This window comes from Lysinibacillus sp. DFXJR4 (genome assembly GCF_057196045.1).
Genome location: NZ_JBXUNW010000017.1, coordinates 1 through 101491, shown reverse-complemented (window position 1 = coordinate 101491; position 101491 = coordinate 1). Strand labels below are relative to the sequence as shown.

Below are 101491 nucleotides of genomic sequence, written 5' to 3'. Positions count from 1 at the left end.
CGAACACGGAAGTTAAGCTCTTTAGCGCCGATGGTAGTTGGGGGCTTCCCCCTGTGAGAGTAGGACGTCGCTAGGCATTTAAAAAGCCAAGGATTAATTCCTTGGCTTTTTTATTATGGTTGCAGAATGATAATAACGTGTTTAAAAAATTTCGAGCGAGTTACACTGTTGATCTTTCATAGATGTTTATAAAAGGATATTCTCATTTATAGTTGTGTCTTACTCATAATAGATATGGATACTTTTATTAATATTAATTTTTATATTAGAAATACCTTGAGTAAAATTTGTGCATTTAAATTTAAGAGCAGTTCAAAAAAGGATTGTTTCTTTTAGAGATTTAAATGGTTTAATGGATGTACTTTCTGGCTTTAATTTATCGACCAGAAAAAATATAAAAAAATGGAAAATGTTTTAAGTGATGATGATAAGCTGATTTTGAACTTGCGACCAGTTATTATTTCGTAATCTATTACAACTAAAGTGATAAAAAAGATTGCATGTATAGTTTCTCTATGATATATTTATTAATGTCTTAGAAAGGTCCCGTGGTGTAGCGGTTAACATGCCTGCCTGTCACGCAGGAGATCGCCGGTTCGATCCCGGTCGGGACCGCCATTTTAAATGTTAAATTTGCAGCTCTTATGATTTTATTAATCATAAGAGCTTTTTTTATTTGAGTATTAAATGCCAATATGAAATTTATGGTAAATATAGCCCGTTAAATAGATAGAAGAATATTTCCTACATGTGTAAGTTCTTGTTGATTTACATGCCTCCAGTAAAATAGAGCTTGATCATTGTTTTGAATCAAGGAGATTTTTGTGAATGTGGCAAAATGAAGGTAATTTCTTTTCCTAAATTTTATTGGGCTATACTAGCTTTTTATTTTGTCGAATACATAAGGAAATCTTTATTTTAAGGGGGGATTGCTAAATTGAAGTGTACAAATGCATGATTGATTAGTATTTTTGCTAGATAGAAATCAACTTATACTTAATAGAATGACTGTCGTAGATTATGAGTAGACTTGCCGTATAACTTGTTTCGTTTTACCATAGGGCAAATAGAATACTTAATTTATGAACATAAATGCTTCTTCCATAAAGGAGACGTGTTTTTAACTTCTTTCAGCAAATGTTTTTTGTATCGAAAGCATAGTGGCAGATATTTTATGCGCGTAAGTGTAGCGGCAGATAAGAAACCTCCCACCTCTATAGGTGGCGAGATGAATGCGAATTTAAGCTACTATCCAGTGGGTGTCCAAACCCGCTGAAATAGCGGAACTCAGTCTAAGAACGCCACGTCCTGTGGCAATTTAACTGTGCGAAAGCGAAGCGACAGCAACAACAACAACAACAACATACGACTGAGTGACAACATCATGTTGCTTCGTTAACACTGTGCTTTCGCACGAAAAAACATCTGTTGGCCTAAAGCCTCCAGCGGATGTCATGGAATTGAAAAGGAATTAGTAAAGGATGTTCGCCTAAAATCATAGGTTCCATGCGATAACGGCTAACTGACCTGCATCAATCAGGTCTAAGTACAAAGCCGATTCAGGATGCAATTATGCTAAGGCATAATTGATCTTTCTGTGTGTACTTAAATTAATTTTTTAAGAATCATTGGATGCTTTGAACATTTACGCTTGTTTCGGTAAACTAGAGATAATGTAGCTTGGAAAGGAAAAAGACATGATGTATGAAATAATAATGAACTCACTGGATGATACTGAAAGCTTTGCATTGAAACTTGCCAATTTACTAGAAGCCCGGGATACGATAACGTTGGAGGGGGATTTGGGTGCCGGGAAGACGACATTTACAAAAGCCTTAGCGAAAGGGCTAGGTGTAAAGAGAACGGTAAATAGCCCAACATTTACGATTGTGAAACAATATGAAGGACGTTTACCATTCAATCATTTAGATGTTTATCGATTAGCTGAAAGTGACGAAGATCTTGGATGGGATGAGCTATTTTACGGAGATGCTGTATCAGTTGTAGAGTGGGCACATCTAATTGAACAAGATTTACCACAGGAGCGTTTAGGAATAGAGATTTACCGAATCGAGGAAAATCAACGACGATTTGTGTTAACACCTCGTGGAAAGCGATATGAGGCATTATGTGAGGAGCTAATAAAATGATTTGGTTAGGGATTGAAACAGCGAATGCACCGCTGTCTATTGCTGTTGTAAGGGATGGGCAAGTGATTGCAGAGATTGTACAAAATATAAAATTAACACATTCAGCAGGAGCGATGCCTGCTATTGAGGATGTACTTGCACGAGCCAACATAAAGCCAAGCGAGTTAGATGCAATTGCGGTATCTGAAGGGCCAGGTTCCTATACAGGGGTACGAATTGGTGTAACACTGGCCAAAACACTAGCATGGACACTGCAAAAGCCTCTAATTGGGATATCAAGCTTGAAAGCATTAGCTGCAAATGCCGCTTTATATGAAGGATTTATCTGCCCAATTTTTGATGCGCGAAGAAATAATGTATATACGGGAGTTTATAGGGGTTCAGAATTAGACACTATTTTGGATGACTATCATGATCATATTGATGGCTTATTAGCACGTTTAAAAACTCTGGAGGAACCTATTTTGTTTGTTGGAGCCGATGTAGCTGTTTTTTGGTCTAGGATTGTAGAAGTACTAGGTGATGATGCCCGTCGTGCACCTTTTAGTTATGATTTGCCTCGAGCAAGTGAAACAATTCGATTAGCATCAACCTTAGAGCTACCTTGTGTGGAGGCAGTTCATCACTTTATTCCACAATACAAACGTATTGCAGAGGCAGAGGCAAACTGGCTAAAGGAGCAGAAGGAGAAAAGGGATGAGTAGTAATATAACGTACCGTAAAATGGTTTCTGATGATGTTCCGGCTGTATATGCAATCGAGCTTGCTACATTCCCAACGCCATGGACGCTAGATTCTTTTTACTATGAAGTACATGAAAATCAATACGCACATTATGTGTTAGCTATAGATGAAGAGGATCACATTATTGGTTTTTGCGGTATGTGGATGGTAGTAGACGCTGCACAAATTACGAATGTTGCTGTTATAGAGTCAGCTCGTGGCCGTGGGATTGGTGAAGGATTAATGCGAGAGGCTATGCGAATTGCGCAACAGAATGAGATGGAAATCATGAGCTTAGAGGTGAGAGTAACGAATACCGTTGCTCAAAATCTTTACCGAAAGTTAGATTTCCAAGATGGTGGCTTACGAAAAGGCTATTATACAGATAATGGGGAGGATGCCCTTGTTATGTGGGTGAATTTATAATGGATAATCAAATAATTTTAGCAATCGAGTCGAGCTGTGATGAAACAGCAGCAGCAATTATTCGAAATGGCTGTGAGATTGTTTCGAATGTTGTTGCATCTCAAATAGAAAGTCATAAACGATTTGGTGGGGTTGTACCTGAAATTGCGTCCCGCCATCATGTTGAACAAATTACGGTGGTCATTGAAGAAGCCCTAGCACAAGCAAATATAAATCCAAGTGATTTAGATGCAGTTGCTGTAACAGAGGGACCAGGTCTAGTAGGTGCATTGTTAATAGGAATTAATGCTGCAAAGGCCTTTGCCTTCGCTAACAATTTACCGATTATTGGTGTTCATCATATAGCAGGTCATATTTATGCAAATGCACTTGTCCAGCCAATGGAATTCCCACTTTTAGCACTTGTTGTATCGGGAGGCCATACCGAGCTTGTGTATATGAAGGAACACGGCTCTTTTGATGTCATAGGTGAAACGCGAGACGATGCAGCAGGTGAAGCTTACGATAAGGTTGCACGTGTTCTAAACTTGCCATATCCTGGAGGACCACGTATTGACAAGCTTGCACAGGAGGATTGTGAGGCAGTATCCTTTCCAAGAGTTTGGCTAGAAGAAGATTCGTATGATTTTAGCTTTAGTGGCTTGAAATCGGCAGTAATTAATTACAAACATAATATGGATCAACGCGGTGAAAAAATATCTCCTTCTGCTGTTGCTAAAGGCTTTCAGGAGAGTGTGGTTGAGGTATTAACAGCAAAAACACTACGTGCCGCACGTGAATATAAAGTGAAACAAGTCATTGCGGCAGGAGGTGTGGCAGCTAATAAGGGCTTGCGTACATCGCTTGAGAAGGTTTTTGCTGAAGAGGGCATTCCATTTTTTGTTCCTCCATTAAAGCTATGTACAGATAATGCTGCGATGATAGGGGCAGCAGCTACACCAATGTTTGAAGCAGGTATACGGGGAGATTTAACGATGAATGGTCGCCCTGGAATGGAGTTGAAATCCTGGGTGTAATAAAAGAAAGAGGTGTCATAGATTAAATTCTATGATACCTTTTTTTGATATGTGAAAAAAATGTAGAAATATTACATGGTGAGCATTGATGAATTGACAAATTTTTCAGATAATTATCCACAGGTTGTGAGGGAATAGAAACAACGAACATCCGTACTTATGCACAAAATGTTGATAACCTGTGCATAACTTGTGGTTATTCTATATATAGTAGCATGTTTTTCACATAAAACTGTGAGTAAAATAATTTGAATCTGTGGATAATGTGGAAAAGTCTGTTGATATGTTGGTATTACTAGATTCTTTGTGTGCATAAAGCTGTGGGCAGTTTTTGTCGAAAAATAGCACTTGACCAATATATATGAAATATAAACGTAGGTAAAGAAAAAAGCCATGTGTCAGGTACATGGCTTTACATCTAGCTAGACAATGATATTTTCAAGTTCTTCATTAAGTTCGAGCCACTCTAACTCAAATAGCTCATGTTGTTCTTTAGCAGTGGATAATTCCTCTTGAAGCTGTAAGATTTTCTCATGGTTTGTGAAAATTTCTGGATCACAAAGTTCAGCTTCTAAATGGGTTATTTCTGCAATTACCTTTTGCATTTTATCTTCCAGTTCCTCAATTGAACGCCTTATTTGACGTTCTCGTTTTTTTGCCTCTTTATCAATTTTAGAGGTTGAGACTTTTTCTGTTACATCTGTTTGATCCTGAGATGTAGCAGCCTTCATTTGCGCGAGTTCTAATAGTTCCTGTTTCTTTTCAAGATAGTAATCATAGTCACCTAAGTACTCGAAGGAACCGTCACCAGATAGTTCAACTACTTTCGTAGCGATTCGATTAATAAAATATCTGTCATGTGATACAAATAATAATGTTCCAGGATAATCAATCAATGCATTTTCTAAGACCTCTTTGCTATCTAAGTCTAGGTGGTTAGTAGGCTCATCTAAAATTAAGAAATTTGCCTTTTGCATCATTAATTTAGCAAGAGCAAGCCTAGCCTTTTCACCGCCAGATAAAGAGGATACAGCTTTATCTACATCCTCACCACTAAATAGGAAGCGGCCTAGAACAGTCCGAATATCCTTTTCATTCATTAATGGCCATTCGTCCCAAAGCTCTTTTAAAACACTTTTATTGCTTGTGAGCTTTGCCTGCTCCTGATCATAGTAACCAATTTGAACATTTGTTCCATAACGAATTTCTCCAGAGAGTGGAGATAAATCTTTTACAATAGTTTTTAATAGAGTGGATTTACCTACGCCGTTTGGCCCGACAAGCGCAATTCGATCTTCTCTATAGGTACGCAAATGAATGCCACTTGATATTTTTTTAGCATTATAACCTATTGTTAAATCATCCACAGATAATACATCATTTCCACTTTGACGATCAATTGTAAAACCAAAGCTTGCCGATTTTTCATCGCCATCAGGAGATTCCATCCATTCTGTTCGTTCTAACATCTTACGGCGACTTTGTGCCATCTTTGTGGTAGAAGCACGTGCAATATTTTTTTGAATAAACTCCTCAAGCTTGGCTTTTTCATCTTGCTGGCGTTCAAACATTTTCATATCACGCTCATAATTTTTCGCTTTTCCATCCAAATAAGCACTATAATTACCTGTATATTTTGTTACACGATGACGTGAGACTTCATAGACAATCGATACAACCTGATCTAAGAAATAGCGATCGTGGGAAACAATAAGAATCGCGCCTTCATAGCCTTTTAAATAAGATTCCAGCCAGGATAGCGTTTCAATATCTAAATGGTTAGTAGGCTCATCTAGTATTAAAAGATCTGGTTTACTTAAGAGAAGCTTAGCAAGTGCTAAACGAGTTCGTTGTCCCCCTGATAATGAGCGAATGGATTTTTCGTAATCCTCAGGATAAAACTGCATGCCATGAAGCACTGAACGGATATCAGATTCATATTGATAGCCACCTGCATCCTTAAAATTATGCTGTAATTGATCGTACTCAGACATTATTTTGGCATATAAAATAGTATCTTCATAAACTGCTGGATCAGCCATTTGTTGTTCTAGTGAGCGAAGGGTCTTTTCTTGTGCCAAAAGCGGTTCAAAAATGGTTAGCATTTCATCCCAAATCGACAAGGTTGAGTTTAATCCAGCGTGCTGCTCTAAATAGCCGATTTGTATGCCCTTAGGAATAATAATATCGCCCGCATCATATGACATTTGACCAGCAATTATTTTTAGTAGAGTAGACTTACCTGCGCCATTTCGTCCTACTAATGCAACGCGATCACGATGTTGAACTTCTAACTTAACGCCACTTAATATTTCATCTGCAAGGAAGGATTTATATAGTTGATTGACCTGTAAAACAATCATTCTTGACACCTCAATTCTTTCTTAGTGTAATGGATGAACGATGTGCTTGCAATGTCGATGCTTTACTTATTCCGAGCTGTCATGTAAGATTGAAACGATTTCCTTTTAGTTAGTGGCGTAAATGGCGCCATTAACTAAAGGGAAATTCTCCAATTAGAAATAATAAACTTTGTAAGTAGTTCAATAAGCATGTATCATTTAAAATATGTTTAGGCGAATTTTGATACATACAAGGAGGAAAAATTTTGAAACAAGAATTAAAAATTCCACAAGCCACTACTAAAAGACTTCCTCTTTACTATCGTTTTATCCAAAACTTTGCGCACGAAGGCATGGAACGAATTTCATCGAAGGAGCTAAGTGAGGCGATGAAAATAGATTCAGCAACCATTCGCCGTGATTTTTCTTATTTTGGTGCACTTGGGAAAAAAGGATATGGCTATGATGTTCAACATTTATTAAAATTTTTTAGCCAGACGCTGGATCAACATGAAACGACAAAAGTAGCGTTAATCGGTGTAGGGAATTTAGGTAGTGCTCTATTAAAATATAATTTTCAAAAGAACCATAATACACATATCGTTGTAGCATTCGATTCTAAAGCTCCAAAGGATGGCAAAATGATTAGTAATATCCCTGTTTTTCACCCTGATCTATTGGAGGAAAAATATGCAGAATATGGCGCTGAACTAGCCATTTTAACAGTTTCACCACGCTCAGCACAAAAGATGGCTGATCGTCTAGCGGCCATGAATGCTAAGGGTATCTTAAATTTTACCCCAGAGCGCATTACTGTCCCAGATAAAATGCAACTCTTAACAATAGATTTGTCTGTCGAATTACAGGCACTTATTTATTTAATTCGTAATCAGGAAGAGTGAAAATAATACATAATTCCAAGTATAGTTCACAGTTTCTGTCAAATAGAAATATGAAATAAAATAAGAAGTAATCTATAAGAGTGACGAAAAACTTTCACATATAATTAGTTAGCAAAATGGCGAAATATGCGTTAAAATGATGGATATAAAGAGGAGGTGGCTGAAATGGGTCCAATAGGTCCAATGAGCCTCATTATTATCGGAGTTGTCGCGTTACTAATTTTTGGCCCTAAGAAATTACCAGAGCTTGGTAAAGCATTTGGTTCAACACTACGTGAATTCAAAAATGCTACTAAAGGTTTAGCCGACGATGAAGATGATGATAAGAAAAAGAAAGAACTAGATAAGTAAGTTAGGATGTTGAGGAATGAATCCAAAAGATCTAACTGTTATTGAACATATAGAAGAATTAAGAAAGCGGCTTTTCATTGTTGCCGTTTTCTTTGTTCTTGCTATGATTGCAGGCTTTTTTGTTGCAAAGCCAATTGTTAAATATCTTCAAATTACTGGGGAATCCTATAATATAGAGCTCCATTCATTTGATGTAGTGACACCACTTTCAATTTATATCCAAGTTATTTTTTTAATATCATTTATTGTTTCTTCGCCGATATTGATGTACCAAATGTGGGCATTTATAAGTCCAGGACTAAGGGACATAGAACGAAAAGCAACCTTAAAGTATATTCCGTATTCGTTTTTATTGTTTTTAGCAGGGTTGTCCTTTTCTTTCTTTTACTTCTTTCCTTATGTCCTAAAATTTATGATGAGTTTATCGAATGAATTAGAGGTACTGCCGACAATTGGCATAAAGGAGTATTTTTCATTTTTATTTAGACTTACAATACCATTTGGTTTCCTTTTCCAATTGCCGGTAGTAGTCCTATTCTTTTCACGTATCGGAATGCTATCACCTGAAATACTAGTTCGTTTTAGAAAGTATTCCTATTTTGGTTTGTTTGTATGTGCTGCCATAATCGCTCCACCTGAGCTGGCTTCACATTTAATGGTTTCAGTACCTTTGTTTGTTCTTTATGAAATTAGTATTATGATTTCGCGTATTGGCTATAAAAAATATTTGAAATCAGAAGAAATGCGATTAAAAGAGGAACAGGAAGCTGAGCAAAAACGGCAGGTTGAAGAGGCTCTTGAAAAGCAGCGACGACAGATTGAAGAATTAAATCAATAAATAATAGAAGCTCGATGCATGTGTATTGAGCTTTTTATTGTAAAGGAAAAATCAGTGGGAAAAAAAGCTCCCACTGATTTTTTATTGCATTTTTTGTAGTTCATCAAGCAACTTTTGTAACTGTTCTGCATACACTTGTACAAGTGTCACAAAACCATTCAGCATGACGTGGGCGATAATGGACGTCCAAATGCGTTTTGTCTTGTGGTATAAGAAGGCAAAAATTAATCCACAAATTGTATAAAGCAAGATATGTGAAAAGTCCCTATGAATAAGAGCAAAGAAAATAGCACTTACTATTGCTGCTATCCAGAAATTTGTTGTTTGGACAAGCGATCCAAAAATAACACGGCGGAAGACGAACTCTTCTAGGATTGGTCCAAATACGACAATTGCCAATATCGCAATAGGAGCACCTTTAGCAATAGCGACAATATCAGCCGTGTTTTGCGAACCACCTTGGATACCAAATACAGCCATTTCAATAGCTGCGCCAATCATTTGGCCGATGAAAACTAAGAAGAAACCAATAATTCCCCACATAATTGATAGTGGTATCGTTTCTTTCTTTCCCTGATAAATATCCCAAAACGTTTTATCGCGGGAGGTTAGGAATAAGCTAAGGATTAATGCTATGGCGAAGCTTAGTGCAATATACCAGCCTTGTGTAAGTGGAGCGGCTTGTGCACTAGCTAAACCAGTAGTACTCATAACAAGCTTGTGAAACGGTTCTATCAGCCATTTGCCTGATATTTGCATGAGGATATAAATCAATAAAACATATAGGGCTGTTTTTTTATGTTTAATTACTTTTTGAGAATTAGTCACAGTCAAAATCCTTTCCATTCATTATGCTACCTTTCTATTGTAGAGGAATTTGGAAAGAAAACAAAATTTTTCGAAGTTCTGACTTGCAAAAAAAAGTGTGATTGATTATCATAATAATTGTGTTAGCACTCAACTAGATAGAGTGCTAATAAACTCTCAACAAACATTTAATTATTAGGAGGTTGTTTCACTTGTTAAGACCACTAGGAGATCGTATTGTAATTGAACTAATCGAGGTAGAAGAAAAATCTGCATTCGGTATTGTACTGCCAGACTCTGCAAAAGAAAAGCCGCAAGAGGGTAAAGTTGTAGCAGTTGGGACAGGTCGTGTGTTAGAAAACGGACAACGTGTAGAGCTTGACGTTAAAGTTGACGACCGCATTATTTTCTCAAAATACGCTGGTACAGAGGTTAAGTATGAGGGTAATGAATACCTAATCTTACGCGAAAGCGATATTCTTGCAATTATTGAATAATTCAATGCTTTAATAAAGCAATGCCTATAATGATTGTCACATATGACAATAACAGTATGGTGAAATTGATATAAATATATTGATGAAGCTTAACGAATATTCCATTTCAGGAGGGTAAATTCAAATGGCAAAAGATATTAAATTCTCAGAAGAAGCTCGTTCATTAATGTTACAAGGTGTAGATAAATTAGCAAACGCAGTTAAAATTACATTAGGGCCAAAAGGGCGCAATGTGGTTTTAGAAAAAAAATTCGGTTCACCGCTTATTACTAATGACGGTGTAACAATTGCAAAAGAAATTGAACTAGAAAACCCATACGAAAACATGGGTGCAAAATTAGTAGCAGAAGTTGCTTCTAAAACAAATGAAATCGCAGGTGATGGTACAACTACTGCGACAGTTTTGGCACAAGCAATTATTCGTGAAGGCTTGAAAAACGTGACGGCTGGTGCAAACCCTGTTGGTATTCGTAAAGGAATTGATAAAGCAGTTGCTGCTGCACTAACAGAATTACACGCTATTTCTCGCCCTGTAAGCAATAAAGATGAAATTGCACAGGTAGCTGCCATCTCTGCTGCTGATGATGAAGTTGGACAACTTATTGCTGAGGCAATGGAGCGCGTTGGTAACGATGGTGTTATTACAATCGAAGAATCTAAAGGCTTCACAACAGAGCTTGATGTTGTAGAAGGTATGCAATTTGACCGTGGCTATGCTTCACACTACATGGTAACTGATACAGATAAAATGGAAGCGGTTCTTGATAACCCATACATTTTAATTACAGATAAAAAAATTACAAACATTCAAGAAGTATTACCATTATTAGAACAAGTGGTACAACAAGGTCGTCCACTTTTAATCATTGCTGAAGATGTTGAAGGGGAAGCTCTTGCAACACTTGTAGTAAACAAACTTCGCGGAACATTCAATGCTGTAGCTGTTAAGGCACCTGGATTTGGTGACCGTCGTAAAGCGATGCTTGAAGATATCGCCATTCTAACAGGTGGTCAAGTGATTACAGAAGAATTAGGCTTAGACCTTAAATCTGCTGATATTACATCACTTGGTCGCGCTGCGAAAGTGGTTGTAACAAAAGACAATACAACAATCGTAGAAGGTGTTGGCGGTGCAGATGCAATTGAAGGCCGTATTGGTCAAATCCGTGCTCAGCTTGCTGAAACAACTTCAGAATTCGATAAAGAAAAATTACAAGAACGCCTTGCAAAATTAGCAGGTGGTGTAGCAGTCATCAAAGTTGGTGCTGCAACAGAAACTGAGTTAAAAGAACGTAAACTTCGTATTGAAGATGCACTGAACTCAACTCGTGCAGCTGTTGAAGAAGGTATCGTATCAGGTGGTGGTACTGCACTTCTTAACGTGTACTCAGCTGTTGAAAAGGTGGCAGATACAGAAGAGGGCGATGTAGCAACAGGTGTAAAAATCGTTTTACGTGCATTAGAAGAGCCTGTTCGCCAAATCGCAAACAATGCTGGACTTGAAGGCTCAATCATCGTGGATCGTCTAAAACGTGAAGAAATCGGTGTAGGCTTCAATGCAGCAACAGGTGAATGGGTGAATATGATTGAAGCGGGCGTAGTAGACCCAGCGAAAGTAACTCGCTCAGCTCTACAAAACGCAGCATCTGTAGCAGCACTATTCTTAACAACAGAAGCAGTTGTAGCAGATATTCCAGAACCAGCAGCTCCAGGAATGCCTGATATGGGCGGTATGGGTATGCCTGGCATGATGTAATCAATCGCTTTAGCCCTCAATATAAAATAGGGTAAAAAAGGCGAAATGCTAACATTTTGATAATATAATGGATTTAATAGAGGCTTTTCATTAGTTGTGTAAACTTTTGAGAAGCCTTTTTTCATTTCTTCATCTTTTAGAGAGTAATTAAGAGTTTATGGATTCCTCTTAGTTACTAACTGGAAAAATATCTAAATTTGTAGTTCATTTGATATGGTTTTTACCGAATATTAAAGTAAGAAGCTCTTTTAATATTGAAAGGAGGAAAATAGATGCGCATTGAATATAACCAATATCATCAGCCAGTCACTGATCATAAACTAACAAATTCAGCAACACAAGCAATTGAAGAGGAAAAACAATTGATGCAGAAGCAAAAGAGGGAGCAAGAACTAGAAAGGCAAAAAAAGATAGCAGAGCAACTAAAGAGAGAAACTGAGGCTGCCAAAGAGCGAGTGAAGGCAGAGGAAGACGCATTAAAAATTTATACAACATGTTTAGAAATTGCAAGACGTATTTCCTCCGGAGATAAAGTTCCAACGAAGGATCATCAATTTTTAATCAAGCATGACCCAGCATTATATGGGAAAGCGCTGACGATGCGTATACCTAAAGAGGATCCCAAGGAGTACAAACAATTGTCTGAGGATGAGGAGAGTCAAAATAAGCAACAGTCAGGTATATCTGAAGGAATAAGCGAGCCGTCGAGTCAGGATAATTCAAGCTCAATGGTAGATATAAAAATTTAAGTTATGTGTTATACCTTTCATGAGGACAATGGAGATGAAAAGTTGTGCAAAAAGTAGAAAAAGCATCAATTGTTATATGGCTTTTAAGTGATTTACAATATTGTATAAAAAGATTATTGGTCATTTTAATAGCTTATTATTTATTCCAAGATTATGAGTTTGTACGGAAAATATGTATACTTGCTTCTATGTATTATACAGTGCAATTTCTTTATGAAGGGCTTATGAATATTTTTTATTATAAAAATTTCCGATATGTAGAGGATGAAGAAAGGATTCAAACATTCAAAGGAGGTATCACTATTCGTCATAGTACCATTCCCATTCGACGTATACAGCATGTAAGTATTACCCAAACATTTTATGCTCGTTTATTTAATTTATATAGTGTAGGTATATATACTGCTGGTGATTATCATAGTATCCAATTTGTGAAAAAGGATGCGGCAGAGATATTAAAAGAAAATATCACTATGTTCTTGATTGAGAAGGGAATAGACCAAGATGAACAAGAAAAGAGACCATGTTCTTGAAATTATATATATCAATTATGACATCATTAAAGAGAGAATATATCCTATATTTGTGTTGATTCTTGGCTTGATTGGCGTTAATCAATTTTACGAAAAAATATTAAATATAGGATTTTTGTTGCTGTGTGGACTAATTATTATTTCTTCTATATTGCTTTGGCATTATAAAAACTTTTCTTTTGACAAGCAAAAAATTGTTATTGCCGAAGGTGTATTTGCTAAAAAATATCATGAAATTCCTATTAATCGTGTAAAATCTATTCGGATTTCAGATTCATTTCTAAAGCGAACTGCGGGTGTGTCGAATTTTAATATTGAATTAATCGGAGGAGATGAATTTATCTTTGTTTTAACAAATAAAGAAATTGTGAGAATAAAAAATGCTCTTTTTCCTTCATATGAATTAATGCAGCCTAAAAAGTCGAGGCAACGTATATCATTTTTTCAAAGTTTGTTGCTAGCGACAGCCGACTGGAAACTATTCCTTGCCTCAATGTCCATCACAATGATTTTGCTTAATTTTTCTTCCAAGCTAGTAGGTTTTTGGATAGAAGGATGGGATACTAATGCAAGCCGAATAGGGTTTAAAGAAGCATTTCAATTTATTAAGGAGATATCCTGGCACGACATGCTCTCATTAGTATTGATGTTTTTTATACTTTTCATTGTATCGATTTTGGTGTCAGCGATTTATATAATGATAACATATTGGAGCTTTCATAGTGAGAATGTTGGAAAGTATATACATATATCCTATGGTTCGTTGAATAAAAAATCTGACCAAGTTCCTTTAAATGAAGTGCGGTCTGTGCAAATTTTACAACCTCTATTTTTTCACTTATTTGGCTATGTACAAATTAGAGTTAATGTGATTGGTAGTGATGGGAGTATACTTTTATTTCCTATATTAAAACAGGAGCGCGTGTCAGAATTTATACAACAGCAGTTGCCCATATTTAAAGTTGAACCAATGCAAGAAAAAGTGAAATCATCTGTATTACCTGATTATTTATTGAGCACAACTTGGTTTCCTACATTAGTATGTTGTGCTTTTTCGTATATTCATCCTTATTTTCTGTACGGTTTATTGTCTTTAATATTTTATTTATACATAGGGTATATGCGTTGGAAACATGCAAGCTTAATAGTTGATGAACATTATATTCGCCATTCGGGCTATAATTGGTTCCAGGCATTTCATATGGTTACTTTGTTGCCCTATATTCAGCACACAGCAGTAAGTCAATCCATTTTTACGAAGGGAAGAAATGTTGCGAGCTATGAGTATTCGTTATATGCAGAGGATGGAGATGAATCATATGGTTGTTATGGATTGGACGCACAATATCAAGAGTCCTTTTTAAATATTGCTCAAAATAATAAATAAGACTGTCCCTATTATCGATAAATCAACCGCCTGCTCTCAAGCTTCCAATTTGAGAACAGGCTTTTTTTGTGCTTACTGAAAATGTTGAAAGCTATTAAATTAATTTTCCTGTTGTTTTTCGATAGATTATCACTTAGAATACATATTGATAATGATAATCGTTATCATTAAAGAGAAATGTTATAAATAGAGGTGAAATCTTGGATAAACAGGATGCTAAGAGAATAGGCATAGGTAACATGTATTATGTCACGATCTTACTTATCATTGGTGCAATTTTATTATCTGCCGTGTTATCTGTATCAATAGGGCAGGTTAGTATTCCATTCAGGCAATCTATGGATATCCTTTTACATACGATTACCAATGGAAAGTTAGGGTCACTTGATCATATTCAAAATCAATCATATTTAAATATTATTTTGCAGGTAAGAATGCCTCGCGTGGTATTTGCCTTATTGATTGGTATTGGGCTTGCCTTATGTGGAGTAGTAATGCAGGCGATTGTACAAAATCCACTTGCTGATCCATATATTCTGGGTATTTCCTCTGGTGCCACATTGGGTGCAACCTTCGCCATTCTAATTGGCTTTGGTGGTAGTGCGTTCTTAGCTCAGTTTGGTGTAGCTTTTGGTGCTTTTGCAGGGGCAATGTTGACATCGATGGCTGTTCTTCTTTTATCAAGTATTGGTGGTAAAGCAACCTCCATTAAACTCGTATTATCAGGAGTTGTGATAGGGGCTTTATGTAGCTCATTCTCAAGCCTTATGATATTTTTTGCTAAAAATACGGATGCCATTAAAGCTGTTACATTTTGGTCCATGGGGAGTCTAGCCACTGCTAGCTGGGACAAGACACCAATCTTAGCAGTTGTTGTTGTAATAGGGGCAGCGTTATTTCTTTTCCAACACCGCATATTAAATACAATGCTATTAGGTGACGAATCAGCTATTACATTAGGAATCAATTTAAGTATTTATCGAAAGTTATATATGATTCTTACTTCTTTAATAGCAGGAACTATGGTTGCCTATGCGGGAATGATTGGCTTCGTTGGTTTAATTATTCCTCATATTACAAGGGGTATTTTTGGTGCAGATCATAAACGCTTAATGTTGGGGACGTTACTGTTAGGTGGATTATTTATGATCTGGGCAGATATTTTATCTAGAACCTTAATTCAAAATGTTGAATTACCTATAGGAATTATTACCTCTGTCATTGGATCACCATTATTTATCTACATGATTGTAAAAAAAGGTTACAACTTCGGAGGGTAGAACAATGGAATTAATTGCTAAGGAAATGGAAGTTAAGATAGGCAAAAAAGAAATTGTTAAAAACGTTTCTATTCATGTAAAAAAGCAACAATTTGTGGGCTTAATCGGACCAAATGGATGCGGAAAGTCAACTTTACTGAAAAGTATCTATAAAAGCATTTCACCACAAAAGGGAATGGTCTTTTTAGATGATTTAGATGTTTTAAAAAGTCCAGAGAAAAAGATTTCTCAGCACTTAGGTGTAGTAGGGCAATTTAATGAAATGCATTTTGATTTAACTGTGCATCAGATGGTGCTATTAGGCAGAACTCCGCATAAGAAAATGTTAGAGTCAGACACGAAGCATGATTATGGAATTGTTGAGGAAGCGCTGAAACGTACAAATTTGCAAGGTTATAAGGATCGCAGTTATCTATCATTATCAGGTGGGGAAAAGCAAAGGGTTATTTTAGCAAGAACGATTGCACAGCAACCTAAATTTATGATATTAGATGAACCGACCAATCATTTAGATATCCGCTATCAAATTGAAATTTTATCCTGTGTGAAGGAATTAAATATAGGCGTTCTTGCAGCTCTTCATGATTTAGAGATGGCAGCACATTATTGTGATTATCTTTACGCAGTGAAAGATGGCGAAATTTATGCGCATGGCACACCAGAGGAAGTTTTAACACCTGATACAATAGAAGCTTTATATCAAATAAAGTGCCAGACATTTACTAATCCGGTGACTAATGGATTAAGCTTTGCATATGGATTTTAGGAGGAGTATAAATGAAGAAGAGTTTATTAATAGGAATGAGCTTAGCAGCTATGTTACTGTTAACAGCTTGCAGTGGCACAGTAAAAAATACATCTGAGGAATCAGAAGCGAAGGATCATTATCCACTAACCATAGAAAACTATACAAAGGCTGAAGGTGGATCAACTTGGGAAAAGAAAGTACAAAAATTCGATAAAGCACCTGAAAGAATTATGGCTAACACACGCCCAGCAGCAGAACTATTATTACACTTAGGCTTAGGGGACAAAATTGTTGGAGTTGGTGCAAACTTTGGTGCACCTGATACATCTGTGGAGAAAGATTATGAAAAGTTAAATATTTTAAGCGATGGATATGTTGGCAAAGAGGTTACATTAGGAACTGATCCAGATTTAGTTTTTGGACGGGGTGGATTATTTGATAATGCTGAATGGGGTGTAGGTACTGTAGATTCTCTTAATGATATGGGCGTTAAAACATATGTTTTAGAATCTTCTATAACAGGTGGAACCTATGAATCAATCTACAAAGATATAGAGAATGTTGGGGAAATTTTTAATGTTCAAGACAAAGCGGCTAGCTTTATTAAGGAATTAAAAGATAGACAAAAGACTATCTCTACTAATTTAGAGAGCATTAAAGAGCACAAAACATTTGCTTATTTGCATACGAATGATCCAAAAGATCTTTTCGTATGGTCAGCACATGGTGAATCATTCTTTAACGATGCATTTAATATGATTAAACTAGATAATATCTTTAAGGAAGAAACAGGTGATATTAGCATCGAGACTTTAATTGCTACAAATCCAGATGTTTTAATTCTACCAAACTGGGATGGATCAGATCTTACAAAAGTACGTGAGGAAATTTATGCCAATCCTAAACTTTCAAGCATGAAGGCTATTCAAAATAAACAAATTTATATTGTAGATTATAATTACATGTTCGGCTATGGCTATAATACAATTGACGGTATGGAAGCTTTAGCAAAAGAAATGTATCAGATTTATTTAAATAAGTGAAGGGGCAAGAAGATTAATCCCCAATTTTTAAAGGAATAGCCGCTAGAAAATTTCTAGCGGCTATTCCTATTTTTAATGAATCAGTAATTGGTTTCTATTTAATATTATGATTGATAAATGTGTAAGCATACTATCCCAACAAATAGAAACGGGATGCTGCTTATCAAGATAGATTAACCGAGTAGTAAGGTTGTTATTTATAGAACTTGTATCTATCAAAGGAGGCGAGGAATTCAAAAATAGACCTGTTTTAAAGATGGCTTCCTTTAATGTCCATAGCTCGTAAAAGGCTTGTAATCGATTGGGATTGGCTTCTGAATTAAATATAGCTAATTCAGCCTGTGTCATTGCAGAAAATATGACCTCTTCACTCAAAGGTGTTATTTCTTCTACATCAATTCCGACGCAACCCTTTGTAGTTAGTGCCACGACTATCCACTTTCCTGAATGTGATAGATTTATATCGCCTTTCCAATTATCATTTATTATATATGGACGTCCATTAGCATCTCTTTTCATTTGAATTGGGTAATTGCCGAGGACCTTTTGAAGCGCCCATTGAATAAGTGTGCTTCCTAATAAGGCTCTTTGCCTGTCCTGCCAATGCTTATAATGTAAAATTCTATGTTGCTCTGCCTGTGATAGCGGATGGAAAAGCGTATCCCATTCTGCTTGTACCAGTTGTTGGCCAAGAGGTAACGCAAATAAGTATACTTTGTGAATCTTCATATGATTTTTATAGACTCTGGCTCAGGGAAGTACTCCATTTTTATGCCATAATGAATCATCTTGCGAATAAAGGCTGCATTGGGCACTGCACATGAAATTCCTGTATGTGCTAAAAATGCTTGTGTTTTTTCGCAATTAAAGATAAATGGTGAATCACTTGCTCCATCACCTTCTAGCTGTGCAATGGCTAATGATAAAAACGCCTGTGCTTCCTCTGTATGCTCGTTATATAAAAGCCAATTCGTATATTCCTGAGCAGTCATAGTTTCAAGCTCATAGCCAAGCTCCTTAATCACGTCAATAAAGTCTAGATAACGTAGCGGAGCAGGGTTACATAAATGGAATACATGTCCGTTTGAAGTAGGCTGACTTGCGAGAGCCACTAGCGCTTGGCTTGCATAATTAATTGGCGTAAAATCAACGTGCCAATGAGCAATAGGAGTCTTACCTAAATAAAGCATAGATTTAATCATACGATAAAAAGCATTGTCATCGATATTGCGTTGGAATTTACCAGTTTCAGAATGACAGGTTAAATTCCCAACACGATAGATGGATATAGGAATATCAAGCTTGCTGGCCTGACGTACAAGATTCTCAGCCTCTAGCTTACTTTGCGTATAAACATTGTTGAGCTGATAGTCATAATTAAAATTACCTTGTACTTCATTGGGTCCCCAATTATTTGCGGCAAGCTCCTCTGGAATCCCCATTGTTGAAACATAATGGAAATGAATACCTTTTTTGCGTTTAGCTAGTTCCAGCAAATATTTAGTACCCCCAACGTTAACATCATTAAATTGTTCCGCTGCACCAAAATGTCTTACGTCTGCTCCGCAATGAATAATTGCATCAATTTGATTAATAATGGCATTCTCATCTTTGTTAGATAAACCCAGCCTTTGATGTCCTAAATTTCCTTGTATCATTGTCACTCGATCTTTCAAACGTGTAGTGATACTATCTCCGAAATAAAATTGCATAGTATCATTAAGCTTTTCTTCAAGGGATATACGTGCATTAGGTCTAATGAGACAGTAAACCTGGACATTTGTTGTCATTAGCAGCTCGTATAATACATGACTTCCTAAAAAGCCAGTTGCGCCAGTTAGTAAAACAGTGTTCATCGGCAATGGTTTTACTAGTTTTGAAACTGGTAGGGAGTTCGGCTCCTTTAATTCCTTTAATAGGGCAGTAGAAGTCATCTTAGGATTTTTGTGATTCTCAGACTGATAGTTACGAATGTAATAATCAAGCTCTGCAATAGTTTGATATTGGAAGAAGTCCTGTATTTTTAAGAAGGGAATATGCCTCTTCACTTGTACAAGAATCTCTAAAACTTTCAACGAATGTCCACCGATGTGGAAAAAGTTATCATGAATGCCGACTTGTCTTACACCAAGAACGTACTCCCATGCCTTAGCTAGCAATTTCTGTCTATCATTTTCTGGGGCTACATATTTGCTATTTAGAGATGTAGTTTCTTCTATCTCCAGTAATTGCTTCCGGTCAATTTTACCTGTTGGAGACAGAGGCATTTCTGGTAATTCAAAGAATCGCTCAGGAACCATATATTCTGGTAAATTATTTGATAAATACTCTCTAATGGTCATTTGTTCTATTTGCATGCCGCCTGACACAGTATAATAGGCTAATAAACTATTATTTCCATCAGCCTTTTTCTTCGCTACAATGATTGCCTCTTGTATGCTAGGGAAATTACTCAATACAGCTTCAATTTCCCCAAGCTCAATACGAAATCCTCTAACTTTAATTTGGGAATCTTTCCGTCCAATAAATTCAATGATACCACTTGGCAATAAACGAACTAAATCGCCTGTTCGATACATCAATTCCTCGGTTTTGAATAGATGTGGAACAAAAACCTCGGCTGTTTTTTCAGGCTGGTGTAAATAACCTGCTGCTAAACCAATGCCTGCAATACATAATTCACCTGTGACATTGATTGGACAAAGCTGATTATTGCCATTAACAATATACATTTCATAGTTGGCAATCGGTCTGCCAATTGGCATACTCCCCTGATTATCTGTTATCGTATCTTTTATCCTGTAGTAGGAGGATAGCACTGTGCATTCAGTTGGTCCATAAACATTAATAATTTCAGTACTTTTACCGAATTTCTCTTGCCATCTTTGTACAACAGCAGGCATTAGTGCTTCACCGCCGACTGATAAATATTTAAGAGTCGATAATTTTTCTTGATATTCTATAGGTAGATATGTGGCAAGCTGTGTAAAGAAAGCATTTGGTACTGTTGCGGTAGTAATCTTTTCCCGTGCAATCATATTAGCAAACGCTTCGATGGATAGACGTTCAATACTTGTGAGCATATGTAGTCTTGCACCTGAAAAAAAAGCCGTAAATGTTTCTGTGACTGAAGGGTCAAAACTGTAGGAGATAAACTGAGAATAGACGTCATCTTTAGTGGATTGGTAAATTCTCTGATTATCTGTTATTAAGTTAATAACAGCCTCATGTTTGAGCATGACACCTTTTGGTTTACCTGTGGATCCAGATGTATAAATAATATAGGCTAAATCGGATGGGTGTAGATCGATGTGGATATTTTCTTTTGTAAAACTATCCTTCTGATTGACGGTCAACACCATCCGAGGTTGTTCATCATTATGTATGAGTTGTTTCAGTAAGTTTATATGTTCATCTTTCGTCAATACAAATGGGGCACTAGTGTCGTTCAAAAGGTATTGGCAACGTTCTCGTGGATAGCTTGGATCAATAGGAACATAGGCACCACCTGCTTTTAGTACACCTAGAAGACTAATAATTGTTTCCTTACTACGCTCCATTATAATAGCTACAAAATCTCCCTTTTGCAGGCCTTTGTCTATTAACATATGAGCAATTTGATTAGATTGTTCATTTAGTTGACGATAGGTCATCGTACCATGTTCGAAGGATAGTGCAATCTTATCAGCAAACTGGTGTGCAACCTGATAAAAGACTTCAGGTATTGTGATATTTGTATCGTAATCGGCTTTCGTTTGATTTAATGCTTGGTATGCTAGCAAATCCTGTTCATTTAACAGTTCTGTACACTGAGAGACTGGCAGTTGCTGCTCAAATAGTTGTGTTTGATGATGTGATAAATAAATATTAAAATCTCGTGAATTATTCAATCATAACAACTCCTATTATCAAAGAGGGGGATCAATAGGCAGAATATTAAAAATAGATTTTAGTAATTACTCCCGCAGATTTTCATAAATCTGCGGGATATTGAGAACCTGCTTCTGCTTATAGAAAGACTCTTTTCATTTTATTTCACGATAAATGTGTTAACAACATTTAATAATTCGCTGGACAAATCAGTTAGTACTTGTGCTTCTTCAGAAACTCTTTGTACGGTATTCAGTTGAGAAGAGGAAGTTTCAGCGACTGCTCGTGTATTATCTCTTGAACTCACAGAGAAATCTTCCATATCCTTTACAGCGGAGGTTACTTCCTCCATGCCGGCTGCCATTTCTTCTATTGTTGCGGATAGTTCCTGTATTTGTCCAGTAACATGGTGGATTGAAGTTAAAATATGACTAAATGACTTCTCAGAATCATTGATCATGACTAAACCATTATCCACTTCCTCCACAGCAAGCATCATCACATTTACAGATGTATTTGTATCATGCTGAATATGTGAGATAAGTGTGGAGATTTCGCGAGCGGATGCCTCAGATTGCTCAGCAAGCTTGCGTACTTCGTCAGCTACAACAGCAAAACCACTTCCAGCTTCGCCAGCTCGTGCTGCTTCTATGGCTGCATTCAAGGCCAGTAAATTTGTTTGGGAGGCGATACCGGTAATAATACCAACGATTTCTTCAATCTTACCTGAATGTTCGCCAAGCATTTTTACAGATGCTGCTGATTGATTCACAGCTTTACTAATCGCATTCATTTGGGCCACAGATTTATTTGTTGAGTCATTTCCTTTTTCAGCTTCCTCAGATGCTTGAATGGAGGATTCTGATATTTGGTTAGAAGTCATGGCAATTCGTTGAATACCTATGCTCATTTCCTCAATGGTAATCGAGCTTTCTTTTGCTTTTTGGACTTGTAAATCAGCGCCTCCGGCAATCTCTTGCATCGATGAAGCTACACTATTGTATGAATCTGTTGCTTCTTGCATATTTGTAGATAATACATTGGCAGTGTTCGAAACACGTGCTGAAACATTTGTAGTGCTTTTAATAACTGCTTTCAAATTTTCAATCATGGAATTAAAGTTTTCTGTAAGAAGGCCCACTTCGTCTGTTGATATCACAGGTAAGGGCTCTAGCTCTAAATTACCATCTGCCACTTTTTTAGATTGTAGGGAGAGATGTTGAATCGGTGTTAATTTTCTTTTTAAAACTGTATAAACAGCAATGGATGAACCAATTAAGAAAATTATTGTCACTAAAAGAATCCATGATACCTCTGTCATCGCCTTAGCCGTTACCATTGAAACATCATAGTCAATTGCATATGCGGCTAAAATTGCTCCGTTTTCATCCAAAATTGGTGTAAGGCCTGTTTTATAGCTACCATACTCATCTGAATAGATGCTCGTAGCGGTCGCTTCTTTTGTTTCAAAGACTTCTTTAATTCTTGCTAAAAAGTCATCTGATAAGCCCATAGCTATCATATCTTGGTTATACTCTGCCCCAAAATCCAGTACGCTCGAAGATAGAACCGGCGCGTTTATATTTTTTCCGTCAACTGTTATAAGGAATAGATTTGTGATAATATCCGAATGATCGTTTATATCGTCCATTTCTTTTGTTAAACGAAGAACATCTGGATTGCTAGCATTAGGCTCCTTGATAACAGATTGCAATGTTTTTAGGTCTATTGACTTTGCTAAGATCATTCCTTTATCGAAAAGAGATTGATTCATATCTTTTAAATTACTATTCTTTACTATATAATAGGAAAGACCTAGATTGACTAATCCGAATAGTAGTAAAATACTTATTACAATAGTTGTTAATTTTCTACTGATGGACATGTTCTGTTTCTTACTTTTTTTCATGTTCTTCCTCCTATAATTATATACAAAACATATTTTAAGTAAAAAAATAGACATTCACAGCTGAGATGGTCAAAAGTAAATAGTAGAGAACATTACATTTGGCAGTCCTGATGTAATTTTCGTGGAAGATATGTATACCTTTTTATTAAAATATTTATGAATGGAAAATAATCCAAACATCCCCTGACATTAAACAACTATACTGCCAAAAAAAATGATTCACAACCCAAAAAACTTACTATTTCGACTTATGATCTTTAAAATAAAATTTTGAAAACCGGTATAATAGTACAAGAATAACTATTTCATGTTGATATTTTTATAAAAATTTATTAATTTTTAAATATTTAATTATAAGAAGTGACATTCATGAAGTTGTTTTTAGGAATTAAATTGTAGGTGAAAAACATCTTTTATTTTTCAAATTGGGTCTTTTAAATTACAAATATTATTATGATAGAAATAGGTGAAGCATATAGCCTATTTTTATAAAACGCTTTCCATTAGTTTAAAACGAACTAGTAGAAAGCATTTTTATTTGATCCTAAGTTCCCTAAAATGCCAGACACTATTCCTGGTAAGTTCTGGAAATTATGGCGTTGTTTGCTATGATGTAGCTGAGGAGGGGATAGAGAGCTGTCCCTTATTTGATTGACCTCTACTGTCAGTTTTTCCTTCTGATTCAAAAATCTGTTATTGCCTTGATTAGTGCTAATAGAGAGAGTACCCAAATTTTTTTATACCAGAATAAAATTGTTGATTAAAATCGTCGTGAGTAACATATGTCAATAAAAACACACCTTTTTTTATTTTTATGCCTATATTCAAAATTCCTCTAGTTCTTAGACGAGTGTGCTTAAAATTGAAATTGTTATAAAATATACTGATTTTCATTATAATAAGAAAAAAAGGGTGTTTGCATAATGGCAATTATCAAGATTAAGAAAATAATATTGCATAATTTACGAAATGTTCGTCATGGTGAGATTTCCATTGCAGTAAATTTCGAGTCATTTTTACAGGCCAATGTTGTAGGCTTATATGGACAGAATGGTTCAGGTAAAACAACGATTGTCGATGCCTTCAGTATATTGAAGGCACTAATTTCAGGCTGGATAGCAGAAGTGAAATTACCTGTACAAGAAAAATGCTTAGTGATGGCAGGAGAGGGTAAGGCTAGCATAGATTTTGAGTTTCTTGTGGAAAATCAGTTTGGTACATTTTTTGTCAATTATTATGTAGAGCTACAAGAGGATGAGTATCGACTATACACAGTACTTGAACGACTTACGTACCGAGAAAATGACAAGGGTAAACGTACGAAGATATTAATGGCTGTTACAGATGATGATGTGCAGATACGTAATGCTAAACTGACTGATTTGAATGAAAAAGCACGTATTCAATTGCTAGTTGTACAGCAATTAGCTAGAAGACAATATATGTCATTTATTTTCCATAAAGATTTAAAGCCTCTATTACAAGAACAGCTTTCGGAGCTGGAGATGGAGCTTCTTCAAAATATAGCGATTGATTTTACTCAAGATTTTCATGTTGTAAATAATCAAAATATCGCACCATTGTTTGAGGAGCGAATCATGCCCTTTAGTATCCATTTAGAGAGAACTAGAGGTTTAATACCATATGATTTAAAGGGACCAGCAGTATTGCCAGAAGAGACCTTCTATGTGTTATGTGAGGTTGTCGAACAAAGTAATCAAGTATTGTCAGCAATTATCCCCGGTCTGACCATAAAAATTAATGTTATTACGAAACAGATGATGGATAGTGGGGCAAAAGGGGTTCGTTTTGAATTTTTATCCAAGCGGGGAAAACGTGAATTACCGCTTCGTACGGAGTCAGAGGGGATATTAAAAATTATTTCTGTCCTTAGCTTGCTTATTGCGGTATACAACAATCCTAATGCATGTGTCGTTATTGATGAATTAGATTCTGGTGTTTTTGAATATTTGTTAGGTGAGTTGTTAACAGTGATAGATGAGGATGGAAAAGGTCAACTTATCTTTACATCTCATAATTTACGTGTGTTAGAGGTGCTAGCCATTAAAAATTTATGGTTTACAACAACAAATGAAGATCACCGCTATATGCAGCTAAAAGGAATAAAGGAAGTAAATAATGCTAGGGATGTCTACCTACGTGCTATCCAGCTTGGTGGTCAGGATGAGGAAGTTTATAAGGAAACAAAATCATTTAAAATGAAGCGTGCATTTAGAAAAGCAGGTGTGCAGCATGACTAAAAAAATTCTTCTCATTATTGTTGAGGGACAGACAGAGCAGATTATCTTAGAGGATTATTTAGATGAATATTTTGCAAATTCGATGATTCGCTTTGACGTTCAGCGTGAGGATATTTTGACAAAATGGGATGCCAATAAGCGTATCCCAAATATTAAAAATAGTGTTGTTAAAGTAATCCAGAGCTATTTAAATAAATATAAATTTCTAGCAAAGGATTTAACGGCAATTGTTCATATTACAGATGCAGATGGCTGCTTTATTGCACCAGAATTTGTTAAGGTGAAGGAGGATATCGAGCAAAATTTGTTTTATACGGAGGATGCAATCTTAGTGAATTCGGATAAACGCAAAGAGCAAATTGAGCAACGTAATGAAATGAAAGCGAATAATGCTAGGATCTTAGTGGCGAATGACCACTTCAGCATTAACCGTTTAAAAGTACCCTATCAATTATTTTATTTTTCTACAAACTTAGAACATGTACTATGGAATGAGCGCAATGAAATTCCAACAGAAAAAGTGCATAAGGCAGATAATTTTATGGAAAATCTCACTGATACTATTGAGGAGTATTTAAGCGAATTTCTACCAGTTAGTCAAGAGCTCCCATATAGAGAAAAAATGAAAAAAAGCTGGGCATTTTTAATGGATGACTGTCATTCATTGCAAAGAGGAACCAATGTCCCGTTGTTATTTGAAATGATTAAATCTGATGTACAATAAAAGTGCCCTCCAATGTTCAAGGAGGGCACTTTATAATGCTACCAGCTATTTTATGTGCACAAGTTAACGTTGTTGTTCATAGCTACGGATATGCCCTAAAATGGCAGGATCCTTAATTTTAGTATCTTCACTTAGTAGTAATAGCTTCGACATGATTTCGGCTGTACGAGGATCATCATCCACCATTGGTAGGAAAATGCGTCCACGGTGCTGCGCTTGTACAGCGATTATTGGAATCATTGATCCCCCCATTTGATGAACAACACCACTACCTAAATGTAGTGAATAGCTAGCAAGTTTACCTTCAATAAGAGCATGTTGTTTTTTCACTTCTACGTTTGTAAGTTTTAATAGCTTTGTTAATTCTTCCACAATCACACTACGCATTTCAACAGTAGAATGACTTGCCTCAGGATCTACACCACCAACATGCGCAACACTAACAACGAGATCAATATCTCGCATAATCTCAGAGAAAATTGCTGCAGGTATATCATCTAAGATTATGCTTTTGCCAGTTAAACGATTATAGAAATAAACACCCTCAATTGCAGGCGCTTCAATTTCTGCTGGGGTAAACCAATCTGCCTGTGCATATAACGAGGCCACAATATTTTCCTTATAATACACTTTGCGAGGTCCTTCATCATAACTAATTTGCCAGCCTCTTGTTTTTAAGAGGGCTACCGTCTGAGATGGATTTACTTGATGTCCTGCATAGCGCAATGATCTTTTTTGCCCTTTTTCATCTTCATTTATCACATATAGCTCACGGAGCACTTGCTTAAACGGTTGCTTTATTTTGTGCTCAAACATATAAGCCTGCCATTGACGCCATTGACCACTATTCAGTAGGTGATATGGATGGGCAATTTTTAATGTTGCCGTTGGTGTAAGTGAAATGATGTCACCTGATAGTAGCCTTAAGCCCTCTGCAGTGAGCATTCCTATATACACGTCGCTTTTAAAGACGAGCTTTTGTAGAAGAGGAGCTAGGATTGGATGCTTTAATAAATTGATGAGCTCTTCAGCATGGAAGACTGTTTCTAACTCCATTGCCTGTTCAAGCGCTGGCCGTGCTCGTTTATATTGCTCCTTCAACTCTTTTCGTGCCTCTTGTAATGCGATGACTTGTGTATTTTTCTTCAATGCTGTTGGGATATTTTTAAGACGTTTTCCATCCTTTGTCACGATTATTTCCACATCAGCATCATCTTCAATCTGCAAATGAGCCGTAATATGCTCGATTTGCTGTGCTTCAAATAAATGTTTCATTTCATGAAAAGCGGATAGCTCCATTCGCCATGTAAATCTTGTTGTTTCTCCATCACCAGCATTGCGTGCTAGATTTTCAAGTGCAATACTTGCTGCTCGTGCTTCGCTTGCGCGACGCTGGGCTCCGAATTGCTTGCTTTCCTTTAAAAATTGTTGAATAAACTGATAGCGTATTAGAGCGTCCTTTTCATCTGATTTTTTTAATGGGATCAGACCAAGTGCACGAAGCTTGTCTTTATTACGTTTATCTTGTATTTCTTTCATTAATGGCTTTGGACTGAGTTTTCCAATTGCAGTATCGGCATAAAGCTGTGCTCGACGATGATTTGCTCCTTCTGATGCGTATTTTGCAGCATCATAGACAAGTTTGAAATTTTTTGCACCAATTGTTTGATAGGCACTTTGGAACCAACCTAAATCAAATGCACCATCTCGGAAATCGTCGGAAGTGATGCTTGAGAAGAGGGCAATTTGATCTTTAGCAAAATCTGATAAGTAGTCAGTTGTATGGGCGATAAAGTACCATGCAGATTCTTTTAAGCCTTCCCAACCAATTACTTCACTGACTAGATCGATCCAATGCTGGTTATACATCATTGCTTCAATTAATCGCTCTTTTGAAATATTTGTTTTTTCCCATGCATCTTTTAACTGCTGTGCGGATTCCTCTTTTTTTGGATAGCAGTTTGCGAGAAGACGTGAGAAAACATCCTTTTTCGTTTCTGCCTGCCAAATATAGCCTCGAGCAAGCTTTTCTCCATCAAGTGCCTGTAAAATTTTAAAGAAATAATCAATACCTTCTATATAGGATATACTGCTTGCTAGCTTCGTTACGGCAGTAGGAATATCCCCGCGCTTAAGCTCGATTTCTAAAATTCGCTTGATTGCCTGCTCACGTATAGCAAGAAGAGTCGATAAATCTTCAAATGACTTTTGATACTTTTCGATTAATTTATTTGGTGCTATCAATACATCAGAGGCTAATGTATTCGTGAAAATGGCCTCAAATAAATGATCCTGTGTGAATAAGCCTGCCTGAAGGGCATCTAAATATTGGAATAAGCTTAAATTATATACACTTGGGCTATACTGTTCCTTTTGCATGCGCTTTGTTAATTCTTCGTTAATAGCGAGCATTTTGACATATTCGCCATAAGTCGTATAGCCTGAGAAGCATCTATCAACAAAGGCATCGATTACATCTAAATCTACTATAGTGGAAGTCGAACGATAATAATAATACCCCTTATCTCTTACTTCGAGCTTCCACTTTTCAGGTGGTATTTGAGATAACAGCTGAAGCATTATACCAATTGCTTGCTCGAAAGCACTGAATCCTTGTGCATGTTGTTCTAAAAGTTCGACTGCTTGTTTATGAAGCTCCTGCTCCCCAGACAAATTGTCTAAATCCTGTGAAAGCACGGTAAAAATTCGATCCAGTGTTTGCTCATGCTTTAACGCATTGAACTTAGCAATATATTCTTTAATTTGTGCATAGTTAAGGATTGGAGCGATAAGAGCGTGTGCTGCTTCGCTAATTTCGTGGACAGCAGGGTATTGAGACAGATTACTATAAAAGTTGAAATAAGCTAAATCCTCTGTGCTGAATTTTTCTTCTTTTATCCACTGTATGATTTCCTCAGGTATTGGATGGACATCAAGACTAGCGTTTTTACTATTCTCTTTTTTGGAGGCTATAACATTATAGTCTTGTCCTAAGGTTGTTGTCATTAGAGTATCATTCCACTGGTATGTCTCATACTCATAATGAGCATGAACATCAATTAATTGAATTAGCCGCTCAAGCTTTGCTAAAAGTTTATGAACATCATAGTCAAAAAATTTCTCAAGTGGCATTTGTGCCTGCAAATAAATTGGAATTAGCTGCTTCCATGCCTCTTCACCGTCCACCTTGATATCCATATTAGAAATGTTTTGGTATTGAATAGGCGGGTGTGGTGTATATAAGCCAAAGCCATTTTCCTCGTTATATTCTGGAATATCGCTTGTTAACAATTGATCTAAAAGCACTTGTTCTGTTGCAGTAACTTTTGGTAGCGTCTTGCATAAAGCTGTAATTTGTTCATTTGATAAGTGATATTCTTTTGAGGCTTCTAATAACAACTCAAGTCCACCAAGTCGTTTTAATTGCTTCTTGTCTTGTATAAGTCGCTCGGCACTTTGCAATATTTTCTCTTGTGATTGTAGCTTTAAGAGAGAAATAGCCTCTTTACGAAGTGAGCCGGATTTATTTGCTAAAAGATCCTCGACTTTTAAAATTTCATGATCAGTAGGTGTTAATAGCTGTATCTTTTTGAGCGCGAGGGACCGATTAATAGAGCTTCGGTCTCGTAAAGAGCTAAATAGAAAATCGCGCTTTCCTTGTGTAGAATTATCAAGGCAATAAATATTAAGAAGTCCAATTCTGCTAGTAGGTGAGTAGGCATCTGCATTCTCAATAATACGTTGAAATAATTCTTCATCTTGTAAGTGATGGGCCAAAATAATTTGTGTTGAAATAATGTCCTCTAAAGATATGTGCGCATATACGAAGGCTAGGGGTTTTCCTGCAATTGTTAGACCATCCTTGGAAACCTCACTCTTTGCCCATTCGAGCTGATTAAATAACGGATATTCAATGTTTTGAAGCTGTGTATTTTCTTGCATGTACGTTTGTAAATCTTTAACCCAATCGTTATCCCAAGCATATTCACTGTTAATATAGTTATTTACATGGATGAAATTTCCCCAAGCAAAAGTAAAAAGCTCAATATCCTTTGTTGTTAGAATAATATCTTTGACATATTGTGCAGTAAAGGAAGTTTTCCCTAAATTTTTTAAGAACGCAAGTGTTGTAAGCTGGACATGCTTTTGGCGTCCTAGCAACTCTGGTAAAACTATATCAAGTTGCGTGTAATCTTTTGTAGAAATTGCCCAGAGTGCCACATAAATATCTATTGTTCGCTCGCTTTGCAGTAATTCTTTAGTGAAATTGTCGTTTTCAATAGCTTGAATCGCTAATGACAAGACTTCCTCTGTAATCTTTTGATTTTCAAAGCTATTATAGCCAAGTCCCATCCAAGTATCGACAGCACGAATAACTGAGGAGAAGCGAGTTAGCTGGTGCTCTTGAATAAGCTTCATGATTGTAAGCTGTGCATCTAAGGTACCATGATCGATATTCTCAACAATAGCTTGACGTAGCCCTTCTTGCCTCGCTGCCGCAACTAATAGCTTTCCAAGTGCTTCATGCAGACGACTATTGGTTGATTTAAAAATCCCTCGTATTAGTGGATAGCCAAAAAAGCTACTTTGATGTTCATCAAATAGGATATTTTCAATAGCTTCCTCAATAGCTGGGTTTTGTAATGATAGCTCTTCTGCAAGTAATTGCTCAAAAACATTAAATGGCATAACCTTTATATTCTCTTGCTTCATCACATAGGAGCTATAGTTAGGGTATGTACCATGCTCATATTGACTGTGATTCGTCAATAATTCCTGTAAATTGATTTCTTCAAATGTTAGCATTTCTTCAATTAATTGCAGACATTGAAAAAGGTGATCCTGTACTGGTTGAGCAGAACGAAACGATCTACGCAAAATACCAGTCTGAAACATTGTTGTATCATAACGTAATGCCAGCTTCTTAATATTTTGTGCTCGTTCCTGTGAAGAAAAGAGTGTTAGTACATCAACTAATGGACCTGTAAATAGCTCCTCGAGTGTTGTGATTTTCAAATCAGCAATTTGCTGCTCAATATTGTAATCACGTGTATCCATATATTGAAGCAATGCTGTAGCTATTGGTTGAATAGCCGATGGTGCGGTATCAATTTTACTTTGAAATTGTAGTTTTTGTTCATGAGAAAGTGTCATGGGATTCCTCCTTACCAAATTCGTCCTGCTAGCATCGTTAATTTTATAAAAGTAAAAACGTCATCTTCTTGAATTGTTAGTGGTGTTGTAAGTGAATTCAATTGCTCCTCATTTTGGACTACTAAAAATAGCTCATCTTCAAAAGCTTGAATCACTGTCGATTTAGCCTGTTCTAAAGACTGGACAGTGGCATTTTTTTTCTCACCAAAATGTATCTTGCCATGATGTACAGCATCCTCTAATAGCTCCTCAGTTAAATATATATGAAGCGGTGTATCCAACGCCTTTTCGTTAAAATTCTGAACCTCCTGTGTGACGAGCTGTAGTAGTAAGTCTTTCAAGGTATGGACTGGCTCTTTAATTGTAAATGCAATCTTTTGAAGTTTACGCGATTTTTTTCCAATTGTTTTTTGCTGGTAAAATAAACGCAAACTAACACCTCCTTACAGTAATTTCATTATACAGGAGAGTAAATCATGAAAAGAATAAGGCATTTTACGCTAGTTATATAAAAATAAGTGGGAAAAGTGTAACAAATAATTTGTTGTAACGACTTATTTCTGAGTGTAGAAAGTGGGGTGAGGCTTTGCATAAGGACATAACAAATATAGAACATTTGTACGATTGTTATCATCGAGATGTGTATCATTTTGCGCTTTATTATACAAATAGTAGGGAAGAGGCGGAGGATATTACGCAGGAGACATTTTTCAAAGTGATGAAGCAGTTAGATAAATTAAAGGATATGGATAAAGTAAAAACTTGGATTTTGTCAATTGCACGAAATACAGCAGTAGATATACATAGAAGGGAAAAAGTAAAGAGACTTTTAATAGAAAAGCTAAGCTGGCAGCCTGTATTGAAAGAAGTTTCAAAGCCTCTGGAAATGATAGAGAAAAATGAGCAATGGCAAAAGGTACAAGAGGCATTAATGACATTAAAATCACATGATCGAACAATCATTATTTGCAGAATGCTAAAAGACTACACGATTCAGGAAACCGCCGAGATTTTGGGCATTTCAGAAGTGAAGGTACGTGTTGATTTTCATCGGGCAATGACAAGGCTTCGAAAAAAAGTAGGGAGGGACAATTGATGGAAGAACGTGATTATGAGTTATTTGACGCACTAAAAAAACGTCCTGATAAAGATCCAAATATAGATTTCTCAAAGCAACTGCGTCAGAGCCTTGAAAAAACTCCTATAAAGAAGATAAAACGATTTTCTATAGCGACAATATTAACCATTCCAGTGACGCTAGCTGTTCTACTATTTGTATTCATAATTGGTACAGGGCAATCAATCAACCTGAAAAACGCAGCACTATTAACCATCAATCAGGAGAAAAATCTTACGAATATATTATGTGTTTTCCTAATGCTTGCCCTCTTGTTATTTATACTGTTCGTTTATTATAAGGGGCTTACAAAAGGAAGACTTGTCTATTTAACGTTTTCACTGTCCTTTTTAGCATGGGTCGGAAATCTACTATATGCAGAGAATCAAAATATTGAAGAACCAAGCTATAGCGAATTCTATGATGATAACGAAATGATTGGATCATTTACGAATATGCAAGAACGTTTAGATGAGATTCTAAAGGAACAGGATAACTACCTCGTGAAAGCAATTGAAGGAGATGTAAAATAATGAAAAAGCCCTACGAATATATAGTGAATGGTGTGTCTTTTGTTTTTATGGATTCAAGTTTTTTCGGATTACCAGATATATTTCCAGATTTTATTGGTTATCTATCTTTTATATATGGTATTCATCTACTGCCCTCCTTGCATAATTTTAAGCGTTGGTCAAAAAACTTCGCAATTATTTTGGCAGTCTTGTCATTCTTTGTGGAGCTAGATCAATGGCTAGGTTATAAGATACTGGGGGACATTGGAATACAGCTTATGCAATTTTTATTTATCATTTTTATGTATTGTGTTTTTCAATTATTATTACACATTCATTATAATAAGCCACTTGAAGCTAAAACATTTAAAACCTATCAGACATATATAGCTTTGATGCTATGCGGCTTCGTTATACAAGCATTTTCAATGAATGTTGAAGAAAGTATGCGAGAGAATGTTCATTTTATAGGTTCCGTGCTACAGTTGGTTGCTTATTTCTTCTTTGTATTCTATTTTCGAGCGTGTCATAAATATTATAAATACAGCATGCCTTCACAGTAATCGGTGAAGGACTTTTTTTACTTTTTTCAGCAAATTTTTTTTGTATCGAAAGCATAGCGTCAGCAGCAGATACAGAAGTCTCTCATCTCTATACGTGGTGAGATGAATGTGAATTTAAGCTTCTTTTCAGCGGGTGTCCAAACATCCACTGGAATAGAGGAACTCAGCCTAAGAACGCCACGTCTTGTGGCAATTTATCTGTGCAGTACGACAGCAGTAAGAAGGCTTTATTTTTAGTTATAAAGTATTTTTATGCACAAAATGTAGGTTGACAGCTATAGAATTGTACTACTATTCTATCCATTTAATGATGGTGAGTAATATGCTTTTACTTTACTATTGAAGGAAGAAAATATTTAAAGTTCTACACTATTGTAGATTGGAGTGTAAGGCTACTCGACTCCCGTGGGATAGCGAGACAGACGAGACCCTGCACGGAGCGTCAGCGCAGGAAGCGGCTCGTCGCTCGCCCACAGGAAAGCGAGTAGCCTGGAACGGAAATCACCTCCATTTTGACTAAATATTCATAAAGAGTCCCTTGACCATTTAGTTTTTCAACACTATAGAGCAATTATGCCAAGGCATAATTGATAGAAACCTGTTTCGAAAGAGCGATGGCATCTTTTCCTACCTTATTTCATAAGCTTTATAGGTATGATTTCATGACGCTTGAAGGAGGCAATGTCATTCAAATACATGTTGTACGAGCTGGGGAGTCTTTATGGAGGATTGCACAGGCGTATGGGACAACGGTTCAAAGTATAGTAGATGCCAATCAAATTCCAGAGCCAAATCGACTAGTCGTAGGGCAAGCTCTTGTTATTCCGATTATCGGAAGCTTTTATTATGTGCAGCCAGGAGACAGTTTATGGTCCATTGGTCAGCGCTTCGGTATTAATTATGCAACACTTGCACAGGTCAACAATATGAATCCAAACCAGCCGCTATCTGTTGGGGTGCGACTATATATTCCATCTCCACCTAAAACAAGAGCTGAAACTTTGGCATATTTGGAGCCGAGAGGGACATCTGTTAGCGAGCCATTATTGAGTCAGGCTAGAGAAGCAGGACCATTTTTAACGTATCTTGCTTTATTTAGCTATGAAGCAAGGCGAGATGGGACACTTAAAAAACCACCAAGTCAGGGTGTGACGCAAATTGCTAATGAGACAGGAGCCTCTTTAGCAATGGTTATCTCAAATTTAGAGAATTTTAGCTTTAGCGGTGATTTAGCTCGAGATATTTTTCAAAGTACAGCTGTACAGGATTTGCTTTTCGATAATATTCTAGAAGAGGCAAGGCGTTTAGGGAGCATTAAAGATATCCATTTTGATTTTGAAAATTTACCAGGGGATCAACGTGAGGCGTATAACAATTTTTTAAGAAGAGCTGTAAATAGATTCCATCCACAAGGGTACACAGTATCCACAGCACTTGCACCAAAAACGAGTGCAAGTGAGCGTGGTCCCTGGACAGAGGCACATGATTATAGGGCACATGGAGAAATAGTGGATTTTGTGATGTTAATGACCTATGAATGGGGATATTCTGCCGGTCCTCCTATGGCAGTATCTCCACTTCCTGAGGTAGAGGCAGTTGTGAAATATGCTATTAGTGAAATTCCTAGAAATAAAATTATTCTAGGACAAAATTTATATGGCTATGACTGGACACTGCCTTTTGTACAAGGAGGTCCCATTGCTGAAGCAGTTAGTCCACAAAGAGCTATTGAAATTGCTAAAAAATATAATGCAGCTATTCAATATGATAGGAGAGCCCAAGCACCTTTCTTTGAATATTATGATGAACAGGGCAGGGCGCATGTTGTTTGGTTTGAAGATGCAAGATCCATTCAAGCCAAATTCGATTTAATAAAGCGATATAAACTTCGAGGAGTGGGTTATTGGAAGCTAGGTTTACCATTCCCACAAAATTGGTTATTAATAGGCTCCAATTTCGATGTGGTGAAAAAATAACTATTCTATTTTCTTTTAAGCGGTAATATTCTGTAAATAACGTTTCCAAATTTGGAAATGTATATTATAATAAATGGTAAATAGTTTTCTAGGAGGGATATTTTGGGTAAGTTTAAAAAGTTAGGTATTATACTAACATCTACAGCATTTACTGTCGGGGTACTTTCACCAATTTCACAAGCTTCTGCTAATGTAAAGGAATCTTCAGAGAGAATTGAAATTCAAGTAGCTTCAACGGAGACAAAAGTCACGAAGAGTATGCTTATCAATAAATTGCATGCAATATTCCCTGATAAGTTTAATTTCTTAACAGAGAAAGATTTAAATGTAGGAAGCGGACACTACTATACAGATGATACAACAATTCGTTATGATATAAGCTTCCATAAAACTGTAAATGGTAAGGAAATTTATGGTAGCTTCACATTTAAGGGAGACGATTTAGAACTAGAGAATTTCTATTATCAGCCTTCTGATATTTCAGATGCAATGTATCCAGCAAAGTATTCTGAAGCTGATGCACAAAAAATTGCAAAGGAATTCTTAGCTAAATTCCCAAATACTGAAAACTATAAGCTTCAGGAAAATGGTATTGGCTCTGACTCCTATTTTAATATGAGCAGACCATTATCACAGCCAATTGCTTATTCGTTTGTCTATTCACCAACTCAAAATGGTGTGGCAATCAGCGAGCAATATTTTACTATTGAAGTCCTTGCGAATGGCGAAATTACAAGTGTTTATCGCAATACAGAGCCTCTTAGCAAGGCAACATTTGATAGTGTAGAGCAGAAGAAGACTGAAGCGGATATTCTTGCCCAAATTCGTGATAATTTAGCAGTTGAATTGCGTTACACAGTCGATTATGATTTCCAAACAGATCAGCGTAAAGTGAAGCTTGTTTATGCACCAGCAATAGGCTTTAATGGGGTACATGCTTTAAATGGTCAATGGCAAACAGTGAATGGCTTCTCGGCACAGGTACCGAAAGTAAAACGCGTAGAAAAGCTATCCTCACAACCGCTTGAACCAAGAAAGAAGGGTATGACATTAGCTGAAGTAGAAGAATTTGCAAAATCCTTCTTAAAGGTTGATCCTGATAAAGCTAAGTTACAAATTGATATGATTGATGAAAGAGAAAACCAAAATGGGGAAACAATTTACTCTGTAAATTATACGTATATGTATGATAATGGTGGCATAGGCTCCTCATTTGAATTAAATAAGGCAACAGGCGAAATTATTCAATATCATGATTTAACTAGAGATTTCATAAAGACTAATGATAAGACTACAACCATTTCTAAGGATGCAGCATTGAACAAGGCGATTGAATACTTAAAGCAATGGGCTCCTTCCTATGTGCATAATTATTCTAAACCATTAGAGGAAGCTGTATTAGCTGATTATAGTAAAGAATATTATTTCTCATTCCCGCGTGTTGTAAATGATATCGCTGTGGTAGGAGATGAAATATCTGTAAGTATTGGTTCTGATGGCTCATTACGTTCATTGTATATTTCTAACCAAAAAATCGATAATTGGCCATCTGTAGATAAGGCGATTTCTGCTGATAAAGCAAAAGAATCTTATCGTGAGGCACTTAAATTACAATTGCAATACGCTAAACAAAGTGGTGAGGATAAGAATCATTATGATCTAGTGTATTCACCAACTTATGGTGGTAATTTACTTAATCAAATTGATGCAACTACTGGAGAGTGGTTAATTAATATTGAGGATAAAAAAGAGCAACCATTGATTTCACATCCTACAGCAGCAAAAGAGTTAAATTATTTGGTTAGTCAAAATGTGTTAGAGATTAAAGACCCAGCTACTTTTAATGCTGATACTGGCGTGACTAAGGGAGAAGCACTAAAAATTATGCTTAAATCTCTCACATATGGCTATTTTGGTGGATATGGAGAAGGTGATGAAAAGCAATCCTTCACAAATATTGATAAAAACCATCCATTATATGGAGTAGTTGAAGAAGCCGTAAGAATGGGTGTTTTAAAGCCAGCAGATCGATTTGATGTTGATGCAACATTGACTCGTCAAGAGCTTGCAGAATGGTATATTCGTGTATTAGGCTTAGAGAAAGCTGCTAAGCATAGTGATATTTATAAATTAAACTTTGCTGATGCAGGCTCAATTGATCCAGCATACTCTGGCTATGTGGCTTTAGCAAGTGCAATGGGATTAATAGATGCACAGCAAAATAGCTTCAATGCTACTGAGAAAGTATCATATGCAGATTTAGCTGTTTCAACAATGCGATTAGCTAAAGCTATTGGCGAAGGTAATAACAGTCGCAATTACTTTTACTAATTCTTAATAGAAAGGGTATCTCCTGATTATTGGAGGTACCCTTTTTGGTTAGTTTTTAGATAAAGGTGAAATAATAACAGTAGAAAGGAGTGGAAGGATGAAAACTAAATTTTTTATGGCTATTCTTTTTACGACTATCGCACTCTATGGCTGTACAAAAGAAAAGGTGCAAGATATGCCGACAAATGCTCCAGTTCAACAAAATAATCAACAAGTCGGAGATACCGTAACAGATCAAGTACCCTTCAATTTTTTAGAGTTTTCGTTGGATGTAGACTATTCTGCCACAGATTCCTATGAAGCTGAATACGAAAATAAAAAGTCTGGCATAGCAGCGAAATTACAGAATACCCGAAATAACGAAAATCTTCAGGGAGATGCAGCTTATACGAAGCTGGAACCTCTTTTTAAGCAGCTGACGTTTGATTCCACTACACCAAATGATGAAGTAATAGATCAGGTTATTTCCGTATTCCATATTGCAGAGGACTTCCAATCAATTGAGATTGAAGTAGAATTTGTTGATGGGAGTGAAAAAGAATTTAAACGTCTAAAGTAAATGATGCAGGCTGAATTCATCCATTAAAATCCAGCTATCTATTAATGGCTGGGTTTTATTTCTTAGAAGTAAGTAGTGCTATAAAGGGGAAAGTCAATTTCTGATTAAAACAAATTAATTGTCGTATAAAGAAATATATGTTATTATTATCTCGAATTAAAGATAATGAAATTCGAGGTAAATAGAAAGAGGGAGTGGTATGAGGGAAGACAATCGTAATTTAAAGGCTTTTACGGTCTTGTTCCGTGCATATCAAACGATTCAGGAAGCAACAAGGAGAGATTTACTACAATATGATTTAAATCAAACCGAATTTTCAGTGCTTGAATTTTTATACCATCGTGGGGAACAACCTATTCAAGTGATTGGAAAGAGAATATTAATTGCAAGTAGCAGTATTACCTATGTTATTGATAAGCTTGAACAAAAAGGCTATGTCTATCGATTTGCTTGTGCGAAGGATCGCCGTGTCACTTATATTTTTTTAACAGATGAGGGACGGGCATTATTGGAAGAGACTTTCCCAAAGCATGAACAAAAAATTAATGAAATTTTTGAAGTATTAGACCCTAAAGAACTGGAAACAATGATTCTATCTTTAAAGAAGATTGGTTTTAATGCGATTAATAAATGAACAATTTTACATTAATATCTCGAAATCGAGATAATAGGAGGGATTTAAATGAATCATTTAAAAGGGATTCATCACGTCACGGCAATTACTAGTAGTGCTGAAGAAAATTATAAATTTTTTACTTTGGTGTTAGGAATGCGTTTAGTAAAAAAAACAGTTAATCAGGACGATATTCAAACATATCATTTATTCTTTGCGGATGATAAGGGCAGCGCAGGTACAGATATGACGTTCTTTGATTTTCCGAACATTCCAAAAGGCGTGCATGGAACAAATGAGATTTCAAAAACCTCCTTCCGTGTACCAACGGATGCCGCTTTGGACTATTGGGTGAAACGTTTTGACCGATTACAGGTTAATCATACCGGCATTAAAGAACAATTTGGTAAGAAAACTTTATCTTTCGTAGATTTCGACGATCAGCAATATCAACTTATTTCTGATGAGCACAATAATGGTGTTGCCTCTGGGACTCCATGGAAAGATGGGCCAATCCCTTTGGAATATGCAATAACTGGATTAGGGCCAGTATTCGTTCGAGTTGCTAATTTTAAATATTTCAAAGATGTGCTAGAAAAGGTGATGCTTTTTACTGAAATTGCTGAGGAAGGAGATTACCATTTATTTGAGGTAGGAGAGGGAGGTAACGGTGCTCAACTTGTTGTTGAATACAACAGTGTTCTACCTTTAGCACGTCAAGGCTTTGGTACAGTTCATCATGCCGCATTCCGAGTAGAGGATCGTGCTGTGTTGAATGAATGGACTGAACGATTTGATAGCTTCGGCTTCCATACTTCTGGTTATGTCAATCGTCACTTCTTTGAATCACTTTATGCACGAGTAGCGCCACAAATTTTATTTGAACTAGCCACTGATGGACCAGGGTTTATGGGGGATGAGCCTTATGAAACTTTAGGTGAAAAACTTTCATTGCCACCATTTTTAGAGCCAAAGCGTGCTCAAATTGAAGAACTTGTTCGTCCTATTGACACTGTAAGAAGTACAATAAAGTTCGATAAAGAGTATGAGTAATACTAATTCATCCAGTAACAGAAATATGCTGCTTACTGGATGGATTTACATAACTGAATTGGGGGCTTATAAATGGAATTTTCCAAACTAATTGAAAAGCGTCGTTCAGCCAATAATTTTTTAAAGGACGTTAAGATGACTGAAGAAGACATACGGCCTATTTTAGAGGATGTTAAGCTTGCTCCATCGGCTTTTAACTTACAACATGCTAACTACATTATTGTTTTGGATGAAGAGATGAAGGAAAAAGTAAGAGAGGCAGCATTTGGTCAATATAAAGTACATTCAGCTTCTGGGGTGATTCTAGTATTAGGTGATAAAGAGGCCTATAAAAACACGGCCAACCTCACTCAGGGGATGGTGGATTTAGGAATAATTACCGCTAGTGAATTAGAAGAGATTGTAGCAGAGAATACTAAATTTTATGAAGATGGTGGCCAGGATTTTATGAAGGATGAGGCGATTCGTAATGCTTCATTATCAGCAATGTTATTTATGCTTGCTGCAAAAAATCGCGGTTGGGACACCTGCCCAATGATTGGGTTCGATAATGAAAAAATGCGTGCACTTTTTAATGTGCCAGAAACACATGAAATTGCACTTATGATAACAATAGGTAAGGAAAAAGAAAGCAGTCGTCGTTTACGAGGTTATCGTAAGCCAGTTGAGGAATTTGCCACTTATTACTAACGTGGTATAAAATAGAATTACTATACAAATACTAAGAATAATAGACGTTTTAGGAGGAAATAACATCATGAAAGTAGTAGCTATCGTAGGTAGTATCCGAAAAGAATCTTATAATATGCAGTTAGCTAAGTTTATTCAAAAACAATATGCTGAGAAGTTTGAACTTGAGGTTTTAAGCTTAAATGAGCTACCAATGTATAATCAAGATATTGAAAATGATGCACCACAAGCCGTGCTTGATTTTAAAGCAAAAGTGAAAGCTGCAGATGCAGTGCTTTGGGTGACACCTGAATATAATGGTACCGTACCAGGTGTGATGGTTAATGCAATTGACTGGTTATCTCGTGTAGACAAAGTAATGATTGGAAAACCATCTATTATTATGGGTGCATCGATGGGTAACCTTGGTACTGTAAAAGCACAATTACATTTGAGAGATATTTTATTCTCCCCAGGTATTAATTCACCATTACTTAGTGGGAATGATGTTTATATTGGTGCTGTGCACACAAAATTTGATGCAGAAGGTAACCTAACAGATGAAGGTACTGTAAAATTCCTTGATTTAGTTATCGATAACTTCTTAAACTGGGCAAAAAAATACGTTTAACATAATGAAAGTCCTGTAAGTACTAGGTATACTTACAGGACTTCATGTTGTTGAAATACTATTATGTCAATGAAATCAAGGTGACAAATTAAAAAGTATATCCCTTTTTCAAAACGACGGGTTAATCTCCGTTCCGCCTGAGTGCTTTGTAGCTGTCGCTTTGCTTTCGCTACAGAAAACATTTGCCGCTGACGCTTCGCTTTCGCGCAGAGCTTCCTGGGGAGCGTCCGATGAGCCACTTGGGGCAACAGATGTTTTTTGCGCGTAAGCGAAGCGTCAGCAGCAGGAGGTTGGTCACGAAGGCGTTGTCACAGGACGTGACGATTTTAGCCTTTGTTCCCCTAATTTGCTCGCTCCATGGTCTCATCTGTGGCGCTGAATCCCCGAGGAGTTACTCAGTCTACACTCCAATCAACCATTGCTCATGAATGTATAGTGATAAATTGAAGTCTTAACCATCACTATTTTGCGCAAAATGGAGCTTTGATAACATTTTTCTATGTGAAAGCAGCGCGACAGCCATAAGTAACTTTATGTAAAGTTACAAAGTAGTTTTATGCATAAAATGTGAGTAATGTGCTTTTACCTTACTTTTGAAGGAAGAAAATATTTAAAGTTCTACACTATTGCAGATTGGAGTGCAAGGCTACTCGACTCCCGTGGGATAGCGAGACAGACGAGAAACTGAGGCCAACACGAGGTTGGTCACGAAGGCGTTGTCACAGGACGTGACGCACTTAGCCTTCGTTCCTCCAGGCGCAGGAAGCGGCTCGTCGCTCGCCCACAGGAAGCTTTGCTCTGTGCGAAAGCGAAGCGTCAGCAACAAAGCGAGTAGCCTGGAACGAAAATCACCTTCATTTTGACTAAATATTCACAAAGAGTCCCTTGACCATTTAGTTTTTCAACACTATGAAGTCCTGTAAGTACTAGGTATACTTACAGGACTTTTTAACTTCTGCTGAAACGAATAAAGCACTTGAATGGTGGTAGAATGGTAAAAGAGATGCTCGATTAAAAATGCTGTACTACTGCATAAAATCTTCATATTTTTACGTTATACTTTTGACGTGATTCAGCCAAATGTTTAGTACCGTAAGCGAAGCGTCAGGTACAGAATACTTCAAAGGAAGAGATGATGTATTTTTCCTATTCAGCGAACATATAAACGCATGATAATGCCCTGCAAATGTCACGTATTTTTTGGAAATCTCAAAATGGTGGTTAGCAAATGAGAAAACTTTCACTAAAGCTTGGAATCATTTTTTTTATTACATTATTTTGCATTGAAACATTTATGATGTTCTTTTTACATACTTCTTTAACCAATTCAAGGGTTGAAGAGGAACTAACGAGCTTACAGGCAAGAGGAAACTCTCATAGAACAATTTTAGAGCGAAATTTTGACAAGGAGACCCTAGCTCATATTGTACTAATGGAGTCAGAGGAAGATACAGATGTAGTTATTACAAATATATCAGGAACAATATTGGCGTCTTCAAACCCACATCCTGAAATCAAAGATTATATAAATCAATTAGAGAATTCTGTTCCTTATAATGGGGAAATATTGCAGCGTCATTGGAAAAATGAAAAATATATTGCAACCATTAGTCCAATTCAAAAGCAACAGAGAACTGTTGGATATATTTTTATGTTTCAAAATACAGATTCAATCCATGCATTAATGGAGCGCTTAAATAAGCATTTTTTAATTGTTGGATTTGTTTCAGGTCTTGTAACCATTGCAGTCATTATTGTTTTATCTAGAAAGCTAGCTCACCCTTTAATTCAGATGAAAGAAGCTACTATGAAAATGAGTAATGGTGACTTTTCCGTGGCACTTTCTTCGAATGGAAGGGATGAACTAAGTGATCTTGCTATAGCAATTCAGCATTTATCAGATGAGTTGAATCATTTAAGACAGGATCGCAAAGATTTTTTATCAAGCATTGCCCATGAGCTTAGAACACCCTTAACCTTTATAAAAGGCTATGCGGATATTCTCTATAAACGTAATTTGACGGAGCAAGATCGACAAAAATATTTAGGTATTATTATAGAAGAAACAAATCGACTCTCTCATTTAATAAGGGAATTATTTGATCTAGCTAAAATGGACGAAAACTCCTTTATTATTGAAAAAGAATGTCTTCAATTGAATGAGATTTTGGAAAATATTAGAGGGAAATTGAGCCCTGCCTTTCAAGAAAAACAGCTGCATTTTAACGTTCATTGTGAAGAAGGATTAACTTTAATGGCTGATGCTGCAAGGCTGGAACAAATATTAATGAATCTCCTCAATAATGCATTATCATATTGTTCACCAGGTGACGTTATCTCCGTCATAGCAAAAAGACAGGACGATTTAGTATCTATACTCGTTAAAGATACTGGAAAGGGAATCCCCAAAAAGGATTTACCTCATATTTTTGAACGATTTTATCGTGTTGAAAAATCTCGTAGTCGTGCACTAGGGGGCGTTGGACTGGGGCTTTCAATTGTAAAAGAGCTTGTGCAGGCGCATGGAGGAGAAATTACAGCCCAGAGTATAGAAAATAAAGGAACAACTTTTATCTTAACGTTTAAAGGAGTCAAAAAGCATGAAAACAATACTACTCATAGATGATGAACCTAGAATGTTAAACTTGCTTAAGCTTTATTTAGAGCCTGTTTTCACATGTAAGGAAATGGTATCCGTTCAGGAGGCTCTGATCTATTTAGAAGAAAATCATGTAGATCTGGTACTTTTAGATATCATGATGCCAGAAATGGATGGCTGGCAGGCCTGTAAAGAAATAAGGAAGTTTTGGGATGTGCCCATCATTATGCTAACAGCAAAAGGGGAGCATACTGATATGGTAAAAGGTCTAAATCTAGGAGCAGATGATTACATTCTTAAACCCTTCGATGAAGAAGTGTTACTAGCACGTATTAATGCTGTTCTAAGGAGGGCAAAAAGTGATGAAAATATTGTGTCGTTTGAGGGATTACATTTAAACAAGGAATCCTTTGAAGTTTGTTTTAGACAGAAGGAAATATCCTTAACACCTAAGGAATTTGGGATGCTAGCCTTATTTTTAGCGCATCAAAATAAGGTTTTTACTAGGGAGCATCTTATTAATACTGTATGGGGTTACCATGATTCGATAGAGGATCGAACAATTGATTCACATGTACGTAATTTACGAGAGAAACTACGGAAAAGTGGTTTTCCTGCTGATGATTATTTACAAACTGTTTGGGGGCTTGGCTATAAATGGCTTAAGTCCGCAGGGAGAAATGCTTTAGATCTTAGAAGCTAGAAGAACCTCTGCAAGAAATCTACAGAGGTTCAGCGTCTTATTCTGTTTCTAATTCGTCCTCAGTTACCCATTTATAATTTTTTACAGACTCTCCATTTGTAGTAGCTGTGTAATCAATCATATAAACAGTCGTTTGGACTGCTTTATCAATCTGAACAGTCGCATTTTCCATGCCCGTCATATGAGATGCATTTGTCTTAACCTCAGTACCAGAGGCTAATGGAGCTAAATCTGGATTAATCAATTCCTCATGAATAACCCACTTATGATTTTCTACACGCTCACCACCTGTAGCTGGATCATAGGAGACAATATATGCAGTAGTATCATATGCGCCTACAATTGTTGCTTTTGCTCCCTCCATACCTTCCATATGTCCATTGGTAATAATAGCTGTGCTTCCTTCTGGAAATTTAGGGTTTACGGCAGTTTTCAACGCTATGGGCACCTCACCCGAGCTAGAATGATCCATTGTTGAATGATCCATCTTTGTATTCTGCTCAATGTCATTGTCCTTTTTCGTCCCTGATTCTGTCTTGTCAGAGCAACCTGATAACGTTAGGAAAGTAATTACTGTCAGGAAACTGATAAACCAACTTCTTTTTATCTTCATCCTTTATTCCTCCTCACTATTTACACCTAATGTAGCAAATAAATGTGCAGAAATAATGGAAGGATTATAAGAAATACGCCATCTTTGTAGGTTTGGCGTTTTAAGAATTCAACTATTTTATTGGTATTATTTTTAATATCCTTTGTAGTCGATGCGCAAAAATACCAGCAAAGACTGCTAAAATAATATCCTTAGGCAAAGGCGGCATCATCCAAAGCCAGGCCATCTTATAATTGAAAGCATCTGGAGCGCTAGCCCATAGCTTATAAGCAAAGTACATCCAATTTGTCCCTAGTAAATAATTAATAGCTGTAGCAATTACTGCTGCAACAATATAGCTTTTCTTTGTGCCGCTGCGCTCAACAATTAGTCCTGCGATAAATGCAGCTAAAATAAATGTGACAATGAAGCCAAATGTAGGGCTCAAGATTTGTCCAAAGCCGCCACCAAAACGTGCAAATACGGGTGCACCAGCTAAGCCAATGCACATATATACCGTACAAGCAAGCGCACCCTTTCTACTACCAAGAACGAGTCCAGCTAATATAGCAAAGAAAGTTTGCAATGTGATGGGGACTCCACCTACAGACATGAAAGGGACAATAGAAGTAATATTTGCACCAATCATCATTAACGTTGAAAATAATCCAATATAGGCAATATCTACTGTTCTTAATCTATGATGAGAGTGTTCTGCAACTGTTGCCATAATTTCACTCCTGTCTATTAAAGCTATAAATAGTGTATGAAAATAAAATATTTGTGTCAACCTATAATTTATGTTTAGTTAACTCAATGATAATTAATAGACTAACTACTTAAATGTATGATAGAATCGTCATAATTTTAATAGTTTGGATACTAATGGTGTGGCATCTTATATAAAGTGTCACTTAAAAGGGAAGTCGGTGAAAATCCGACGCTGTCCCGCAACTGTAACGAGGAGTTTTATGATGATTTAGCCACTGTTTTAGGAACGGGAAGGTAATCATAAAACGTTGATTCGAAGCCAGGAGACCTGCCATTTAGTGATAGTTGTAATGCCCACGAGGATGAACGCATTTACGGACAATAGAAGGAAATCTTTCTGACTTTGTTGATGAATCTAGGGTATTTCTATGCATACTATGCATGAAATACTCTTTTTTATTGCTTCATATCTATTACGGTTGATTAGGAGTATTATACATATGAATAAAAAATTTATACTATTATCACTGTCTTTGTTTCTAATACTAATCATTTCTATGACTTTGGCTGTTATGGTTGGATCTGTTTCCATCACACCTCTTTATGTGTGGCAGGTTATTCTGTCCAAAATTCCAATCGTCCAAAATTTTATAGAGCAGGATTGGAGTCGCTCGCAAGAAATTATCATTTGGCAAATACGGGTGCCACGCGTCTTGTTGGCTGCCATTGTAGGAGCAGGCTTAGCAATTGCAGGAGCAGCTATACAGGCTCTTGTGCGTAATTCTATAGCTGAACCATACATATTAGGAATATCCTCAGGGGCAACAGTCGGTGCTACAGCTGTTATTATTTTAGGTGCATTTTCATTCCTAGGAATTTTTGCTCTTTCAGTATCTGCATTTTTAGGCTCACTACTAGCCATATTGTTAGTGTTTTTCCTTGCCCGTGTTGGAGGAAAAATATCTGTCTTTAGACTTTTACTTGCTGGAATGGCAGTATCGTTTATTTTATCTGCTATTTCGAATTTTATTTTAATGATGGCAAAGCAAGAGGGTGGAATTAAGGCAGTTATGTATTGGATGCTTGGAAGTCTAGCTGGTGCAAAATGGAGTAATATAATTATTCCTACAACTATTTTTATCGTCGTGTTTGCCTTACTGTGGCTCCATTATCGTCATTTAAATTTATTATTGCTTGGGGAAGAGGCAGCAGTTACATTAGGTGTCAATATCCAACAGTTTCGTTTACAGCTTATCCTACTAGTATCTTTATTAACGGGTGTGCTTGTTGCAGTAAGCGGCTCTATTGGATTTGTTGGCTTAATTATTCCACATATTGTTCGCATAATTGTAGGTTCTAACTATAAATATGTAATACCAATTAGTGCTTTATTAGGAGGTATTTTTTTAGTTTGGGCAGATGCGATTGCTCGAATTTTGATAGCTCCTGAAGAAATGCCAATTGGAATTATTACAGCTTTTTGTGGAGGACCATTTTTCATTTGGCTACTGCGCCGTAATAATTATTCTTTCGGTGAAGGAGATTAAACCTATGACATTAGAAGCAAGGCAGGTATCCTATTCCATTCAGGATCAACGCATATTACATGAGGTTAGTATGCAAATAAGGGAACAGCAATTTGTTGGGCTAATTGGTCCAAACGGTAGCGGGAAGTCAACCTTATTAAAAAATATGTACCGCCTATTAAAGCCTGAAAATGGTACGGTTCTGTTAAATGAGCAGGATATTTTTAAGCAATCAAGTAAAAACATTGCTAAAAATTTGGCGGTAGTAAGTCAAGAAACACCGGTTTTATTTGACTTTACAGTACATGATTTAGTAAGTATGGGAAGAACACCTCACAAAAAATTATTGGAGCTTGATCAAGAACGAGATTTTCAAATTGTGAAGGATGCATTAAATCAAACAGGTATCACACATTTAGAAAAACGTAGTTTCAGCTCATTGTCAGGTGGAGAAAAAAAACGGGTGATGGTAGCACGTGCACTTGCTCAGCAAGCACAAATACTTATTTTAGATGAGCCAACAAATCATTTAGATATACAGCATCAATTACAGCTAATGGATTTAATTCAAACTTTGCATTTAACCGTTGTTGCTGCTTTGCATGACCTAAATATTGCAGCTATGTATTGCGATCAAATTTATGTTTTACAGAAAGGTCAAATCGTTTGCTCTGGTACACCAGAAGAAGTGCTTACGCCAGCATTATTACAAGATGTATTTGGTGTTTATGCCGATATACAAACCCACCCTCTTACAGGTAAGCCGTATTTAACGTATGTATCGGAGCAATATACGAAAATATTAAAATATTGATAGTATGAAAAAGGCGTATCACTTAGTGCGGATACGCCATATTGTTTATCTATGGATAGGACTGTGGTTAATGGAGGACAATGCTTCATTTATTACAAAAATCCTTAGCTATTCTCAGTCCAAATCTTCCAAATAACACCCTCTTCATCATTACTACTATGTGCTTAAATCTTTAAATCCTTCGGACATCTTCTCACCAAACATTATTACTAAATTCTACCGAAAGCAGCAAAATAAATTAAGATATTGCTTTTAAACCTGCTACACCAATGATAATGGCAACGATACTAATCAAACGGGTGCGGTTTTTGGATTCGCCAAAAAATATAATATTTACAAGGACAGCCCCAACAGTCCCAATACCAATCCATACAACATAGGCGATGCTTAACTGTAAATAGTTAAAGGAGGCATATAATAGCGCAAAGGACAACCCAAATCCACCCACATATATAAATAAATTACGAAGCGTTTTTTTCTGACTGTAGAAGCGTAAGCCTACCACCCCGATAATTTCTGATATTGCAGCTAATAATACAAGTAACCAGCCCATTATGCATTAGCTCCTTTCTTATTATCATGATCTCTAGCAGTGTTATCGGCTAATTTAAGACCAATAACCCCTACTATTAAAATAAACATGAAAATCGCTTTCATAGTGTTAAACTCTCCTTCAAAAATGAAAATGTCCATTAATGTGGTACCAATTGTTCCTGCCCCAGCAAAAATTGCATAAACTGTGCCAGTAGGTAGGTTTTCACATGCTTTTGATAAGAAATGGAAGTCCGTAGCGATTAAGGCTACGATAATAATCCAATGCCACCAGGAATGTGCAACATTAAAGCCGAAAATCCAAAATAATTCAAATAAACTTGTTAGTCCAACATACAGCCAATCTTTTTTCATAGTTACGTTTCCTTTCGTTTAATCATATTTATGACTGACATTCAGTCATTTATCGTGTAAAAAAGAACGTCACTTATGTGTGACGTAAGCCAAGTGCATGATGTAAAAAGTCAAGGAGTTCAAGCTTTTGCAGTCTGATAGCTTCTTCTTTACTGTCATCATACAAGTAAATTTGCTCAGCTGCAGATTCTACTAACCCAATAATAAGTTTAGAAGATTGTGTAGTATTTAAAGAAGGGCGAATTACTCCTTGCTGTTGAGCCTCATATAAGAAATTATTCATCCATTCGTAATAGGGCGCATAAATATTTTCCCATTCTTTCATATGTTCAGTTTGAGTAATACCAGCGTAGATAAGGGCAAATACATCCCGATAGTCTTCAGTTAGTGAAAAAACAATATCGACTACTTTATCAAGCTGCATTGCAAAAGGTTCCTGTAAGGAAATTCCTTCTTTAATGGCAGCAATTATTTTCTCAACCATAACTTTCGCAATAGCCGGCATAACCGAAAGTCGTGATGGGAAATAAAGGTAAAATGTCCCTTGTGCGATACCTGCAGCTTTAACGATATCGGAAACTTTTGTCTTTTCAATTCCCTTTTCACGAAAAACTTCAATTGCTGCTTGAATAATTTTCTCTTCCTTTGACATGAAATCCCCCGCTTTTGTCCTGCTTAATTAGTATGTTACAAAATAGTTAAAATAAAGTCAAAGAAAATGACTGATAGTCAGTCATTTTTATCTGATTTAGCAGATCTTTACTTTGCGAAAGCAAAAAATGTATTGTATTCAAAGCGAAGCGACAGAAGTCAAAATAAAATCCCCGATGGTTGTTACAAAATTTTGAAGTTGAAGAATGGCTTTTTGAGGTGCTTGAAAAAATCAGATCTGAGAGATGATTGATACGCATAAATAACACTTTCTCGGGGAACTTTATGGATGAAAGGATTTGATGATAGTGGAAGAGATTAAGTTTGCGCAATTAGACCAACAGCAGCTTGAAAAAATTAACGAACTGGAAAAGAAAATTGGCGTGACATTAGTGGCATATGACTCCTCTTCAATGTCATCTCAGGGCTCGAGTGCCTTTGAAGCAAATAATGGCACGCATAACAATCATCCATCATAATGAACAAAAGAGATACCTTGCAGCAATGTGAGGTTTTTCTGTTTTATGTTGATTCAACAGATGTATATGCACCAGTTGAATCAGTATAAAGCCCCGGTGGATGTCACGGATTTTGAAGAAGAGCTTTTCGAGCAAGCCCAAAAAAATCAGTACACATTACTCTGTGGCGGAATTGAAGAAATAAAGGGAGTGAAGTTTAATGATGCAAGAATTTTATGCTGATTTACATATTCATATTGGACGTACTTTTAATGGACGTGCTGTTAAAATTACAGGCAGTAAAACGTTAACATTAGCAAATGTTTTAGAGACTGCTAGTGCAAGAAAGGGTCTTGATATTATTGGAATTATTGATTGCCATTCTCCAGAGGTAATAGAAGAGATGGCATGGATGATGGAACAAGGTTTACTCAAGGAATTGGAACAAGGGGGTCTACGCTATCAGGAAACTACTCTGATCCCAGGAAGTGAAATAGAGATTTATGATGAGAATTGTTTAGGACCTATCCATGTGCTTGCCTATTTCCCAACACTTAACCTGATGAGAGAGTTTTCAACTTGGATGTCAAATCATATGAAAAATATCCACTTAAGCTCTCAGCGAATATATTGCGATGCACGAACGCTACAACAGAAAGTTTATGAATTAAGTGGGCTTTTTATTCCTGCACACGTATTTACGCCATTTAAAAGTCTGTTTGGTAAAGGCGTACAACGAAGTTTAACAGAAGTTTTCGATCCACAGCTTATAGACGCCATTGAACTGGGATTAAGTTCGGATACCTACATGGTGAACAATATTAAGGAGCTTCAAGCCTATCCATTTGTCAGCAATTCTGATGCACACTCTCTTGGGAAGATTGCTCGGGAATATCAAAAATTACGATTAACTGATGCTAATTTTTCTGAATTGCAATTGGCACTTCAAGAGCAGCAAGGGAGAGCAATAACGGCTAATTATGGTTTAAATCCTTTGCTTGGTAAGTACCATCAAACAGTCTGTGCAAAGTGTGGCGAACAGCTAGACAATATGACGACTGTCTGTCCAAAATGTAACAGTACGCAAATTATAAAAGGAGTCGCCTTACGTATTCAGGAGTTATCAGAGCAGCTTGTTAATCAACGTGTTCGTCCACCCTATATTCATCAAGTTCCATTGGATTTTATTCCAGGCTTAGGACCAAAAATGATGGACCGATTAGTAAATGCCTTTGGTACGGAGATGAATATTTTGCATCGCATCTCACTAGAACAGCTTGAACAAATCGTTCCACCGAAAATTGCCAAGATGATTGATTTGGCAAGAACAGGTCAATTAGCAATTGAAGTTGGTGGTGGGGGTATATACGGAAAAATTCAATCTGAATAGAAGCTAAAAAATGCTTGTTCTTATTTAACCCTTTTTTAACCTTCATCTATTAAAATAGTAATCAGTAGATGTTGAAGGAGTGAGGGTATGAAATTTTCAAAGAAACTTCGATTTTTAGCTAGTAGTGTACTAGCATTGCAGTTATTAGTCCCAGTAGGTGCTAATGCTGAAGAGCGGAAAGATCTTATTGCACCGAGCTGGGTGACTCAGGTAGATTATGTAGCACTAGGGGATTCATTGGCCCATGGTATGAATGAAGTGGGGATTATCGGATTAGGGTATGCCGATTTTGTTGCACAGGCTTTACAGAAAGAGGGACTCATTACTTCATATAATAAGGGCTTTGCTTATACAGGCTATACTACGAAAAACGTATTGGAAGATTTACAAAATGATGTCGAGAAGCCAGTGGTTGGCTTTGGTTATCCAAATGAACAGGTAAAGCTTCGTACGTCTATTAAGGAGGCAGAAATTATTACCTTAACAGCAGGCGCCAATGATTTAATACCAATTTTAAAGGAATCTCAAACAACAGGTATTAATGCAGTGGCAATCCTAAAGGCTTCACAAGATGCAGTCAAAAATATAACTGCTATTTTAGCAGAAATTAAAAAACTAAATCCGAACGCACAGGTTTATGTGATGGGTTATTATAATTCCTTCCCCTACTATAGTGAGGATTTACAAAAACAATTTAAATTATTATTGGCTACGGTAAATTCCACAATAAAAACAACTGTTGAAAAGGCTGGAGGTATATTTGTTCCGACATACGATATTGTGGCAAAAGACGTGCCAAGCTATTTACCAAATCCAGAAAATATACATTTAAGTGAAGCAGGTTATATGGCAGTCGCAAATGAGGCATTTTTACCAGCCATTAAAGCAAGCTCATTATGGGATGTATCAAAAGTGATTAGTACAACTATTCAAAATAATACATCTGTACAGGTAAATTGGCAGAAGGCTACAGACAATGTAGGCGTGGAAAGCTACAAAGTTTATGTAAATGGTGAGCTAACTGCTACACAAAATGCCGACACAACGACAATTATGTTGGAACATTTAAATGATCATGCGACATATACTGTCGCTGTAAAAGCAGTAGACGCTGCAGGCAATGAAAGCGTACAAAGTCCAACTATAACTTTTTCATTAGGGGATACTTCAAGCTTTACTGATATAGAGAATCACTGGGCAAAGGAGTTTATTCAAAAAACAGCTAAAGTAGGTATTATGAAAGGCTATGCCGATGGAACATTTAGACCTGAACAGAATGTAACTCGTGCACAGGCTGCGTCTATACTTGTTAGAAGCTTAGGCTTAACAACGCAGAAACAGGCACCATTTACGGATATTTCAAGCTATGATGCAAAAACGCAGTCTGAAATTGCAGCTGCGTATACAAATGGACTTATAAAGGGAACAGATGGTAAATTTAACCCAGGGCAGCCAATTACTCGTGCTCAGCTAGCATTAATGATTAGCCGGGCCTATGAGCTTCAACAAAAGAAACCATATGTAGTGAAAGGGAGTACGCCCTTTACGGATATTGCTGGCTACAATGAGGAAACAAGGCATGCGATTACTATGCTATATGAGCTTGGTATTGTTATAGGTAGTGATGGTAAATTTTTACCAGAATCCTCAACGAAGCGTAGCCATGCAGCGAAAATATTTGTTAATTTTAGCGATTTATTTTGAGTTAGCAAATGTTTTTGTACTGAAATGGGCATGATACCTTGTATTTTGCTGTAGTTAGTTTAATTCCAACAGGGGTTGAGAGGGGACTATACCCAACTGGTTTTAATAGCTAGGACCGGGGTTGTTATTTATGCTAGGACGCTCAGTAGTCGATCTTATAATTGATGACGGCAAAAACAGATAAAAAAACATTTTTAACATAAACAAAGCGGTACAATAAAGGATTTATTGTACCGCTTAACTTATTTACGACAATCTAGCAATAATGCCTTCCTCATCATCTAATACAAGCTCGATACCAGTTGAAAATGGATCACTATGTAGGACATCTTTAATCCATACGCGTAATGCACCAATCATCGCTGCTGTATTGAATAACTCTATCTGTCCATTCACTTCAACTTCAGCACCAAAGCCTGAATCATCATCGTAGGTTAGCTCTACAAACACTTCTTCTGGGCGAATATTTTTATAATATGCCTGTGATAAGCAAATAGCATTAATAATATCCTGTTCATTAATTATTTGTGCCATTGTGCTTCCTCTTTACGCTTCTTATCTTTAAACATATTGATAATTTTTACGACAAGCATAATGATGACTGCAATTGCTGCAACGTTAATTAATAAACCTAAAATATTACCTAACAAACCCATACCACTAAAGAGGCTACCAAATAATAAACCAGCTAAACCACCCAGCATTAGACCTTTCATAAGACCACCAGAAAGGAAGCCGCCTTTTTTTGAAGTTGTATCTGTTTTGTTTGTATTGTTTTTATTCGTTGTTGCATTATTTTGATCTTTAGATTTATCCTGAGATTTTTGGATATTAGAGCTATTGTTATTGTTTTTAAAGCCTTTTTTCCCCGATTTATAGGATTTAGCTTCTGCAGTTGGTGTATCAGAAACAAACAATGTTGCCCCAACAGTCGCAAACATCAGTGTCGCTACAAAAATAGCGGCAAGAATTTTTTTCATTATTTACATTCCTCCAATATAATTTTTGCATTTTGTCATAAACTAGTTCTTACTAGTAATTCTACATGAACGTTTTCAAAAAATAAAATAATAGCCGTCATTAATTTAGAAATAACGACAAATTTGAACAAGCAGTGTCAGCAAAAAGGGTATAAAGACAATAGGAAGGAGTGAGACGATTATACAAACATTGTTGCTATTAACGGCAATTTTCCTCCTTATATACGACAGAAAAAAGACGTTTTTTTCATTGTAGTAGTTCAAGGGATATTAGGTTTATATATTTTAAGAGCAATCATTATTCAGTACCCTCTATTGCTGCCAGATAATCAGGGTGTTGTCACGGAGAGGGAATCATCATTAAGATGATTTCATGTTGTTGAAATACTATTATGTCAATGACACAAAGTGACAAATTAAAAAGTATGCCCTTTTTCAAAACGAGGGGTTGATCTCCGTTCCGACTGAGTGCTTACCTGGGGGCGTCCGATGAGCCGCTTCACTCGCATGCTCGCTCCAGGGTCTCCTTTGTGACGCTGAATCCCCAAGGAGTCACTCAGTCTACACTCCAATCAACCACTGCTCATAGTATTTTCGTTGGCATTTCACATAAATGTATAGTGATAAATTTAAGTCTTAACCATCACTATTTTTCGTAAAAAATGAAGCTGATAACATTTTTCTATGCGAAAGCAGTACGACAGCAGTAAGAGGCTTTATGTTTAGTTATAAAGTATTTTTATGGTTGACAGCTATAGAATTGTACTACTATTTTATCCATTTAATGTTGGTGAGTAATATGCTTTTACTTTACTTTTGAAGGAAGAAAATATTTAAAGTTCTACACTATTGCAGATTGGAGTGCAAGGCTACTCGACTCCCGTGGGATAGCAAGACAGACGAGACCCTGAGGCCAACACGAGGTTGGTCACGAAGGCGTTGTCACAGGACGTGACGCACTTAGCCTTCGTTCCTCCAGCGCAGGAAGCGGCTCGTCGCTCGCCCACAGGAAGCTTTGCTCTGTGCGAAAGCGAAGCGTCAGCAACAAAGCGAGTAGCCTGGAACGGAAATCACCTTCATTTTGACTAAATATTCACAAAGGGTCCCTTGACCATTTAGTTTTTCAACACTATGGAATCACATTAAGATGATTTGGTATGTTTTTGTGATATTTATGATTATATGAAATTTGGCATATACTTTTTTTCTATGCGTTTTTAATTTTTGGTTATACAATGTTTGTATACACAAGGCTATGAGCGAAATTATATTATTGTTCTGTGATCAGATGAAAAAGTATCGGACGCCTATGCCATGAAAAATTATATGGTACATCAAATACATGCTCAAAAGATAATAATGGAAGATCAATCAATGAATACTGAAAAAATATGGCATTTTCAATGGCAATTCATGTGAAAGGAATTGACTCAAAGATTGCTTTTTATTATGTTCCAAATGCTACTCGTTTTTTAAACAGTATAAATGGGCTCATATATATGTTTTTTAGTTATCCCATTATTCATTGGGTGAATACTAAGTGTGTATGTGTAATCAATTTTAAACTGTCTTCCATATAATATTGGCAAGACGGTTTTTTTATAATGCAAGGGGGGAAACGAATGTATGGACAATTTTTAGCTGAACGAAATAAAAAGCGAATTGAATCCTTACTAATGCTCACGCAGACTCAAGGTACATGGTTTGCACAAAACATCAAATTGCTAACATTTGAAGAAGTGTCATTAACAGCCTTGCATAAAATGCTGTATCAAGTTGTGCTTGGACTTTTAAAAAAAAATCAACAACGCCATTTACAAATTGTTCATCCAGAGCAGACACAATCAGTACAGGAAAATGTCTTAACGCTTTTAGCTGAGTATGATGATTTACTGCGTGAAGCAATTCCACTCCCTATTTATATTTTAATTTGGCAAATTTCTTCACTTGAGAAGTTAGCCTATTGTAACGAGGTTGCTGACGATGTAATTGATGTATTGGAATGGTATTTTAACAATCAAGATAAGCAGCTTGAAGCATTTGATGAAGAAGATTTAGATCATGAGTTCATTATTGATTTATATAAAGAGGCAATAGAAGAACAAGATGCAGAGGCACAGTTTCAGCTTGGAGAATACTATAGTGCAAGTGAAAGCTTCTGTTTTCAGCCTGAAAAATCTTTAAAATGGTTAGAATTAGCAGCATCGCAGGGGCATGCCAATGCACAATATGAACTTGGGAATTTTTATTTCGAAGGTATAGGTGTACAGGAAAATTATCGCAGAGCTTTTTCATTATATGAGGCGGCGGCAAAGCAAGGGCATCCAGATGCGGCGAATAACTTGGCAGATATGTATTTTAACGGTGAAGGAGTATCAGAAAATATGCTTCTTGCGAAGAAATGGTTTGACTTTGCTGCCAAGCAGGGTGTTGCTGAAGCAATGTTTACTCTTGGAATTATTTACGAGCAAGGGTTAGACGTTGACATTGACGAGGAGCACGCATACTTCTATTATAAAAAATCTGCCGAAGCTGGCTATGTTGAAGCACAATATAGGCTTGGCGGAATCTGTTTTGAGGGGCGATTAGGTCAGCCCCGAGATGTGAATCGAGGTTTATATTGGTATGAAAGAGCTACAGAGCAATACCATGTGGATGCATTTTATGATTTGGGATTTATTTGGAGTCAGGGTTTAACGGGTATACGTAATATTGAAAAAGGAATTCATTGGTTTAAACAGGCTGCTCTTCAAGGAGACTCAGAGGCAAAATTACAGCTTGGGCATCTTTATAATAATGGAGAGGGCATAACCAGAAATGTAAAAGAAGCTATTAAATGGTACGGACTGGCTGCAGAGTCAGGAATAGAAGAGGCAGCCATTTTGCTGAATGAATTAAAAGGAATGTAAATTTTTCGTAAAAAAATTATAGTTATTTAGTTTCTATTATCGTTCCTGGTTTTATAGGTATAAAAGGTTGTTTTTGTTGTTTATTTTAGGTATATAATAGTGCATAGAACTAACGGTAAAAATATTAATATAGTGAAGGGATAATAAAGACAAAGGAAAAATAAACAAAAAATAAGCAAAAGAAATATTAGATGATACAAATTAGCTACCAAAAGATATAGTGGTAGCTTTTTTACTGCTTTAAGCCAATAGATTGGCTACAGGGACTTTTTATACAATTAATGGCAAAAAATGTATAACAGGAAATTGACAGCTATTTATAAAATGGATAAGGTATATGAGTGATTTTGAAAAGAGTAGTTCATCTATGGCTAAATGATGATTGGGATTTTGTTCAACTAGAACTTGAGCAGAAATTAACCTAAACCTATTTTCTTACATTTTGAAATATATATTTTTGTAAACGGAATTGGATTTTCTCAGCTTTGCAAAAGTACACGTGAAAGAGGGAAAATGTGTGATTTTTCAAAAACAGAGAAAGACAGCAGCGATAGACCTTCAGCAATATGTTGTAAAAATGGATGTTTCTAATTGCAAGTCAATGGTCAAGCAAATAGAAATGCTAAATTTAACAAAGCAGGATTTACAGTATTTAAAAGCCTTTCAGCCATTTGTTATAGAAAATATTAATGATATTGTTGATAGATTTTATAGAATGATAGGAACTGAGCGTAGTTTAGTAAGTATAATTAATAGTCACAGTTCTGTAGAAAAATTAAAAGTAACGCTTGGCCGCCATATTATAGAAATGTTTAACGGCACAATTGATGATGAATTTTATCAAAGACGTACTAAAATAGCCAAAGTACATGTTCATATTGGTTTAAGAACACAATGGTATATGTGTGCCTTCCAAGATTTATCTATATCATTTATTAACTTAGTGGAGGAGTATATACATCATCCCAAAGATCAGTTGAATACAATACGAGCTATTTCTAAAATTTCAAATTTTGAGCAGCAATTAGTACTAGAGGCTTTTGAAAATACTGTTGAGCAGCACAAGGAGAATATGGAGCGGAAAAAGGAAATAGTGGAGAAGGAGATCGTCGCGTCTACAGAAAGTCTTGCTACAATATCTCATGAAACAAATAACTCATTTCATCGTATAAGCAAGCAATCAGATGAAATTAAACAGTTTGCAAAAAACTCACTTTTGGTGTCGGCGATGGCTGAGAAGCAGGCATTAGAGGGGCGAGAACGAATAAAGAGCCAATCACAAAACATGTGTAATATTATTCACTTGCTGAAGGAGATAACAGAAAATATTGAACAGTTGACTGGTATGTCCAAAGAAATGGAATCAATTATGAGTGTGGTTACTACTATTGCCAACCAGACTAATTTGTTAGCTTTAAACGCAGCTATTGAAGCAGCCCGTGCTGGAGAGGCGGGTAAAGGCTTTAATATTGTTGCAGATGAGGTTCGAAAACTATCGATTCAAACAAAAGATTCTGTGACCTCAGTAGCCATGTTGTTACATAAAACAAATGAACGGACAGATAAGCTAACAAATTCTCTTAATAATATTCAAGAAGAGGTCATATCTGGCAAGGAAAATATGGTTCAAACAGAAGGGCAATTTACGAAAATATTAGAATCGATGACAGAAGCAAAAGAGCAAAATGATAGTATGGAAAAAGAAGTATTAGCGATAGCGGAGGTTCTTAATGAGCTAGGGATTGCCTTTGAAGAAGTAACGAATTCAGCTGAGAAATTAGCAAATGTTGCCCAACACTTAAATTAATTCATAGTAAGGATAATTTTTATTGTGGCAACCGAAATCTACAGCCTATAAACACTATAACAACCATTAATACATGGTGTTAAATGGTTTTTTAGTAAATATGAGCTAGTGAATTGCCGAGATTTTAAGTTCAATGGTATTTTTTGTTTCATCATGAAAAGATACATATTTAGTCATAGTAATGGAGCTATCCTCGCACTGGATAGCTCCATTTTTGCTAAATTTGTAAAGGGTTTAGCGTAATTTTCAATAAAAAGGGTTTATACTAAAGGAAGACAACAAAAATTAGGGGCGGTTAATATGGAAACAGTGGTTGTATTAGGTGGCGGAATTACGGGTTTATGTATGATGCATTATTTACAGCGCCAAGTGAAGGAAAAAAAATTAGATGTAAGGCTTGTGCTTGTTGAAAAAAATACATATCTAGGTGGTAAGTTGCACTCTGAATACGAACAGGGATTCATTATGGAGACAGGGGCAGATTCAATTGTAGCTCGTCATAAAGGTGTTATGGAGCTGGTTGAAGAGCTTAATTTTAAGCAAGATTTGGTATACAACGAAACGGGGATTTCTTATATATACACAAATAATGAGCTCCATGCCATTCCGGCAGATTCAACGTTCGGTATTCCGATGAGCCTTCACTCCCTAGAAGAAAGCACACTTGTATCCGAAGAAGGTAAAAAAGAAGCGTTAAAGGATTTGACAATGCCAAATGTAGGCTTTACAAAAGACAGCTCAATTGGAGAATTTTTAACGTACTATTTAGGGGAGGAGCTTGTTCAAAACCAAATAGCACCAGTATTAGCAGGTGTGTATTCAGGAGATTTACATCAACTATCGATTGCCTCCACATTACCTTATTTAATTGATTATAAAAATGAGTACGGTAGTATTATTAAAGGTTTTGACGCAAATCGAGAACAATTTGTAAAAGCTGCTAATAAAAAATTTATTTCATTTAAAAATGGTTTATCGTCTTTAATTGATCGCCTTGAAGAAACGTTAACTGATGTAGAAATTTTAAAGGGAATTAGCACTACTAGTGTCAACAAGCAGGAAGATCACTACCAAATTACTTTAGCAAATGATACGATCATTGAAGCAGATCATGTAGTTTTAGCATTACCTAATGAAACTGTACAGCACTTATTACAGGATGCAACATTGAACCGTTATTTTGACCAATTCAATACTGCCTCCGCTATTACAATTTATTTAGGATTTGATGTACCCGATAGTAGATTACCAGCTGATGGAACAGGCTTTATTGTGTCTCATAATTCAGATGTAATCTGTAATGCATCGACATGGACAAGCCGTAAGTGGAAGCATACTTCAGCAAATGAGCAATTACTTGTTCGACTCTTCTATAAAAGCATTAACCCTGCGTATGAGAAGTTACGTAGGATGACAGATGAAGAATTAGCAGTTGTTGCCTTAGAGGATGTAAGAAAAAGCTTGGGGATTAAAGAAAAACCAAGTGTCGTGAATGTAAGTAGATGGATTGATCAAATGCCGAAATATGATTTAGCACATCGTGAGGCATTACAGGGCTTATTACGAGAGCTCGAAATAAACTATCCAAATTTATCTATTGCAGGCTGCTCTTATTTTGGTGTAGGTATAGGAGCTTGTATTCAAAACGGTAAAAAAATAGGGGATAATATTGCTGGAAAATTATCTTAATTGCAGAATATAAGACAAAAAATTATATTTTTCGTTTGAAATATCCTTTGTTACGTGAAATAGTCTTGACTCAAACGTTTGTTAACGTTATGATTCTTTTAATTATTTAAAAAATTCATACTAAATTCTTATCAAGAGAAGCTGAGGGACTGGCCCAATGACGCTTCAGCAACCAACTTTTTGTCAGGTGCTAAATCCAGAAGACCCTATGGTCGAAGATGAGAAGGAACAAAATTACGAAACGTAAAAGCCTTCTTTGTGTTAAAGAAGGCTTTTTTATTATAGAAAAATAGGAAGAGGGGCTAGTTTTATGGGATTGCTTGAAAAGTTAAAAACGCATGTTCTAACAGCAGATGGTGCAATTGGTACGGTATTATACGGCTATGGCTTGGAGTACTGTCATGAGGAAATGAATGTTCAAAGACCAGAATTAATTGAAAAGATTCATAGAGAGTATATAGGAGCTGGAGCCGATATTATTCAAACAAATACTTATGGAGCGAATGCCATAAAATTAGCACGTTACGGATTAGAATCGCGTGTTCAGCAGTTTAATGAAGCAGCTATGACGATTGCCAAGCGAGCAGCTGCAGATGGAGGTCAATTTGTTTTAGGGACTATTGGGGGGATTCGAGGCATTCGAAAAAGCGATGCAACATTAGAAGAAATTTTAGCGACTGTTGAAGAGCAAGCAACTGTGTTACTGGCTGGGAATCCAGACGGCCTTTTACTTGAAACTTATTATGATTTTGAAGAATTAACAGCAACATTAAAAATGCTTCGAGCCAAAACAAAGTTGCCAATTATTGCGCAGGTTTCAATGCATGAACCGGGAGTGCTGCAAAATGGTAAGAGTTTAAATAATGCCCTACATGAGCTCGAGGCACTCGGTGCTGATATTGTAGGTGTTAACTGTCGTTTAGGTCCATTCCATACGATTCAAGCATTTGAAGGTGTAGAGCTTCCTGAGAAGGCATTTATGTCAGCATATCCAAATGCATCTCTTCTAGATTTAGAAGACGGGCGTGTTGTTTATGAGTCAGAGACAGACTATTTTGGTCGAGCAGCTGTAGCACTTCGAGATCAAGGCGTCCGTTTAATAGGTGGGTGCTGTGGTACAACACCAAAGCATATTGCTGCAGCGAAAAAATACTTAGAGGAATTATCTCCAGTAGAAGAAAAATTAGCGAAGCCTGAGAAAGTAGAGATTGTACGTGAGGCAGAACCTTCAAGATTCGAGCCACTGCATATAAAAGTAAAACGTCAACGTTCGGTTATAGTAGAGTTGGATACACCAAGACATTTAGAAATCGATGGCTTTATTAAAGGTGCTAAAAAATTATATGAGGCAGGCGCAGATGTGGTGATGATGGCGGATAATTCCCTAGCATCGCCAAGAATAAGTAATGTGGCAATGGGCGCTTTATTGAAAGAAACACATGGGGTACGCCCGTTAACACATATTACATGCCGAGATCGTAATTTAATTGGGCTTCAATCCCATTTAATGGGTTTAAATGCACTAGGCATTCATGATATTTTAGCGGTTACTGGAGATCCAACAAAGGTTGGGGATTTCCCAGGGGCAACGAGTGTTTATGACGTATCTTCAATGGAGCTTATCCAATTAATCAAACAGTTAAATGAAGGTGTATCTTTTTCAGGGAAGCCGTTACGTCAAAAGGCAAATTTCTCTGTAGCCGCAGCGTTTAATCCGAATGTCCGTGTATTAGACCGAGCTGTATCTCGATTAGAAAAGAAAATTGAACATGGAGCAGATTATTTTATTTCACAGCCTGTCTATACCAAGGAAAAAATTGTAGAAATTTATGAGGCAACAAAGCATTTAGAAGCACCAATTTATATAGGAATTATGCCAGTTACGAGCTATAAAAGTGCGGAGTTCTTACATCATGAAGTTCCTGGCATTAAATTATCTGAAGACGCATTAGCCCGGATGAAGGCTTGTGGTGAGGATAAGGAGCGCGCGACACTAGAAGGAATTGCAATTGCTAAGGAATTAGTAGAGGTAGCAGCAGAATATTTCAATGGTATTTACCTCATTACACCATTCCTACGCTATGATATGACACTAGAACTAATGAAATTTATAGAGCAATTGGATGAACAGAAAAAAGGGGTAAGTATAAATGGCTAAGCATTTGATTGAAGAGCAACTTGAGAAACGAATTTTAATTCTTGATGGCGCAATGGGAACAATGCTACAAAACGAAAATTTATCAGCTGAAGATTTCGGTGGCGAGGAATATGATGGCTGTAATGAAAATCTTGTACTAACTAGACCTGATGTGCTTGAAAAGGTTCATAAAGAATATTTGGAAGCAGGGGCAGATATTATTTGTACAAATACCTTTGGAGGTACTCCCCTTGTATTAAATGAATATAATCTGGGAGCAAAAGCAGAGGAAATCAATAAACGTGCTGTAGAAATTGCACGTAAGGCAGTGGATGATTTTACTACCTCTGATTGGCCACGTTTTGTAGCAGGAGCGATGGGACCTACTACAAAGACCTTATCAGTGACAGGTGGAATTACTTTTGATGAGCTAGAAGAAAACTTTTATGTACAGGCAAAGGCATTGATTGAAGCTGGAGCGGATGTATTGTTGCTTGAAACCAGCCAGGATATGCTCAATGTGAAGGCAGGCACTTTAGGAGTATCTCGCGCATTTGAAGTGACTGGCAAAGTGCTTCCTGTGATGATATCAGGAACAATTGAACCGATGGGAACGACACTTGCAGGACAATCCATAGATGCATTTTACATTTCTATCGAGCATATTAAACCACTATCTGTAGGTTTGAACTGTGCGACAGGGCCAGAATTCATGACGGACCATATTCGTTCATTAGCAGAGCTTTCTACGGGATATATAAGCTGTTACCCGAATGCAGGCTTACCTGACGAGGAAGGCTGCTACCATGAATCACCAGAGTCACTGTCCCAAAAGCTAAAAGGCTTTGCAGAAAAGGGCTGGCTGAATATAGTGGGAGGCTGCTGTGGTACAACACCGACCCATATTGCTGCTATTCGTGAGGTACTAAAGGACGAAAAGCCACGCCAATTACCTGAGAAAACTCATGGTCATGTAGTATCGGGTATAGAGCCATTAGTGTACGACGATTCTATGCGTCCATTATTTATTGGAGAACGTACAAATGTAATTGGCTCTCGTAAGTTTAAAAATCTAATTATTGATGGGAAATTTGAGGAAGCTGCAGAAATTGCTCGTGCACAAGTAAGGAATGGTGCCCATGTAATTGATATTTGTTTAGCAAATCCTGATCGTGATGAACTAGCAGATATGCGCGGCTTTATGCAGGAGGTTGTGAAAAAAGTAAAGGTACCTCTTGTGATAGACTCAACGGATGAAAAAGTTATCGAAGAAGCACTTAAATTTTCGCAAGGGAAAGCTATAATCAACTCTATTAATTTAGAGGATGGGGAAGAGCGCTTTGATGCTGTGATGCCGCTTGTGAAAAAATATGGTGCCTCTTTGGTTGTTGGAATGATAGATGAACAAGGGATGGCGGTTGATCGACATCGTAAGCTAGAGATTGCTGAACGTTCCTATCACTTGTTAACAGAAAAATGGGGACTTGCACCAGAAGATATCATCTTTGATCCATTAATGTTTCCGGTAGGTACAGGAGATGAGCAATATATTGGTTCTGCTTTAGAAACAATCGAAGGAATTCGACTCATCAAAGAAAAAATGCCACGTACATTAACGGTTCTTGGTGTCAGCAATATCTCATTTGGATTACCACCTGTTGGCCGTGAGGTATTAAATGCAGTTTATTTATATCATTGTACACAGGCAGGCTTAGACTATGCGATTGTGAATACTGAAAAGCTAGAGCGCTACGCTTCCATTCCAGAAGAGGAAATTAAGCTTGCAAATAATTTATTATTTAATACGAATGATGAGACATTAGCCGTATTCACAGATTTTTATCGCGATAAAAAGAAAGAAAAAACAGAGGCTGACATCCCTAAAACAGTGGAAGGTCGTTTAGCTTACTATATTTTAGAGGGGACAAAAGAAGGTCTGATTGAGGATCTGGAGGCTGCTCGTGAAATATTTGAAGCACCTCTTGATATTATTAACGGACCATTGATGGAAGGAATGGCTGAGGTCGGTCGATTATTTAATAATAATCAGCTTATCGTTGCGGAAGTATTACAATCAGCTGGGGTTATGAAGGCTGCTGTTGCTCACTTGGAGCAATTTATGGAGAAAAATGAAGAGAGTGCTGGCAAAGGGAAAATGGTGCTCGCAACAGTCAAAGGTGATGTACATGATATTGGGAAAAACCTAGTTGATATTATTTTAAGCAATAACGGCTATAAGGTAGTTGATCTTGGCATCAAAGTAACACCTGCTCAATTAATTGAAGCGGTTCGAAAAGAAAAACCTGACTTTATCGGGCTTTCAGGTTTACTTGTAAAATCAGCACAGCAAATGGTAATAACGGCTCAAGATTTCAAAGAAGCGGGAATTGACGTCCCAATTTTAGTGGGCGGTGCAGCATTATCCCGACGTTTTACAGAAACTAAGATTGCGGATGAATATGATGGACCTGTCATCTATTCAAAGGATGCGATGCAAGGATTAGAGCAGGCAAATCTTTTAATGGGTTCAGAAACACGTGCTGATTTCCTAGCTGAAATTGAGGAGTCCCGTAAAAAACGTTTAGAAGCAGATGAGAAACGAGCTGCCCGCCCTGCAAAAGAAACAGCTATAAAACCTGCTCGTACAGTAAAGGAAGCACCTGTATTTTTACCAGCCGATGTAAGGCGACATGTGAAAAAGGAATATTCTGTATCTCATTTATATCCTTATGTAAACATGCGCACTTTACTTGGTCACCACTTGGGTTTGAAGGGGCAAGTACAACAATTACTTGATGCGGGAGACGCAAGAGCAATAGAATTAAAGGACTTAGTGGACGATTATTTAAAAAGAGATTTGTTGAAACCGTCTGGAATGTATCAGTTTTTCCCTGCACAGGCAGATGGAGATGATGTAATCGTCTATGATCCAGCAGATAACAAAACAGAAATTGAGCGTTTTACCTTCCCACGTCAGCAAGTGGAACCATTTTTATGCCTTGCAGATTTCTTAAAAACGGTTGAGAGTGGGGAAATGGACTATATTGCCCTAATGGTTGTTACAGCAGGACAGGGGGTCATGGCCAAGGCGCGTGAGTTAAAAGAGGATGGGAAATTCCTTGAAAGCCATGCATTACAATCTACAGCATTAGAATTAGCAGAGGGCTTTGCAGAAAGAATGCATCAGGAAATTCGTGATCAATGGGGCTTCCCAGATGCCACAGACTTTACAATGCGTGATCGTTTTGCAGCCAAATATCAAGGACAGCGCTTCTCATTCGGCTATCCTGCGTGTCCAAATTTAGAGGATCAGGAGAAGTTGTTTGGCTTATTAAAACCGGAGGATATTGGTGTTCATTTAACTGAAGGCTTTATGATGGAACCAGAGGCTTCTGTTTCCGCAATTGTCTTTGCACATCCAGATGCTCGCTATTTTAATGTGTAAGGTTAAAATAAGAAATTGATATAGAGGTACAGATTGGCAAGCTGTCATAATTGATTGAAGGATGTGAACAGGATGATACGCTTCATGGAGGAAAAAGATATACCTGAGGTTTTAGACATCTACAACGATATTATTTTAACGAGTAAGGCTGTTTATCGTTACGAAACGCAATCGTTAGAGGAGAAATTGCAATGGTTTAAGGACCAACAGGCTTCTCATAATCCTCTCCTTGTCTTTGACGAAAATGGTGTAGTAGCAGGCTTTGCTACCTATAGTCAGTTCCGTCCCTATCCTGGTTATAAGCATACGATGGAGCATTCTGTGTATGTGCATAAGGATCATTATCAAAAGGGAATTGCTACTAAGCTAATGCATAAGCTTATTCGAATTGCAGAGGAGCAGGGTGTGAAAACACTTGTAGCAGGCATTGATGGTGAAAATATTGGTAGTATAAAAGCACATGAAAAATTAGGCTTTGAATATGCAGGTACAATAAAGAATGCAGGCTATAAATTTGAACAATGGCTGGACCTGGTGTTTTATCAGCTTCATTTATCTGGACCTAAATAAAAGGATATGACAAATGTCATATCCTTTTTATGATGTTTGCGTCTGTTGCTTGTTTATGCTCATGTTTTATGATGAGGTCATAAAGAAAAAAAGAAAAGAGGGAGCAAAACAATGGCAACAGATAAAGAAAAAACAAAAAAACTGCGTCAAGATGTAGCGCCATTTGCGAAATCAGATACTGCTAAAAGTATTTTTCAAATGATTAATACGATTGTACCGTTAATCGCACTATGGATTGCTGGATATATGGTTGTAGATGTTTCACCATGGTTAACAGCTGGATTAAGTGTTATCTCGGCTGGGTTTGTCGTAAGGGTATTTATAATTTTCCACGACTGTACACACGGTTCATTTTTTAAAAGTAAAAAAGCAAACGATTGGGTTGGCTTTTTTACAGGGGTATTAACGTCATTCCCATATGAAAAATGGAAACGTGAGCATACAATTCACCACGCAACTAGCTCGAACTTAGACAAGCGTGGTATCGGTGATATTGATATGATGACAGTAGAGGAATATTTACAGGCTTCTAAAGGTCAACGATTATGGTACCGTTTCTATCGAAATCCATTCGTTATGTTTGGATTAGGTCCATTATATATGGTATTAGTATTAAATCGTTTTAATCGTAAGGATGCAAAACAGAAGGAACGCCTTAATACCCATGTAACAAATGTTGTGATAGCAGGACTTTGTGCAACGTTAATCTATACGATGGGCTGGCAAGCATTTTTACTAGTACAGGGTGTAACATTATTCGTCGCTGGATCTCTAGGCATTTGGTTATTCTATATTCAACATACGTATGAAGATTCATATTTTGAACATGATTCAGAATGGGATTATGTAAAGGCTGCCGTTGAAGGAAGCTCGTATTATAAATTACCAAAGCTATTACAATGGGTTACTGGGAACATTGGTTTTCACCACGTTCATCATTTAGCTCCACGTGTACCAAACTATAATCTTGAAAAAGCGCATAATGAAACACCACCATTGCATACTGCAACAACAATTACATTGCGTACAAGCTTAGAATCATTGCGCTACAAATTATACGATGAAGATCAAGGGAAATTTGTAACGTTTAAGGATGTTAATGAAATCATTAAACGAAAAGCAAAAGGCAGTATCGCTGCTTAGTAAAAAATTTTTAGCCATCTCTTCTGAAGGGATGGCTGTTTTTACTTAAATAGTTATCTTTATGATGACAAGCTAAGGAAAGCCATGTACAGGCATAAAATTAATTTTCTTGTTATAATAAGGGAAAAGTAGGAAAGAGCGTGAGATTATGTTGAGGAAATGGCACAGTATTATTCCGAATAGTCCAATGCTCAGTATATATTTATGGATTATTTTTTGTTTCCTACCGTTTTTCTTTATTTTTAGAAAATCATCTTATTTAGAAATATCCATAGGGATTACTTTTTTAATGTTATATTTTATTTTCTATCGATTTTCTATGAATTCGAAAAACGGCCTTGTATATATGTGGATCAGCTTTGAAATGGTCATTAATATCGTGATGACAATACTGTATGGCTATGTGTATTTATCAATTTTCACAGCTTTCTTCATTGGTAATATTCGTAGACCAGTTGGCTTCTATATTATGTATGGATTACATATTGGCTTTACGGTTATTTCGACAGGTGTTGGTTTCTTTGTGGAGCTGCACTTATTTTTATCACAACTGCCGTTTGTTGTATTAACAATTTTAGCTGTTGTACTTCTTCCGTTAACGATTTATTCAAAAAATAAACGTGAAAACTTGGAGGGGCAGCTGGAAACGGCTAATGAGCGAATTGCGGAGTTAATTGTTTTTGAGGAACGACAACGTATTGCACGGGATTTACATGATACACTAGGTCAAAAATTATCCATGATTGGCTTAAAAAGTGACTTAGCATCAAGACTAATTGAACGAGATCCACAACAAGCTTTAATAGAGATTAAGGACATTCGTCAAACAGCTAGTATTGCATTGAAAGAGGTTCGTGAATTAGTTTCTGATATGAGAACAACAAAATTTGAGGATGAGCTTATGCGCATTTCTCAGATATTGAGGGCAGCTGAAATGGAATTTATTTTTGAAGGAGATAAAGAGACATTACAAGTGCCCCCACTTGTAGAAAATGTTTTATCGATGTGTTTAAAAGAGGCTGTAAATAATGTCATCAAGCATAGTGGCGCTACCAAATGTGAAATTGCCTTTCATCAGAATTTTAAAGAGGTGCATTTGGTAGTTCGTGATAATGGACAAGGAATTACGAAAAAGCAAGCATGGAAGACAGGAAATGGCTTAAAGGGAATGCGTGAACGTTTAGAATTTATAAACGGCTCCTTTAAGATTGAAGGTGAGGAGGGCACCACATTATCGGTGTCGATTCCAGTGGCAATTACGCATCAGAAGGTCAAAGAAAACCTGAAGAACATATAGAAAAGAGGCTTGTAACATGATCCGAATTGTAATTGCTGAAGATCAGGGTATGCTATTAGGCGCACTTCGCTCTTTACTTAGTATGGAGGATGATATGGAAGTCGTAGGCTTAGCCAAAAATGGAGAGGAAGCATTGGCACTTGTAGCTGAGCATCAGCCTGATATTTGTATTATGGATATTGAGATGCCAGTGAAAACTGGACTTGACGCTGCAGAGGAAATGCATAACTCTGGATTTGATTGTAAAGTAATTATATTAACAACATTTGCAAGACCAGGTTATTTTGAGCGTGCTAGAAAGGCTAGTGTCCGAGGATATTTGCTAAAGGATAGCCCTATAGAGGAATTGGTCAGTGCCATCCGTACCATTATGGATGGTAAAAGAATTTACGCACCTGAACTAGTCGATTTTGTTTATGAGGATGATAGCGAAAATCCATTAACTGACCGAGAGAGCCAAGTACTGACACTTGTTGCAGAGGGAAAAACGACAAAAGAAATTGCTGCAGAATTATTTTTATCGGCAGGGACTGTTCGGAATTATATCTCCACTATTTTAGAAAAATTAAATGTTGGGAATCGTATTGAAGCCATTGCCCGCTTTAAAGAAAAAGGTTGGAATAAATAAGCAGCTTAAGAACCTATCATGAATATCCTTATACCTATGCAAGTATATGGGTTGAAAATAGAAAAAAGGCATTGAATCATTTAAATTCAGTGCCTTTTGTCATTCCAAAAAATATATTAAGATATTGTATATTTTGACTATTAATGATAAGATTTAGAAAAAAATAATCATTTTAACGGGAAGGATGGAAATAATTATGAGAAAAATTATGAAAGTTACTTCAACAGCGTTATTAGCAACAACATTTGTCGTTACTAGCGCATATCCTTCAGCCGTTTTTGCTGCAAGCAACGATATGGTTGATCTAGTAGTTGAGACAGAGACATCATTACAAAGTAATATGGATCTAGCTGTTCAGGCGGCATTAGTCGGTCCTGAAATTAAAAAATTAAATGTACTAGGTCATGAATTTAATGTGAAACCAGCTTCTATTTCGAAAAAGAATAATCTAACCATTGTAAATGGGCAAATATCCCATCACTTAAGCTGGCGTCCGGATGATCAGTTATATTACCGTATTGATATAGAAAATGGAGAAGTAAAGCAAGTAGAGATTAAAATTGACCGTGGAGGATGGACAAGTTTATCTGCTCCATTTCTTGCTACATTAGCACAAAAGAATGATATCCCGGTTACGCTCGAAATGATACAAGAACTTGGGCAAAAATTAGGTAGTTTTATTGATGGTAAATGGGAATATGCAGCAGAAGCAATTGTTTCAACTATTGCGTTACATATTGAATAATATAAAAATAATCAGTGAGGCTCTTTGTCATCCCCACTGATTATTTTTATGACACGTTTTTAAGAATTTCTTTGAGGGATCAGAGTTTGAATATACACAACTAAAGCCAGAAGCTTATTCATTAAGCTTCTGGCTTCTTTATGTGGGGCCTTATTTTTTCCGTTTTGTTAAACGTCCCAGAACAAATGCACCTGCTGCTACGGCAAGGACTGTATTTGTTTTTTTCGTAAATACTTGTTTTGTCACAAGATTAAGGTTTTGAGGGCGCTCAGCTAAACGGCGCATAAAGTAGCCGTACCAATCCTCACCAAATGGTACATATACACAGAAATTATAGCCTTCATTAGCAAGCTCTTTTTGCATGTCTGTACGGAAACCATAAAGCATTTGGAATTCAAATTTATCTAATGGAATATTATGATCAGCTACAAAGCGTTTTACATGTGCTATTACATTATGGTCATGCGTTGCAATGGACGTAAATTTGCCATGAAGTAAATGATATTCGATTAACTCAATGAAATTTAAATCAATATCTAATTTATCTTGGAAGGCAACCTCAACAGGTTCTTTATAAGCACCTTTTACGATACGTAAACGATAGTCCTTAAATTTCTCAATATCGTCTTTTGCACGGTAGAAGTACGATTGAATAACAGTACCCACATTATTAAAAGTTTTGGAAAGCTCCTCAACCATATCAAATGATGTCTGTAAGCGACCATAGTTTTCCATATCAAAGTTCACAAATATATCATAAGCCGCCGCTTTTTCTACAATCTCGTATAAATTATCGTAGCAAAAATCAACATCAATATCTAATCCTAATTGCGATGGTTTTAACGAAATATGGGCATTCACACCATTTTCGTGAATAGCTTCAATAACAGCGAGGATTTGTTCTTTTGCCTTTGTTGCTTCTTCTTCAGTTGAAACAAATTCTCCTAAATTATCCACTGTGCAAGAGATATTATGTGCGTTTAGCTCTTTGATGCTTGCAATTGTTTCCTCAATATTTGTACCAGCTACTACACTTTGTGCTCCTAATTTAAGGCCATATTTTTTTGCAGCACTATTTAATAATTGGTTTTCAGATAAATGGATGAAAAAATCGCGTAATACCATGGGTCATTCTCCTCACTGCTTTTCTTTTTAGTATAACATAATTTATAAAAGTTATATCGATTTCAACACAATCGTTATTTCATTTCAAGAATTTGCATGCGTTTGTTAAAAAGAGCAGGATAGCTTAAAAAGCCTATCATTATGCTTGATAATGTCGCTGTAGTGAGGAGAGCAAAAATAATTAAGAGCTGAAATTGGACTGCTTGTATAGGGTCTGCACCACCGATAATTTGACCACTCATCATGCCTGGCAGTTGAACGAGTCCGATGGTTTTTTGACTCTCAATTGTAGGAATCATACTTGCTTTAACAGCATTTATTAGCTGTCGATGAATAGCCTGTTTAGGCGTGCCACCAAGTGATAAAATTAATTCAATTTCGTCATATCGATTGGTAATCTCTGCTGTAAAACGATTTAAAAATAGAATGGACAATACCATAGAATTACCAATCAGCATGCCGCTAATGGGAATAATATACTGTGCAGTTGCTGGAACAATATGAAAGCCGAGTAAAACGCCTTGTGTGACAGCTTCGATTACAACTAAAGTCAAAGCTATTTTCCACGTGATACCTTGAATACCCTCTCCTTTTTTGCGAGCATTTAATGTTGCCACTACGATCATTAATGCAACCATAAGGAAAATATAAAGAAAGCTTTGGGCATCAAAGACAAATTTTAAGATATAGCCTACTGCAAGCAGTTGAATAATTGAGCGTATTGTAGCAATAATTGTATCTTTTTCAAGTCCAAGATTTAATGTTTTTGATAGTAGCAGAGGGATAAAAACAAAAATTAATGTCAGAGATAATGTTGTAAATGTCATACATTCGCCCCCTGTACAAATTCTACTACACGTGGATTTAGAGGTGCTTTCAGTAGAGAGCTTTTTCCTGTTTCAATCAGCTCACCATCCATCATGACCCATGTGAAGTGCCCAATTGTTAATGCTTGCTGCAAATTATGTGTAATCCAGATCATTGTGACATTGTATTTTTTGTTAATGGTAGTGATGAGTGTCTCGATATCCTGGACAGATTGACGGTCCAGTGCAGAAGTGATTTCATCTAATAATAAAATGGAGGACTGATTAATAAGCGTTCTCGCAATAGAGACTTTTTGTCGTTGTCCACCTGATAGTCCATTTGTAGAGCGCTGTAAAAAGCTTTGATCAAGTCCGACATCTTGTAAATATTGAATGGCTTCTTCTTTTGTAAGCTTTTTTCCTTGTAATGCACGAGGAAGTGTGAGATTTTCAAACACAGTTCCGTTGGTCATAGGTGCTGCCTGAAGGGCGATGCCGACATGTCTTCTTAAAGCGGTTGGTTCATATGTAGAAATAGGTTGATTATCAATTAATATTTGACCATCTGTAGGTGATAATAAGCCATTGCATAATTTTAGTAGAGTTGTTTTGCCAGCACCAGATGGACCAACTAAAGTGGTAATTTTTCCTTTAGGGAATGAACCAGTAATCGATTTTAAGATGGTCTTGCCATTTGCTGAAAAACTGACCTGCTGAAGGTGAATAGAAGGCTCGTATAACATATTCATGCGGTTGAAACTCCTTTATACTAGTAGGTACAATAACTTTATCATGAAATGAATAAAGGCTACAGCTATTTAACCATTGTGTAGTCTGTGAAAATGGAAGGGGAATGGAAAATGAATGTATTATATGTAGATACATTAACATATGCACAAGGCAATATGTATATCGTAGCCTCAGATGAAGGTCTCGTATATATTGGAACACCAAATGCACCATTTGAAGAGGTAGAAGTATGGGCCAAAAAGCCATTTAAAGGCTTTCGTTTTGAAGAAAATAAAGCAAAGTTACAGCCATATATTAAGCAATTTACGGCTTATTTTAATAAAGAGCTTACAGAATTTGATTTGCCGATACATATCAAAGGGACTCCATTTCAGCTAGCAGTATGGGATGCACTAATGGAGCTACCATACGGTACAACGGCATCTTATTCTGATATTGCACACCGCATAGGTAATCCAAAGGCAGTAAGAGCGGTAGGTGGTGCAATAGGGGCTAATCCAATATTGGCGATTATTCCATGCCATCGTGTGATTGGAAAAAATGGTAAATTAACAGGTTTTCGGAGTGGATTGGCAATGAAAGAGTTTTTACTTGAAATGGAGAGAGCTTGAAGAAATTGATTTCGATAAAGAATGCGCTGATAATAAAAAGTTTACTCCAACAAAATTACATGTTTGAGCGTAAGACTTCAAGGAATGATCAGTAAATCCACACGTTTATTAATTCAGGAAAAGAATCTGCATGACATCTATAGAAGCTATGCAGATTCTTATACTATCAAATATTAGATATGTTCCTCTTGAACATTGGTTTTTGTTTTTCCAAAATGTGTTAAACGATGGGCGAATGTTTCACCTTTAACGGCAGAGCCTTTGAAAATATCCTGGTATTCATAGGCTGGTGTACCATGCTCAATAACATCCAAACCAGCAATTTCTTCCTCTGCAGAAACACGTAATGGCACAAATGCTTTAATAATAAATAAACCGATTGTTACAGAAATGCTAACCCAGGCAATGGTAGCGATAATCCCGATTGCTTGCACGCCTAGAAGGCTGATGCCGCCACCGTAGAATAATCCTTGACCATTCATATCAAATAGACCTACTGCGAGAGTCCCCCAAATACCACAGATTCCATGTACGGCAATGGCACCAACAGGATCATCAACTTTCAATTTCCATTCGATGAAACGTACACCTTCTACAAGTAATGGAGCTGCAATTAAGCCAATGATGATAGAACCCATAACACTAACATTAGCCGCACCAGCTGTAATGCCGACAAGTCCTGCCAAGGCACCGTTTAATGTAAGTGATCCATCAATATGTCCATATCGAAACTTTGTATAGAAAGCAGTTGTGACAACTCCAGCAGCGGCTGCAAAGAATGTATTGGCAATAACGCTAGGCACTAGTTCAGGATCAGCTGCTAATGTAGATGCTCCATTAAAGCCAAACCAACCAAACCAAAGTAAAAATACCCCTAGAGAGCCCAAAGGAATACTGTGCCCTGTGATGACGTGAACACGACCGTTCTCATATTTACCAAGACGTGGTCCAATCATCGCCGCTGCTACAAATGCTGCTACAGCCCCTGTTAAATGAACTACCGTAGAGCCTGCGAAATCTATAAATCCAAGATCAGTTAACCAGCCCTGCCCACTCCACACCCAATGACCGACAACAGGGTAAACTACTAATGTCATGAGTATAATAACGCCGATATAAGCAAAAATATTTGTACGCTCAGCAACTGCACCAGATAAAATGGTTGCGCCTGTAGCTGCAAACATTGTTTGGAAGATAAAGAAGGAAAGATCATCTACACCTTTTAAAGCAAAGCCACTTGTACCAATTAAACCTCCTGCAGTATCACCAAACATAATTGCGTATCCACATAAAAAGTAAACAATACCGCCTAGTGAAATCGTAAGAAAGTTTTTCATAATTATATTGACCGCGTTTTTAGAACGTGTAAAGCCAGCCTCAACCATTGCAAATCCAGCGTGCATAAAAAATACTAAAACTGTACCTAACATTACCCAAACTAAATTTACCGATAATAGAACCGCATCCATATAAATTCCCCCTTATTCTACCGCAATTGAGCCGACTTCTTTAGTACGGATTCGAATTGCCTGTTCTACTGGATAAATGAATATTTTACCGTCACCAACTTGACCGGTCGCAGCATCTCGTAAAAGTACTCCCACTATAGGATCAACTTTTTCATCATCAACAATCATTTCTAATTTCAACTTTGGTAAAAATTCAATTTCGTACGTGTTGCCACGGAATAAACCAGTCCGACCTAGCTGACGTCCACAGCCTGCAATTTCGGAAACACTTAGCCCTGCAATTCCTTCCTGTGCAAGTCCATCCCTAACGGCACCGAAAACTTCAGGACGAATAATTGCTTCGATTTTTTTCATTGAAACCAGCTCCTTGCGTTAATTTAATTTACATGTTAAAACGGCATCAAAAACAACGCAATTATTTTTTTGATATACATGTCATATTTTATGACATATAATATTTCGTTTCTCGTAATATATTTAGTAAAATGTTTTTATAGGGGGAATGTAAGCGGTACTAAAAAATATGTCTAAAATGTGTCGTGTTCTAAATTTTCTGATTATTAATGTGAGGAAATCTAACATTAAAACAGAAGAATGTAAAACGCAAGAATTTGGGTATATAGTGTATACTAGGACTAATTATCAAAGCGGAAGAAGGGGTTACTTGTGAGTTCACACTATGCAGATGATAGCTTAGCGCTGCACACAGACTTATACCAAATCAATATGGCAGAGTCGTATTGGGCGGATGGTATACATAATAGAAAAGCAGTTTTTGAATTATATTTCAGAAAATTACCATTTGGCAATGGATATGCCATTTTTGCTGGATTAGAAAGAATGCTTGATTATTTACGAAATTTTAGTTTCAGCGATTCAGATATTACCTACTTACGAGAAGAGGTAGGCTATAAAGAAGACTTTATTGATTATTTGAAAAATATCCGATTCACAGGAGATATGTACTCCATGGTGGAGGGGGAGCTTGTTTTCGCTAATGAACCAATCGTTCGCATTGAAGCACCATTAGTAGAGGCACAGCTAATTGAAACAGCTCTTCTTAATATTGTGAATTACCAAACATTGATTGCAACAAAGGCAAGTCGTATTAAACAAATTATTAAAAATGAAGCAGCAATGGAATTTGGCACAAGACGTGCTCAGGAGATGGATGCGGCCATTTGGGGAACAAGGGCTGCGTTTATTGGTGGCTTTGCTTCTACAAGTAATGTTCGTGCAGGGAAACTTTTTCATATACCAGTTTCAGGTACCCATGCACATGCCCTTGTTCAAGCTTATAAAAATGATTACGATGCATTCCATGCATATGCAAAACGTCACCGAGATTGCGTGTTCCTTGTGGATACTTACAATACGTTAAAATCAGGTGTGCCGACAGCCATTAAAGTAGCTAAAGAACTTGGGGAAAAAATTAATTTTATTGGCATTCGTTTAGATAGTGGTGATATAGCATTTTTGTCAAAAGAAGCTCGTCGTATGCTAGATGAAGCAGGTTTCCACAATGCCAAAATTATCGTATCCAATGATTTAGATGAATACACCATTTTAAACTTAAAGGCACAAGGTGCAAAAGTGGATGTATGGGGAATCGGTACAAAGCTTATTACAGCTTATGATCAACCTGCTTTAGGGGCTGTCTATAAAATGGTTGCCATCGAAAATGAAGAGGGTCAATTAGAAGATACAATAAAAATTTCTGCGAATGCTGAAAAAGTATCGACACCTGGTCTTAAAAATGTTTATCGAATTATCGATCGAAAGAACGGTAAGGCAGAGGGAGATTATATTACGATGCAGGATGAAAACCCACAAGCAGAGGAACGAATAAAAATGTTCCACCCGGTTCATACCTTTGTTTCGAAATTTGTTACAAACTTCGAAGCAAAAAACTTACATCAACATGTAATTAAAAATGGAGCCATTCATTATCAAAATCCAGCATTAGAAGAAATGCGCGATTATGCTGCGAATAATTTAGAATTGTTATGGGATGAATATAAGCGTGCCATGAATCCTGAGGAATACCCTGTCGATTTAAGCCAAAAATGTTGGGACAATAAAATGCGCAATATTGAAGAAGTGCGTGAAATGGTCAATCGATTATAAGTAAGGAGTGGACAATAAATGACTTTACAGCAGCAGATTATTCAGGAATTACGAGTGAACTCTACTATTGATGTACAGGAGGAAATTCGTAAATCCATTGATTTTTTAAAGGAATATGCCCGCCGATATAGTTTTGTAAAAGGATTTGTTCTTGGAATATCTGGTGGACAGGATTCTACATTAACAGGGAAATTAGCGCAGCTTGCGGTTGATGAGTTAAATGGGGAGTCAGAAGAAGCGACATATTCCTTTTATGCTATACGCTTACCATATGGTGTTCAGGCTGATGAAAAGGACTGTCAGGATGCCATCGATTATATTAAACCAACAAAAGCCTTAACAGTGAATATTAAAGATGCTGTCGATGCAAGCGTTCAAGCATTAGCGGATGCAGGAATTCAGATAAGTGATTTTGTAAAGGGAAATGAAAAGGCACGTGAGCGCATGAAGGCACAATATGCGATTGCTGCTATGAATAATGCTGTCGTATTAGGAACGGACCATGCTGCTGAAGCAATAACGGGTTTTTACACAAAGTTTGGAGATGGGGGTGCGGATTTGATGCCCATCTTCCGCCTCAACAAACGTCAAGGTAGGCAATTATTAGCTGCGCTTGATTGCCCAGAGCATTTATATTTAAAAACACCAACTGCTGATTTAGAGGAAAATCGCCCATCCCTACCAGATGAGCAAGCACTTGGTGTAACATATGATCAAATTGATGATTATTTAGAGGGAAAGACTATTCCTGAAGAAGCACGTATTACATTAGAAGGATATTATTTACGTTCTCAGCATAAACGCCATATGCCGATAACAATATTTGATGATTTTTGGAAGTGATCTTAAAGAAGAGTTTTATTTAAAGTAGGTTTAACTTTGAATAGAGCTCTTTTTTTATTTAATTTGATTCTGAGTTATTAAGCTTTCGCATAAAATGTCGATATATATACCTATAAAGTTAATAAAAAATAAGGGAGGGTAATTATTTATGAGGACTTCTAGAGTAAGTGCAACGACTAATAGTACATTTCGTAACGAACAACAGTATCTTCATGCAGGGGATATAAGCCATAACTTTGGGCAAAATCCGAAGCAACAATTTAAAAATAGTATGCAAAAAAATAATGATAAGAAGCAAATGAATCGTACGAAACAAGATCATCAGCCACGTTCAAATAAAATAGAAGCTGGTTCTTTAGATCATGTATATGATTTACAAATACGAAATGAATTAAATGAAACGGCTGATAAATTAAATCGTCTTAGCAAGCAAAAGAAGCTTCTAAATAGTTACCGCTCTTCTATATAGACATGTATAAAAACTAAATAGACAAGGGACCCTTTGTAAATATTTAGTCAAAATGAAGGTGATTTCCGTTCCAGGCTACTCGCTTTGTTGCTGTCGCTTCGCTTTCGCACAGAGCAAAGCTTCCTGTGGGCGAGTGACGAGCCGCTTCCTGCGCTGGAGGAACGAAGGCTAAGTGCGTCACGTCCTGTGACAACGCCTTCGTGATCAACCTCGTGTTGGCCTCAGTTTCTCGTCTGTCTCGCTATCCCACGGGAGTCGAGTAGCCTTGCACTCCAATCAGCAATAGTGTAGAACTTTAAATATCTTCTTTCCTCAAAAGTAATGTACATATTACTCACCATCATTAAATGGATTTAATAGTGGTACAAAATAGCTGTCAACCTACATTTTATGCATAAAACTACTTTGTAACTTTACATAAAGTCCTTATTGCTGACGCTTCTTTTGGATAGAAAATATTACCAAATCTCCATTTTGCGCGCAAAATAGTGATGGTTAAGACTTCAATTTATCACTATTTATGTGAAATGCCAGAAGAAAATACTATGAGCAGTGGTTGATTGGAGTGTAGACTGAGTGACTTCTAGGGGATTCAGCGTCACAGATGAGACCCTGGAGCGAGCAGATTAGGGAAACAAAGGCTAAAATCGTCACGTCCTGTGACAACGCCTTCGTGACCAACCTCCTGTTGCCCCAAGCGGCCCCCAGGAAAGCACTCAGTCGGAACGGAGATCAACCCCTCGTTTTGAGAAAGGGCTATACTTTTTAATTTGTCACCTTGATTTCATTGACATAATAGTATTTCAACAACATGAACTCTCTTCATCTTTCTGTAGATGGAGAGAGTTTTTGTATTACAAAAGGAAAATAAACATCTTTTATTCAAAATACTTGAAATCAAAACGTTCAATGAATATTCAAGATAATTTTTCCAATACTTCACAGTGTTTTTTTACTTATTTCACAATTGAACTGTAAAGTAATTGGTAGTAACAGAATAAAGAATTTGGGGGAAGCGGTTGTGAAAAAATTATGGTTACCTGTACTCGCAGTATTATTTTTACTCGTGGCCTGCGGTACAGAGACAGAGGTTAAGGAAGATGCATCAAAGCAAGAGGATACGGTTAATGAATCAGAAGCAAAAGATAATTCGGTACAAGTTGCTTCTTTAGTTGATCCACGTTTACAAGAGCCTAAGGAAGATACATTGTGTGAAATGTGTAATATGAAAGTTTACATGAAAGACCATGAAATGGGAGAGTTCTCTACTCAGGCGATAAAAGAGGATGGAACAATCGCCTTTTACGATGACATTGGCTGTTTATTAAATGCAGAGGTAGCAAATGAGGAAAAGAACGAAAAATTTGTACGAGACTATATCACAAAGGATTGGGCGAAAGTAGAAGATGTAACAATCGTCAAAACAGACCTGAAATCACCGATGAACTGGGGCTATATTTATTTTATTAACAAAGCTGATGCAGATAAATTTATTGCAGACAATCCAAGTGCACATGTAGAGGAGTTACAAAAGATTAAGGATGATGCATTGGAGCGTCGTAAAAAAATGATGGAAGAAAAAGCGAAAAAAGAAGCAAACGGTGAATCGGATTCCATGCATATGGAAGAGATGAATCATGATGATCAAGGTCATAATCATTAATAGAAAGGGCTAGGGGGATTCCTCTAGTCTTTTCATGCTGAAGTGTGAGGTGAGAAAAGGTGAAGAAAATAGGCTTTGCATTATTGTTTTTTCTATTTATGAGCGACATAGTTTACGCTGAATTCGATATACAGGAGGCTATTGATACAGCATCGCCCGGTGAGGTAATTCATATTCCTGCTGGCCGTTATCAAGGTAACTTTGTTGTTACAAAGCCACTAACATTACTTGGTGAGGAAGGAACGGAATTTGTTTCGAAAAATAATGAGCCTGCACTACGAATTGAAAGCACCACAACTATCAGTATCAGCAATGTAGAATTATCAGGAAAAAGCAAGGCAATTGTTGCTAGTAATGTTGATGGGCTTGAGCTCAGTAATATACACATTAAAGACGCTTATACGGGCGTACATATTCAGCGCTCCAAAAACATCCATATACATGACATTCAAGTAACTGGCAGTGAGGGGCATTATGCAGAGAAAGGTAATGGTATTGCCATTTATAAAAGTGAAGACATCCTTATAGAAAACAATCATATTGAGCAGATGCAGGATGGAATTTATTTAGAGGAAGTCAACAGTATTGTTGTTCAGCACAACAATGTGACACAGAGTCGTTATGCTACACATTTTATGTATACAAGGGATGCGAAGGCATTTTTTAATAACTACCTTTCTAATGTTACTGGCTTTATGGTCATGATGACCACAGGTATCTTATTAGAAAACAACACCGTCGAGAACCATTCTGATTATAATGGCTACGGTATGTTATTGTATGACGTGCAGCGAGCTTCAATAGCGAAAAATGTCATCAAAAATAATCGAACAGGTGTAGCTTTACAAAAAAGTTCGATGATTCAAATTGATACAAATAACTTTCAAATGAATCAAACGGCAGTAGAGGGCACAAAGGTAAGTAATAACACAACGGCTAGTAATAATAGCTTTACTGGCAATATTCTAACAGCCCGCTCTGATCAAGTAGGCTTTCAGCTTCATAGCAATTATTATGATGATTATACAGGTGTTGATATAGAAGGGGATGGGTATGGTGATGTTCCATATGTGGCAATGTCAAGTTTTGGACAGTGGATGGTTCGGCAGCCTGTCTACCAATATTTTGTGGCCTCTCCTAGTGTTGTTTTATTAACAACGCTTGATCAGCAAATTAATAAAACAGAATCAAAGGTGTTAGTTGATCATACACCGAGATTAGCGACAAAGCATGAAATAGTAAATAACAAACTAAATGTTATACAAACATTAGCAGGTTTACTTTTGCTAGTAGGTAGTTTATGGCTATGGAAAAGAGGGATAACGGAATGAAAAAATGGGTAATGATGATCTTGTTGTGCTGCGGTGTACTGTGGGGCTGTAGCGAAAAAACATTTGAGCCTCGTGAAATAGTTAGTGAAACGGACGTTTGTAAAATTTGTAATATGAGCATTGTTCATAATGCTTATGCTGGTCAAATAGCCTTGAAAAATGGTGATTATGAAATTTTTGATGATATTGGCTGCTTGATGGAATATATAGCTTCAAATGGCGATGAAGAAATTGGAGCAGCCTACATTAAAGATGCCTCAAAAAATGAATGGATTGATGTTTTTGAAGCTGTCTATGTGTACAACAAGGAGTATTGGACACCAATGAATTACGGTGTAGTGGCCTTTGACACAAAACAAGCAGCACAGGAGTGGATGACGCAAGAAGGAGAGGGAAAACTGCTTCATTATAAGGATTTACACAATTTTAATTGGGGGATCCATGAGTGATGTATAGTATGTTAATTAAATTAGAACTGAAGCAAATGCTTAGAAGTCGATGGATGCAACTTGTATGTCTGCTATTTACATTTGTTTTTACATCTATTATCGTCATTCAGCAAATGGCACTTCCTAATGTTGAAGGCTTTACACGTCAAACTGCCTCATTTTTAAACGTATTACTATTTTTATTGCCGCTGTTTATCCTAACGATTGGCAGTATGAGCATTGCTGGAGATGTAGAATCTGGCTGGTACTCGTTGTTAAAGACATATCCAATGACACGGATGCAATACATTACAGGGAAATATATAGCTACTGTACTAGCCTTTTTATTGGTCGTGCTGTTAGCGTTTGGGGTTATCGTAACGCTAGGAGGGATTTTAGGTGGTGTGCGATTGCCTACTATTTTCATCACGCTAACTTTGCTATGTATATTAATTTTTGTGTCTTTAGCCGTTTCGATTGGAGCCTTTGCCAAAACTAGATTATTGGCACTATCGTTATCACTTGTGATTTGGTCTATTTTTTTATTGCTCATTTCTTACGCTTTGATGGCCATAGGTACTGTTGTAGCAGGTCATGTGATGCAAAAGCTTACCATTATTGCGATACATATTAATCCTGTAGAGTGGTTACGCTTCGGCTATTTTATTTTTACAAACCAAGCTAGCGTGCTTGGTCCAGCATTTTATAGTGTGACAAAATTTTACTCCTCATCATTAGGATACACGCTATATGGAGCTATAACGATGCTTTGGATCATTTGTCCATTAGCTTTCAGCAGTAGGCTTTTAAAGAAAGGGGGAAGAAGATGATGCTACTAGAAGCCAACAAATTATCACATGTATATGACAATAATAGAGGACTTCAGGAAGCTTCCTTTTCCCTACAGACAGGGCGTGTTCTAGCTCTTGTGGGGGGGAATGGCGCTGGCAAAAGTACATTAATTCGATTGTTAACAGGACAGGAAAAGCAAAAATCAGGTGAAATGATTTGGCATAAACCGCAAACTATCCGATATATGCCAGATGATGTTGACTTTCCATCTATGTTATCAGCAATAGAGATTTTACAGCTACTTGCCTCTTTCAAGAACGTTGATAAGGAGGAGCAAGAAAATGTATTAAGACGTGTCGCGCTATGGGATGTAAGAAAACAGAGAGTAAAGCAATTCTCAAAAGGAATGCGTCAGCGTCTGAACCTTGCCCAAAGCTTACTTGGCAATGGCTCGTTGCTTATTTTAGATGAGCCAACAAATGGACTTGATCCGTTTTGGATAGCTGAGCTAAAAAAATTGATGCTCGAGGAAAAAAACAAAGGTTGTACAGTCATATTTTCCACACATTTGCTGGCATTTGCTGAGGAAGTGGCAGATGATGTGTTAGTTTTACACGAGGGGAAAATACTTATCTCAGGAGCCTTAAAGGAAATTCTCTTACAGGAGGATTCGCCCTCACTAGAGAATTTATGGTTAAAAAAATTAAATCTGTAACATTTTGATAGGTAATGGCGTTCTATGTTAGTGGGTAGACTTGTTTGAAGGAATTCAGACAAGTCTTCTTTTATGTGCTTAATGGTCAGAATTTCATAATATTGTCTTACGGGCAATATTTCGTTATGCTTAAGATAAGTTATCGTGCAATTCAAATAATTGTAGGATGAAATGGGAGGTTTTTTAATTTATGAATTCGCAAATACAAGATATTTTAGAAAATATAGAAAAAGTAATGATTGGTAAAAGAGAGGTAGCTGAGCTTAGTATAGTTGCTTTGCTGGCGAGAGGGCATATTTTACTAGAGGATGTACCAGGTGTAGGTAAAACAATGATGGTGCGAGCGTTAGCAAAGTCTTTTGATGCCCAATTTAAAAGAATTCAATTTACGCCGGATTTATTGCCCTCTGATGTGGTTGGGGTATCTATTTATAATCCGAAAACAATGGAATTTGAGTTTCGACCTGGTCCGATAATGGGAGATGTTATATTAGCCGATGAAATCAATCGTACATCTCCAAAAACACAATCTGCGTTGCTTGAAGGAATGGAAGAAGCTTCTGTCACAATCGATGGGAACACCCTAGCAATCCAGCAGCCATTTTTCGTTATGGCAACACAAAATCCGATCGAACATGAAGGGACATATCCATTACCAGAGGCACAGCTTGATCGTTTTTTACTAAAAATAAAAATGGGTTATCCATCTAGAAATGAAGAGGTAGAGATACTACGTCGAGCTGAAAATGGTAAGCCAATTGAAAAGATTAAAGCTGTACTAACAGTTGGGCAATTAAAAGAATTACAGGAACTCGTGCAAGGTGTGTATGTTGAAGATTCTGTCAAAAATTATATGGTAGAGTTAGCATCACAAACAAGGGAAAATAGCTATGTAAATTTAGGGGTAAGCCCTCGTGCAACGATTGCGCTAATGAAAGCCTCACAAGCCTATGCTTTTTTGAAAGGACGTAGTTATGTTACACCGGATGATGTCCAATATCTTATACCATTTGTATTTAGCCACCGATTAGTATTAAAGTCTGATGCGCGATATGATAACGTAACTGCCGAAGAAATTATTGAGCGCATAATTGCAAAAACACCTGTACCAACAAAGAGGTTTGCGGAGCAATGAAGAAATGGAAAGTATTGATAGAGAAAAGTAAACATTTCTTATTAGTTACTTTGTTAATCATTTTTACATTTTGCTATGCTATGTTTCAGGGGGGCTTTGTTAGTTGGTTTGTATTTTTTACAGTTAGTCCATTTCTGTTATATGCCTTTATTTTCTTATTAGTAAGAGAGGAAATTTTACTTGTAGAACGTGAAATTGAACCCTCTCATATTGAAAGTGGGCAATCAGCTAAGGTTACAATTACTGTAGAGCGAAAAACACGCTTCCCATTTGCGTATATGATGATGGAGGAGCTAGTAAATAGTGAGTCCCTTGTGCAATCGAAGGTACAAGGAGCAAATGCCGTTATGTTTGTAGGTTTTAAGAAAAAGTTTAGCTGGAGTTATCTGCTAGAAAATATGCCACGCGGTGAGCATCGTTACCTAGGTGTAACTATTGTTTTCAATGATTTCTTTGGTTTGGCAAAAAAAAGTGTTTCCGCGGAAAAGGAACAAGTGATTTTAATTTATCCAAGAGTTCGTGAAATGAAATATGCCGCACTTCAAACAAAATTTGATGCCGGATCCATGATGTCACCTTATTCTATCGTTAAGGATACTTCAATGGCTGTTGGACTACGTGAGTACGTTCCGGGTGATCGTTTTTCGTGGATTCACTGGAAATCATTTGCAAAAACGCAAACTTTACAATCAAAAGAATTTGAGGATCGTCAATCACAGGAGCTAATGTTAGTGCTCAATGCGAAAAAATCACCGTTATTTGAAGAAAAGGTTGAGCTAGTAGCATCAATATTACAAACAATAGTAGATGAACGAGGAGATATTTCATTCGTTTCAGCGGGTGCAAAAACGAAGGTGTTTCCACTAATCCAGGGGAATAAGCAGTTGGATCAGGTCATGCATCATTTAGCTGCTATAAAGTCTACAGAAAATATTAAATTCCAATTACGAGATCAACGAGCCTTTAAGCATGTTGCAACAATGTTATATGTCACGAGCGAAGTATCTGATGAATTATTACATACTCTCGCCACTATGGTGAAAAGCTGTATTTGTTTTGTGGTGGCAGAACAGTCACCTATACAAACAGATTTATCTAAGCGCTATAAACAAATACAAGTTGTTCATGTTAATCCACTTGATTATTATCATTTATTCACGGAGGTGATGAAGCCGTGAAAAAAACAGTAGGAGATTATATAGAATTAACGATTGCGTATGTAATTGTTTTTTTAATTTTGCGTGAATGGCTTATTCCAGTAATGGAGCTGACTGATACCGCATTACTTCACTTATTTTTGGTGTTTATTGGTCTATCCTTAGCACTTAGCTTATTTCGGGTAAAGCCGCTATTATCAGGGTTGATTAAACTTGGATATATTACGTGGTTTATAGTATTTGTATTTAGTAAAGAACCTTTTTTATCTGGCAACACACTGCCTTTTTTAATACATGAATGGAAATGGAATATGACAGCCATTTTCTCAGGAGAATTTGGACAAGTCTCCGATTCGTTTAGAACAGTTCTTTTCCTTGCCCTTATTTGGATGTTAATATACTTAATTCACCATTGGATAACGGTACGGAATAATATATTCTATTTCTTTGTGTTAACAGTATTCTTTATTGCTACTTTAGATACATTTAGTGACTACAATGGAAAAACGGCAATTGTAAAGGTTATTATACTGGGTTTAATCATGACAGGCTTACTTTTTGTCAAGCGGCTATGGCTCCAAGTCGATGCAACGAATAATGCAATAGGAAAGTGGAAGCTTGTTATACCTATGATTGTTTCTGTATTAATTTTTAGTAGTGTAGCGTTCTTTTTACCGAAGACGGGACCGACCTGGGCTGATCCTGTACCCTTTATCAAAGGAGTTGCAGGACAAGGTGATTTGGGCTCGGGTAAAAAATCAGTTGGCTATAGTAATGATGATAGTCGATTAGGTGGACCATTTCAGGGAGATAATACATTAGTTTTTACAGCCACTTCTCGTGATCGCCACTATTGGCGCATTGATACGAAGGATACCTATACATCAAAAGGGTGGATTCTTTCTCAAGGAAACTTTGGTAAAAATTATTATCAAGCTGATACACCTATTTTAACTTCTTTACAGGTGGGATCTCCAGAAAAAACGCGTGAAATTCAGATGGACATAGCAGTTCCGATGCCGTTTTTAATTCAAACGTATGGAATGCTGTCAGTTTCCGCTCAGGATTCAACCATGTTTGTACAGGATGAGCAAACCGAAAAAATAGGTATCGAGCAACAAAATAACGAATCTAAATTATTATCAAGCTATACGCTATCATATAGTGAACCTGTCTATAGTATGGAGCAGCTTCAATTGTCACAACCATCCATGCTAGAAACCTTAGACCCATCCTTTAATCGCTTTTTGCAATTACCAAATACGCTTCCGCAGCGTGTAAGAGAATTGGCGATAGACATAACAAAGGATAAACCATCAGTGTATGATCAAATCAAAGCAATAGAAAGATATTTTTCATATAATGGTTTTAGATACGATAAAACAGCAGCAGCTATTCCTGCTGAGGATCAGGATTATGTTGATCAATTTTTATTCGATACAAAAATTGGCTACTGTGATAATTTTTCAACATCGATGGTTGTACTACTACGATCGGTAGGTATTCCAGCTCGCTGGGTAAAAGGCTTTGCGCCAGGTGATGCTGGCTCAGTGTCAGATGGTTTGCGTGAGTATCGTATTACAAATAATAATGCACACTCATGGGTGGAGGCATATGTACCTGGAACAGGCTGGATGGAGTTCGAGCCAACGATTGGCTTTACTGGAAATGTGAATATTGATTATGATATTGAAAAAGAAACGCCTCAGCAAGAACAAGTCACTCAGCCAGAAGTAAAACAGGAGCAGCCGAAGAAAGAGCAAGCACCAAAACAAAAGGCTACTAGTTCAACATTTAGTATAGATGTAGTATGGACATGGATGAAAAAACTCACATATGTATGGCTAGCTTTACTTGTTTTACTCATTGCTGTGAGTATCTCATTGTATACGAAACGTAGAACGTGGATACCTAAAATGCAAATAAGAGCTTATCGTAAAAAAGATGCGAATTGGACAAATTTTGATGCTTCTTACCATGATTTAATGAAGCAGTTGTCACGCATAGGCTTACGACGAAAAGATGGAGAAACATTACGAGCTTTTGCTGAAAGGGTAGATATGTCATTAGAGACAGATAAAATGCAAAAATTAACGGTAGTTTATGAGCAACATATCTATGGCAAGGAAGCATACAGTGTTGACTTTAAAGAACTGAAAGAAAGTTGGGAATATTTAATCAATCTCACTATCAGTTGATTTTAGTGGGGACAAAGAGTAAAATGAAAAAAATTATATATGATAAGGATTGCTTTCATATAAGTTCGATAATAAGGTTCGAATGTTTCTACGAAATCACCGTAAATGGTTTCTCTATGAAGGTGGATGTATTGGATAGGTGAGAAGTACGTAAAATCACTTTTCTTTGCTACGCATTCGCCTTTATAATTCAAGAGCTTATGAACGCGTAGGAAGTTTTTACTTTCATACGCGTTTTTCTTTGAACACATGAAGATATCCTTTAAAAATAGTAGAAGAGGTGGAAATTTTGTCAGCTAGCCCTTTATTAAAAGAGCAAGAAAAAATCGTTGTACTAGACTTCGGTAGCCAATTTAACCAATTAATTACGCGTCGTATCCGTGAATTTGGAGTTTTCAGTGAGCTACACCCACACACAGTCACAGCAGAAGAAATTAAAGCCATGAATGCAACTGGTATTATCTTCTCAGGTGGTCCAAACTCTGTTTATGATGAAAATGCCTTTCATGTTGACCCAGCTATTTTTGAATTAGGCTTACCAATCCTAGGTATTTGCTACGGTATGCAATTAATGGCACATACACAAGGTGGTAAAGTAGAAGGTGCTGAAACACGCGAATATGGTAAAGCGGAAATCCAAGTAACAACTTCTAATAAACTATTTGGAGAGTTGCCTTCTGAGCAAGTTGTTTGGATGAGTCATGGTGACCATGTGACAGAAGTACCTCCTGGCTTTGAAGTGATCGCAACAAGCGCTTCTTGTCCAATTGCGGCAATGGCGAATGCAGAACGTAAACTTTATGCAGTACAATTCCATCCAGAGGTACGTCACTCTGTATACGGTAATGACCTTTTACGTCAGTTTGTGTTCGATATTTGTGAAGCAAAGGGCGACTGGTCAATGGCAAACTTCATTGAGCTTGAAATCGCGAAAATCCGTGAAACAGTGGGTGACAAAAAAGTTTTATGTGCACTTTCTGGCGGTGTAGATTCATCAGTTGTTGCAGTTTTAATTCATAAAGCAATCGGTGACCAATTAACTTGTATGTTTGTAGACCATAACTTAAACCGTAAAGGTGAAGTTGAGCAAGTAATGAAAACATTTACTGAAGACTTCGACATGAATCTTATTAAAATTGATGCACGTCAACGTTTCATGGATAAACTTGCGGGCGTATCTGACCCTGAGAAAAAACGCAAAATTATCGGTAACGAATTTATTTATGTTTTTGATGAAGAAGCATCAAAACTGGAAGGTATGGATTTCCTAGCACAAGGAACACTTTATACGGATATTATCGAATCAGGAACATCTACAGCACAAACAATTAAGTCGCACCACAATGTTGGTGGTCTACCAGAAGATATGCAATTCCAATTAATTGAGCCACTTAAAACATTATTTAAAGATGAAGTGCGCGCATTAGGATTAGAGCTTGGTCTTGACGAGAAAATCGTTTGGCGCCAACCATTCCCAGGTCCAGGATTAGGTATTCGTGTACTTGGTGAAGTAACAGAAGAAAAGCTTGAAATTGTACGCGAATCTGATTTCATCCTACGTGAAGAAATCGCAAAAGCTGGCCTTGATCGCGACATCTGGCAATACTTCACGGTATTACCAGATATTCGTTCAGTCGGCGTAATGGGCGATGCACGTACGTATGACTACGCAATCGGTATCCGTGCCGTAACATCGATCGACGGTATGACTTCTGACTGGGCACGCATTCCTTGGGATGTACTAGAAAAAATCTCTGTCCGCCTAGTAAATGAAGTAAAACACGTGAACCGCGTACTGTACGATATTACATCTAAGCCACCAGCAACGATTGAGTGGGAATAATTTAATATAGTTGTATTAGAGATTTAGACATTTCACCTGCAACAACTGACTTTCAAAACAGGGCTTTCCTTTATTCATGTAATTCATGATTAAAGGGAGGTCTTTTTTTATTAGAATTTTTGAGTTGATAGACGATGTCAAGATGAATCGAGAAATGGGCACAAACCGAAGTATTAAGATGTGTATTTGGCGCATGAAGCGTTGGTTTATGGAATGTCATTGATATTAAAGCAGTAAAGTCGGTTCACATTAAGTAATATGCTCAGTACCGTCAGTAACTAGGGAATGAAAGGCAGATAAACATTGAAGAACAAAATATCGCAACATTATAAGTGTTCTTCAACAATTTGATTGAAGAAGAATTACCCTGAAGTAATCCAATGCTTAGAAACAAAATATGACGTTTAACGCTGGAGAAGTGAAGCGTATTATCAATGTTGTAAAAAAAGAAATGTATTCCAAAATCCATAGTATGAAGGAAGCTAATATTTCAATTTGTCACATTCGGCATAACTAAAGGACTTGCATATATGACATTCATCATACACGCAAGTCTATTAGCTTCAATGTGTGAAGGCTAGTTTCGAATGTAAAAGGGGGTAGTCATCCCTTCACTTGTCATGAAGAGCTAACATCTTATAAAAAGAAAAAATAATAGACACTAGGCTAACACTAAAAAGTATGCTCCCAATAACTAAAAAAATATTTATGTTTGATTGCATTACTAATTCATACTTCCAAGTATCAGCTCCACCTAGTCTGTGTAACCAATTATCAGCTAGGGATGTGCCAAAACTAACACTAAAGAAACTTAATATTAAACCCACAATTCCTAAAGATGAACCTATAATAATTAGCTTTTTGTATTTTTCCATCTTTTCCTCCTTCTTTGGCTTTAGTTAATTTAATAAATATCCTTCTTAAATAAGATTATGAAGCTACTCTTAGTAAAAAAGAAAAGCATAGTAAATCCGAAAAAATCAAAAAAAGGCAAAGTAAAGCCTGTTGGAAAACGTAATAAATCATTCGTTTTTTTATGAATACAGCTTCTAAGTAGTCTTGCCTTTTAAATCTACAAGAATTTACATCCATTGTAATATCTAAGCATGTTCTTTAATTATATAGTATGAATACTACAAAGGGAGTTATAAATGGTAAAATAAGCTATAGAAATTTAATTAAAGAGGTGGTTAAATTGCCTTTTAAAAATATTTTAATTGTTGATGACCATATAGAAATTATACAATTAATGACTGATTTCCTAGAAATAGAAAATTATAAAGTTTATAGTGCTAAAAATGCTGAAGAGGCAGAAACACTGTTACGTCAAAGGACAATAGATTGTATTATTTTAGACATTATGCTGCCTGGTACTGATGGCTTTACACTTTGCAAGAGAATCCGAAAAGAATCAGAGATTCCTATTTTAATTTTAAGTGCCAATCATCAAACCGATGCAGATAAAATTAGGGGTCTCATGCTTGGAGCTGATGATTATATTGTCAAAACAGCAAGTCCAAGTGAAATCGTTGCAAGGGTCAAGGCAGTTGAAAGAAGAATAGCTATACATTCTCGGAAAGCTATAGATGTGCAGAGGGTTTTATCTGTCGATCAACTTGAATTAAACTTAGACACGAGGTCAGTAAGAGTAGGACAACAAGCAGTAGAGCTAACGACAATTGAGTTTAATTTATTATGTTACTTTATGGAAAATGAGGGGATTGTGCTAAAATATGAGCAAATTATAGATAGAATATGGAATGACGATGTAACTGGTTTTCACAGTGTGCGAGTCCATATTGCGAAATTAAGAGAAAAGCTAGCCCCTTTTGATACAGTTCCCGAGATAAAAACAATTAGATCCATTGGTTACCAGTTGCATAAAGGAATGAGAGGATAAAAGATGCCAAAGATTAGCTTTAAGGTGTTTATTGCGTTGAGCCTAATTATTATTGTTTTCATGCCAATCCTTTTAGCGAAAACTGCTTCACACCTAACGAATGTTTTTTCATCTAAAGAGAGTCAAAGATTCGATTTGGACTCATGGGTGCAGAATAATATAGTAAACATTGATAAGACACAGTTTGATAAGGAAGAATGGAAAAGTCAATTAAAAAATAGAGCAGAAGCAGATAACCTTGATTTGTTCATTATTTTTGAAGATGATGAATTGCTCTATACGGAAGTAATGAAAAAACCTGAAAATACTCTTTTTCTTGAAGGTGGTCAACATCCTGTAGAAAATTTTGAAAGAGAACCTAATTTAAATCTAATCCCTTATAATGTTTATTCAGATGATTCGTTAATTGCAAAGGTATATATTAGCTATCCTATACCAGTAGAAGAACAAATTAAAAGTACGAATTATGACTTTGCCTTTTACATTGGTGCATTTTCTCTAGTCTCTATACTATATATAGTGTTTCTGCAAGTAAATTTAATGAAGCCACTGCGTGCTATTAATAAATCTTCGCAGCTTATATCAAGTGGAACATATAGCGTAGATTTACCAAGTTCCAACATTAAAGAAATGAATTATACTACTCATGCCTTTATTGAAATGGCTAAAAATCTCAAATTATCGAAAGCGAATAACGAAAGATTAGAAGATGAAAGAAAACTCTTTGTGTCTTCCATTGTTCATGATTTAAGGACACCTATTTTTCCATTGCGAGGTTATTTGGAGGGATTAATAAAGGGACTTTTTAAAAACGAGCAAAAGAAAACGCAATATTTAGAAATGAGCATGAAACAAGCAAATCATTTGAATGAATTGGTCACGTCTTTAGCTAATTATTCAGCTATTGAAGGACAAATTAAACTTGAAGAAATAACAGTATTTCAAATTAATGATCTAGTACACGATTTAAAGCAGATGTTGTTTTTTAACCTTTCAGAGAAAAAACTTACGCTAGATATAAATAATCGAACGAGTCAACCCATTGCTGGTGATTATATATTGCTAAAAAGAGCATTTGAAAATGTGCTTATCAATTGTATTCGCCATAGTCCACCAACAGAGATAATAGAAGTATTTATTAGAGAAAGGGATAGTTTTATAGAAACGATTATTTTAGACAATGGAAAGGGGTTTGTGGAAAAGGATCTTGAGCACTTATTTAAGCCTTTATATAAAGGAGATGAAGAAAAGTTTAGTGCTGAACAAAGAATGGGATTAGGTTTAACTATTGCACAGGTTATTATACATAAGCATAGTGGAATAATCAAAGCCGCAAATGATGAGGAAAAAGGAGCGAAGATTATTATAAAATTACCTAAAAATATCATTGAATAAATGATCAGAAAATAAAAAAACGAAGGAAGCGTTCCCCTTCGTTTTTTTATTGTTATATTTTCAAGTTTACTGCCAATTTGTTGTTTATAGAAGGATGATATTTCTTGATAAAGTCTTGATAATAGATCGATAGAAAACTGATTTACCTTGGCTATAATTCTTACAAGAATAAGAAGTGGAGGAGATTAAAAATGTCAGTTCTTAGCGTGAGAGGACTCTCTAAGATATATGGTCAAGGTCAAAGTCAAGTAAAGGCATTAAATCGTATTGAATTAGAAATTGAAAAAGGCGAATTTGTCGCAATAATGGGGACAAGTGGTTCTGGAAAATCGACCCTTTTGAATATGATATCTGGGCTAGATACTTATGATCAAGGAGAAGTTCTAATAAGTGGAGAAAATATAAAAGGGTATTCAGATTACGAGTTGACTCGTTTACGTAGAGAAAAAATAGGGTTTATTTTTCAATTATTTAATTTAATTCCTGTATTGTCTGTTATAGAGAATGTTACCCTCCCAGCAATGCTAACTGTAAAGAATAAGAAAGAATTAGATGAAAAAGCGATAGACTTGTTGCATTTGGTTGGTCTAGGTTCTTTTATACAATCTAAACCTAATCTATTATCTGGAGGTCAACAACAAAGAGTAGCAATAGTGAGAGCGCTTATAAATGACCCGGAATTAATTCTAGCAGACGAACCTACTGGTAGCCTGGATTCAAAAACCTCTAAAGCCATGATGAGTATTCTACGTGACTTTTGTGAGGAACTGGGACATACGTTAATTGTAGTAACACATGATGCAAATGTAGCTGCTTATGCTAATAGAGTTATTTTCATGCATGACGGTAAAATCTGCGATACGCTAAATTTAAAGAACTCAAGCTTGAAGGATAATGAAGTAGTTAGGATCATTGCATCTAAGATTGAGGAACTAAGCTTATGAGATTATTTATTAAAGCAGCTATTAATTCATTATTTAACCATAAGGCCAGAAACGCATTCTTAGTTTTAGGTATTTCTCTAGGTGTTGCTCTAATTGTAATTGTGCAAATAATATTAGCTAGTTTACAAGAAGCAAATGAACAGACAATCAAAAATTTGCATGGTGATTTTGACATAGTAGTTGGTTATCAAGATAGTCATAAGTCACTTACTAAATCAGAGATTGATACGATAGAGATGATAGAAGGAGTGCAGAAAATAAGTCCCTTCCTATACCCATACTTAAACAAAGAAGAAGAGTATGATATGTGGAGCGAACCAACTTACATTGGTTTTAACAATGATGAGCTAGCTTATGAATATCCGTTTGTATCAATAAAATCTGGTAATTTCCCTAAAGCAGAAGAAGCTTTAATTTCTCCCACATACGCTAAATTAAATAATTTGCAAATTGGCTCGAAGATAGAAATGAATTTTCCACCAGAAGGGAAAAGAAAGGTTACGGTAACGGGAATTAGTGAAGAGCATGAAGCATTAACGAATATGGTCATTCTCGACTTTCATTGGCTTCAAGAAGTTACTTTAAACGATGGAAAAACAACCGCATTGATTATTAAGTTAGATGATATTGGAAAGAAATCGGATGTTGTTCAAGAATTGAGAGAGCTTAACCAGGATTTTTTTATTGATAATCGATTAGAGATTGATAATGAACGTAATAATATTGGAGGGCTTGGGCCATTTGTTAAGGGGCTTAATATTGCCATTTACCTAATAAGTGCATTGATACTTATTAGTACAATGAGAATGTCCATTCAGGAAAAACAAAAGGAACTTGCAACGCTACGTCTATTAGGTTTTGGGAAAAAACACATTATGTTTTTTGTTTTAATTGAAACGATGTTAGTAGGATCAATTTCTTTAGCAGTGGGAATCCTTGTTGGTATTCTAGTACCTTTTCTTACATTTGATGTATTTTTAGGACTAATGAATATTCCAAATGCCGGTATTGTATTACCATACCACGATATATTATTTAGTTTGGGGATTTTTACAGTAGTCATTTTTTTATCTTCACTCATTCCTGGCTATATAGCAAGTTTTTCTCCACCAATTGTTGTTTATAGAGGTGTGAAAGGCACACAATGTATTACAAAAAGGTATTTCATGATTAGTTTGTTGTATGTAGTATTCACAACTATATTATTTGTCCTTAATCAATGGCAGTGGCAATCAAGGTTTATATATGTTATTAACGCAGTTTCGTTTATAGCGTTGATATTTATAACGATCCCTCTAATGTTTGTGTTATTTGAAAAAGGAATAAGTCTACTAGATCGAAAAGTAAAGGTTAGAGCAGAAGGCTTATTAGCTACGAAAAATTTACTAAGACAATTAGGCAGAAATGTACAAATCTCTATTATTTTCACTTTAGGTGTTATCATCTCTATTATAGGAATGGTGGTATTAATAAGTGTTAAAGCGAACACGGCTGAAACAATCATGGATACTTACCCAAATGATTTAAAATTAGTGTCTGTGGGATCAGAAAGAGAAGAGGGATTTCCATTTTCATTCTATGACCTTGTCAGTGAGAGTCCTAATATAGAAGCGCATTTTTACACAAATGTAAAGCTGTTTGATACGATGAATCTCCCTGCAAAACAAGGTGAAGTGATACTAGCTCTAAGTGGGACTGATTTACAATACAGCTTAGATAAAAATGAGGTTAAGAAAAAGGACGGTATTCATCTAGAAGAAGAGTTGAGTCCTAACGGTGTCATGATAACAGAGTCTACTTCAAAGAAATTAAGATATCATTTAGGCGATGTAATAGAAGCTAATATCTCTGAAAATATGAATGAGGTGGATAAAAAAGAATTTATCATAGAGGGTATTATAACCAATTCAGAGCATATGAGTGACGACTGCAAAGTATTCACTACTAAAAAAAATATGGAAGATATGTTTCAGATTCATACTCTTCATAGCGTAGAGATGAATATAACATCAGATATAGACCAACAAGAAACATTGAAAGAAGTTCAATCACTGATCCAACAACCACAGTATGCTAATACTATTTTATATAATAAAGCAGAAGAATTGAATGACTTAGAAGAACAATTGTTGCAACGTTTTTTCATTTTATTTCTAGCTGTAGGATTAATCATTATATTTACCATCATCGGGTTAATGAATAGTACAGCCAGTAGTATTAAGGAAAGAATCCAAGAATTAAGTATGCTACGTGTACTTGGTTATACGAAGAAACGATTATTTTCGATATTAATGCTTGAAGGAGCCCTTTTAACGGGAACAGTTGGAATATTTGCAGTAGGGCTATCGATGATTTCCACATACTGTTTGCTTCAAAGTTTAAATGCTACAACATTTCCGTCAATGCCCATACTACTGGGAGGTATAATTGTTCTTTCTCCAATAATAGGTATGGCGGCAGTTTTATTTCCTGCTCTGTGGGCAACGAGGCAAGATTTAATGAAGGGATTACGTTAGAAAGTATAGCTTTTAAAGTTTTTGGTGTTATCTGCAAACTTGGAGTGGGAATAGTCCCTTTATTTGATTTCAACTTATTTGAGTTTGCTCCAAGAAAAAAGCTAGTCTGATTTTTTTCAGACTAGCTTTTAATTTCTTTTTTCAGCATTAAAAATAGGAAAAGCACACCAACCTCTACGATTAATGGAACAATAATAATATGTAAATGGAAGAAGATTATACTTATCAAAATAGCTATACAAATAAATATTGAACTAAATCGATAACTTTTCGATTGGTAAAAGAATGAATATGGTAACAAATGTGCACCGTAAATAATTGCATATACAGGTAAGACCCACATAGGTGCTTTAATTAATAGAAGAATACAAATAATTAAATATAAAATTTGATTGTTTGTTGCAATCAATAGTCCATTAATCAATGGATTTTCTTTATAAAATAAATCAACTTTTAATATTTTGGCACAAAGAATTGAAACCGGAAACAGCAATGCACCACAAGATAAAATACCAATATTTTTTATCATTAAATCTAAAGGCAACACCGTTATTGTTGTGATAACTCCCCAAATAAATATTGATGCCATTATAAAGGGAAGCCCCTTTTTTTGTTTTTGAGCAATATCATTTAATAGTACTTGTAAGCTAGTATTGATGTTCATTTTCGTCTCCTTAATTTTCTAGCGATCTATTCAAACTAGCCGCTATTTTTTTATTTTCATATTTTGAGAAAAAATAAAATCCGATGATATGACCAATTAACGTTAACACTAAAATTAGCAATAAATAAGGTTTGATAAATTCAAATACTTTCGGTGAAAAAAGATATACACTTCCAATACAACAGAAAAAATTCAAAAAAGTACTAATAGTAATTTTAGTTGTTACTTTTAATGTAGAGTAGTTCCACAAATAAGGATAAGCTATACCAAAAACAATCCCCATTAGAACGCTAATCCCAATTAAATTCCAGATATAAAGAAAATTTACTATTTCTTCGTGAAGATTAAAAATAGTAATTAAAAAAACAATCCAAATTAAAACCATAAATGAAACGTTCAAAAAACTATTTTTTAAGTCATTTATCATATCAATTTCTCCTTAATAGATTTTGCATAATGTCTACTGACAATATACTTATTATGATGCTTGGTAATAACCTCCAATCTAGCGTGACTTCCCGAAGCAAACGAATGTATTTGATTCAAATTCAATATCATTGAATTGTTGATTCTAACCAATCCGAATGATTCTAGGTAAGATAACTCTTTTAAAATCTTATTCAACATTAGCTCAGTACCATCTATTAAAAAGATTTTTGTAAAATGACCAGATGCCTCAATTGCTTCTATGTCATTGAGTTCAATTTTAACCTGACGATTTGTTTTGAAATCTGTTGCGCTTAATGTTATAGATTGAAAAAAACGTTGTTCTAATGTTGAAAGCAATTCTTTATTCGATGGATTACTAATAATCTCAATTTCAGAAGATGATTTATTGTTCTTCCAAATATAGTTGAATTTCATGCTTATCTCCTTCCTGTTTTTATCGTAGCAACACTTCTCAGTACTTACGATGTTTTTTCGTTTTGTTGCAAAAAAAATAGATTTTGTTACAACATTGATTCAGTAAATGTAAAGTTAAAGTTTTTACACCCTCAAAAATTTAGAGATGACTCTAAATTTGACTATTTAATAGAATCGACAAATAAAAGTATAACGTATTGTATATTTTGTGTAATTCCTCGTTCACACAGTAAACAAAGTAATGAATCCGTTCCGAAGCTAGGTTGCGAATTAAGTTTAGAGATGTTTATAGTTTCATTGCCCCTATTCAAGATTGTTTTAAAGTTTTGAAAAGTAAAAAGGGAGGATTTAGAAAGAAATCGTTGTTATTCTCTCGAAGGTATACAACAAAACGGATGACGTTTTTAAATACTATCAGATAGAGCATATAGAAACACCCATCGAGTTTGACTCATATGTTCAGAATATTGAACAACTCGCGCTTTATAACACTGGGGTGACAGCGCAATATGGTGACAAACTTATTGTTCTGTCGACATGTGAATATTCTAACGAGAATAGTCGGTTAGCAGTGGTCGCTCGAAAGCGAAGTTAACGATGAGGGAAAACCTTGAAATTAATTATATTGTATTAATTTCATAACGAGTTGAAATTATGAATAACGAAACTCTAGAATCTTAGAATGGATTCTAGAGTTTTTATTAGTTAATAAGCAATTAGTCTAAAATATGTTTAAATGAATAAAACATGAACATTAATTAAGTATTTTACCCGAACTTTCGTATTTTTTTTATAAAAAATGTTCGGAAATAGGGTTGAAATCTGAAAAATGAAATGATATATTACGATTGTAAATTAAATAAGTCGTCGTATAATGTCGGGAATAAGGCCCGTGAGTTTCTACCAAGTTACCGTAAATAACTTGACTACGATTTTAGTTATATATACGAATGTATAGACACTAAATCTTTCACACAATACAGGTGATGAAATATCGTAGACATGCGACTAGTAGTAGAATAGTCAGTGTGTCTTTTTTTGTTTTCGATATTGAAGACGACCAACGGAGGATTTCTTTCAAATGAAAAAATATTTCATGTTTGATGAATTAGGAACGAATTATCGTCGGGAATTTCTTGGTGGCTTCACAACGTTCTTAGCAATGGCTTACATTTTAGTAGTAAACCCATTAACATTGACATTAGCAGATGTGAAGAATTTACCAGATGCTTTACGTATGGATTATGGGGCAGTGTTTGTTGCAACTGCTGTGTCAGCAGCAATTGGTTGTTTTATTATGGGGCTCTTAGCGAAGTATCCTTTGGCTTTAGCGCCTGGTTTAGGGCTTAATGCATTTTTTGCTTATACAGTGGTACTAGTTAATGGTAGCCCATGGCAACATGCTTTAGCAGCAGTATTTATTTCAGGTGTTTTCTTCTTATTATTAACATTAACAGGTTTACGAGAAAAATTAATTAATGCTATCCCTATGGAATTAAAATTGGCGGTAGGTGCTGGTATTGGTTTATTCATTGCATTTATCGGAATGCAAAATGCGAAGATTATTGTTAATAATGATGCGACATTAGTTGGTATTGGTAATTTACGTGATCCCCAGGTATTACTAGCGATTTTTGGCATTATTGTTACAGTTATTCTGATGGTGCGTGGAATTAAAGGCGGCGTATTCTATGGTATGGTAATTACTTCAATTGTAGGTATGATTACTGGACAAGTTGGGTTACCAGAAAAAGTTTTTTCAGCACCACCTAGTATTTCACCAACATTCGGTGCATTATTCAGTGCCTTTTCTGATCCAAGCTTCTATACATTATCTATGCTGTCCGTAATTTTAACTTTCTTATTTGTTGACTTCTTTGATAATGCAGGAACATTAATGGCAGTTGCGAACCAAGCGGGATTAGTGAAAGATAATCGTTTACCCCGTGCTGGTAAAGCTTTAATTTCTGATTCAATTGCAACGATTGTAGGTTCCATTTTTGGTACATCTACAATCACATCTTATGTAGAATCCTCTTCAGGTGTAGCAGCTGGTGCACGTTCAGGTTTTGCTTCAATTGTGACGGGATGTTTATTCCTATTAGCACTCTTCATCTCTCCATTGTTAGGAGTTATTACTTCAGCTGTTACTGCTCCCGCATTAATTATAGTTGGAGTCCTAATGGTTGCTTCTTTAGGTCAAATTGCTTGGAATCGTTTTGAAATTGCTGTACCGTCATTTTTAACAATGATAATGATGCCACTAACTTACTCAATCGCAACAGGTATTGCAGTAGGCTTCATCTTCTATCCATTAACAATGATTATTAAAGGAAAAGCAAAAGAAGTAAATCCGATTATGTATGTGTTTGCGGTCATCTTCTTATTGTATTTAGCAACTTTATAAACAAAGGACTGTTCGTAAATTTTGGTTTTAACCATATTTGTGAACAGTTTTTTTATTGATTTAGTTAATTGATTACTATTCATTTTAAAGATGTATATATAGGAAGTAATTTAATTTATTTAGCTATTAAACTTCACAGAATTATTTTTCTTTTTAAATACAGTTGCATTACTAGAAGATTAATGATATATTTTAAAACGTTGTTACAAAAGTAAACGACAATCTTGAAAAATATTAACGCAAACAGTTGACATAGAGTTAACACTGTGTTAAAGTATAGAAAGTCACTTAAATGTGACGAGTTAATGAACCTTGAAAACTGAACAAGCAAAACGTAATCAATATAGTTTTTAGTAGCAAGCTTTTGCTAGTGAACGAAACAAAAATTTTGGACATCAAAATTGATGCCAGCAAAACAATTTGAGCTAATCAAATTTCTTTTATG

General features: G+C 36.3%; 85 protein-coding genes, 1 tRNA gene, 1 rRNA gene, 2 pseudogenes and 4 riboswitches. Of the genes and pseudogenes, 66 read left to right on the top strand and 23 right to left on the bottom strand.

The genetic code is table 11. The annotated features are described in order from the left end of the window. The 6 genes from rrf to tsaD all read left to right on the top strand — a co-directional run. Window positions 1–76, top strand: a 5S ribosomal RNA gene (gene rrf / locus AC2CGN_RS21870); the annotation flags it as partial. Window positions 77–542: 466 nt separating this feature from the next. Next, window positions 543–618 (top strand) — tRNA-Asp (locus AC2CGN_RS21865). A 1082-nt stretch (window positions 619–1700) separates the two neighbouring features. Next, the gene (tsaE, locus tag AC2CGN_RS21860; protein ID WP_484516201.1) at window positions 1701–2150 is read left to right on the top strand and encodes a tRNA (adenosine(37)-N6)-threonylcarbamoyltransferase complex ATPase subunit type 1 TsaE; all 450 of its coding nucleotides are present in this window, start codon (window positions 1701–1703) and stop codon (window positions 2148–2150) included. After that, window positions 2147–2854: a tRNA (adenosine(37)-N6)-threonylcarbamoyltransferase complex dimerization subunit type 1 TsaB gene (gene tsaB / locus AC2CGN_RS21855; RefSeq protein WP_484516199.1), complete on the top strand. Its 708-nt coding sequence runs from the start codon at window positions 2147–2149 to the stop codon at window positions 2852–2854. Before tsaE ends, tsaB begins: the two co-directional genes overlap by 4 nt. Further along, window positions 2847–3299, top strand: a complete 453-nt coding sequence (rimI, locus tag AC2CGN_RS21850; RefSeq protein ID WP_286927245.1) for a ribosomal protein S18-alanine N-acetyltransferase — start codon at window positions 2847–2849, stop codon at window positions 3297–3299. The genes tsaB and rimI overlap by 8 nt, the downstream gene beginning before the upstream one ends. Further along, window positions 3299–4315, top strand: a complete 1017-nt coding sequence (tsaD, locus tag AC2CGN_RS21845; RefSeq protein ID WP_429983226.1) for a tRNA (adenosine(37)-N6)-threonylcarbamoyltransferase complex transferase subunit TsaD — start codon at window positions 3299–3301, stop codon at window positions 4313–4315. The genes rimI and tsaD overlap by 1 nt, the downstream gene beginning before the upstream one ends. Before the next feature lie 422 nt (window positions 4316–4737). Here tsaD and abc-f read toward each other — a convergent pair whose 3' ends face one another. Then, window positions 4738–6678 carry a ribosomal protection-like ABC-F family protein gene (abc-f, locus tag AC2CGN_RS21840; protein WP_484516196.1) on the bottom strand — a complete coding sequence of 647 codons (1941 nt, stop codon included), beginning with the start codon at window positions 6676–6678 and terminating at the stop codon, window positions 4738–4740. A gap of 245 nt (window positions 6679–6923) precedes the next feature. On the opposite strand from abc-f, the gene AC2CGN_RS21835 reads away from it, so the two are divergent. The 3 genes from AC2CGN_RS21835 to tatC all read left to right on the top strand — a co-directional run bounded on the left by AC2CGN_RS21835 (window position 6924) and on the right by tatC (window position 8748). Further along, complete coding sequence (locus tag AC2CGN_RS21835; RefSeq protein WP_283869784.1) at window positions 6924–7559, top strand: redox-sensing transcriptional repressor Rex; 636 nt, start codon at window positions 6924–6926, stop codon at window positions 7557–7559. Between the two features lie 165 nt (window positions 7560–7724). Then, complete coding sequence (locus tag AC2CGN_RS21830) at window positions 7725–7910, top strand: twin-arginine translocase TatA/TatE family subunit (RefSeq protein WP_283869783.1); 186 nt, start codon at window positions 7725–7727, stop codon at window positions 7908–7910. Window positions 7911–7926: 16 nt separating this feature from the next. Continuing rightward, on the top strand, window positions 7927–8748 hold the full coding sequence (gene tatC / locus AC2CGN_RS21825; protein WP_484516194.1) for a twin-arginine translocase subunit TatC: 822 nt from the start codon (window positions 7927–7929) through the stop codon (window positions 8746–8748). A gap of 81 nt (window positions 8749–8829) precedes the next feature. On the opposite strand, the gene AC2CGN_RS21820 is transcribed toward tatC, so the two are convergent. After that, a complete protein-coding gene (locus AC2CGN_RS21820) occupies window positions 8830–9594 on the bottom strand; it encodes a CPBP family intramembrane glutamic endopeptidase (RefSeq protein WP_429983224.1) in 765 nt (254 codons plus the stop codon). Between the two features lie 173 nt (window positions 9595–9767). Between AC2CGN_RS21820 and groES the strand changes: the two genes are divergently transcribed. The 8 genes and pseudogenes from groES to AC2CGN_RS21780 all read left to right on the top strand — a co-directional run bounded on the left by groES (window position 9768) and on the right by AC2CGN_RS21780 (window position 17544). Next, window positions 9768–10052 (top strand): co-chaperone GroES, encoded by a 285-nt coding sequence (gene groES / locus AC2CGN_RS21815; RefSeq protein ID WP_054771925.1) that lies wholly within the window; start codon window positions 9768–9770, stop codon window positions 10050–10052. Window positions 10053–10176: 124 nt separating this feature from the next. Then, window positions 10177–11808: a chaperonin GroEL gene (gene groL, locus AC2CGN_RS21810; protein ID WP_286927240.1), complete on the top strand. Its 1632-nt coding sequence runs from the start codon at window positions 10177–10179 to the stop codon at window positions 11806–11808. A gap of 272 nt (window positions 11809–12080) precedes the next feature. After that, complete coding sequence (locus AC2CGN_RS21805) at window positions 12081–12557, top strand: hypothetical protein (protein WP_484516191.1); 477 nt, start codon at window positions 12081–12083, stop codon at window positions 12555–12557. 44 nt (window positions 12558–12601) lie between these two features. Then, complete coding sequence (locus tag AC2CGN_RS21800) at window positions 12602–13090, top strand: PH domain-containing protein (RefSeq protein ID WP_429988186.1); 489 nt, start codon at window positions 12602–12604, stop codon at window positions 13088–13090. Beyond that, window positions 13062–14477, top strand: a complete 1416-nt coding sequence (locus AC2CGN_RS21795) for a PH domain-containing protein (protein WP_484516189.1) — start codon at window positions 13062–13064, stop codon at window positions 14475–14477. The genes AC2CGN_RS21800 and AC2CGN_RS21795 overlap by 29 nt, the downstream gene beginning before the upstream one ends. Window positions 14478–14677: 200 nt before the next feature. Next, a complete protein-coding gene (locus AC2CGN_RS21790) occupies window positions 14678–15757 on the top strand; it encodes a FecCD family ABC transporter permease (protein WP_286927238.1) in 1080 nt (359 codons plus the stop codon). Window positions 15758–15761: 4 nt separating this feature from the next. After that, on the top strand, window positions 15762–16523 hold the full coding sequence (locus AC2CGN_RS21785) for an ABC transporter ATP-binding protein (protein ID WP_484516187.1): 762 nt from the start codon (window positions 15762–15764) through the stop codon (window positions 16521–16523). A gap of 11 nt (window positions 16524–16534) precedes the next feature. Beyond that, window positions 16535–17544: pseudogene (locus AC2CGN_RS21780) on the top strand (ABC transporter substrate-binding protein). 76 nt (window positions 17545–17620) lie between these two features. Here AC2CGN_RS21780 and AC2CGN_RS21775 read toward each other — a convergent pair. The 3 genes from AC2CGN_RS21775 to AC2CGN_RS21765 all read right to left on the bottom strand — a co-directional run bounded on the left by AC2CGN_RS21775 (window position 17621) and on the right by AC2CGN_RS21765 (window position 23327). Next, entirely contained in the window at window positions 17621–18277 is a 657-nt protein-coding gene (locus tag AC2CGN_RS21775) for a 4'-phosphopantetheinyl transferase family protein (RefSeq protein WP_429983218.1), read from the bottom strand. After that, on the bottom strand, window positions 18274–21438 hold the full coding sequence (locus AC2CGN_RS21770) for a non-ribosomal peptide synthetase family protein (protein ID WP_484516186.1): 3165 nt from the start codon (window positions 21436–21438) through the stop codon (window positions 18274–18276). Before AC2CGN_RS21770 ends, AC2CGN_RS21775 begins: the two co-directional genes overlap by 4 nt. Window positions 21439–21578: 140 nt before the next feature. Then, window positions 21579–23327 carry a methyl-accepting chemotaxis protein gene (locus AC2CGN_RS21765; protein WP_484516184.1) on the bottom strand — a complete coding sequence of 583 codons (1749 nt, stop codon included), beginning with the start codon at window positions 23325–23327 and terminating at the stop codon, window positions 21579–21581. A gap of 923 nt (window positions 23328–24250) precedes the next feature. Between AC2CGN_RS21765 and AC2CGN_RS21760 the strand changes: the two genes are divergently transcribed. Both AC2CGN_RS21760 and AC2CGN_RS21755 read left to right on the top strand, forming a co-directional pair. Beyond that, the gene (locus tag AC2CGN_RS21760) at window positions 24251–25588 is read left to right on the top strand and encodes an AAA family ATPase (RefSeq protein ID WP_484516182.1); all 1338 of its coding nucleotides are present in this window, start codon (window positions 24251–24253) and stop codon (window positions 25586–25588) included. Then, window positions 25581–26312, top strand: coding sequence for a hypothetical protein (locus AC2CGN_RS21755; protein WP_429983214.1), 732 nt, complete (start codon window positions 25581–25583; stop codon window positions 26310–26312). Before AC2CGN_RS21760 ends, AC2CGN_RS21755 begins: the two co-directional genes overlap by 8 nt. Window positions 26313–26375: 63 nt before the next feature. Here AC2CGN_RS21755 and AC2CGN_RS21750 read toward each other — a convergent pair whose 3' ends face one another. Both AC2CGN_RS21750 and AC2CGN_RS21745 read right to left on the bottom strand, forming a co-directional pair. Then, a complete protein-coding gene (locus AC2CGN_RS21750) occupies window positions 26376–31466 on the bottom strand; it encodes a DUF5724 domain-containing protein (protein WP_484516180.1) in 5091 nt (1696 codons plus the stop codon). A gap of 11 nt (window positions 31467–31477) precedes the next feature. Next, window positions 31478–31897, bottom strand: a complete 420-nt coding sequence (locus AC2CGN_RS21745) for a hypothetical protein (protein ID WP_429986214.1) — start codon at window positions 31895–31897, stop codon at window positions 31478–31480. Between the two features lie 155 nt (window positions 31898–32052). Between AC2CGN_RS21745 and AC2CGN_RS21740 the strand changes: the two genes are divergently transcribed. From AC2CGN_RS21740 to AC2CGN_RS21685, 12 genes are all read left to right on the top strand, one after another. After that, window positions 32053–32562, top strand: a complete 510-nt coding sequence (locus AC2CGN_RS21740) for an RNA polymerase sigma factor (protein ID WP_484516178.1) — start codon at window positions 32053–32055, stop codon at window positions 32560–32562. After that, window positions 32562–33116 carry a hypothetical protein gene (locus tag AC2CGN_RS21735; RefSeq protein WP_484516176.1) on the top strand — a complete coding sequence of 185 codons (555 nt, stop codon included), beginning with the start codon at window positions 32562–32564 and terminating at the stop codon, window positions 33114–33116. The genes AC2CGN_RS21740 and AC2CGN_RS21735 overlap by 1 nt, the downstream gene beginning before the upstream one ends. After that, window positions 33116–33658 (top strand): hypothetical protein, encoded by a 543-nt coding sequence (locus AC2CGN_RS21730; protein WP_429986212.1) that lies wholly within the window; start codon window positions 33116–33118, stop codon window positions 33656–33658. Before AC2CGN_RS21735 ends, AC2CGN_RS21730 begins: the two co-directional genes overlap by 1 nt. Window positions 33659–34344: 686 nt before the next feature. Then, window positions 34345–35634 carry a LysM peptidoglycan-binding domain-containing protein gene (locus AC2CGN_RS21725; RefSeq protein WP_484516204.1) on the top strand — a complete coding sequence of 430 codons (1290 nt, stop codon included), beginning with the start codon at window positions 34345–34347 and terminating at the stop codon, window positions 35632–35634. Between the two features lie 102 nt (window positions 35635–35736). Next, window positions 35737–37965: a YcdB/YcdC domain-containing protein gene (locus tag AC2CGN_RS21720; RefSeq protein ID WP_484516174.1), complete on the top strand. Its 2229-nt coding sequence runs from the start codon at window positions 35737–35739 to the stop codon at window positions 37963–37965. Between the two features lie 97 nt (window positions 37966–38062). Continuing rightward, window positions 38063–38524 (top strand): YusW family protein, encoded by a 462-nt coding sequence (locus AC2CGN_RS21715; protein WP_484516172.1) that lies wholly within the window; start codon window positions 38063–38065, stop codon window positions 38522–38524. 199 nt (window positions 38525–38723) lie between these two features. Then, a complete protein-coding gene (locus AC2CGN_RS21710; protein WP_484516170.1) occupies window positions 38724–39158 on the top strand; it encodes a MarR family winged helix-turn-helix transcriptional regulator in 435 nt (144 codons plus the stop codon). Between the two features lie 48 nt (window positions 39159–39206). Further along, window positions 39207–40190: a ring-cleaving dioxygenase gene (locus tag AC2CGN_RS21705; protein WP_484516168.1), complete on the top strand. Its 984-nt coding sequence runs from the start codon at window positions 39207–39209 to the stop codon at window positions 40188–40190. Between the two features lie 72 nt (window positions 40191–40262). Continuing rightward, a complete protein-coding gene (locus AC2CGN_RS21700; RefSeq protein WP_429983204.1) occupies window positions 40263–40880 on the top strand; it encodes a nitroreductase family protein in 618 nt (205 codons plus the stop codon). Between the two features lie 67 nt (window positions 40881–40947). After that, window positions 40948–41490, top strand: coding sequence for an NADPH-dependent FMN reductase (locus AC2CGN_RS21695; protein ID WP_283869758.1), 543 nt, complete (start codon window positions 40948–40950; stop codon window positions 41488–41490). Window positions 41491–42718: 1228 nt separating this feature from the next. Continuing rightward, the gene (locus AC2CGN_RS21690; protein ID WP_484516166.1) at window positions 42719–44116 is read left to right on the top strand and encodes a sensor histidine kinase; all 1398 of its coding nucleotides are present in this window, start codon (window positions 42719–42721) and stop codon (window positions 44114–44116) included. Continuing rightward, window positions 44091–44792 (top strand): response regulator transcription factor, encoded by a 702-nt coding sequence (locus AC2CGN_RS21685; RefSeq protein ID WP_484516164.1) that lies wholly within the window; start codon window positions 44091–44093, stop codon window positions 44790–44792. The genes AC2CGN_RS21690 and AC2CGN_RS21685 overlap by 26 nt, the downstream gene beginning before the upstream one ends. 37 nt (window positions 44793–44829) lie before the next feature. Here the strand turns inward: AC2CGN_RS21685 and AC2CGN_RS21680 are convergent, their stop codons facing one another. Both AC2CGN_RS21680 and AC2CGN_RS21675 read right to left on the bottom strand, forming a co-directional pair. Further along, a complete protein-coding gene (locus AC2CGN_RS21680; protein WP_484516162.1) occupies window positions 44830–45405 on the bottom strand; it encodes a YdhK family protein in 576 nt (191 codons plus the stop codon). A 112-nt stretch (window positions 45406–45517) separates the two neighbouring features. Continuing rightward, entirely contained in the window at window positions 45518–46114 is a 597-nt protein-coding gene (locus tag AC2CGN_RS21675; protein ID WP_283869755.1) for a biotin transporter BioY, read from the bottom strand. Window positions 46115–46253: 139 nt separating this feature from the next. Next, a riboswitch (cobalamin riboswitch) is annotated at window positions 46254–46445 on the top strand. Window positions 46446–46595: 150 nt separating this feature from the next. Between AC2CGN_RS21675 and AC2CGN_RS21670 the strand changes: the two genes are divergently transcribed. Continuing rightward, window positions 46596–47642, top strand: coding sequence for a FecCD family ABC transporter permease (locus tag AC2CGN_RS21670; RefSeq protein WP_286926056.1), 1047 nt, complete (start codon window positions 46596–46598; stop codon window positions 47640–47642). 4 nt (window positions 47643–47646) lie between these two features. Continuing rightward, window positions 47647–48435: a heme ABC transporter ATP-binding protein gene (locus tag AC2CGN_RS21665; RefSeq protein WP_429989495.1), complete on the top strand. Its 789-nt coding sequence runs from the start codon at window positions 47647–47649 to the stop codon at window positions 48433–48435. 238 nt (window positions 48436–48673) lie between these two features. Here the strand turns inward: AC2CGN_RS21665 and AC2CGN_RS21660 are convergent, their stop codons facing one another. The 3 genes from AC2CGN_RS21660 to AC2CGN_RS21650 all read right to left on the bottom strand — a co-directional run bounded on the left by AC2CGN_RS21660 (window position 48674) and on the right by AC2CGN_RS21650 (window position 49993). After that, window positions 48674–48988: a DMT family transporter gene (locus AC2CGN_RS21660; RefSeq protein WP_429983194.1), complete on the bottom strand. Its 315-nt coding sequence runs from the start codon at window positions 48986–48988 to the stop codon at window positions 48674–48676. Beyond that, a complete protein-coding gene (locus tag AC2CGN_RS21655; protein WP_484516159.1) occupies window positions 48988–49341 on the bottom strand; it encodes a DMT family transporter in 354 nt (117 codons plus the stop codon). Before AC2CGN_RS21655 ends, AC2CGN_RS21660 begins: the two co-directional genes overlap by 1 nt. Window positions 49342–49414: 73 nt before the next feature. Continuing rightward, the gene (locus AC2CGN_RS21650; protein ID WP_484516157.1) at window positions 49415–49993 is read right to left on the bottom strand and encodes a TetR/AcrR family transcriptional regulator; all 579 of its coding nucleotides are present in this window, start codon (window positions 49991–49993) and stop codon (window positions 49415–49417) included. 307 nt (window positions 49994–50300) lie between these two features. Between AC2CGN_RS21650 and AC2CGN_RS21645 the strand changes: the two genes are divergently transcribed. From AC2CGN_RS21645 to AC2CGN_RS21630, 4 genes are all read left to right on the top strand, one after another. Then, window positions 50301–50471: a hypothetical protein gene (locus tag AC2CGN_RS21645; protein WP_313373302.1), complete on the top strand. Its 171-nt coding sequence runs from the start codon at window positions 50301–50303 to the stop codon at window positions 50469–50471. 45 nt (window positions 50472–50516) lie between these two features. Next, window positions 50517–50693 carry a hypothetical protein gene (locus tag AC2CGN_RS21640; RefSeq protein WP_484516156.1) on the top strand — a complete coding sequence of 59 codons (177 nt, stop codon included), beginning with the start codon at window positions 50517–50519 and terminating at the stop codon, window positions 50691–50693. Further along, the gene (locus tag AC2CGN_RS21635; protein WP_484516202.1) at window positions 50674–51840 is read left to right on the top strand and encodes an endonuclease Q family protein; all 1167 of its coding nucleotides are present in this window, start codon (window positions 50674–50676) and stop codon (window positions 51838–51840) included. Before AC2CGN_RS21640 ends, AC2CGN_RS21635 begins: the two co-directional genes overlap by 20 nt. 87 nt (window positions 51841–51927) lie before the next feature. Beyond that, entirely contained in the window at window positions 51928–53544 is a 1617-nt protein-coding gene (locus AC2CGN_RS21630) for an S-layer homology domain-containing protein (RefSeq protein WP_484516154.1), read from the top strand. Between the two features lie 246 nt (window positions 53545–53790). Here AC2CGN_RS21630 and AC2CGN_RS21625 read toward each other — a convergent pair whose 3' ends face one another. Then, entirely contained in the window at window positions 53791–54078 is a 288-nt protein-coding gene (locus AC2CGN_RS21625; protein ID WP_484516152.1) for a DUF2653 family protein, read from the bottom strand. Further along, the gene (locus AC2CGN_RS21620) at window positions 54066–54524 is read right to left on the bottom strand and encodes a hypothetical protein (RefSeq protein ID WP_484516150.1); all 459 of its coding nucleotides are present in this window, start codon (window positions 54522–54524) and stop codon (window positions 54066–54068) included. Before AC2CGN_RS21620 ends, AC2CGN_RS21625 begins: the two co-directional genes overlap by 13 nt. A gap of 1622 nt (window positions 54525–56146) precedes the next feature. Between AC2CGN_RS21620 and AC2CGN_RS21615 the strand changes: the two genes are divergently transcribed. The 10 genes from AC2CGN_RS21615 to AC2CGN_RS21570 all read left to right on the top strand — a co-directional run bounded on the left by AC2CGN_RS21615 (window position 56147) and on the right by AC2CGN_RS21570 (window position 70894). Next, on the top strand, window positions 56147–57433 hold the full coding sequence (locus AC2CGN_RS21615; protein ID WP_484516148.1) for an SEL1-like repeat protein: 1287 nt from the start codon (window positions 56147–56149) through the stop codon (window positions 57431–57433). Window positions 57434–57950: 517 nt separating this feature from the next. Beyond that, complete coding sequence (locus AC2CGN_RS21610; protein ID WP_484516146.1) at window positions 57951–59240, top strand: protoglobin domain-containing protein; 1290 nt, start codon at window positions 57951–57953, stop codon at window positions 59238–59240. A gap of 300 nt (window positions 59241–59540) precedes the next feature. Next, window positions 59541–60929, top strand: coding sequence for a protoporphyrinogen oxidase (locus AC2CGN_RS21605; RefSeq protein WP_484516144.1), 1389 nt, complete (start codon window positions 59541–59543; stop codon window positions 60927–60929). A 125-nt stretch (window positions 60930–61054) separates the two neighbouring features. Then, a riboswitch (SAM riboswitch) is annotated at window positions 61055–61154 on the top strand. An 85-nt stretch (window positions 61155–61239) separates the two neighbouring features. After that, a complete protein-coding gene (locus tag AC2CGN_RS21600; RefSeq protein ID WP_429986199.1) occupies window positions 61240–63087 on the top strand; it encodes a bifunctional homocysteine S-methyltransferase/methylenetetrahydrofolate reductase in 1848 nt (615 codons plus the stop codon). Continuing rightward, window positions 63080–66511, top strand: coding sequence for a methionine synthase (metH, locus tag AC2CGN_RS21595; RefSeq protein ID WP_484516142.1), 3432 nt, complete (start codon window positions 63080–63082; stop codon window positions 66509–66511). The genes AC2CGN_RS21600 and metH overlap by 8 nt, the downstream gene beginning before the upstream one ends. A 72-nt stretch (window positions 66512–66583) precedes the next feature. Continuing rightward, window positions 66584–67081, top strand: a complete 498-nt coding sequence (locus AC2CGN_RS21590; protein ID WP_484516140.1) for a GNAT family N-acetyltransferase — start codon at window positions 66584–66586, stop codon at window positions 67079–67081. Between the two features lie 111 nt (window positions 67082–67192). Beyond that, window positions 67193–68224: a Delta(5) desaturase DesA gene (gene desA / locus AC2CGN_RS21585; RefSeq protein ID WP_283869737.1), complete on the top strand. Its 1032-nt coding sequence runs from the start codon at window positions 67193–67195 to the stop codon at window positions 68222–68224. 148 nt (window positions 68225–68372) lie between these two features. Continuing rightward, window positions 68373–69521 carry a sensor histidine kinase gene (locus AC2CGN_RS21580; protein WP_422655555.1) on the top strand — a complete coding sequence of 383 codons (1149 nt, stop codon included), beginning with the start codon at window positions 68373–68375 and terminating at the stop codon, window positions 69519–69521. Between the two features lie 16 nt (window positions 69522–69537). Next, window positions 69538–70149 carry a response regulator transcription factor gene (locus AC2CGN_RS21575; RefSeq protein WP_283869735.1) on the top strand — a complete coding sequence of 204 codons (612 nt, stop codon included), beginning with the start codon at window positions 69538–69540 and terminating at the stop codon, window positions 70147–70149. Window positions 70150–70345: 196 nt separating this feature from the next. Further along, complete coding sequence (locus tag AC2CGN_RS21570; protein WP_429983166.1) at window positions 70346–70894, top strand: methyltransferase; 549 nt, start codon at window positions 70346–70348, stop codon at window positions 70892–70894. A 150-nt stretch (window positions 70895–71044) separates the two neighbouring features. Here the strand turns inward: AC2CGN_RS21570 and AC2CGN_RS21565 are convergent, their stop codons facing one another. From AC2CGN_RS21565 to AC2CGN_RS21555, 3 genes are all read right to left on the bottom strand, one after another. Further along, on the bottom strand, window positions 71045–72019 hold the full coding sequence (locus AC2CGN_RS21565) for a proline dehydrogenase family protein (protein WP_286924722.1): 975 nt from the start codon (window positions 72017–72019) through the stop codon (window positions 71045–71047). A 74-nt stretch (window positions 72020–72093) separates the two neighbouring features. Beyond that, window positions 72094–72846 carry an ABC transporter permease gene (locus AC2CGN_RS21560; RefSeq protein WP_429986197.1) on the bottom strand — a complete coding sequence of 251 codons (753 nt, stop codon included), beginning with the start codon at window positions 72844–72846 and terminating at the stop codon, window positions 72094–72096. Then, the gene (locus AC2CGN_RS21555) at window positions 72843–73574 is read right to left on the bottom strand and encodes an ABC transporter ATP-binding protein (protein WP_484516137.1); all 732 of its coding nucleotides are present in this window, start codon (window positions 73572–73574) and stop codon (window positions 72843–72845) included. The genes AC2CGN_RS21560 and AC2CGN_RS21555 overlap by 4 nt, the downstream gene beginning before the upstream one ends. A gap of 111 nt (window positions 73575–73685) precedes the next feature. Between AC2CGN_RS21555 and AC2CGN_RS21550 the strand changes: the two genes are divergently transcribed. Further along, entirely contained in the window at window positions 73686–74186 is a 501-nt protein-coding gene (locus AC2CGN_RS21550; RefSeq protein ID WP_484516135.1) for a methylated-DNA--[protein]-cysteine S-methyltransferase, read from the top strand. 173 nt (window positions 74187–74359) lie between these two features. Here the strand turns inward: AC2CGN_RS21550 and AC2CGN_RS21545 are convergent, their stop codons facing one another. Continuing rightward, window positions 74360–75655, bottom strand: a complete 1296-nt coding sequence (locus AC2CGN_RS21545) for an ammonium transporter (protein WP_484516133.1) — start codon at window positions 75653–75655, stop codon at window positions 74360–74362. 12 nt (window positions 75656–75667) lie between these two features. Further along, entirely contained in the window at window positions 75668–76009 is a 342-nt protein-coding gene (locus AC2CGN_RS21540) for a P-II family nitrogen regulator (RefSeq protein WP_286924727.1), read from the bottom strand. Between the two features lie 312 nt (window positions 76010–76321). Between AC2CGN_RS21540 and AC2CGN_RS21535 the strand changes: the two genes are divergently transcribed. The 12 genes from AC2CGN_RS21535 (at window position 76322) to guaA (ending at window position 90356) form a co-directional block, all read left to right on the top strand. Continuing rightward, on the top strand, window positions 76322–77782 hold the full coding sequence (locus AC2CGN_RS21535) for a nicotinate phosphoribosyltransferase (protein WP_429983155.1): 1461 nt from the start codon (window positions 76322–76324) through the stop codon (window positions 77780–77782). A gap of 18 nt (window positions 77783–77800) precedes the next feature. Further along, window positions 77801–78625, top strand: coding sequence for an ammonia-dependent NAD(+) synthetase (gene nadE / locus AC2CGN_RS21530; protein ID WP_429989506.1), 825 nt, complete (start codon window positions 77801–77803; stop codon window positions 78623–78625). A 148-nt stretch (window positions 78626–78773) separates the two neighbouring features. Continuing rightward, window positions 78774–79094, top strand: coding sequence for an NAD synthetase (locus AC2CGN_RS21525; RefSeq protein WP_429983153.1), 321 nt, complete (start codon window positions 78774–78776; stop codon window positions 79092–79094). A gap of 1021 nt (window positions 79095–80115) precedes the next feature. Next, a complete protein-coding gene (locus tag AC2CGN_RS21520) occupies window positions 80116–80757 on the top strand; it encodes a nitrous oxide reductase accessory protein NosL (protein WP_484516129.1) in 642 nt (213 codons plus the stop codon). A 98-nt stretch (window positions 80758–80855) separates the two neighbouring features. Further along, on the top strand, window positions 80856–82088 hold the full coding sequence (locus AC2CGN_RS21515) for a right-handed parallel beta-helix repeat-containing protein (protein WP_484516127.1): 1233 nt from the start codon (window positions 80856–80858) through the stop codon (window positions 82086–82088). Then, complete coding sequence (locus tag AC2CGN_RS21510; RefSeq protein WP_429983149.1) at window positions 82085–82537, top strand: nitrous oxide reductase accessory protein NosL; 453 nt, start codon at window positions 82085–82087, stop codon at window positions 82535–82537. The genes AC2CGN_RS21515 and AC2CGN_RS21510 overlap by 4 nt, the downstream gene beginning before the upstream one ends. 8 nt (window positions 82538–82545) lie before the next feature. Beyond that, window positions 82546–83346 (top strand): ABC transporter permease, encoded by an 801-nt coding sequence (locus AC2CGN_RS21505; protein WP_484516125.1) that lies wholly within the window; start codon window positions 82546–82548, stop codon window positions 83344–83346. Next, window positions 83343–84023, top strand: a complete 681-nt coding sequence (locus AC2CGN_RS21500) for an ABC transporter ATP-binding protein (protein ID WP_429983147.1) — start codon at window positions 83343–83345, stop codon at window positions 84021–84023. Before AC2CGN_RS21505 ends, AC2CGN_RS21500 begins: the two co-directional genes overlap by 4 nt. A 190-nt stretch (window positions 84024–84213) precedes the next feature. Continuing rightward, window positions 84214–85158, top strand: a complete 945-nt coding sequence (locus AC2CGN_RS21495; protein ID WP_484516123.1) for an AAA family ATPase — start codon at window positions 84214–84216, stop codon at window positions 85156–85158. Next, window positions 85155–86336 (top strand): DUF58 domain-containing protein, encoded by a 1182-nt coding sequence (locus tag AC2CGN_RS21490; protein ID WP_484516121.1) that lies wholly within the window; start codon window positions 85155–85157, stop codon window positions 86334–86336. Before AC2CGN_RS21495 ends, AC2CGN_RS21490 begins: the two co-directional genes overlap by 4 nt. Then, window positions 86333–88513, top strand: coding sequence for a transglutaminase TgpA family protein (locus tag AC2CGN_RS21485; protein ID WP_484516119.1), 2181 nt, complete (start codon window positions 86333–86335; stop codon window positions 88511–88513). The genes AC2CGN_RS21490 and AC2CGN_RS21485 overlap by 4 nt, the downstream gene beginning before the upstream one ends. A 35-nt stretch (window positions 88514–88548) precedes the next feature. Further along, window positions 88549–88650: riboswitch (purine riboswitch) on the top strand. Window positions 88651–88802: 152 nt separating this feature from the next. Continuing rightward, window positions 88803–90356: a glutamine-hydrolyzing GMP synthase gene (guaA, locus tag AC2CGN_RS21480; protein ID WP_429988149.1), complete on the top strand. Its 1554-nt coding sequence runs from the start codon at window positions 88803–88805 to the stop codon at window positions 90354–90356. A 611-nt stretch (window positions 90357–90967) separates the two neighbouring features. On the opposite strand, the gene AC2CGN_RS21475 is transcribed toward guaA, so the two are convergent. Then, the gene (locus tag AC2CGN_RS21475; protein ID WP_484516117.1) at window positions 90968–91231 is read right to left on the bottom strand and encodes a hypothetical protein; all 264 of its coding nucleotides are present in this window, start codon (window positions 91229–91231) and stop codon (window positions 90968–90970) included. A gap of 251 nt (window positions 91232–91482) precedes the next feature. Here AC2CGN_RS21475 and AC2CGN_RS21470 point away from each other — a divergent pair, with 251 nt between their 5' ends. The 4 genes from AC2CGN_RS21470 (at window position 91483) to AC2CGN_RS21455 (ending at window position 97111) form a co-directional block, all read left to right on the top strand. Beyond that, complete coding sequence (locus AC2CGN_RS21470) at window positions 91483–92256, top strand: response regulator transcription factor (protein ID WP_484516115.1); 774 nt, start codon at window positions 91483–91485, stop codon at window positions 92254–92256. Between the two features lie 3 nt (window positions 92257–92259). Continuing rightward, window positions 92260–93651, top strand: coding sequence for a sensor histidine kinase (locus AC2CGN_RS21465; RefSeq protein WP_484516113.1), 1392 nt, complete (start codon window positions 92260–92262; stop codon window positions 93649–93651). A 191-nt stretch (window positions 93652–93842) separates the two neighbouring features. Beyond that, window positions 93843–94595, top strand: a complete 753-nt coding sequence (locus tag AC2CGN_RS21460; RefSeq protein WP_484516111.1) for an ABC transporter ATP-binding protein — start codon at window positions 93843–93845, stop codon at window positions 94593–94595. Then, a complete protein-coding gene (locus tag AC2CGN_RS21455; protein WP_484516110.1) occupies window positions 94592–97111 on the top strand; it encodes an FtsX-like permease family protein in 2520 nt (839 codons plus the stop codon). Before AC2CGN_RS21460 ends, AC2CGN_RS21455 begins: the two co-directional genes overlap by 4 nt. A 121-nt stretch (window positions 97112–97232) precedes the next feature. Here AC2CGN_RS21455 and AC2CGN_RS21450 read toward each other — a convergent pair whose 3' ends face one another. From AC2CGN_RS21450 to AC2CGN_RS21440, 3 genes are read right to left on the bottom strand one after another with little or no spacing between them, the layout of a single operon-like run. Beyond that, a complete protein-coding gene (locus tag AC2CGN_RS21450; RefSeq protein WP_484516108.1) occupies window positions 97233–97775 on the bottom strand; it encodes a DUF7010 family protein in 543 nt (180 codons plus the stop codon). A gap of 10 nt (window positions 97776–97785) precedes the next feature. After that, the gene (locus tag AC2CGN_RS21445) at window positions 97786–98202 is read right to left on the bottom strand and encodes a hypothetical protein (RefSeq protein ID WP_286924741.1); all 417 of its coding nucleotides are present in this window, start codon (window positions 98200–98202) and stop codon (window positions 97786–97788) included. Continuing rightward, window positions 98199–98639: a LytTR family DNA-binding domain-containing protein gene (locus AC2CGN_RS21440; RefSeq protein ID WP_484516106.1), complete on the bottom strand. Its 441-nt coding sequence runs from the start codon at window positions 98637–98639 to the stop codon at window positions 98199–98201. The genes AC2CGN_RS21445 and AC2CGN_RS21440 overlap by 4 nt, the downstream gene beginning before the upstream one ends. A 358-nt stretch (window positions 98640–98997) precedes the next feature. Between AC2CGN_RS21440 and AC2CGN_RS21435 the strand changes: the two are divergent. Both AC2CGN_RS21435 and AC2CGN_RS21430 read left to right on the top strand, forming a co-directional pair. Beyond that, window positions 98998–99234 (top strand): annotated as a pseudogene (locus AC2CGN_RS21435) (sortase family protein); the annotation flags it as partial. A 252-nt stretch (window positions 99235–99486) separates the two neighbouring features. Next, window positions 99487–99588: riboswitch (purine riboswitch) on the top strand. Between the two features lie 132 nt (window positions 99589–99720). Next, on the top strand, window positions 99721–101046 hold the full coding sequence (locus tag AC2CGN_RS21430) for an NCS2 family permease (RefSeq protein ID WP_286924745.1): 1326 nt from the start codon (window positions 99721–99723) through the stop codon (window positions 101044–101046). The last annotated feature ends 445 nt before the right edge of the window (window positions 101047–101491 follow it).

Coding starts and splice junctions, on each gene's coding strand:
- tsaE (WP_484516201.1), top strand. CDS start 1,701: ATGTATGAAATAATAATGAACTCACTGGATGATACTGAAAGCTTTGCA.
- AC2CGN_RS21580 (WP_422655555.1), top strand. CDS start 68,373: ATGTTGAGGAAATGGCACAGTATTATTCCGAATAGTCCAATGCTCAGT.
- groL (WP_286927240.1), top strand. CDS start 10,177: ATGGCAAAAGATATTAAATTCTCAGAAGAAGCTCGTTCATTAATGTTA.
- AC2CGN_RS21765 (WP_484516184.1), bottom strand. CDS start 23,327: ATGAAAAAAAGTAAGAAACAGAACATGTCCATCAGTAGAAAATTAACA.
- nadE (WP_429989506.1), top strand. CDS start 77,801: ATGACTTTACAGCAGCAGATTATTCAGGAATTACGAGTGAACTCTACT.
- AC2CGN_RS21705 (WP_484516168.1), top strand. CDS start 39,207: ATGAATCATTTAAAAGGGATTCATCACGTCACGGCAATTACTAGTAGT.
- AC2CGN_RS21690 (WP_484516166.1), top strand. CDS start 42,719: ATGAGAAAACTTTCACTAAAGCTTGGAATCATTTTTTTTATTACATTA.
- AC2CGN_RS21590 (WP_484516140.1), top strand. CDS start 66,584: ATGATACGCTTCATGGAGGAAAAAGATATACCTGAGGTTTTAGACATC.
- AC2CGN_RS21505 (WP_484516125.1), top strand. CDS start 82,546: ATGTTAATTAAATTAGAACTGAAGCAAATGCTTAGAAGTCGATGGATG.
- AC2CGN_RS21700 (WP_429983204.1), top strand. CDS start 40,263: ATGGAATTTTCCAAACTAATTGAAAAGCGTCGTTCAGCCAATAATTTT.
- AC2CGN_RS21760 (WP_484516182.1), top strand. CDS start 24,251: ATGGCAATTATCAAGATTAAGAAAATAATATTGCATAATTTACGAAAT.
- AC2CGN_RS21625 (WP_484516152.1), bottom strand. CDS start 54,078: ATGGCACAAATAATTAATGAACAGGATATTATTAATGCTATTTGCTTA.
- AC2CGN_RS21455 (WP_484516110.1), top strand. CDS start 94,592: ATGAGATTATTTATTAAAGCAGCTATTAATTCATTATTTAACCATAAG.
- AC2CGN_RS21430 (WP_286924745.1), top strand. CDS start 99,721: ATGAAAAAATATTTCATGTTTGATGAATTAGGAACGAATTATCGTCGG.
- AC2CGN_RS21635 (WP_484516202.1), top strand. CDS start 50,674: ATGCAAGAATTTTATGCTGATTTACATATTCATATTGGACGTACTTTT.
- AC2CGN_RS21695 (WP_283869758.1), top strand. CDS start 40,948: ATGAAAGTAGTAGCTATCGTAGGTAGTATCCGAAAAGAATCTTATAAT.
- metH (WP_484516142.1), top strand. CDS start 63,080: ATGGCTAAGCATTTGATTGAAGAGCAACTTGAGAAACGAATTTTAATT.
- AC2CGN_RS21545 (WP_484516133.1), bottom strand. CDS start 75,655: ATGGATGCGGTTCTATTATCGGTAAATTTAGTTTGGGTAATGTTAGGT.
- AC2CGN_RS21805 (WP_484516191.1), top strand. CDS start 12,081: ATGCGCATTGAATATAACCAATATCATCAGCCAGTCACTGATCATAAA.
- tatC (WP_484516194.1), top strand. CDS start 7,927: ATGAATCCAAAAGATCTAACTGTTATTGAACATATAGAAGAATTAAGA.
- tsaD (WP_429983226.1), top strand. CDS start 3,299: ATGGATAATCAAATAATTTTAGCAATCGAGTCGAGCTGTGATGAAACA.
- AC2CGN_RS21775 (WP_429983218.1), bottom strand. CDS start 18,277: ATGAAGATTCACAAAGTATACTTATTTGCGTTACCTCTTGGCCAACAA.
- AC2CGN_RS21440 (WP_484516106.1), bottom strand. CDS start 98,639: ATGAAATTCAACTATATTTGGAAGAACAATAAATCATCTTCTGAAATT.
- AC2CGN_RS21565 (WP_286924722.1), bottom strand. CDS start 72,019: ATGGTATTACGCGATTTTTTCATCCATTTATCTGAAAACCAATTATTA.
- AC2CGN_RS21830 (WP_283869783.1), top strand. CDS start 7,725: ATGGGTCCAATAGGTCCAATGAGCCTCATTATTATCGGAGTTGTCGCG.
- AC2CGN_RS21465 (WP_484516113.1), top strand. CDS start 92,260: ATGCCAAAGATTAGCTTTAAGGTGTTTATTGCGTTGAGCCTAATTATT.
- AC2CGN_RS21750 (WP_484516180.1), bottom strand. CDS start 31,466: ATGACACTTTCTCATGAACAAAAACTACAATTTCAAAGTAAAATTGAT.
- AC2CGN_RS21515 (WP_484516127.1), top strand. CDS start 80,856: ATGAGCGACATAGTTTACGCTGAATTCGATATACAGGAGGCTATTGAT.
- AC2CGN_RS21605 (WP_484516144.1), top strand. CDS start 59,541: ATGGAAACAGTGGTTGTATTAGGTGGCGGAATTACGGGTTTATGTATG.
- AC2CGN_RS21665 (WP_429989495.1), top strand. CDS start 47,647: ATGACATTAGAAGCAAGGCAGGTATCCTATTCCATTCAGGATCAACGC.
- rimI (WP_286927245.1), top strand. CDS start 2,847: ATGAGTAGTAATATAACGTACCGTAAAATGGTTTCTGATGATGTTCCG.
- desA (WP_283869737.1), top strand. CDS start 67,193: ATGGCAACAGATAAAGAAAAAACAAAAAAACTGCGTCAAGATGTAGCG.
- AC2CGN_RS21615 (WP_484516148.1), top strand. CDS start 56,147: ATGTATGGACAATTTTTAGCTGAACGAAATAAAAAGCGAATTGAATCC.
- AC2CGN_RS21660 (WP_429983194.1), bottom strand. CDS start 48,988: ATGGGCTGGTTACTTGTATTATTAGCTGCAATATCAGAAATTATCGGG.
- AC2CGN_RS21795 (WP_484516189.1), top strand. CDS start 13,062: ATGAACAAGAAAAGAGACCATGTTCTTGAAATTATATATATCAATTAT.
- AC2CGN_RS21575 (WP_283869735.1), top strand. CDS start 69,538: ATGATCCGAATTGTAATTGCTGAAGATCAGGGTATGCTATTAGGCGCA.
- AC2CGN_RS21475 (WP_484516117.1), bottom strand. CDS start 91,231: ATGGAAAAATACAAAAAGCTAATTATTATAGGTTCATCTTTAGGAATT.
- AC2CGN_RS21710 (WP_484516170.1), top strand. CDS start 38,724: ATGAGGGAAGACAATCGTAATTTAAAGGCTTTTACGGTCTTGTTCCGT.
- AC2CGN_RS21640 (WP_484516156.1), top strand. CDS start 50,517: ATGTTGATTCAACAGATGTATATGCACCAGTTGAATCAGTATAAAGCC.
- AC2CGN_RS21685 (WP_484516164.1), top strand. CDS start 44,091: ATGAAAACAATACTACTCATAGATGATGAACCTAGAATGTTAAACTTG.
- AC2CGN_RS21730 (WP_429986212.1), top strand. CDS start 33,116: ATGAAAAAGCCCTACGAATATATAGTGAATGGTGTGTCTTTTGTTTTT.
- AC2CGN_RS21500 (WP_429983147.1), top strand. CDS start 83,343: ATGATGCTACTAGAAGCCAACAAATTATCACATGTATATGACAATAAT.
- AC2CGN_RS21490 (WP_484516121.1), top strand. CDS start 85,155: ATGAAGAAATGGAAAGTATTGATAGAGAAAAGTAAACATTTCTTATTA.
- AC2CGN_RS21755 (WP_429983214.1), top strand. CDS start 25,581: ATGACTAAAAAAATTCTTCTCATTATTGTTGAGGGACAGACAGAGCAG.
- AC2CGN_RS21470 (WP_484516115.1), top strand. CDS start 91,483: ATGAATACTACAAAGGGAGTTATAAATGGTAAAATAAGCTATAGAAAT.
- AC2CGN_RS21525 (WP_429983153.1), top strand. CDS start 78,774: ATGAGGACTTCTAGAGTAAGTGCAACGACTAATAGTACATTTCGTAAC.
- AC2CGN_RS21715 (WP_484516172.1), top strand. CDS start 38,063: ATGAAAACTAAATTTTTTATGGCTATTCTTTTTACGACTATCGCACTC.
- AC2CGN_RS21655 (WP_484516159.1), bottom strand. CDS start 49,341: ATGAAAAAAGATTGGCTGTATGTTGGACTAACAAGTTTATTTGAATTA.
- AC2CGN_RS21510 (WP_429983149.1), top strand. CDS start 82,085: ATGAAAAAATGGGTAATGATGATCTTGTTGTGCTGCGGTGTACTGTGG.
- AC2CGN_RS21670 (WP_286926056.1), top strand. CDS start 46,596: ATGAATAAAAAATTTATACTATTATCACTGTCTTTGTTTCTAATACTA.
- AC2CGN_RS21550 (WP_484516135.1), top strand. CDS start 73,686: ATGAATGTATTATATGTAGATACATTAACATATGCACAAGGCAATATG.
- AC2CGN_RS21600 (WP_429986199.1), top strand. CDS start 61,240: ATGGGATTGCTTGAAAAGTTAAAAACGCATGTTCTAACAGCAGATGGT.
- AC2CGN_RS21675 (WP_283869755.1), bottom strand. CDS start 46,114: ATGGCAACAGTTGCAGAACACTCTCATCATAGATTAAGAACAGTAGAT.
- AC2CGN_RS21560 (WP_429986197.1), bottom strand. CDS start 72,846: ATGACATTTACAACATTATCTCTGACATTAATTTTTGTTTTTATCCCT.
- AC2CGN_RS21540 (WP_286924727.1), bottom strand. CDS start 76,009: ATGAAAAAAATCGAAGCAATTATTCGTCCTGAAGTTTTCGGTGCCGTT.
- AC2CGN_RS21680 (WP_484516162.1), bottom strand. CDS start 45,405: ATGAAGATAAAAAGAAGTTGGTTTATCAGTTTCCTGACAGTAATTACT.
- AC2CGN_RS21735 (WP_484516176.1), top strand. CDS start 32,562: ATGGAAGAACGTGATTATGAGTTATTTGACGCACTAAAAAAACGTCCT.
- abc-f (WP_484516196.1), bottom strand. CDS start 6,678: ATGATTGTTTTACAGGTCAATCAACTATATAAATCCTTCCTTGCAGAT.
- AC2CGN_RS21450 (WP_484516108.1), bottom strand. CDS start 97,775: ATGAACATCAATACTAGCTTACAAGTACTATTAAATGATATTGCTCAA.
- AC2CGN_RS21445 (WP_286924741.1), bottom strand. CDS start 98,202: ATGATAAATGACTTAAAAAATAGTTTTTTGAACGTTTCATTTATGGTT.
- AC2CGN_RS21650 (WP_484516157.1), bottom strand. CDS start 49,993: ATGTCAAAGGAAGAGAAAATTATTCAAGCAGCAATTGAAGTTTTTCGT.
- AC2CGN_RS21620 (WP_484516150.1), bottom strand. CDS start 54,524: ATGAAAAAAATTCTTGCCGCTATTTTTGTAGCGACACTGATGTTTGCG.
- AC2CGN_RS21495 (WP_484516123.1), top strand. CDS start 84,214: ATGAATTCGCAAATACAAGATATTTTAGAAAATATAGAAAAAGTAATG.
- tsaB (WP_484516199.1), top strand. CDS start 2,147: ATGATTTGGTTAGGGATTGAAACAGCGAATGCACCGCTGTCTATTGCT.
- AC2CGN_RS21785 (WP_484516187.1), top strand. CDS start 15,762: ATGGAATTAATTGCTAAGGAAATGGAAGTTAAGATAGGCAAAAAAGAA.
- AC2CGN_RS21570 (WP_429983166.1), top strand. CDS start 70,346: ATGAGAAAAATTATGAAAGTTACTTCAACAGCGTTATTAGCAACAACA.
- AC2CGN_RS21820 (WP_429983224.1), bottom strand. CDS start 9,594: ATGGAAAGGATTTTGACTGTGACTAATTCTCAAAAAGTAATTAAACAT.
- AC2CGN_RS21555 (WP_484516137.1), bottom strand. CDS start 73,574: ATGAATATGTTATACGAGCCTTCTATTCACCTTCAGCAGGTCAGTTTT.
- AC2CGN_RS21460 (WP_484516111.1), top strand. CDS start 93,843: ATGTCAGTTCTTAGCGTGAGAGGACTCTCTAAGATATATGGTCAAGGT.
- AC2CGN_RS21630 (WP_484516154.1), top strand. CDS start 51,928: ATGAAATTTTCAAAGAAACTTCGATTTTTAGCTAGTAGTGTACTAGCA.